The sequence below is a fragment of the Candidatus Ornithobacterium hominis genome (assembly GCF_900538215.1).
Classification (GTDB): domain Bacteria; phylum Bacteroidota; class Bacteroidia; order Flavobacteriales; family Weeksellaceae; genus Ornithobacterium; species Ornithobacterium hominis.
Genome location: NZ_UNSD01000003.1, coordinates 1 through 85,343 on the forward strand (window position 1 = coordinate 1; position 85,343 = coordinate 85,343).

Below are 85,343 nucleotides of genomic sequence, written 5' to 3' on the forward strand. Positions count from 1 at the left end.
CCGCGAGAGAATCGGTTGTTTGTTTTTATTCTTTTTTATAAAAAAAGTTTTAATCTATCTATCAAACATGTCAAGCAAAGATTTAGGGTGACTATAGCGGCAGGGCTCACCTCTTCCCATTCCGAACAGAGAAGTTAAGCCTGCCTGCGCCGATGGTACTACATATCGTGGAAGAGTAGGTCGTCGCCAGTTTTTTATTATAAAACCTGCATAGTATATTACTATGCAGGTTTTTTTGTTTTACACCCTAATTGATTCCTTTCTTAGCGGGAGCAGCTCTAGGTTTTGCAATAGTTCGAACAATACAACATGAAATGGAAAACCCAGATTAACAAAAAATTAATACTATGGAAAATAATAATGTTTACTATTCAATTGTAAACAAAGCAATTTTAGATCAAGACTTTAAAAAAAGTATTTTAGATGACCCATCAAAAGCTCTTCTAGACACCTTTAATTTGAAAATAAGAGAAGGTCATAAAGTAGTTGCTGAAGACCAAGGTTCTAAAGACATTATTTATATTAATATACCTAGGGTAGTTGATTTCGATAGTATGGAATTAACTGAAGAAGAATTAGAACTAGTGGCTGGCGGAGCAACACCTGCAATTATTGCAACTTCCGCTTGGTCATGTGCTGCAATAGGTGCTGCTGCAGGTGCCTTGCTTGCTGTAGCTATAGATAAAATTTTAAAATTTCCATCATGAAGAAAACTGGTAATATCCTCGTCTATTTAAGCTGTTTTTTATGTGTATTACTTATTTGTAAAGACATTTTCAGGTTTGAAATAGTAAATGATCGTTTAATAATTTATTTGGCTATTTTGTTGTCTTCAATAGGCTTGATTATAAGTATAAAATATAAGAATTAGTCTGATAAAAAAAATACTTTTTTACTAATAAAAGAAGTAGTATTTAATTCTAATTTTCCCATATTATTTAATAATAATTTTTTTAAATTTGAGTGAATTTGTTCATATGTTTAATTGATTGATTCCATGAGAATTTTTTTATTTTGCTTTCTAAATTCAGAACGGATATTATACAGAATATGAAACAATTAAATAAAATTTGTTTTTTAATATTATTGATTCCATTTACGTTAAATTCGCAAGTATTAATTACAACAAATACAGGTAAAGAAAAACCTCATCCCAACTCTATTCTTGAATTGGATGCTAGTAGAGGAGCTCTTATTTTACCTGTAATTGAGAAGGATTCGCTTGACTATATTAAACAAAATAATCCAGTAAAAGGGATGATTTTATTTGATAATACCAAAAATCAATTCATCGGTTTTGACGGAAGGTCTTGGGTGGTATTTGGTGGTGAAAATTCTACCGAGAAAGAAGCATCGCCATCAGAAGGTGAAGTTATTTTTACTGAATTCATGATTGACCCTGAAGGAGATGAAAGATTTAAAGAATGGTTTGAGGTATACAATACAACGAATCGAAATCTAAATTTAGCCAAATGTGTTTTTTCCAACAATGAGTATGTGTTTCAAATCAATGGGAACTTAATTATATCAGCCAATGATTTTCTCGTGTTTGGCGCAATAGAGGATAAAGAAAAGAACGGAGAAATACCAGTTGATTATACTTATGGTTATAGTAATACGACCTCTAACTTTAATTTCACCAATGGGACGACTTCTAATACAAATAATATCGCTTTGGAATGCAATAAGGTTTTGGTAGATGAAGTTAAAAATTTATCTCTCTCAGGGAAATTTCCAATTTCAGAAGGGGCAACGACTTCGCTGAAGCCAGATTATTTTGATTCGAAAGCCAATGATTTACCTCAAAATTATTATGCTTCGGGTAATCCAACACCAAAAATGATGAACATCACACCCCCGGTTTTAGATGATAATGCTATTCGAATTAATGAATTTCATTACAAGAACAAAGGTAGTGCAGAAAATGAATTTGTAGAAATCAGGGTGAAAAAAGGTTCCGATGTGAGCGCCGTTAGTATTTATCATTACAATGGTAGTGATGGGGATATCATCAGAAAAATTGGTTTAAGCAATACGGTAAAAACCGCTGATGCTAGTTATGATTACTACGTTTGGGAAACTCCTATACAAGACGGCCCCGACGGATTTGCTTTGGTGAATGCCAATAAAGTGATAGAGTTTCTTACCTATGGAGGTGCTTTTAAAGCCACTACAGGCCCAGCATCAGGCATGACTTCACGATTAATTCCTTTAGAAGAGAATAGTTCAACACCATCCACAGCAAGCATTTCTAGGACTGAAGATAACCAATGGCAAGTAACCGACCCAAATACAAGAGGACAAGCTAATGCTAATTTTTGATTGAATTTTTTTTCACTCATTCTTTAAATTTGAATGAGCATAATTATTATGATAGGTTATCAAATTATAAATTGCCACCAATGAAAAAAATGGTGGCACAAGTTGTGGCAATACTCCACAAAAATCTTTATAAAAAGGTGTTTAATATACAGACACTTATGCATTTTTATAGCACTGTACACTAAAAATGTGACCTAGGAAGGATTCGAACCCTCAACCCTCAGAGCCGAAATCTGATATTCTATCCAGTTGAACTACTAGGCCAATAAAAGCCCCAAAGTTAAGACTTTCTTTTATAATAATCAATTTAATTGGTAATTGGTATGGGAAAATTTTAAAATTTTTTAAGCCTTAAAAAAAATTAGGGAATATTTAAAAATTTATGCGTCTGAATTGAAATTTTCCACTTGGGATTCTTCAAAATATAATGAATAATCTGCGGTACAATCTCCTTAGATTTGCTCCATTCTGGTTGAAGAAAGAGCTCGCATGATTCTTTTACTTTTGCAGCATATTCTTCAGCAAACTTAAAGTCGTTTTGATTGTAGATAATACACTTTAATTCATGTGCATTATTTATGACTTTTTCCACAGGTCTTTGAATTTTTTTTGGGGAAAGACAAATCCAGTCTACATGTCCTCTGATTTCATTTGAGCCAGAAGTTTCCATATGAATTTTGAATCCTCTTTGCTTCAATAACTTAGTCAGAGGATATAAGTTATAGCTACTGGGTTCTCCCCCAGTTAATACAACAGTTTTCACGTTTTCAGGGATTCTTTCAATCAGTGTTTTTATAGAAGTTACAGGGTGTTTTGAGGCATCCCAACTTTCTTTAACATCACACCAATGGCAGCCAACATCACATCCTCCGATACGAATAAAGTATGAGGCTTTGCCCGTATGAGCGCCCTCTCCTTGCAGGGTATAAAAATCTTCCATAATGGGAAGATACTCCCCAGTTTCTACTAATTCTTGATTTTTTGAGACCAAAATAATTTAAATTTTATTGAGCAAATCGCTTGTAGGCCAATAAGGTGTTTTCTAGAAGCATGGCTCTTGTCATAGGCCCTACGCCACCAGGTACGGGGGTTATGTAGTCAGCTTTGCTTTTAATGTTTTCAAAATCTACATCACCCACCAATTTATAATCTTTTTTAGATTCATCATAGACTCGATTGATGCCTACATCTATGATGATTACCCCTTCTTTCACCATTTCAGAAGTTAAAAAATGAGGTTTGCCAATTGCTGAAATAATGATATCAGCCTCTTGAGTAAACTCCACCAAATTCTTTGTCCCACTATGGCAGATAGTGACCGTTGAATTAGCGTGTTTACCTGGCTGGCTCATCAGAATACTCATCGGGCGGCCAACGATATTGCTTCGACCTAAAACGACACATTTTTTTCCAGAAGTTGCTATATCATAATCTTCCAAAAGGCGCATCACGCCAAAAGGTGTTGCTGGTAAAAAGGTTTCTAGACCCAGCGCCATTTTACCCACATTTGTAGGGTGAAATCCATCCACATCTTTCTGAGGGTCGATGGCCTGCAAAATTTTATCTTCATTAATGTGTTTAGGCAAAGGTAATTGCACAATGTAACCGTCTAGCTCCTTATTTTCATTCAATTCATGAACGATTTCTAAAAGCTCTTTTTCAGAAATATCCGCATCTTTTTTGATAAGTGTTGACTTGAATCCGACTTCTTCACAATCCTTGATCTTCATCTTCACATAAGCATTGCTAGCGGGGTCTTCGCCCACCAAAACAGCGGCCAAGTGCGGAGCCCTTTTGCCTTCAGTTACATAGTTCGCTACTTTTTGGCGAATATTTTTTTTCGTTTTTTTTGCTAATTTTATTCCATCAAGAAGTTTCATCGCTGTTCTTTTTGCAAAGATACGTAGAGATGAAAGAATAGGAAAGAAATTCTTCTTGCATAAATTATGTAGAAATTTTTTAAGCCTTAAAAAAAAATTAAAATTTTTAGAATGAAAAATTTAAACAAAACAATATTGAGCTTCATTGCAGGGTTTATAATTACTTATTTATTATTCATATTCAGGGCGGAAGCCACACAAGAGTTAGCCCTCACCAATGCTTTAGGTGGTGGAATAGGCTTAGCGGTGGGTTATTTTTTGTATGAAAAATACATGAAAGAGGATTCTTCTTCTTAATTTTTTTATAAATACTTGACAAAGGGGGGCTTAAGATTGTATATTTGTAGCCTTGCAAAAATACTTGTGATTATGAAAATGAAAACCTCTGATTTTGATTTTAAATTACCCGAAAAACTTTTGGCTGAGAGACCCGCCACGTATAGAGATGAAGCACGTTTGATGGTTTTAGATCGAAAAACTCAAAGTATAGAACATAAAGAATTTAAAGATTTGATAAATTACTTTGATGAAGAGGATTTATTGATAATGAATAACACCAAAGTTTTCCCCGCAAGACTTTTTGGAAACAAAGAAAAAACTGGAGCCAAAATAGAAGTGTTTTTACTAAGAGAACTAGACCCGAAAGCAAAATTGTGGGATGTACTGGTGGATCCAGCTAGGAAAATTAGAATCGGGAATAAATTATTCTTTGGTGATGATGGGGAGCTCGTGGCAGAAGTCGTGGATAATACAACTTCCCGAGGGCGAACACTACGATTCCTATTTGATGGAGATTATAAAGAATATCGAGCAAAATTAGCAGAACTTGGCACCACACCTTTGCCTAAATACATCAAGCGAGAAGCAGACGAGGAAGATGAAGAAAGATACCAAACGATTTATGCCAAAGAAGAAGGCGCCGTAGCAGCACCGACGGCTGGTTTGCATTTCTCTAAACATTTACTCAAGCGACTGGAAATCAAAGGAGTAAACTTTGCTGAAGTAACGCTACATGTTGGTTTAGGAACATTCTCTCCAGTGCAAGTAGAGGATTTAACTAAACATAAAATGGAGAGCGAGCGAGCTCACATCAGCGCCGAAACAGTTGAAAAAGTAAATAGAGCTTTAGAAGAGAAAAGTAAAATTTGTGCTATTGGCACAACTTCTATGCGGGCAATAGAATCAGCGGTATCAGCAAACGGAAAATTGAACGAATTTTCTGGCTGGACTAATAAATACATCCACCCACCGTACGACTTTAGTATAGCCAACGCAATGGTGACGAATTTCCACACGCCACGCTCCACGCTACTGATGATGATTTCTGCTTTTGGAGGGCATGATTTGGTGATGAAAGCTTACAAAGAAGCCGTAGAAAAAGAATATAAATTCTTTTCTTACGGAGATGCGATGCTAATTCTTTAAAAGATTTTTAATGAAAAAAGATATTCGCCAGTTGAGCCTCAAAGAAATTGAGGCTTTTGTTGTTGAAAACGGAGAGAAAGCATTTCGAGCAAAGCAAATTTATGAATGGATTTGGAACAAAAATGCACACGAATTTGAGGAAATGTCAAGTTTATCCAAAGAATTTCGTACAGTTTTAAATCAACATTTTGAAATTAAAAATGCCGTTGTACAAGAATTTCAAACGAGCCAAGACGGAACTTTAAAAAACGCAGTTTTACTTCATGATAAAAATGTAGTCGAATCTGTATTGATTCCAGCAGAAAATCGCACGACAGCTTGCGTATCCAGTCAAGTAGGGTGTAGCCTAAATTGTGAATTCTGCGCAACAGCAAAACTAGAGCGAATGCGAAATCTGAGTGCTGCTGAAATCGTAGATCAAGTAGTTTTGATTGATAAAGAAAGCCAAGAACACTATGGCCGCCCGCTGAGCAATATCGTATTTATGGGCATGGGAGAACCTCTACTCAATTACAACGAAGTGACCGAAGCCATCAAGCGAATCACCGCACCGCACCCTAACGGGCTAGGCATGTCACCACGCAGAATTACGGTGTCAACTTCTGGGATTCCAAAGATGATAAAAAAATTGGCAGATGAAAACTTAAGAGTCGGCCTAGCCTTGTCTTTGCACTCTGCCATCGAAGAGAAAAGAAATGAAATCATGCCTTTTTCTGAAAAATTTCCGTTGACAGAGATATTAGAAAGTCTGAAATATTGGCATGAACAGACAAAAAGCATCATTACGCTAGAATACATTATTTGGAAGGAAATCAATGATAAACAAGAAGATATAGACGCCTTGATTGCTTTTTGTAAAAAAGTCCCCACAAAAGTTAATCTGATTGAGTACAATAGCATTGGCGATGATAAATTTCTGCAAGCACCACCATCAGTCACCAGCCAATACATTCAGCAGCTAGAGCAAAACAGAATTGTGGTAAATGTACGCAGAAGCAGAGGGAAGGATATAGATGCGGCCTGTGGTCAATTGGCAAATAAAAATCAAATTTCGCAGAAGCTTCAATGAAATTTATTATTTTTAGAGCCGATTTAAAGTTTATCTTTCAAAAATTTTTTAAGCCTTAGAAAAATTTAGAAGAAATCTTTTGAAAATTTTTTTTAAGCCTTAAAAAAAATAACTTATTTTGCTATTCATGCAATGAAGTTTTGGCAGAAGTGAAAATAAATTTGAGACCCAAAGCATATTGTTCTAAAATTTAAAAGTTTGGCTAAAATCGTTAATACCATCAAGCAACCCATTGATGAAGAAATGAAAGCGTTTGAGAAGAAGTTTTATGCTTCGATGAAAACGAACGTTTCTTTACTAGACCGAATCATGCAATACATCGTTCGCCGCAAAGGAAAACAAATGCGCCCGATGTTTGTTTTTTTAACGGCAAAAATGTTGGGGGGAACAACAGAAAAAACTTATCGTGGGGCGGCGCTCGTTGAGTTAATCCATACGGCAACACTGGTGCATGATGATGTGGTGGATGATAGCAGTATCCGCCGAGGTTATTTCTCTATCAATGCATTGTGGAAAAATAAAATTGCAGTATTAGTAGGAGATTATTTATTATCTAAAAGCGTTTTGCTAGCGACAGATCATCAAGATTTTGATTTATTAACCGCAGTCAGCAATGCCATCAGAGAAATGAGTGAGGGTGAATTGCTTCAAATCGAGAAAGCAAGAAATTTAGACATTACTGAAGGTATTTATTTTGAAATTATCCGTCAAAAAACGGCAACGCTCATCGCAGCCTGTTGTAAAATTGGAGCTCTTTCGGTGAAATCTGATGAGAATTTAGCCAAAAAAATGCATCGATTTGGTGAATTGACAGGAATTGCTTTTCAAATCAAAGACGATTTGTTTGATTACACCAGTACAAACATTATAGGGAAGCCGGTAGGCATCGATATCAAAGAGCAAAAGATGACGTTGCCCTTGATTTATTCTATAAATACGGCTTCTAAAACTGAAAAAAAATGGCTGATTCGCTCGGTAAAAAAACATAATAAAAATAAAAAGCGAGTACGTGAAGTTATAGAATACGTAAAAAATCATGGTGGATTGAATTATGCCGAACAAGTTATGTACGATTATCGAGACAAGGCTCTCCGTATTTTAGATGAATTTGAAGATAATGAAGCCAAACAATCGCTAAAAACTTTGCTAAACTACGTGGTAGAAAGAAAACATTAGAATTTTTTTAAGCCTTAGAAAATGATTTCTAGAAAAACCATTGATGAGATTTTTTCAACTGCACGGGTAGAGGAAGTAATAGGTGAATTTATAAGCCTTAAAAAATCTGGGAGTAATTTCAAGGGACTCTCACCTTTCAGTAACGAGAAAACACCATCGTTTATTGTTTCGCCCGCCAAGCAAATCTGGAAGGATTTCAGTAGTGGCAAAGGAGGCACAGTCGTCAGTTTTTTGATGGAGCATGAGCAGTATACTTATCCCGAGGCTTTGACTTGGCTCGCGCGCAGGTATCAGATTGAAATAGAAGAAGATGGAGGTGCGGATCCTGAGCAGCTAAAAAAAACGAAAGAAAAAGAAACACTTTTCTTAATTTCTAAAAAAGCACAAGATTTTTTCAGACAACAACTGCTAGAAACCCAAGAAGGTAAAAATATTGGAGGAGCCTATTTCCGTGAACGGGAGATAAGTAAAGAATCTATTGATGAATTTGGTTTGGGGTACTCGCCAGAGCAGTGGGATGCGCTTGCCCAGCATCTATTAGCACAAGGCTATAATTTTGTTCAATTGGAAGCAGCAGGCTTAGTCGTAGGGAATGAAAATCGCCCGATAGACCGATTCAGAGATCGTGTGATTTTCCCGATCCATTCTTTCTCAGGAAGGATTTTAGGTTTTGCGGGAAGGGTCTTAAAGTCAAATAAAAAAGTAGCAAAATACCTTAATTCCCCTGAAACTGAAATTTATCATAAAAGTGAAATTCTTTATGGAATTTACCAAGCGAAACAAGAAATCATTAGAAAAAATCAATGTATTTTGGTGGAAGGCTACACCGATGTGATTTCGCTTCATCAAAAAGGGGTTAAAAATGTAGTGGCTAGTTCTGGTACAGCACTTACACCAGAGCAAATTCGCCTGATTAAGCGTTTGACCAAAAACATTATTTTAATATATGACGGAGATAATGCAGGAGTGAAGGCAACGCAACGCTCGGTTGATTTGATTTTAGAACAGGATTTGGACGTGCGGATTGTCAATCTCCCTGCAGAGCATGACCCTGATAGTTTTGCTAAAGAATATGAAGGTGAAGAGATTACTAATTATATCGAAGAAAATAGTCTTAGTTTTTTAGATTATCAGCTAAAGCCATATCAAAATAAAAATCTGAGTATTGGTGAACAATCAGCAATGCTTGACAAATCAGTCAGTAGTATCAGTTTAATTGCAAGTGAACTAAAACAAGAGCTACTAATAAGAGAAATGGCCAGTATAACTGGGTTGAGCGAAGATATTTTGTTTCGATCTTTAGCTAAAGCAAGAATAGAAACTCATCGCAAAACATTTCAATCGGCTCATAAAAATAAGCTTGAAGAAAATGAACTGAAAAGTAAACAACACGCTATAAACCCTTATTTCATCGTAGAAGAGGAAATCATCAAAACCATACTAAGTTTTGGGCAAGAAACAATCACGTTTGAAATTGAAGAGGAAGGAGAAGTTAAAATTTTAGAATCTAAGGTGCAAGATGAAATCATTGAACAACTACGAGAAGATGATATTTCGTTTGAACACCAACATTATAAGGGAATTTTAGAGAATATTATAGCGTTTTTGAGTAAAGGAGAGAACTTAGTGCAAAGTTTATTATTTGATGAAGAAAGCGAGATGCAATCGATTGTTTCTCAAATGATTTTAGAGCCCTACCAACTTTCAAACTGGAAGAAAATGGGTATGGTAATTCCTGGAAAAAAAGAAAACCTCAAAAGCCATGTAGAAAATTTAATTCTGAATTATAAGAAACTTGTGCTCCAAGAGCGGATAAATCTTAGCCAAGAGGATCTGAAAAATGAAGAATTAACACCTCTAGAACAACAAAAAGTCTTAGAAAAAATAATTTTTTACAATCAAATCCTAAGGCAAATTAATATAAAATTGGGTAGAGCAGTATAGCTTGTTTAGCGTCATTTAGCTCTTCGGCAAAATACCCTCCATTGGACTAGCATCGCACCTGGGTAAGCTTTCTTGACACGAGACAAATCTGCAGCAGCAGATTGCTTGGTGAAAAAATCACCCACTAATACCCGATAATCAGGTCTAGAATACTGCATTTCACCCATTAAGTTTGGGTAACTTCTAGAGAAGTTGGCCAAAGTTCTTTCAGCAACACCGCGATCTTTGGTGTAAAGAATTTGGATTTTATACCCTAAAACCTTTGGCGTTCTAGCACAAATATCGATATCAGAATTTGTCTCGCTATTAATGTTTGATTGAGGTCTGCTACATGTTGCCATTACACTAGAGGAAATAATGGAATCTAAAGCCGCAATGCTTTCAATACGATACTCTCCTCCACTTAGGCTATCTAGAGCATAATTTTGTGCCCAAACCGTAAAACTAAATAAAAATAAGACACAGCTTATGAAATGCTTCATCACGATTAATTTCCGCAAATATAACTAATGTGAAATTAATGGGAATTTATTTGAACTTTATATTTAAAAATTTTAAAGCACTAAAAAAACATAAAACTTTACTTTTCAATGCACTACTATTTAGATTTTTTTTAAATTAGCGCTTAACCGCTTGCAAATTGATAAATCTTAGTAAAAAATTAACGAAAGCTTTTATTTTTGTGGCAATTATTACAGGAAGTATCTCAACATCTCAATATATACGATGATATGATTATATGGGGGAATTTTAAATTAAAACAAATGGCTTCGGCTCTGCTAATCGTGCTGTTTAGTGTTAGCTTTGCGCAAGAAGCTGAAGTAAATGGAGACCCAGCAAAGGGAGAAAGTTTGTATAATGCTAACTGTGCAGCTTGCCATGCTTTAGATAAACGCATGGTCGGTCCAGCATTGGGTGGTATTTTAGAGAGACTGCAACAAGAGCAAGGCTTAGGTAGAGATTGGTTGCATTCGTGGATAAAGGATAATGCAGCGCTAAGAGAATCGGGTGATGAGTATGCGATTAAGGTTTACGAAGAGTATAATCAGATCGCTATGATGCCTTTCCCGCAATTAAGTGAACAAGATATTGATGATATCTTGGCCTATACTAGTAAACCATCGGCAGAAGAGGAGGAAAAAGTGGAAGATACCGCTGCAGCAGCTGCTGTTGATAAGAAAGAAGATTCAGATGGGGCCTCAACAGGCGTGATTCTTATAGGTTTTGCTGTAATTTCAGCATTATTGATTTGGATTATATTTAGAGTTAATTATTTGTATAAATTAACGGCTGAAGAAACTATTTTTGGAGAGACGGAAGCGGAGTTGTTTTCATTAAAAAAATCTTTTGAGAAGTATAGTAAGTTTGCTTATTCACTGATGGGTGTTTTGTCTTTATTTGTATTATATGCGCTTTGGAATATTATGTTAGCGGTAGGAGTAGATAAGGGTTATCAGCCAGAGCAGCCGATTTATTTTTCTCATAAGATTCATGCTGGGGAACAAGGCATTGATTGCCAAATGTGCCATACCAGTGCAAAATATGGTAAGGTTTCAGGAATTCCGACCACCAATGTTTGTATGAATTGCCATTATCAGATTCAAGAATATAAAGGCGAATATATAGAAGAGGGTAAGAGTAAAGATTTTTACACCAAAGAGATTCAAAAAATTTATGTATCGGCAGGGTTTAATCCGCAAGATTTAACTTATAATGAGGATTCTAAGCCAATAGAGTGGACGCGAATTCACAATATGCCAGACTTTGTTTACTTTAATCATGCTCAGCACGTAGTGGCTGGTGAGCAAACGATAAAGGATGCAAAAAATGTAGAACAGGTGTGTTTTGCTTGCCATGGTAGAGTTGACCAAATGGATGAAGTTCAAATGGAAAAAGACTTTACAATGGGGTGGTGTATTGAATGCCACAGAGCAACAGAAGTTGATATGAATAACGAGTATAATAAAGAGTATTATGCACAGCTTCATGAGAAACTTAAAAAAGAATATGGAAAACAAGCAACTATAACCGTTGATGCAATTGGTGGCTTGGAATGTGGAAAATGTCATTATTAATTATTAAAATTAAGGAAGTTAATGGCTTCGAAAAAAATATATAGAGGTAGTATAGAGGAGTTACTAAACGATAACTTGACTGAACAGCTTTCTGCAAATGAGTTTCAAGAAGAAATTCCAGTAGAAGACTTTTTGGGAGATAAAAAAAGTTTAGAGACTTCTAAAACAACAAGAAGGGATTTCTTAAAATATTTAGGATTCAGTACAGCGGCAGCAACACTGGCAGCTTGCGAGGCACCTGTAGTCAAATCAGTGCCTTATGTAGTGAAACCTAATGATGTAATCCCAGGATTGCCAACTTATTATGCTTCAACCATGTTTGATGGATTTGATTTTGCAAATGTGTTGGTAAGAACGCGTGAGGGTAGACCGATTAGAATAGATCCTAATCGAGAAGCTGGATTTTTAGGCAATGCCAATGCTCGTGTGCAAGCTTCGGTCTTGTCGCTTTATGACTCAAATCGCTTGAAAGACCCAATGGTAAATGGCGAAAAAAGTGATTGGAGCTCAGTAGATGCTTTAATTCGTAAACAGCTTACAGGATTAAATGGTAAAAAAGCTTATTTAGTTACACCGTCGTTTCCTTCTCCTTCTACAAAATATTTAATCAATAATTTTGCATCTAAATATAATGTGGAGCATGTCGTGTTTGATGCAGTTGACTATTCACCTGCTTTGGATGCGGCTGAGGAAGTTTTTGGTAAAAGAGAACTTCCTTTGTGTGATTTGACTGATACAGAGTTGGTGGTTGGTTTTAATTCAGATTTCTTAAACTTACACAATGGTGTTTCTTTAGAATCTTCGTATTCAAAAGCTAATCAACCTGGCGATAATATGCTGAGACATATTCAGGTAGAAAGTAATTTGAGTCAGACGGGAGCCAATGCAGACAGTAGATTTCCTCTAAAGCCATCTCAAGTTTATAAGGTTTTAGCAGATGTTTATAAATCTTTAAATGGCGGAACTGCTGCAACAGCAGAAGGAAAAGTGATTGCTGCTGAATTGAAAGCAAAAGGGTCAAAAGCTCTTGTTTTAGCTGATGGAAACAAAGAAGCGCACGTGTTAGCTAATTTAATTAATCAAAAGCTGAATTCAAATGCTTTCAAAGGACAATCTATTCTGCTAAAAGAAAGTAATCAGACTATTTTTAAAGCCTTTATAAATTCTACTAAATCAGGAAATACAGGTTTAGTAATGTTCTTTGAATGTGATCCTGTTGCACATTCTTATTATGGGTCGATTTTGAAAGAATCTCTCAAGAGTATCCCAGTTTCTGTAGCTTTAGCAACACACAATAATGAAACAGTAAAAAGTGTAAACGTTATCGCACCAACCAATCACTGGTTAGAAAGTTGGGGTGATTTTTTGCCGATTTCAGGTTTTTATACTTTACAACAACCAACAATAAAAGCATTATTTAATACAAGACAATTTCAAAATTCATTAATTCAGTGGATTGGTGATTCAGATATTCTAAATAATGCAGCTATTGCAGAAAATAATGTTGCGCAGCCAAATGATTCGTTAGCAAATGACAATAATCTTGTAACTTTAGAAAAAATTAAAAAAGATGGAAATTTAGATCTTTATTATAATTTCTTGAAGAAGTCAAGTGCTACTTATCTTAATGGTTTAGAATTTAATCGCGCTTTATACAACGGATTTGTTGATATTTCTACAAATGAAGATGTAGAAACTTTAGCATATGTAGGAGGAAATGCAGATGAAGCCATTAATAAGTTAAGTCAAGCTCAAGAAAGTCAATGGGAGCTACAACTTTATACTAAAGTAGGAATGGGAGATGGTAGACAAGCAAGCAATCCTTGGTTGCAAGAATTACCAGATCCAATTACTCGAACTTCTTGGGATAATTATATTACCATCAACCCATTAGATGCTGAAGAATTAGGTATTGATATGTGGAATTATGGGAATGACCGAAATGGAAGAATGCAGCTCAATGGAGTTTACTACAACCTTAAGGTAAATGGGCAAAGCATTAAAGCACCTGTTTTTGTGCAGCCAGGTCAAGCAAGAGGTTCTTTAGGTATAGCGTTAGGTTATGGTGTTTCAGGTAAAATAGCCGAAGCAAATGGTTTAGATAAGATTGGTGTAAATGCATACCCGTTGTACAAAGATGGTGAACTTACGGCTTCAGTGGAGTCTTTTGATTTAGCAGAAGGAAAACATGAATTTGCAAATATTCAGATGATGAATACACTGATGGGGCGTTACGAAATTGCACGTGAGGCTACATTAGAGCAATTTTTGAATGAAGATCCTAAAGAATGGAATGAGCAGCCAACGATGGACACCTTTGCTGGAAAAAATACACCAGTAAATAAAGTGACTTTATGGCGTGACTTTGATCGTTCTGAGGGGCCTCACTTTAATCTATCGATAGATTTAAATTCATGTACTGGTTGTGCAGCTTGTATCATTGCTTGTCATGCAGAAAATAATGTGCCAGTAGTAGGTAAAGAAGAAATTAGAATGTCTCGTGATATGCATTGGTTGAGAATAGATCGATACTACTCAGATCACATGCAAGAAGTTCAGCCAGAAAGATATCCATATACGCAAAAAGAAGCTCTAGAAGATACGAATTACAATGAACCTTCACAATATAAAGTTTTAGTGAAGCCAGCGACGGAAAATCCAGATGTGATTTTCCAGCCAATGATGTGTCAACATTGTAATCATGCGCCTTGTGAAACAGTTTGTCCTGTAGCAGCTACTTCGCATGGACGTCAAGGGCAAAACCAAATGGCCTATAACAGATGTGTAGGCACTAGATATTGTGCCAATAACTGCCCATATAAAGTTCGCCGTTTCAACTGGTTCAATTATTCAGAAAATGATAAATTTGATTTCCATATGAACAATGATTTGGGTCGAATGGTTCTAAACCCTGATGTCGTTGTACGGCAAAGGGGAGTGATGGAAAAATGCTCTATGTGTATTCAAATGACACAAGCTAGCATTTTAGAAGCTAAGAAAAATGGTAGACGGGTGAAGGATGAAGAGTTTCAAACAGCTTGTAGCAACGCTTGCCCTACCAACGCTATTGTGTTTGGTGATATCAACGATGCAGAAGCAGCGGTTACAAGATTGAAGAAAGATAAGAGAAAATACGAAGTTTTAGAAGAGGTGGGTACAAAACCAAATGTATTTTACCATGTGAAAGTTCGTAATCGTAAAAATGTTTAATTAAAAAATAAACGGTTTAAAAAAAAATTATGTCAGGTCATTACGAATCACCGATTAGGGAACCGCTTATTACAGGTCATAAGACCTATCACGATATCACGGAAGATATTGCAAGGCCGGTAGAAAGTAAAGCAGGGAAATTATGGTGGATAGCCTTTAGTTTAGCAATGGTTGCTTTTCTATATGGTTTTGGATGTATAGCATACACTATAGGTACAGGAATAGGCGTCTGGGGGCTCAATAGAACCATTAACTGGGCTTGGGATATAACCAACTTTGTATGGTGGGTAGGTATAGGGCATGCAGGGACACTGATTTCTGCAGTTTTACTATTGTTCAGACAAAAATGGAGATTATCAATTAATCGTTCTGCAGAGGCAATGACTATTTTCGCCGTAGTACAGGCAGGACTTTTCCCTGTAATTCATATGGGAAGACCTTGGGTAGGTTATTGGGTGTTTCCTATTCCAAATAATTTTGGTTCTCTGTGGGTTAACTTTAATTCACCTTTATTTTGGGATGTATTAGCAATTTCGACGTATCTTTCTGTATCTGTTGTATTTTGGTACATGGGATTGATTCCAGACTTTGCAATGCTAAGAGATCGAGCTACCAAACCTGTTGCCAAAAAAATGTATTCAATCTTAAGTTTTGGTTGGGGGGGAAATGCTAAGCATTGGCAGCGATTTGAAGAATTATCTTTGGTATTAGCAGGTTTAGCAACACCATTGGTATTCTCTGTTCATACGACAGTATCTTTTGACTTTGCTACATCAGTGATTAAAGGATGGCACTCTACGATTTACCCACCTTATTTCGTTGCTGGAGCAATTTTCTCAGGATTCGCTATGGTTCAAACCTTATTAGGTGTGGCAAGAAAAGTAGTTGGGTTAGAAGACTACATTACGAGAAAACATATAGAGTATATGAACATCGTTATACTAGTAACGGGAGGTATGGTAACTGTGGCTTACTTAACAGAGTTTTTTGTAGCTTGGTATAGTGGTAGCAGATATGAAGATTTCACCTATTTCACCGTAGGGGCAGCAACGGGACCATATTGGTGGGCGTTTTGGCTATTGATTTTGTGTAACGTATTAATACCAATGTCTTTATGGTATAGACCGTTGAGAAGAAATTTCTTATGGACATTTATTGTTTCAATAGTAATTAATATTGGAATGTGGTTTGAACGATTTGATATTATCGTTATTAACTTGAGCCGTGATTATTTACCATCTACGTGGACGATGTTTATGCCAAGTTTTGTAGATGTAGGTATATTCTTAGGAACCATTGGATTCTTTTTCGTATTGTTTTTATTATATGCAAGGACATTCCCTGTTATTGCTCAAGCGGAGTTAAAGACAGCTTTGAAATCGTCTGGAGAAAGCTATAAAAAACATCATGTTGAACATAAGCATAATGAACATGAATACAAATAAAATATATGGACTCTATGGTGATGATGATGTGTTGCTGAACGCAGTTAAATCATTCATGAATGAAGGAGTAAAAATAAATGAAGTTTATACACCATTTCCTGTACATGGGCTAGACAAAGCTTTAGGTCTTAGAAAAACAAGAATTTCAGATTTAGCCTTTGTATATGGAGCTTATGGTCTTATTTTGATGATTATCATTACATGGTATATGATGATTTATGATTGGCCACAAGATATTGGGGGAAAACCAAGTTTTACTTGGGGTGAAAATGCAACAGCTTTTGCTGTACCTATGTTTGAATTTACTGTGTTTTGTGCAGCTCACTTTATGTCAATTACTTATTTGATAAGATGTGGATTGTACCCAGGAGCAAAAGCTAAAAACCCAGACCCGCGAACTACTGATGATAAATTCTTAATAGAAATTGAATCGGATCAAGTAGATAAAGTTAAAGATTTGTTTGTAGAAACAGGAGCAGAAGAAGTTTCTGTAAGAAGATTTATAAAAGCTTAAGATTTAGGATGAAAAATTTATCAATTATTTTTATATTTGCCTCATTTCTAGCGAGTTGTTCAGGTCCAGAGAGAAGTCCGAGTCCTGTTTTTATGCCAGATATGTATTATTCTGATGCTTACGAACCTTATGCAAAGTCAACAGCAGGTTATCCTAATGATAAAAAAGAAAGTGAAGTCTATGCATTGAACAATCATGGAATGTCTTCTTTGATTCCTGTGGAAGGTACAGTTCCTAAAAATGAAATAGAAACACTTCCATACGAATTACCAAATTCAAATGAAGGCTATTTAGCTTCAATGAATTTAGAGTCTCCATTAAATCCTTCAAATGCTAAATCAAACATAGCAAGAGGAGAGAAGTTGTACAATCAAGCCTGTGCTGCATGCCACGGTGTTGTAGGAGATGGGCAAGGTCCTATTGTGCAGTCTGGCGCTTATCTAGGTGTGCCAAATTATAAAGACCGTCAAATTACGGTAGGATCAGTTTACCATGTCATCATGCATGGTAGAAATGCCATGGGTTCTTATGCTTCTCACTTTACAGATGGGGACAGATGGAGAGTAGCAGAATATGTAATGGAATTAAAAAACAAATAAAAGTCAAATCTTAGATTATGTATAAATTTTCACCAAAACTAAAAATGGCTTCTATTGTGGCTATGGTCGTTGGTCTGATTATGTTTTCCATCGGATTTGGAATTAATGCAAGTCGTGGCGAAGATTATGTTTTAAAGCAAGCTTCTCACACAGAAATGACGCATCAAGAAAACCAAGTACAGCATGAAAGTATAGTTCACAACACACACCATGATGCTGAGCATACAGAACACTTGTTACATCAATATCATAACAGACCATGGACAGCATTCTTTATGGCTGCCTTTTTATTCACAGGTGTCGCTGCGGTGTCCATGTTTTTCTTAGCCATTCAGCATGTTTCACAATCAGGCTGGTCGGTAGTAGTGACTAGAATTATGGAAGGAATGACCGCTTTTATACCAATAGGCTCAGTATTTATATTAATTGTTTTAATTGCTTCAGCTTTACATTTTAACCATATGTATCACTGGATGGATACTGAATTGATTGATTTCAATAGTGATAAGTTTGATCATTTTATGAGAACCAAATCAGGGTGGTTAAACGTTCCTTTTTGGTTAACTCGAAGCGTTATTTACTTAGCTGGTTGGACTTTCTTTGCTTGGATGCTGAGAAAAAAATCAAAAAGATTGGATGAAACTGGTCAAGTAAAAGATTACTGGACGTTATATAAATGGGGCGTTTTTACGATTATATTCTTTGCTTTAACCTCAATGTCATCAGGTTGGGATTGGATTATGTCTATCGACCCTCACTGGTACAGCACCTTATTCGGTTGGTACGTTATGACTAGTTATTTAGTGACAGCCGTAGCTATAATGATTATTTTAGCAGTTTATTTAAAGAAAAAAGGTTATTTGCCAAAATTCAATGACAATCACTTGCATGATTTGACGAAATATTTATTTGGCTTTAGTTTACTGTGGGGTTACTTGTGGCTATGTCAATTTGAATTAATTTGGTACGCCAATATTCCAGAAGAATCTGTTTACTTCCAACAAAGAGAAGCGCAATATAATTGGACCTATTATACCATGTTGATACCTAATGTCGTATTACCTTTCGTCGCACTGATTAGTAGTTCAATCAAGAGAAATTATAACTTTGTTTTTGCTATTGCGGTTATTGTTATCATAGGCCACTGGATTGATATTTTCAACCAAATGATGCCAGGCACAGTAGGAGCACAGTGGTCGTTTGGCTTAGTAGAGTTTGGTTCATTATTATTAGTTGGGGGAGCATTCATGTTTGTCGTTTTAAGACAACTTTCAAAAATGAATTTAGAACCAAAAGGAAACCCGTTGTTTCATGAAAGTGAAGTTTACGAATATCCTTTTTAATTAATAAAATATTATTAAAACAGAAAGGAAGGTATATATTTTGTATACCTTTCTTTTTTTTATGATGAAAAATAAAGATTTATACAGAATTGCAATTAGCATTGGAGATGTCAACGGCATCGGGCTAGAAATTATTTTTAAAGCCTTAGAAAAATTAAAGGGAAATAAAAATTTTATTCCAGTTATTTTTGGCCCATCAAATACAATTAAGCACGTTTTTGAATTATTTGAGTCGAGGCTAAAACTTCATTTTATTCAATCAGAAGAGCAAGCAAAACCAAATTTCATCAATGTTCTTGACAGGAATTATAAAAATATTTACGTCAAATTTGGCGAAAATCGACCAGAAGCAGGGGAATTAGCTTTTTTATCTCTAAAGCATGCAGCTGAAAGCGTAAGGCTAGGTAAATGTGATGCCTTGGTAACTGCGCCCATTAATAAAAATAACATTCAGTCAGAAGAATTTCGATTTCCTGGGCACACCGAGTTTTTAGAAAACATTTGGGCAGGTAAATCACTGATGTTCATGGTGCATCCACAGATTAAAGTTGGTTTGGTAACCAATCATTTACCCGTCAAAGAAATTGCGAAAAACATTACCCAGCAGAGAATAGAGCAAAAAATAGAGCTTATTTTTGCAAGCCTTAAAAAAGATTTTGGAATTGTACAGCCTAAAATTGCCGTTTTAGCTCTAAATCCACATGCTGGAGACAATGGAATTTTGGGAGAAGAAGAGAATAAAATCATTATTCCTGCAATCAAAGAAAAATTAGAAAAAAATCGTATTGTCTTCGGCCCTTTCCCAGCAGATAGCTTTTTCACAGCATCAAACTTGTCAAAATTTGATGCCATATTAGCCATGTACCATGACCAAGGTTTAGCTTCTTTTAAAAGCCTAGCAGGACTAGAAGGCGTTAATTTCACAGCGGGATTAGATTATGTAAGAACCTCTCCAGACCATGGCGTAGCCTATGATATTGCAGGGGAAAACAAAGCAGATGCGAAATCGATGGAGATCGCGATAGAAACAGCCGTTCAGATATTAAACCACAGAAAATCAATTTCTGAGTAAATTGTTGTAGATTTTTTTTTTTAGAAAATAAATAATACTTACTTTTGCGTTTCCGATTGAGTATGGATAAATTTAAAGCATATAATGTTCAGTTTTCTGGTTTGAACGAAGGCGAACATGATTTCAAGTTCCAAATCGATCAATCGTTCTTTGATTTATTTGAATTTAATCAAGATTTTAATCAGCCTTCAATTCAAGTGAAATTGACCTTGGTCAAAAAATCAACATTCATGGAACTTCATTTTTGGCATCAAGGCACAGTTTTATTGGTGTGTGATGTTACCAATGATGACTACACAGAGAATGTAGAGGGAGATATGGATGTAATTGTGAAATTTGGAAATGAGTTTGACGATAGTGATGACGAAGTAATGATTTTGCCTTACGGAGAGCATAGCATCAATATAGCGCAATTAATTTATGAGTCTATTTTATTGAGTATTCCTAATAAAAGGGTGAAACCAAATTTGAGTGAAGAGGAATTAGATTTGCTTGACCAATTTTCTCCATTTGATAAAGAAGAAAATTCAGATAATGATGATAGCGATCCCCGATGGGATGAATTAAAAAAAATATTGAATAAAAATTAGAAAAAATACGGCGATATGGCACATCCTAAGAGACGTCAGTCCACAACGAGAAGAGATAAGAGAAGAACGCACTACAAAGCTGCAGTTCCTCAATTGACAACAGATCCGACTACGGGTGAAATGCACTTAAAGCACCGTGCACACTGGAGTGAAGGAAAACTTTACTATAAAGGTCAAGTTGTTTTAGAAAAAGAAGATACCGAAGAAGAAAACTTCGAAAATTAATACTGATTAGTTTAAATAAAAAAAGTTGTAATCTTTCTTAGATTATAACTTTTTTTTATTTTTAATTTCTCTTAGCGCCTGATTAAATTTTGCTCGCAAGATTTTTAGCAAATTTTTGGTTTTGAATATTTAGTTTAAATTTGAAAATTCGTGTAAAACGAACAAAAATAAAAGGTAAAAAATTGGCTAAAGTTTTTCAGAAATTAAAAGAAGAAAAAAAATAAAACGATTTAAAATAGAGTTTTCGTTAAAAAAAATCAAGAAAGGTGATTAATTTTTTTTAAGCCTTAAAAAAAATATAAAAATGGAACATAAAGAAATTCGTGATTTAATTAACTTGATTGCTGAAACAGGCGTAACCCAAGTTAGAATTAAAACAGATCAAATAGACATCAGAATTGAAAATCAACCTGGCTTTCAGATTCCAGAGATGATAAATTATGCTCCATTTTCGGAGACGCAGAACGCTCTGCCGCAAATTGCTTCAACTCCGCAGGAGACTAAAGCTGCGCCAGCGCTAGAGAAATCTGCAAATGAGGAAGATAATTTCTTGAAAATTACTTCACCTATGATTGGGACTTTTTATCGAAAACCTAGCCCAGATAAAGACGTTTTTGTAAAAGTCGGTGATACAATAAAAGCAGGTGATACGGTCTGCATTATCGAAGCAATGAAGCTTTTCAATGAAATTGAAGCAGAAGTTTCTGGTAAAGTCATAAAAATTTTGGTAGATGACTCTACACCAGTAGAGTACGATCAACCTTTGTTTTTAATCGATCCAAACGCTTAAACAGCTCTGATTATGTTCAATAAAATTCTAATAGCCAATAGAGGCGAGATAGCTATTCGTATTATCCGCACTTGCCGAGAGATGGGCATCAAGACAGTTGTTGTATACTCCAAGGCAGATGAAGATAGTTTAGCCGTGAGATTTGCAGATGAGGCTGTTTGTATTGGGCCAGCGAACTCAAAGTTGTCTTACCTCAACGTTCCCAATATCATCGCAGCCGCAGAAATCACGAATGCCGATGCCATCCACCCAGGTTATGGCTTTCTATCAGAAAATGCTCACTTTGCCCACACGTGCCAGAAACATGGCTTGAAATTTATAGGAGCGACATCTGAGCAAATCATTCGAATGGGAGATAAAGCAACTGCAAAAGCGACAATGATAGAAGCTGGCGTTCCTGTAGTCCCAGGTTCGGAAGGTATTATAGAGTCCGTAGAAGAGGCTAAAAAAATAGCAGATAAAATAGGTTATCCGGTAATGCTAAAAGCTACAGCAGGTGGAGGTGGAAAGGGAATGCGTGCTGTGATGAGGCCAGAAGATTTGGTGAAAGCTTACGAATCTGCTGTTATGGAAGCGGAAGCTGCCTTTGGCAATGGCGGGATGTATATGGAGAAATTAATCTTAGAGCCACGCCATATAGAAATTCAAATTGCGGGTGACCAAACGGGGAGAGCTTGCCATTTATCGGAGAGAGATTGTTCTATTCAGCGACGTCATCAGAAATTGGTGGAAGAAACGCCATCTCCTTTTATGACAGAGGAACTGAGAAAAGAAATGGGCTTAGCAGCAGTAAAAGCAGCGGAATACATTGGGTATGAGGGAGTAGGTACTGTTGAGTTTTTGGTGGACAAAGACCGTAATTTTTACTTTATGGAAATGAATACGCGTATTCAGGTAGAGCATCCGATTACAGAGCAAGTAATAGATTATGACTTGGTAAAAGAACAAATCATGCTAGCCGCAGGAGCTACTATTTCTGGTAAAAATTATTTCCCTAATTTACATAGTATAGAATGCCGAATCAATGCAGAAGACCCCTACAATAACTTCAGACCTTCGCCTGGTAAAATTGAACATCTGAATATACCTGGAGGGCACGGCGTACGAGTAGATACACACATTTATGCAGGTTATGTAATCCCCCCTACTTATGATTCTATGGTGGCAAAATTGATTACGACAGCACAGACTAGAAAAGAAGCTATAGCCAAAATGAGCAGAGCTTTGGATGAATTCTATATCGATGGACTCAAAACCACAGTGCCATTTCATCGTCAGTTGATGGATAATCCTGACTTCATCGCTGGAAATTACACCACTAAATTTATGGAAGATTTTGTGATGGATGAAAAATATGCAGACTCATAGTTTAGATGATAAAAGAAAGAGAGAAAAGCGTTGCTAAACACAGCGCTTTTTTTTTTAAGCCTTAAAAAAAAATATTTGAAATTTAAGCTTACCGATAAACCTCAAAAAAAATTAAAATATTTGTACCCCCCCCCCCCCCAATTCCCGAACCATCTCTCCATTATTTAAAAAAAACATCATTCCCATTTACAACATCAAAATTTTTAATATAAATAATACTAAGAAGATAGGATAAAATTTTCTAAATTTGCACTCCAAAATTTTATAGATGGAAATCAAACAGAATAAGGTAGATGATTTAAATGCAACATTAAAAGTTGTGATTGAAAAAGCGGATTTTACAGACAAAGTAGAAAAGACGTTAAAAGAATATAGAAAAAACGCCAGTATTTCAGGTTTTAGAAAAGGAATGGTGCCAATGACGTTCATCAGAAAACAATATGAGAAACCTTTAATTTACGAGGAGGTAAATAAATTATTACAAACAGAAATTGATAAATATCTATTAGACGAAAAAATAGAGATTTTAGGTCAGCCGATTCCTGTAGAAGACAAAGATTTTGATTGGGAAAAAGACTCATTGGAATTTAATTTTGAAATAGGCTTAGCTCCAGAGTTTGATTTAAATATCAAAGATTTAGAGCTCCCTTACCACAAAATTGAAGTAACTGAAGAAGAAGTAGATAAATACACCGAGAGCTTTAGAAAGCAATTTGGTAAAATGCAAGAAGCTGATGAAGTAAAAAATGGAGCCTATCTGAAAGGTGTGTTCTACGAATTGAATGAAGAAGGGAAAGAAGGAGAGCATTTTCATGCAACCATTGCATTGGGTGATGTGAAAAATACAGATTTATTTTTAGGAAAAAAACTCGATGAGCGTGTAGAAGTAGAAGCTAAAGAACTTTTTGATAACGAAAACCGTTTACAAGAAGTATTTGGTTTAGAAGATGAGGAGTTAAAAGAATTTAACCCTAAATTATCTTTCAAAATAGACCAAATTACAATACATGAAGCAGCTGAAATCAATCAAGAATTATTTGATAAAGTTTACGGTGAGGATGAAGTAAAAACGGAAGAAGAGTTCAGAGCTAAAATCAAAGAAGAGGCAGAAAAAATGTACGAGAGCGAAGCTGACCGAGTGATGCTCACTGCTGGATTGATGGAATTAGTCGAAAAAACCAGTTTTGATTTACCTAAAGAATTTTTAATCAAATGGTTGAAATTTAGCCGAAAAGAACCTATAACTGACAAAGAGGCAGAAGAAATGTACAATAAGTCAGAGAAAGGCATTCGTTTTCAGTTGATAGAAGGTGAAATTGCTAAAGAATTTGAGCTTTCGGTAACGCCTGAAGAAGTCTCAGATAAAGCACTAGAAACTATTAAACAACAGATGAAAGCCTATGGCGCTGGTATGAAATTTGAAGATGAACAGTTGAAGCAGTTTGCGCAATCAGCATTGCAAAACAAAGAAGAATATCAACGCTTAGCTGACCAAATTTTTGCAGAGAAAATGATGAGGATCTTCAAAGAAAAGGCTCAGCTAAAAGAAAAAAAACTTTCTTTTGATGATTTTTTGGAAGAGGTGAAAGCGCAAAATGCGAAAAACCAAACACAAGAAAATTTAAATGATGACGAATCTGAATAAAGAATTTCAGCGATACGCTGCTTTAGACCATAAAGTTGGCGCAGATGCTTTGCAAAGTTATGTGCAAAATGTAACGCCTTATATCATCGAAGAGCGAAAAATGAATGTTGCTCAGATGGACGTTTTTTCCCGTCTGATGATGGATAGAATCATCTTTTTGGGGACAGGAATCGACGACCAAGTGGCTAATATCATTACGGCACAACTTCTGTTTTTAGAGTCGGTAGATGCAAGTAAAGACATTCAAATCTATATCAATAGCCCAGGAGGTTCAGTGTATGCAGGCTTGGGGATTTATGATACGATGCAGATTGTAAAACCAGATGTAGCTACTATTTGCACAGGTATGGCGGCATCAATGGGAGCTGTTCTGCTAGTGGCAGGAAAAGAAGGAAAACGTTCAGCACTGAAGCATTCTCGTGTGATGATTCACCAGCCTTCGGGTGGAGCGCAAGGCGTTGCTTCTGATATGGAAATTAATTTGCGAGAAATGCTAAAACTAAAAGAAGAACTTTATAGCATTATAGCAGAACATTCTGGGCAAAGCTATGAGTGGGTAGAGAAAAGCTCAGACCGCGATTACTGGATGACTTCTTCCGAGGCTAAAGAAAAAGGAATGATAGATGAAGTATTGCTAAGCCCTAGAGACCGAAAATAATTGATATAATATTAAGAGAAATATAGCCGTCTCAAAAATAAAAAATTGAGGCGGTTATTTTTTAGATGAAATTTTTTAAGGCTTAAAAAAAATTGTGATTGATTATTGTAAATTGGTTTTGCAGATAACTTGAGATTATATTTTTCCGCAGAAGATTGAGCGTAGAGCTAGGCAATCTTTTTATTAATTTCATATGAAATATTGTAATTTTGCAAGCCTTTGGAGGATGAATTGAATAAAAAATATGGCAAAACAAGATAAAAACTGTTCATTTTGTGGACAAAATGAGAAAGAAGTAGGATTGCTGATAGCTGGCTTGCACGGGCATATTTGCAATACTTGCATAGAGCAAGCACATGATATATTGAGCAATGAAGGAATCTTCAAGAATATGGATGAACTTATTGATTTCAAATTAAAAAATCCAGCCGCCATCAAAGCCACTTTAGACGATTATGTAATTGGTCAATTTGAAGCCAAAAAAGTACTCTCGGTAGCAGTTTACAACCATTACAAACGGCTCAACCAAGAAATAGCTGATGATGTAGAAATAGAAAAATCAAATGTACTGCTGGTGGGCCAGACGGGGACAGGAAAAACCTTGATGGCAAAAACCATTGCACGCGAACTGCAAGTACCCTTCACCATTGTAGATGCCACGGTGCTTACTCAGGCTGGCTACGTGGGGGAAGATGTAGAAAGCATTTTGTCTCGTCTCTTGCAAGCAGCAGATTATAATGTAGAAAAAGCAGAAAAAGGCATCGTTTTCATTGATGAGATTGATAAAATCGCACGCAAAGGAGACAACCCAAGCATCACCCGAGACGTCTCAGGCGAAGGAGTACAGCAGGCTTTGCTTAAATTATTGGAAGGAACAGTAGTGAACGTGCCACCGCAAGGCGGGCGGAAACACCCCGACCAAAAGTATATTCAGGTAGATACGTCCAATATTTTATTTATAGCAGGAGGTGCTTTTGCTGGGATAGAAAAAGACATTGCTAACCGACTTAATACCAACGCAATTGGATTTAGAAATGAGAACGCAATTCACTACGAAGAAGAAGGCTTGCTGAAATACGTCAATGCACAAGATTTACGCTCGTTTGGTTTGATTCCAGAGCTTTTGGGGCGTTTGCCACTAGTGACACACCTTGAGCCGCTAGACCGCACTGCATTGAAGTCTATTTTGGTAGAACCTAAAAATGCCTTAATAAAGCAGTATAAGAAATTATTTGAGATGGATGGTATAGAATTACATGTGGAAGAAGAAGCATTAGATTTCTTGGTAGAAAAAACGATGGAATTAGACTTAGGTGCAAGAGGTTTGCGTGCCTTGTGCGAAAAAGTATTTACCGACTACATGTTTGAAGTAGATACTTTACCGCATGAATTTCACTTAACACGCGAAGCTTTGAGCTCCAAGATTTAAAAAAATAAATTGATATTTTTTAAGGCTTAAAAAAAACAGAGACTGCCTGAAGATTAAATTAGAAAACCTCAAATGGAATAAAAATCAATGAAAAATTAAAATCCTAATTGTAAGGTATTTATGCTGTTTTATTTTCATGATTTTATGCCTTTTAACTATTGGCTTAGCTAATAAAGCCAAAAAAAACAGCTGAAAAAAATAACATTATAAAGCTTGTTTTTCTAATATAATTATTAAATTTGTAGCGATTAATAAAAAATCATATGAAAAAAAATCTATTTTTAATAGCAGCCTTTTCTGGTTTTGTATTCTCACAAGCGCAGGTGGCTACAGCTTTTGTGAAAGGAGATACAAATGTAAAGGTAAAACAAAATACCTTGTTTTATGTAGGCGGTGATGTAAAAGTGGGGAGTTATACCGATAACAGTAACAGTAAAGTCTCTAATGAGGGGAATATCCGTGTAACGGGCAACTTCACAAATGAGAATATAGATTCTAACGGGAGAAACGGTAAGAACTTTGTCAACGAATATGTGAAAGGAAACCACTACGGGCAGTTGATTATTGATGGACAGGTTTCTGGTGAAATTGAAGGAGATTTGGAGTTGACTAACAATATTGCTTATCACCCGATATCTTTGCCGTTTAGTAATTATACTTACGAAGACATGGTTCGTGATGCTTTTGCTGGAAAAACCGTACAATATCATGGGTACAATCCAAAATCGAATAAAAAATATGACCCTAATCGTTACAAAAATCCTGTTTTTGTATGGAATAATAAAACATTTACTTTAGATCATGTTGTTAATTCTACACGATTGACTCCTGGTAATTATTACGCAGTAAATACCATGGAAAGTACATGGGGGGCTATAAGAGGTCAAAAAACTCAATACTTCGGTGAGCCACAAGCTGCTGATGTTTCTATTACATTAACTGGATATGAAGTTCCAAATAAATTAGATTTAAATGCTTGGGGAGAAGCTTATGGTTCTTACATTTCTGATTTTACGAAAGAGGTTCCTAATGGGTGGAACACCAATATCTCTGGTGGAAATGATTTAGATGGAGGAACTTTTGGTGACAATATTTTTTGGTTAGGTAATCCGTTTACTTCAAATGTTGATTTAGGAGAAATTTCTAATCTATTGGGAGGGAAAGTAACTGCTATCTACCAAGGTCAATCTAATAAATATACAAGAAAAGACGGAAATGGAGAGGCAGTTCATGGAAAGGTTAACGCATCATTAATTTATACAAAAAATGGAACTGGAGACGCAAGCGCCTTAAAGCTCCGCCCTTACCATACTCTTGGTATCAAAGCAGAGGATTTGAGTAAAGGTGAAACACAAAATTTTGTATTTAAGCAAGCAATGAAAACTTTTAACATTGGCTCGGATACACCAAATACAGTTTTGAGAAGAGGAAATAGTGCTTCAGTAGTTTACCAAGCAGGAATGGATATTTATGATGCCCAAGGGAACGATACCAATAGCCGTTTCTATGTAGTGGCAGGAGATATTTATGAAGCCGAAGCCAAAGGCGAAGGAATTGAAATTTACAACACAAACTTCAATGATGCTGCTTTAGGCGCTTATACTTTACAAGAAAAAGAAGATGGTAGTGTAGCAGAGAATTTAGTTGAAAATAAAGTTTATATCAACGGAGTTAATTTTAAATATGCAGGCAAGCCAATTCAAGTAGTGTTCAATGCCCCAGAAGCTGGGAATTTTACATTCAAAACTCGTCTAAACGAAACGCTGGAGAATTCAAAATACAACTTCTATTTTGAAGATAAAAAAGAAGGTGTAGTGAAGAAGGTAACGCCAGACTTCGAATATTCATTCACTGCAAATGGAAAAGAGACCGACCGATTTGTGATGTATTGGATGCAAACACCCTCTCAGTTAGCTCCAAAAGAAATTGAAGAGGTAAGAACTCCACAAACGATTGTTTTCAAAGATTTTGATACACACAAAGTTCGTTTTGATAGTGATTGGAAGTCAGCAGACGTCTATGTATACAGCATCAACGGACAATTATTATACGCGGATAAAAAAGTGAGTACACAAAACGATTACACCCTGAGGTTAGGAAACTCAACTGGCGTTTATGTAGTAAAAGCTGTAGCAGATAATGGTGAAGAAGTAACCAAAAAGATTATTAAATAATAAAAAATCTAATAAATAAAAAAATATTATGAAAAAAATAAGCTTAGCATTGCTATTCATTCCTTTTTTAACCATTGCACAATTACCAACTCCAGGAAACCCACCAGCAGTTCCTGTAGATCAATATGAAGTAGCATTAATCATTGCAGCTATTGTTCTAACTTTAGTCGTTGGTTTTGTAGCTTCTAAGAAATTTAAAAAAGCTTAAAGAAGTTTTTAGTAAATATTTTATAGAAAAAGCACCACGGTTTGGTGCTTTTTTTGTTATTTTGAATTTTTATTATTTTGAATTTATGAAAAATATACTTATTGCCATAGCTTCACTGTTGGTCTATTCTGTTTCTGCTCAGTTCAACATCCAAGGTCAGATACAGAATTATGAGAATCAGTCGATGAAAATTAAAACTTATCAAGATGGGATTTTAACCTATCTAGACCGTATAAATACCGATAAAAAAGGAAATTTCAGCTATCACATAAAAGAAAACTATACGGGGCTAGTGGTTTTAGAATTATTAGATAAAAATTATCAGTTGGTCGCTAATAATGCAAATATCTATTTTGAGACCAATTACAAAGACGCAAAAAATCAGCTAAACTTTCGAGATGCAGCCAATCTTAGCTATCAAAAATATTTGGATGTAGAAGACAAAAAAGAATTAGCCAGAAATAATTTAAAGCCTTTAAAAAATTATTATCTAGAAAACACAGAATTTTCTAAGGCTTTAGAAAAAGAAATAAAGCGTATTCAGAATTTAGAATACCCAGCCGATCTCCCAGAAGATTTAAATTACTTTATTGAAACCAAAAATTACCTGAGCACAGTTGGCTTGGCTCAGAAATTGCCTAGCGAATGGCTATCAGAAATCAATCTGCATTTGCAAAACGATGGACAAGAGTTAGAGAATTTTGGTTTTTTGCCTCAGTTTGTGGTTTCCTACATTTCGTTATCGATGGCGGGAGCGCAGAGTAAGGCTGATGCTGATGAAAAAATTAAAACAAATTTAAATTCGCTTGTTGATGCAATAGGGGCAGATACTTCGCGGGGACAGAGTATTTTGGCAATTGCCATTCCGCTATTGCGTGGCAATGGATTTGATTTGGTAGCGGATGATTTAAATCAAAAAGCAGAAAGCTTGACTTGCCAGTTAAATTCAGCTTTGGCAAATGCAATAAAAGCACCAATAAAAGTAGGTGAAAAAGCGCCAAATATTGTCTTCTCGGAAAAGAAAAGAGGAAAAAAATCTTTATATGAAATCAAAGCGAAAAAGAAAATGGTAATTTTTTGGGGTTCGTGGTGTCCACACTGCCGAAATGAAATTCCATTCATCAAAGATTTTTATGAAAACTTTAAAAAACAAGGAGGAGAAATTGTCTCTTTTGCGTTAGATTCAGCTAAAGAAGATTATTTACCTTTAGTTCAGGGAGCAGACTTTATTACCGATAGTGATTTGCTTAAGTGGGATAGCCCAGTGGCAAGAGATTATGGCGTAAATGCGACGCCAACAATCTTTTTGCTTGATGAAAATAACCAAGTTGTAAAAATAGGAACACGCGTTTCTGAATTTGTTCAATTTTAATAGAAGTTTAAGTTTTTAATATTTTAAAGTTTAAATTATATTAATTTCATATTTTTATATTAATTTTAAGTTTTAAATTTATTTTGTGATGGAAGGAATTAAAAATGAAAGCGGAGCGGAAGAAATTTATTCTAAAGCTTTGCGCGCAGGTAGGAGAACCTATTTTTTTGATGTAAGGGAAACACGTGCAGGTGATTACTATTTAACGATAACTGAAAGTAAGAAAAATACGAACGATGATGGGTCGTATTATTTCAAAAAGCATAAAATCTACTTGTATAAAGAAGATTTTGAAGGCTTTAGAGAACATTTAGATAAAATCACCGATTTTATTTTGAATGAAAAAGGTGAAGAAGTCATTTCAGAAAAACACCAATCTAGCTATGATGAAAATAGCGATGAGAGAGGAAATAACTCTTCTGTCGATAAATTTACAGATATTACATTTGATGATATTTAGAAGCTGATTGATAATTCATCAAAGGCTAAAAAAACATTTTCTGGTAATTCTCGTTGTACATCCTCATGAAATCCCATCATGTGGCTTATATGAGTTAGATAGGTTTTTTTAGCCTTAATTTTTTGGCTCAAGATCAGTGATTCGGCTAAAGTCATGTGAGCATGATGTGTTGGCTCTTTTCTCAATGAGCTGATAATCAGTATTTCTAAATCTTCTAGTTTTTTATATTCTTTCGCTGGCAGGTGGCTAACGTCAGTCAAGTACGCGATGCTTCCTATGCGGTAACCTAGAATGGGTAGCTTACCATGCATAACTTCTATGGGAGTAATTTCAATGCCATCAGCAATGAATGCTTCTAGCCCAATTTCGATAGGTTCAAAAGCTGGCAAACCAGGGTATTTGATGTCACCAAAGGCGTAATTAAACCGAGATTTAAGTTGCCTCATCACCCGAGGTAATGCATAGATTGGCATATCTTTATTTTGCTTGAAGTTAATGGGGCGAACGTCATCTAAACCGATGATATGGTCATTATGCTCGTGGGTGATTAAAATGAAATCGACATCGGTTAATTGACTTCGTAACATCTGTTGCCGAAAATCGGGCCCGCAGTCAATTAATATTTTTTTTTGCTTGTAATGAATAAAAATAGAACTCCTTAATCTTTTGTCTTTGGCATTAGTAGATAAGCATACTGGGTGTGTACAACCAATGGGTGGAACGCCTTGTGAAGTTCCTGTGCCTAAAAAAATGATTTTATTATTGATGTCCCGCATAATATTTGATAAATTTACCTTAAATAAAACATAGCTGCAAATTTCTTATTTATGGAAAGAGTATTAACCCCTAAACAGAAAGCTTTAGAAATTAACTTAGACCGAAGTATTTATGGCTCTTTTGCTGAAATTGGTGCTGGGCAAGAAACCGTTCGTTTTTTTTATCGGGCAGGAGGAGCCAGTGGGACTTTAGCCAAAGCCATGTCAGCCTATGACAAAGACTTTAGTGACTCCATTTATGGGCGAGAGAATGATGGTCGCTACGTGACTGAAGAACGTTTAAAACGAATGCTTGGCCATGAATTCCGTTTGATAGAAGAACGCCTAGATGCAGAACAGCACAAGGGGCAGCGTTTCTTTGCTTATGCCAATACCGTTACTACAATAGATTATGCTAAAAAATATAAAGGCCACGGATGGGTCGGAATCAAATTTCAAATAGAACCAGGAGAGGCGTGCAGTGAAATTATTTTGCACGTTCGATTCAAAGAAAATACAGCACATTTGCAGCAAGAGACCCTAGGTATTTTGGGAATTAACTTGATTTATGGAGCCTATTATTATTATGATAATCCACGTAAACTGCTGGATTCTCTCTATGATATGATGGATTTAGATCAAATTGAAATCGATATGATTAATTTCTCAGGTTCAAGATTTAAATATGTAGATAATCGATTGATGAGTTTACATTTATTAAGAAATGGAATGACGCAAGCCGTGATGTTTGGTCCAGATGGAATGAATATTTTACCAGCTTCTATTTTTTACAAAAAACACATTTTTGCATTGAGAGGAAGCTTCAGACCTGTGACCAATGTAAATATTGATATGCTCAACCAAGGTTTGAAAATGTTTAAAAATCAATATAATGAAATTACAGCGGAAAACTTAGAAGTTTTGTTTGAAATTACACTGAGCAACTTGAGTCAAGAAGGTGAAATCGATGAGCGTGATTTCTTAAACCGTGCTGATATTCTCTGCCGATTAGGTTATAATGTATTGATTTCTAACTTTTCAGAATATTATAAATTGGTAGAATACTTTGCTAATTTCACCAAAGAAAGAACTCAAATTGGCATTTCAATGGGAGTGAACAATCTAATTGCGGTGTTTAATGAGAAATATTACACAGACTTAAGTGGCGGAATTATGGAAGCCTTTGGGAAATTATTCAAGCGAAATGTCAATATTTATCTCTACCCATACATTAGTAGAGAAACAGGAGAGCTACTCAACAGTAATAACCTGAAGGTAAATGATAACTTGAAAGATCTCTACAAATATTTCAAAAAAAATGGTAGAATCATAGATGTAGAAGATTTTAATCAAAGTTATCTCAAAATTTATTCTAAAGAAATACTGAAGCAAATCCCTAAATGCAAAGAGGGCTGGGAAGATAGTCTGCCAGGTGATATTGCGGATTTCATCAAAACCAAGGGGCTTTTTGGCTATGATTCAGATAAATGTAAGTATATCTCAGCAGAATAAATGAGATGAAATGAAAATTTTTAAAGGCTTAGAAAAAATTAATCTAAGCCTTTAAAATAATGCGTATTATTTTCAATTTGCATCTGATAAAGTTTTTGGTACTCCCCATTTAGCTCGAGCAGCTCTTGGTGCGTCCCTTCTTCTTTAATTCTCCCATTTTCTAAGTAGATAATGCGGTCAGCATTTTTAGCAGAAGACACACGGTGAGTAATGATGAGCGTAGTTTTATCTTCTGTCTCGGAATTGATGTTCTGCAAAATGTTTTCCTCAGTTTCAGTATCTACGGCAGACAAACTATCATCAAAGATTAAAATTTTAGGTTGCTTGATTAAAGCGCGTGCAATAGAAATTCTCTGTTTTTGCCCACCCGATAAGGTAACGCCACGTTCACCAACTTTAGTTTCATAACCTTGAGAGAAATTCACAATATTCTCATGCACATCAGCTTTTTTAGCATATTCTTTTGCTTTGCTGAGGTCTTTCTCATCCAAAGCAAAAAGTAAATTTTCAGCCAAAGTGTCAGAGAATAAAAAGGCTTCTTGCGGCACAAACCCAATCTGCTGGCGTAGAGAAGCTAAATTTAAATCTTTTACATCTTGGTCATCAAGCAAAACTTGACCTTCATCAGGGTCAAATAATCGAACGATGAGTTGTGCCAAAGTTGTCTTTCCTGAACCAGTTTTGCCCAAAATAGCTAAAGTTTTACCAGGCGTTAAAGTAAAACTTAAGTGATTGATGGCCAAAATTCCTGTATTTTTATGCGTATAAGAAACATCCCTAAATTCAATTTTACCCATTAGTTGAAAGGCTTTAGAATTAGTATTGAAAACAGCAGGTTTGGTATTGAGAAACTCATTGATGCGTAGCATAGATGCCTCTGCTCGTTGAATGACCATCGAAACCCAACCTAATGATGTAAATGGCCATATAAGCATATTTAGGTACATGAAAAATTGAGCTAAAGTTCCTATTTCGCTAATTTCACCCCTGATGTAGCGTATCCCGCCCATGTATAGAATTAAAATTTGACTCAGCCCAATCACAATAATTATTAGCGGAGTGAAGAAAGCCTCAATATTAGCTAGCTCAATAGATTTTTTCTTGTAAGTTTTTGCTTTTATATTATAATTTCTTTTAACTGTATTGGATTGGTTATAGGATTTAACCACACGAATACCAGAAAAAATATCTTGTACAAAGGCAGAAATATTTGATTGCTCAGCTTGCACGATTTGACTTTTTTTATTGATGTGACTACTCAGCAAATAGACCAACCCCGATAAAAATGGTAAAGAGATGAGCGTATAAATGGTCATGACCTGATCTACACGAAGCATCTCAACGATTAAAATAATCGTTAAACAAACAAGATTGATGGGGTACATAATACCTGGGCCTAAATATTGCCGAACGTAGCCAACGTCTTCACTGATTCGATTCATTAAATCACCGATGCGGTGGGATTTATAAAAATTTAAATCTAAAAACTGATAATGTTGATAAATGGTGTTTTTCAAGTCGAATTCAATGTAGCGAGAAGTAACAATCAATGTTTGGCGCATTAAAAATTGTAAAAATCCAGCAATGATGGGCAGTCCTATAATGATGGCTCCATATTTTAACAGCTGCTGAATATGTTTGGAATCTTTGTCTCTTGCTTGAATGATTTCTTCTATAAAGTTGACCGCATCACCAACAAAACGAACCGTGTAAACCGATAAAAAATTTAGCACGATGATGATGAGAACACCCACCAAAAGACGCCATTTGTATTTAGCAAGATGTTTATTTAATGTCCATAGCTCTTTCATCTGATATTAGATTAATCAATAATTTCAGAAGCTTTTGCATAAGTTTCAGCAAATTCACGAATCAACTTAGCCGTATTTTTGTCGCTTGTGGCATTCTCATAAGAATTAGACATCGAAATAAAAACTTGATGAAAAAAAATCTTCATATCATCTACAGGCATATCTTTTGTCCACAAATCAATTCTCAAAGCTTCTTTTTTAGTCTCATCCCAAAAGGAAAGCATTACCGCTTTGGTAGGCTGATGGTTGATGCCGCCATCTGGGGCAGACCACTCCAGACGGTCAGGTACATGATTTTCATCTAAACTAATTTCTACAGAAATATTAGATTTCTTTTCTTGATTTTCTGATTTTTTCATTTTCATTGAGGTTTATATCCTGATTTTTGAAAAATCTCTTCACTTTGTTTTTCGTAAATCAGTTCTTTTAAAGTAATTTCAGAATTATCTTTTAGATAATTTTTAATGATTTGCCAGCCCATCCATACGCCAACTCTACCAGGTGTATTTGCATCATTTTCCAAATAAAATTTAGAAAATGGGGCAGGGTAAATAAATCTTTCGCTCAATTGATGATTATCGCTAAACAATAAATCATTTTCGGTAAAATAAAGATAAACTTCTGCTTCATTTTCGCTGAGCCATTGCATACTTTCATCCGTATAATCTAATAATTCTGAATCTGAATATTGCGGGCAAAACCGTTTCATCAGAGCAATAATTTTGCCTTCGTAGATGATTTGGTCTAAAAATTTTCTCTGATGAATTTCATACGGAACCATTTGCCGAGCTATATTCTCAGCAACTCTGAGCTTAAATTGCTCAAAATCCATGCGCTTGCGCAAATAATAGGGGATACCAACTTTCTCATATAAATTTTCCTCTTTCCCCAAAAACCAATCTAACCCGATAACCAAATCATGCGTTTGCTTAAAGTAAGCTATGGGGTTCAAATAAGGCATCTCTCCAGTAAATGAATAAACGCTGGGAGCGGCAAAATCTTCCTGAAAATCTTTGATGTAACCAAACAAATCAGCTAAAGAATCCTGAACTTGCTTTAGCGAAATTTTTTGCTGTACTTCTTGATGGAAATCAAGTGCCAAAGAATCTTCTCTTCTATTTGAAAGAATTGAATCTGGAATGTTTCCAAAAAAATCAGGATAAGTTTCTTGTAATTTTTGATTGCTTACCGCTAAATCAAAATAAATAGCTGAGATGTCATGCCACTCAAAATCAATGGGTTGAATTTTTGTTTTGGTAGCCCAAGGATTTTTTTCTTTCATGCAGCTGGTGAGTAAACATAAAAGCACAATTATTGCAGAGATTTTATTCATAAAATTCATAAAAAATACGCTTACCGATTTTTTACAAAAATAGAAAATAATGAGAACAAATCAGGTGATAGATTTTATTACGCAATGGATGAAAGATTACACGCTCAGTGCGAGGCAGAAAGGTCTAGTTATTGGCATTTCTGGAGGGATTGATAGCGCCGTAACCTCCACTTTGGCGGCCAAAACAGGTTTGCCTACTCTAGTTATCGACATGCCAATTCATCAAAAAAAAGACCAACAAAGTCGGGGGCTAGAGCATATAACTTGGCTGAAAAGTAAATTTGATAATGTAGAAAGTTTAAGTTTGGATTTGACTTCAACTTTTGATGAATTTGTAAAAGTTGTAGAGCCAGAGAATCAAGAGCAAACTTTGTTGAGCTTGGCCAATACCCGAGCACGACTAAGAATGGCGGCATTATATTATTACGCTGGAATTCACCATTACTTGGTTACTGGCACGGGAAATAAAATTGAAGATTTTGGTGTTGGCTTCTTTACTAAATATGGTGACGGAGGAGTTGATATTTCGCCCATTGCGGATTTGATGAAAAGTGAAGTTTATGAAATAGCAAAAGAACTAAACATTATATCAAGCATTCAGCAAGCCAAACCCACTGATGGCCTGTGGGAGGATAATCGAACCGATGAAGACCAAATTGGCGCTAGCTACGATGAGTTGGAATGGGCAATGAATCTGCTGCTGGGAAGTCAAAAAAAACCGACTGATTTAACTGAACGGCAAAAAGAAGTTTTAGCCATTTTTCAACGATTGAATAAAGCAATGCAGCATAAAGTCAACCCGATACCAGTGGCTAAAATTCCAAAGGAATTAAGATGATTTTTTTCTAAGGCTTAATAAAATTTTATTTATCTCGATAATTCAAATTTGGATTGAAAAAAAATCCGTAGCCTAATAAAACTACGGATTTTAAATTTTTTCTAAGCCTTAAAAAATTATTCAAAAATATAAGGAGCATAGTTTAAATCCATTTTATCATAAATGAATTTCAAATTTTGCATTCTATTTTTCCAATCTTTATAATTTTTTAGCTCATTAGGCGTCCAGTCGACTTCAGACAAAGCACCCAATCTTGGTAACAGCATATACTCAACATGATTTCCATCTTTGATGTATTCAGTCCAGATGTTTCCTTGTGCACCTAGAATATGCTTTTGCTTATCAGCACTCAACTCCTCGGGCATGGGGTTAAATGAGTAAGTTTTCTCAGGAGTTACCAACCCACCAATACCAAAAGGAGTTTTGGTCTCAGCATCTTTTTTATCTTGGTAATAATCAAAGTATAAGAAATCAGTCGGAGTCATAATGACATCATGATTTTCTTTTGCCGCATGGATTCCACCTTGAGTTCCTCTCCAGCTCATTACGGTAGCGTTTGGCGCCAAACCACCTTCCAAAATTTCATCCCAGCCGATGATTTTTCTACCATGGGCATTGATGAATTTTTCCATACGCTGAATGAAATAACTTTGCAGTTCATGCTCATCTTTTAGCCCTTCTCTTTTGATGACAGCCTGAGCCTGAGCACTATTTTTCCATTCTTTCTTAGGCGCTTCATCACCACCGATGTGGATGTATTCGCTCGGGAAAATTTCAAAAACTTCTAAAAGAACATCTTCCAAAAATTTAAAAGTTTCCTCTTTAGGTGCGTAAATTTGGTCAAAGACGCCCCACCATTTGATGACTTCATAAGGCCCAGTATTATTCCCCAATTCTGGGTAACTTGCTAAAGCAGCAGTTGCGTGTCCAGGCATTTCAATTTCAGGAATCACATTAATGTGTCTTTCAGCTGCATATCTTACAATTTCTTTAGCTTCCTCTTGAGTGTAGAATCCGCCATATCTTTTGCCGTCACCTTTATACTCTTGATTTGTACCAGAATGAGGGAAATTTTTCTCAACAGCTGTCTCAGCACGGTAAGCACCTATTTCAGTTAATTTCGGGTATTTTTTGATTTCAAGACGCCAACCTTGGTCCTCAGTCAAGTGCCAGTGGAAATTGTTCATCTTGTGCAAAGCTAAAATATCAATGTATTTTTTGATGAATGAAACAGGGTAAAAATGGCGTCCAACGTCTAAATGCATACCACGATAAACAAAACGTGGTTCATCAACGATTTTACCCGCGGGAGCGTTTAAACCATCAGTAAAAAACTGACGCAATGTTTGTATACCGTAGAAAATCCCCTTTGCGGTAGAAGCTTTGATTTCAATTTCATTGGGATTAATCGCCAAGGTATAAGCCTCTTCACCAGAAATGCCAGAGTCTAAACTTAAAACAATTTGATTTTTAGAAGCTTTATTTGCCGCAACAGATAAATTTAAGCCAGTCTGTAATTGCAAATACGATTGAAGAAAATCAGCTTCTTTGGTCAACCCCTTTTCAGCAAAGATGCGTGTAGATGAATTTAAGCTAAACTGCCCTTCTGTAGGGGTAATGCTTTTGGGTAAAGGAATGATTTTAAAATCCTTGATAGAATTTTCTTTTGCTGCTTGAATTTCAGGCGTTGTTTTTTTCGCGATTTGCGAAGTCGAACAAGCTGCTAAAAAAAATAGCAGAAATAATGGAATAATACTCTTCATTAGTCAAAAAATTAAATTTGACTAAAAGTACAAAATATTGCCTTATTCTGAAATTTTTTAAGCCTTAAAAAAAGAAAATTATTTTTTTTTAATATCTGAAAGAAATTCTTCAACCTTAAATTTTTTAAGGCTTAAAAAAATTACTTACTTTCGGCGTAAAAATCTTCTTTGATTTGAATTTTCTGGTCAGCCAAGCTACACTTTACCTTAAATTTCACTAGCTCATCTGTCGACTGAGTAAAATCCTGTACTTCGCCTTCCCAGTTTAGAAAAAGATTTCCCTGAGCGTCTTTAGAGAATTTAAGTAGATTGTTATCAATCTCATAATCTTCTTGTCCTACGGCCAAATTGGTGTAGAAGATCTCTTCTATTTCACCATCCTCATCCTCTTCTTCTACAGTGCTGAAGGGAATTTCTATCGTATTGCCGATGAGTTTTCTCTTATTATCAAAAGAAATGGGGAAATCATCAATATTCAAAATTACTTTAGGGAATTCATTTTGCAATGAATCTTCGGCCATGTGATCTAAATCTTCGCTGGATTCGATTTCTAAGACTAAACAATTTTTTTTTCTGAGGAAAACAACTTTGCAGAAAGATTTTTCTACATGGTAAATCAAGGTTTCTTCTGGGTGGAAGAATTCAATTGTGCCAATCATTTTATTTAAGTAACTGAAGTGTTTTTTATTACGCTGCGAATATAAGAAATCTATTGAATTATAAAACAGGAAAGATCTATTTTTTTGAAAAAGAGAAGTATTTTAAAATCATTTTAAATTTTCGCTAAAATTTAAGCAAATTCTTAATGGAGTAAAATCAAAAGTTTTTCTTAAATTGCTAATCATTTTTTAGATTAAAAATTATTAACATTTATAACTTGAAGTATGACCAATACAAGTAAACAAAACTACGTAGTTCCGCTCGCATTCATTGGGCTTATGTTTTTTTCTATCGGATTTGCACTCGGCATCAACTCCTATCTGATTCCTGTGCTCAAAGGTAAATTAAGCATCTCGTCAGCAGAAAGCTATATGCTACTGGCAGCGACATTCATTCCATTTTTAATTTTTGGATACCCCGCTTCTTTATTGATTAAAAAAATAGGCTACAAAAAAACCATGGCTTTTTCTTTTTTGCTTTTTGCTGTGGCTTTTGGGCTTTTTATTCCATCTGCTAAGGCTGAAAGCTTCATTTTATTTTTAATTGCTTCATTCGTCAGTGGTACGGCAAACGCCTATTTACAAGCTTCGGTAAACCCGTATGCAACTATTTTGGGGCCGATAGAAAGTGCCGCAAAAAGAATCAGTATCATGGGAATTTGCAATAAATTGGCTTGGCCGATTGCACCGCTCTTTTTGGCTTTCGTGATTGGTAAAGAGATCCAATTGGTAGAAACATCAGATTTAGCATTACCATTTTACATCATTGTAGGTGTATTTTTGCTTTTAGGCATTATCTCTTTGGTCGCACCGCTACCAGAAGTGAAAGCTAAAGGGGAAGATGAAGAAGATTTGACTTTGGCTTCTGAAACAAACTTTGCAACTAAAAAATCTATTTTTGATTTTCCGCATCTGATTTTAGGGGCAGTAGCACTATTCTTTTATGTAGGGGTAGAAACAATTTCATTAGCGACAATGGTTGATTACTCTAATGAATTGGGAATCAATGACAAAACAGTTTTAGGTTCAGATTTTAGAATTGGAGAATTAGCATCCTTTATCCCGTCTATCGGTATGGTGATTGGGTATATTTGCGGAGCGATTCTCATTCCAAAAGTGATTACGCAATCTTTAGCACTGAAAATCTGTTCTTTACTAGCGATTTTTGGTACTTTAGCAGTTGTTTTAGCTCCTGCAGCTTACTCGATTTACTTTATTTCATTTATGGCGTTAGGCTGTTCACTTATGTGGCCTGCCATTTGGCCGCTGGCAATGGATGGTCTTGGGAAGTTTACAAAAACAGGCGCATCTTTGCTAACGATGGCGATCGCTGGTGGAGCCGTATTGCCATTGATATTTGGTTGGTTAAAGGATTCTTTTGGTATGCAAAATGCTTATTGGCTATGCTTGCCTTGTTTCTTGTTCATCTTATTCTATGGAATGACAGGGCACAGAATCAGAAAATAAACACCTTATCATTTCATTTAACTAAAAAAACCTTGAAGTTTAAAGCTTTAAGGTTTTTTTTATAAAAAAGAGAAACAACTGTATATTTAAGTTTTTTGAAATTCAAATATTTAAATAGCTATTCCTCATGATTAACCTTGGCAGAGATATGAATGTTTTTTGTTATGTAGATGAATTTTGAGATAATTTTCATCAAACCACTCAAAGTTTTCACATTGAGGAGAAATCTAAACGCTAACGAATAATAGCTGTTTATGAAGTTTGATATTAATCAGACTCAGGCGATGAGTGAAATCATAAAATTTAAAATAAGTTCTTAAAAAATGAGAAAAGAAAAGCTGCTTAGAGAAATAGCAGCTTTAGTTTATAATCTATTGAACTTTATTTTTTACTTAAGTTCAGAAGGAGCAGATTTTAATTTAGGAATCATTACCAAAAAGTAAAGAGCCGTAAAGCAAAGCACAATCACAGCGGCGTTTTGAGACTGCAAAGCATCGGCAGCAAATCCCATTAATAAAGGAAATATTGCTCCACCAGAAATGCCCATCACCATCAAACCAGAAACTTCATTCTGATGATTTGGCTTGTTTAATAAAGCTTTGGAGAAGAAAATTGAAAACAAATTAGCGTTCCCAAACCCGATAATGGCAATGGCAGTGTATAAAATAACTTCATTTTGCGCTACAAATAGAAGGCTAAGTGCGATGAATATACAAGTAACACTGATGATATAGAAAATTCTAGAAGAAAATTTAGCCAAAATAAATGCACCTAAAAAACTACCAATCGTCCTGAAAAGAAAATAAACACTCGTTGCGTAACCAGCTTTTTCTATCGTCCAACCTAGGCGTTCGATAAACAATTTAGGTGCCGTTACGTTTACCCCAACATCTAGCCCAACGGTGCATAAAATGCCTATAAAACAAAGTAGAATGGTCTGATCTCCCAATAATTTAAAACAATCAGAAAACGAAGAGGTTTTGATACTTTTATCAGGTTCGTTGACTTTGGTGATGCCTAGTAAAATTACAGCTAAAATCGAAATAACCATAAAAATAGGGAACAATAGCTTCCAGTCATTCAAAGACATAGCTGCCCAACCTGCAATGATGGGAGCTGAAAAAGAAGCAATTGCTTTTAAAAATTGACCAAAAGTTAAAGAACTTGCTAGTTTGTCGCCAGTTACTACGCTTGAAATCAAAGGGTTGAGTGACACTTGTAGTAGAGTGTTCCCAATCCCGAGAAGGCAGCAGAAAATCAACATCATTCCGTAATTATATGAAATAAAAGGAATGGCTAGCGCCAAAATAGTGATGACTAAACTGAGTAAAACCGTATTTTTTCGTCCGATTTTGTTCATTAAAATTCCTGTAGGGATGGAAAAGACCAAAAACCATAGAAAAACCATAGATGGTAGCAGCCCCGCCATGCTTTCGGTCAGCTTAAAATCCTCTTTCATGTAATTGGTTGCAATGCCCACCAAGTCTACAAAACCCATGATGAAGAAGCTAAACATCATAGGAATCAGCTTCCAAACGGTACTTTTATTCATTGTAAATATTATTTAATTAAAGACTAAATTTAGTTCATTTAATTTTGATAAAGAAATTAGTCTTTGATAAAATTTTTTAAGGCTTAAAAAAAATCATATTTATTCTAAAGTCTGTTTAAAAATTAAAGTTTAGATTTTTTATAAAAAATTTTTAAGGCTTAAAAAAAATCTCTTTTCAATTTGATGACTGAAAAGAGATTTTATAAAAGTAAGATAAAGCTTAAATTTCTTGATTTATATCAAAATTCTCTAAATAATCTGAAACACGTTTCACAAACATGCCGCCTAGAGCACCGTCTACCACGCGGTGGTCGTACGAGTGAGAGAGGTACATTTTGTGGCGAATTCCAATCAAGTCACCTTGTGGTGTTTCGATGACGGCAGGTTTTTTTTCGATGGCACCTATTGCCATGATGGCAACTTCTGGTTGGTTGATGATTGGAGTACCCAAGATATTACCAAAGCTTCCAATGTTAGAAACAGTGTAAGTTCCACCCTTTATTTCATCGGGTTTTAGCTGATTGTTCTTTGCTCTGTAGGCCAAGTCATTGATTTTTTTTGTTAACCCTACTAAGCTAAACTGGTCAGCATTTTTGATGACAGGTACAATTAAATTCCCATCTGGGCGAGCTGCAGCAATGCCAATGTTGATGTTATTTTTCTTGATGATTTGGTCTCCATTTACAGAAATATTAATCATCGGAAAATCTTTGATGGCCTTTACAATTGCTTGAATAATGATGGGCATAAAGGTGATTTTTTCGCCTTCACGCTGCTGAAATTCTTTTTTGATTTTATTTCTCCACAAGACAACATTTGTCATATCCGTTTCTACAAAGCTAGAGACGTGAGGCGAAGTTTGTTTGCTGGCAAGCATATGCTCGGCAATAATTTTTCGCATACGATCCATTTGAATAATTTCTTCATTAGATTCTGCGATTACTGGCTGAGCAGTTGCTTGAGCTTGTTGATTAGTAACTTGATTTGTAGTGTTTTGAATTGATTTTTCTGAAGTTTTAGAACGATTTTCTAAATAATTCTGAATATCTGCTTTTGTAATTCTACCATTCAATCCACTGCCCGAAATGTTTTTGAGCTCCTCTGCTGAGATGTTTTCTTCTTTAGCCATAGAACGCACAAGGGGAGATAAGAATTGCCCGTCTTCTTGCGAAGCGAAGGTGTGAGTTGTTTTCTTGGACTGAATAGCAGCCTCCATTTCTTTTGCCGCTTCCGCCACTTCTTCTTCGACTTCGGTAGAGATTTCCTTAGAATTTTCACTAGGAGAGGAGCTCTCTTCGCTAGAATCTTCTGTTTTTATTATAGCGATAGCTTCACCTACTTTGGCAATTTGATCTACCTGCACAAGAATTTCTTTTAGAATCCCACTAGCTGTAGCAGGAACATCAGAATCTACCTTATCGGTTGCGATTTCTACAATAGATTCATCTTCTTCGATTTTATCTCCGACTTGCTTGAGCCACCCAGTCACAGTAGCTTCCATCACGCCTTCGCCCATAGAGGGTAAAATAACTTTATGTTCTGCCATAGCTTTGCTTTTACACAAAGATAGGAAATCACGGGCGTTATTGTAAAAATTTCTAAAAGCTTTATAAAAAATAAATGAAATTCTTTTCTTTCGAGAGCTAATTAATAATTTTGAAGTCTACAATAAATCACCTTTCTTATGGAGTTGAATGCAAGTAATGTTCATGTTGATTTAATTCTAAAAAGTTTATACAGCTACTGGGAGCAATTCTTGGAACAAGTGCCAGGTATTATATTGGGTTTAATCATTATAATCTTAGGATACCAAATTTCAATCAGGCTAGGGGAATTGGCAAAAAAAAGAATATCTCACAATACTACAGACCCATTGATGAGCAAACTTTTAGGGAATATCATCAAAGGGCTGATTTTTATTTTCGCAGTCATTTGGGCATTGAAGGCTGCGGGGCTGAATTCCATCACCAATTTTTTATTCACCACACTGGGGGCCAGTGCCATTATTGTAGGTTTATCATTCAAAGATATTGGTGGGAATTTTTTATCGGGAATAATTTTAGCTTTCAACCGCCCTTTCAATGTGAATGATACGGTGAAAATCGGTGAAAATTTTGGGCAGGTAAAGTCTTTAGAATTTCTCTATACCAAAATAACAACATATGATGGGCGAGATGTCTTTTTGCCTAATAGTGATGTAATTAGAAACCCCGTGATAAACTATACGGATGACGGATTCTTCCGTTGTGACTTCCGGGTAGAAGTTTTGCCCATGGCAGATTTAGAAGATGTGAAAAGAATCATTCGTGAAATCTTGAAATCAGAACCAGATGTGGTGGAGAATCAGACGCACACTTCCTTTGTTGCAGAGAAAGAATTACTGCGAAGCAACGTTATTTTAGAAGTTTACTTTTGGGTCAGTACAAACGAGTTTCGTAAATCATCTCTCATAGCTAAAGGGAAAGTGGTGCAAAAAGTAAAAGACGCGCTCTGGGCAAAAAACTATTTGCCAAAACCATACCAAGTCTTGGGCTGGAGTAGTGATGAGAATAATGTTTCTGTTCAGCTGAAAAATCCTTTGTAAAATTACTTGATTTTTTGATTCCTCATCAAGGAAAATTAAAATAAAAGTAAAGCAATCATGAATCTTTCATTTACATTTATAAATCATTTATTAAATCATGAATTCCCGATTACCAAATGAGCATTCTTCTTATTTCCTATTACTAAATTACACATTCACAAAAATTTTTTAAGGCTTAAAAAAAAAGTGATGAAATTTCCTCATCACTTTTTGAATAAATTTTATATAAGGCTTAAAAAAAATCAATAATTACTATTAAAAGTTTTTCCACCAAAATTCCAAGTTAAAGCAAATCTTAGCGTATTTTGAAGCGCGTTGTTGATGTCATTGGTCGGGAATAAATAAGAGAAATCAATACTAAAGGCATTGTACTTTAGCCCCGCACCCAAAGTTGCGTATTGTCGCGCACCTTTCACTTCGCTCTCGTGGAAATACCCTGCACGGAATGCAAAAGCGTCTTGAAAAACATATTCACCGCTCAATGCCCAAGTGAATTCTTTCAATTCTTCTGAGAATCCATCGGGAGCATCGCTCAGTGAGCTAAAGATTCCTGAAATAACGCCTTCATCTTTCACAGTGTAATAGTCAGCAATACCATCATTATTAGCATCTACTGGAATGCTAGGCGTTGGCACAAGTAGTTTATTGATTTCAGTCCCAATGCTCAATCTGTTAGCATCATCAAGGTTTAAATCTAAAACACCACCCATTCTTAGATTAGTTGGCAAGAAATTTTGGTAATCCTCTGATTCATAATAGTCTAGCTTTGGCCCAATATTGCTGATATTAATCCCTAAACGCATTTTACTATCTAAATCACCGAGTTTAAACGGATAGCTTTGGTACAAAGCACTCAAATCCACAGCGAATGAATTAGCTGCTGAGGTGTTGGCATTTTGGTCATTATTAAACAAATCAGAGCGGATGTACCTGCCCGTTACCCCCATACCGAATTGGTCAGATAACTTCAAAGAGTAAGATAAATCAAAAGAGAACTCATTAGGTTTGGCTTGCCCCAAATCTTGAATTTTACCAGCAACCAAGTGCGTCAAATCAACTTGCCCTAGGTTAAAATAATAAATACTAGCTCCCAAAGCACTTCTTTCGTTTTCGCCCAAGTAAGTATGAAACGCTGCATTCATCAAGAAAACTTCATTAGTAATTTTACTAAGATAAGGCGTGTAGGAAATTCCCACGCCAGAATGTTCCTCTGAAAAAACATATTTGGAAGGATTCCAATACTGAGAAAAAACATCAGCAGAAGTAGCAACCCCCATATCACCTAAACCACCCGCACGAGCATCGGGAGAAATTCTAAGAAAAGGAGCCCCCGTGCGTACCGGGCGAATAGTCTGAGCCTGCCCCCAAAGCATCCCGCCAAGGAAAAGAAACAATAAAAATTTGTTTTGAGTCATTGTAATGAAATTAAATAATTCATAAAAATCGCAACAAATATAATTAAATTACTGTAAACGTATTCCCCATTGTGGATTTAGAATAAGTTAACTTTAATGAGTTGGTAGATACGGTTATAGACAAATTTATTTTGTAAGATTTAAATGAAATAATTGTTTTAATCATATTTGAATTTTAGGAATAAACTTGATGATAGGTCCTTAGTTTCTTTGAATGAAGTTTTTTTTAAGCTTCAAAAAAAAATAAAATTTAATCTTGGTTTAAAATTTGTTTTGACAGCATACATTTCATTTAGTGATTGAAAATAAAAGAATAATTTTTTAAGGCTTAGAAAAAATTGTATAATTCGCACTAAATTTTTTTCTTTGCATATTACAAACTAAGAAAATAGAAAGTCATAATGAATAATAAATTCATTTTTGTTTTAAGTTTGGTGTTGGCCTTTATCCTCACTTCTTGTGGCAATAAGAGTGGTGTGAAAAGTGGCGGAGGCACCAAAAATTACACAAGCCGAACAGGATGGAAGCCTAATGATAAAAAAGGGTGGTTTTTTACTGGCGACAAGAAAAAAGAAAAAGCTTCAGAAGGGATGGTTTATGTAGAAGGTGGAACCTTCACAATGGGGCAAGTAAAAACCGATGTCATGCGAGATTGGAATAACACGCCTAGACGTATGCAAGTGAGATCATTTTACTTGGCTGATACAGAGGTGACTAACTATGATTACAAAGAATACATGTCTTGGATTTCTTACGTGTTCCCTAGTAGCGACCCCAACAATGAAAACATTAATAAAGGTATATTACCAGATACGCTAGTGTGGGGAAATAAATTAAGCAGAAATGAAATTTTCATCAATGAATATTTGAGAAATCCTTCATTTAACTATTACCCCGTGGTAGGCGTTACATGGTTGCAGGCTCAAAGATACTGCGATTGGTTGACCGATAGAGCTAATGAGAAAGCGATGATGGAAAAAGGCTACCTGAGTAAAGATTTATATTTAAATACGGATGTAAATTTGGGAGCAAATCACTTCAACACAGAGAAATTTCAACAAGATCCAGATAATGTTTTCCAAGGAGATGGCGTGATTGATACGGCCAAAATTATGAAAGAAATTAAAGTGAAAAATGCAAATCCACGAATCAATTATCGTTCAACGATGAATGCAAGCTTAGTCCCTAAATTTAGATTACCGACCGAAGCAGAATGGGAATACGCTGCTTTAGCTTTACCAGCAGACCGCGTTTACAATCAATACGAAGGTAAGCCAATTGCAGGAGAAGATTTGAGACACTCTAAGGGGAGAAAACGTGGCGATTTCATGGTCAATTTTAAACAAGGGAGAGGCGATTACTCTGGCATCGGAGGATGGGGCAACGATGGCTCAGCTATCACTAGCGATGTGAAAGAATATCCATCAAACGAATTTGGATTATACGGAATGCTAGGCAATGTAGCTGAATGGACAGCAGATGTTTATCGTCCCATTATAGATGATGATGCTAACGATTTTAATTACTATAGAGGTAACATTTACACTAGGAAAATCCCGAATGGAACAGGTGGTTATGAAACCGTACAAGAAGGAGCTATAGAATATGACACGCTGAGTAATGGTCAATTATTAGCCAAGGCCTTGCCAGGTTCTTACCGCACAGAAATGATAGAAGACGCTAGAGATTATAATGATGGAGACTATCGTTCTTCATTAGACGTCGGTAAAGCAGGAACAAATCTAGATAATACCAATGCCGATATGTACAATTCACCAGTGAGAAACTTTAGAATGACCGACGATGGACGTGTGATTTTAGATAAAGACTCCAAAGAAAGAACCTCCGGCATCAGCAAAGAATTGCGTGTAGTAAAAGGTGGCTCTTGGAGAGATGACATCTACTGGCTAGACCCAGGGCAAAGAAGATACATGCACGAGGCAAGTTCTGCAGCTTGGGTTGGTTTCCGCGTCGCTCAAGATTACACTGGGCCGATGAAATCAAACAAAAATAGAAGAAAAAGAGGTATTAAATAAATTAATTAAAACTCAAATATAAGAGGTTGTTTTCAACCTCTTTTTTATTATTCATGTTAGAAGAAATTTATCAAATTTTCCAAAAATCATTGGGAATTAATACTGATTCTCGAACAATTCAACCACAACAGATTTTTTTAGCTTTAAAAGGAGAAAACTTCAATGGGAATCGCTATGCCAAACAAGCCATAGCTGCTGGAGCCATAGCTGCAATTGTAGATGAAGAAGTTGACGGAGAAAACATTTATCGTGTAGGGAATAGCTTGAAGTTTCTACAAGAATTAGCTCATTTTCATCGTCAGCAATTAGACATCCCAGTGATTGGACTCACAGGGAGTAATGGGAAAACGACGACTAAAGAATTGATAGCTACCGCTTTGTATCCAAAATTTAAAGTTGCTTTCACGCAAGGCAATTTAAACAATCACATCGGTGTGCCGTTAACTTTACTTTCGATTCAAAAATCACATGAAATGGCTGTGATAGAAATGGGCGCCAACCACCCTGAAGAGATTGCAACACTTACTCGCATTGCTGCTCCGACGCATGGATACATAACCAATTTTGGGAAAGCACATTTAGAAGGCTTTGGAAACTTAGAGGGCGTGATTGCAGCCAAGTCTGAATTGTATGATTTTCTAAGAATAAATAAAGCTTTCGCTTTTGTGAATGCTGATGATGCTATTCAAATTCAGCGAACAAAGAATATTGAAAACTTAAAATTTGGATTTGAAAACCCTGAAGTAGATTATTTTTTTAAGCCTTTAAAAAATTTTGAAAACGCAACAATTGAATTCCGAGAGACTGAAATTAATTCTCATCTCACTGGGCATTACAATGCGATAAATATTGCAGCAGCGGTGAGTATAGCGTTACATTTTGGAGTAAATTTAAATTCCATCAAAAAAGCGATAGAAAATTATTGGCCACAGCTCAATCGTTCACAAATTGTGAAAAAAGAGCAGCTAACCATTATTATGGATTCCTACAACGCCAACCCTACAAGTATGGAGGTGGCACTGGAAAATTTAGCAAGTAAATCAGGTAAGAGAATAGCCATTTTAGGCGATATGTTTGAGCTAGGGAGGTATGCCAAAAGCGAACATCAAAAAATCACTGACTTAGCAGAGTCATTAGATTTAGATGAAATTTTCTTACTCGGGGAGAACTTCAGTCAAATTCAAACACATCAAGCCAAGAAATTCAAATCTGTAAATGAATTTAAAAATTATTTAAAAGAAAATCCATTACCTCCAGCCACGATTTTGGTCAAAGGTTCTAGAGGAATGACTTTGGAGAAAATAAAATTTTAAAAGCCTATTTAAATTCTAAATAGGCTATAAAACTAATTCTTTATAGTCTTTAAAAAAAAAATTAAACATCAAACCCGTTGGGGTAAGAAAAGCGAATTTCTTCAATACTTTGATTCACTTTCTCTTCTAATTCAGCACGAAAACTCATTATTTTTTGAGCGATTTTTTCATCGGTTGAGCCTAGAATTCTTGCCGCTAGCAAGCCAGCATTTTTGGCGGCGTTCAAAGCTACGGTGGCCACAGGAATCCCGTTAGGCATTTGGAGGATACTCAAGATGCTGTCCCACCCATCGATGGAATTACTGGATTTTACAGGAACGCCAATCACTGGCAAGTGAGTCAAACTTGCAACCATGCCAGGAAGATGTGCCGCTCCGCCTGCTCCAGCAATGATGACTTTCACACCGCGTAGGTGCGCGTTTTCTGCAAATTTAAGCATTCGCAGAGGCGTTCGGTGGGCGGAAATCAAGGTAAGCTCAAATGAGATGCCCAGCTCAGTTAAAATTTCGGTAGCTTCTTTCATCACAGGTAAGTCGCTTTGGCTTCCCATGATGATACTAACTTGTGGGTTTTCAATATGCATAATTTTTAATTTTTTTTTAAGGCTTTAAAAATTTATTCAGAAATAATAATGAATTTAAAAATTATTTAAAAGAAAATCCATTACCTCCAGCCACGATTTTGGTCAAAGGTTCTAGAGGAATGACTTTGGAGAAAATAAAATTTTAAAAGCCTATTTAAATTCTAAATAGGCTATAAAACTAATTCTTTATAGTCTTTAAAAAAAAAATTAAACATCAAACCCGTTGGGGTAAGAAAAGCGAATTTCTTCAATACTTTGATTCACTTTCTCTTCTAATTCAGCACGAAAACTCATTATTTTTTGAGCGATTTTTTCATCGGTTGAGCCTAGAATTCTTGCCGCTAGCAAGCCAGCATTTTTGGCGGCGTTCAAAGCTACGGTGGCCACAGGAATCCCGTTAGGCATTTGGAGGATACTCAAGATGCTGTCCCACCCATCGATGGAATTACTGGATTTTACAGGAACGCCAATCACTGGCAAGTGAGTCAAACTTGCAACCATGCCAGGAAGATGTGCCGCTCCGCCTGCTCCAGCAATGATGACTTTCACACCGCGTAGGTGCGCGTTTTCTGCAAATTTAAGCATTCGCAGAGGCGTTCGGTGGGCGGAAATCAAGGTAAGCTCAAATGAGATGCCCAGCTCAGTTAAAATTTCGGTAGCTTCTTTCATCACAGGTAAGTCGCTTTGGCTTCCCATGATGATACTAACTTGTGGGTTTTCAATATGCATAATTTTTAATTTTTTTTTAAGGCTTTAAAAATTTATTCAGAAATAATTTTCACTTCTTTTTTTATCGTTTCAATTTGCTGGATGACACCATCCCAATCTTGAGCAACCACGGTAGAATGCCCCATTTTCCTGCCTGGCTTAGTCATTTTTTTGCCATACCAATGTAGGGAATGGCCTGGTAAATTCAAAATTTTTTCTAAGCCTTGAATTTTTGCCTTCCCCGTATACCCACTGGCACCGATGAGGTTGAACATTGCTGATTTGAGTTTTGCCTCAGGATTGCCTAGCGGGAAATCAAGCAGGGTACGCAACATCATATCAAATTGCGAACAAAAATTTCCTTCGATAGTGGCGTGCCCACTGTTGTGAACGCGAGGAGCTGTTTCATTCACCCAAAGACTTCCATCGTGATTTAGAAACAATTCGATAGCAAAAATTCCTGGGGAATTGAGTTTTTTGACGACCTTCAAAGCTAAATCTTTTGCTTGCTGAGCAGTTTCTTCATCAATTCGGGCAGGAGAGATTAAATAATCAAGTAAATTATACTCGGGGTTAAAAACCTGTTCAACTACGGGGTAGACAGCGGTTTCGCCACTTTGATTTTGAGCGACTAAAACGGCCAATTCCATCAGAATATCTGCTTGTTCTTCAAAAATGGAATCTTCTCCCCAGCAGTTTTCAAAATTTTCAGCACTTAGGAGTTGCACGCCTTTGCCGTCGTAGCCGCCTTTTTTCAATTTTTGAACGTTGGGCAAGTTATTTTTATCTTTGAGTGGAGCTGTAGCAATATCATGATTCAAATAAAAATCTTTTTGAATTCCTTTATCTTGAATGATTTCTAAAACTTCAGGGTCGGGGATAATGGTTTTCCCTAGTTTTTTCAATTTCTTTAGAGCCGAGAGATTCACGTGTTCGATTTCAATTCCCACAATGTCTACGTTCTTTGCAAAATTAAGTACATCTAGCTCGTTATTAAAATCACCAACGACAAACCGATGCGCAATTTTGCTGCATGGAGCTTCGGGGTTAGGGTCAAGAATATGGATTTCTACTGGGTAGTTGAGAGCGTTTTGTATAAACATTCTACCGAGTTGTCCGCCACCTAAAATTCCAATTTTTTTCATAAGGAGAATAATTTCTGGTAAAAAAATAGTTAAGTTATTGCCGCAAAGTAAAAATTTTAATTAACATTGCAACATATTAAGCAAATGTAATTGATGAAATTAAAATATCACGATTTAATTGACCAAACGTATTATTTTCCACAAGAGGAATTTACGCTAAGAGATCATGCGCTGCAATTCCACGGGATAGATTTGATGGGTTTAGTCCAAGAATATGGTTCTCCGTTAAAATTTAATTATTTACCCAAAATTTCAGAAAATATCCAAAAAGCTAAAAAATGGTTTGCAGAAGCGATAGAAAAGCATCAGTACAAGGCTACTTACAATTATTGCTATTGTACTAAAAGTTCACATTTTTCTTTCGTTTTGAATGAAGCTTTAAAAAATGATATTCATATCGAAACTAGCTCGGCGGTAGACATTAATATTGTGGAGAAACTCCTAGAAAGTGGAAGGTTGACGAGCGATAATTGGGTGATTTGCAATGGGTTTAAAAGAGATCAGTATGTGGAAAATATTGCTCGGCTGATGAATAGCGGGCACAGGCGTTGTTTACCGATTATAGATAATTATGAGGAAGTCAGTTTGCTGAAAGATTCCATCGAAGATAAATTCCAAGTAGGAATCAGAATTGCATCAGAAGAAGAGCCAAAATTTGAGTTTTATACCTCTCGATTGGGGATTGGCTACCGAGATATTGTTCCGTTTTACAAAAAGGAAATCAAAGATGACCCGCAAGTGGAACTTAAAATGCTTCATTTTTTCATCAATACAGGGATTAGAGATACAGCTTACTACTGGAGTGAATTAATTAAGTGCTTGAAGGTTTATGTCAACTTAAAAAAAATATGCCCAAGCTTAGATAGCCTGAACATTGGTGGTGGGTTTCCTATAAAAAACTCTTTACATTTCACTTATGATTATGCTTATATGGTTGATGAAATTGTGAATCAAATTAACTTATATTGTGAGAATGCTGGGGTAGATGTCCCACATATTTTCACAGAGTTTGGTAGTTTTACCGTAGGCGAGAGTGGTGGAGCGATTTACGAAATTCTTTATCAAAAACACCAGAACGATAGAGAAAAATGGAACATGATTGATTCTTCTTTTATCACGACTTTGCCTGATAGCTGGGCGATTAGTAAAAGATTTGTAATGTTGGCCATCAACCGCTGGAATGATGAATATGAGCGAGTATTGCTAGGCGGGTTGACTTGCGATAGTGATGACTACTATAATAGTGAGCAGAACTTGAATGCTATATTTTTGCCCAAGTTCAAAAAAGAAAAACCTTTGTATATTGGCTTTTTCAATACAGGGGCGTATCAAGACACGATTGGTGGCTTTGGCGGCTTGCAGCATTGCTTGATTCCAAAGCCCAAGCATATCTTAATTGATAAAAATGAAAAAGGAGAAATCATAACAAAATTATTTGCACCACAGCAGAATGCAGATGATTTTTTAAAAATTTTAGGTTATTAAAAAAAATATTAAAAATGGGAGCAATCAGTGATTTTATACAAAAGTATTATTTACATTTTAATGCAGCGAGTTTAGTCGATGCAGCAAAAGCTTATGAAGAACAACTCAACCAAGGCAACAAAATGCTGGTGAGTTTAGCAGGAGCGATGAGTACAGCAGAATTAGGTAAAATTTTTGCCGAAATGATTCGCCAAGACAAAGTACACATCATTTCTTGTACAGGCGCTAATTTAGAAGAAGACATTATGAATTTAGTGGCGCACAGCCATTACAAAAGAGTGCCCAATTATCGTGATTTAACACCTCAAGAGGAATGGGACTTGCTAGAAGTAGGGCTCAATCGAGTGACGGATACTTGCATTCCAGAGGAAGAGGCTTTTCGTCGATTGCAGAAACATATTTACAAAATTTGGAAAAATGCCGAAGAAAAAGGCGAGCGCTATTTCCCACATGAATTTATGTATAAAATGTTACTTTCAGGCGTTTTAGAAGAATATTATGAGATAGATTTAAAAGATAGCTGGATGTATGCCGCGGCAGAAAAAAACCTGCCTATTGTAGTGCCAGGCTGGGAAGACAGTACTATGGGCAACATTTTTGCAAGCTATGTAATCAAAGGAGAATTGAAAGCAACTACGATGAAATCAGGAATAGAATATATGACATTCCTAGCCGATTGGTACACCGATAATACAAAAGACAATGGCATTGGTTTCTTCCAAATTGGGGGAGGAATTGCAGGAGATTTCCCTATTTGCGTTGTGCCTATGCTTTACCAAGATTTAGAAAGAACAGATACACCATTTTGGAGCTATTTCTGCCAAATTTCAGATTCCACAACTTCCTACGGAAGCTACTCAGGAGCAGTACCCAACGAAAAAATCACATGGGGGAAATTGGACATCAATACACCAAAATTTATCATTGAATCTGATGCTACCATTGTAGCACCATTAATTTTTGCTTATTTACTAGACCTATAATATACTATGAACCGAAAAAAACAATCTAACAAGAAAAAAGTAATTGTAGATTTCAAGAAATTGAATGATGAAATTTTAAGTCTATTGGTAGAAAAATTTCCTGATGGCTATGGAGATCAAGACGTGATTGTATTCAAAAACGTTAAAGGAGAAACCATAGAAGCCGTAGAGGTAGAAACGGAAGACACCATCTATTTAGTAAAAATCAGTCAGCGTTTAGAAATCGTGATGGAAGAATTTGATGATGATGAAGATGATGACTATTCCTACGAAGATCAGCCAAGCTTTGAGGAACCCGAAGCAGACTTAGATGACTTAGAAGATTAATTAAAAACGAGGCTGGAAATTTCCCCAGCCTCACTTTTTTTAAATAAAAAAAGCTTAGAAAACTTTAAATTAAAAGTCCAGTAAAACTTTAGCTTTGAGCTCTGTTTCCTCCCATTCAGCCAAGGCTTGGCTAGCCGCTGTGATGCCCCCACCTACAAAAACATCCATCCCCGAGTGGGAGATTCGGGCACATCTTAAATTCACAAAATAAGTTATACTGGTCTGATTTTTAAAGCCCAAAATCCCAGTGTAGAAAGAGCGGTTGTAGCCTTCATTTTCTAAGATGAATTCAAAAGCTTCTCGCTGAGGCAGACCACAAACTGCAGGCGTAGGATGGAGGCGAGAGATGAGGTGCTCTACAGAGCTTTCATCACTCCAATTTGCAGAAATTGGCGTCATCAAATGTTGCAAATTATTGAGAGTTATGGTTTTAGTTTCTTCAACATTAGGATTTAAATTTTCTAAAGCTTTAGAAATATAGTCCACCACCACTTGGTGTTCATACAACTCCTTTTGAGTCCAAGGGTGGGGATTTTCGGTGCTTCGAGTTCCAGCCAAAGCCATGGTTTGGAGTTTATTGTTTTTGATTTCAAGCAAAAGTTCAGGCGTGGCACCCAACCAAATTTCATCTCCCAAGTGAAGTAAATAAATCAAAGCTTTAGGGTATTTTTTTGATAAATTAGCAAAAAGTTCCCCCAAATTTGGATTTTTCAGACCTTTAAAAATTCGACTTAGAACTAACTTTTCAAATCTGCCTTTCTGAATTTCTTGAATGAAAAAATCACATTTATTTCGATAAATTTCCCAAGTAAAAATTGGTGATTCAAAATTTTTTAAGCCTTGAGAAATTTCATTTAAATTTTCTGATGGGAAATCTTTTGGGTTAATCTCAAAATTTTTTAAGCCTTTAAAAAAATAATTTTTTTCTTGATTAAAAGATTGAATCTGAAATGTGAAATCATTTTTATCAGCTATAGTTAATTCTTCAAAAACAAAATTTTCCTCATCAGGAAAACGGTACAGAATGTATGGAGAAGAAAGATTTTTTAAATCCATTGAAGTTTATAAATCGATAATTTTATTCGTCATCGTAGCCTGAGCCGTCAGTTCATTTTTATCATTTCTAATTTCTATTTCGATATAGTCAACCGACCTTCCTTTCTTCAGAAATGAAGCCTTTGCGGTAACTTTTCCCTCTCTCACAGCTTTGATGTGGTTGACTTGAATGTTGATGCCCACCGCTCCCTTTTTATCTTCGGGCGAATATTGTAAGGCAGATAGCAGGCTTCCTACAGTTTCAGCCAATACTGCATTTACGCCACCGTGCAAGATGCCGTAGGGTTGGTGCACTTTGGGGGAGACGGGAAGTTCTGCCGAGAGACTTTCACCGTCAAAAGCAGTATATTTCAAGTCAAAAACTTCCATTAAGGTATCTTTATTCAAAGCTTGAATTTGATTTAGAATATCTTTTTTTGAATTCATGATTGAATCTTTTTATTAAATTTTTCTGGGAATTTAGCTTCTATATTTTCATAAAAATCTTTTGCGATTTGGAGTGTTTGCTCAAGCGTATGAATTTTAGGGTCGGCCATGGCGTTGATTCCTGCTTCTTTTTTTGCATAATCAGCGTAAGCAAATAAAATCGGGACCTCGCCCTTTTGGGCAATATAGTAGAAGCCTTTTTTCCATTTTTCGGCAAATTTTCGTGTTCCCTCTGGCGTGTTGACCAAGTAGAGTCGCTCAGATTTATTTTTTAGCAATTTCCCTGCATAATCAGTGAGGTTTTGGCGTTGCTTGCGGTTTACGCCGATGCCGCCCAAGGCTTTTATGATGAAGCCGTACCAAGGCTTGGTCCAAGCGTCTTTGATGAAGAGTTTCATCGGGATGCCCATTTTCCAAAAAGCAGCTACGGTTACCACAAAATCCCAGTTAGAGGTGTGTGGGGCGCAGACTAATACGCAGCTATGAATTTGTTTAAGGTTGATGCCGTTATTTAGTTTCCAGCCCATCAAAAAAAGAATAAGCTGACCCATGCTTTTTTTCATTTTGCAAAGATAAGCTTATTCCCGTATTTTTTTAGTTTCTACTAAAACCTGTTTAGATTTAATCTTTTAAAAAATTTTTAAGCCTTTAAAAAAATGAGATTTAAACAGCCTTTTAATCCCACTGAGAATCAAAGGATACATCATCATTAGGAATGTAGGTGTCGTTTTTATTTATTTCATCCTCCAGGGGCACGTCTTGCTGTAAAGTGTCAGAATAAAATTCAGCGCCATTTTTTTGCCATTCCTTTTCGGTATAGAGTCGATTGTTTTTAAAAACATAAGTCGTATTATTTTCTACAGGGGTATATTGATGCTTAGCCGTGAGGTATGAAACATTTCTGAATTGAATTTTTTGACCTTCGGGAATTTCAATAGTCACTTTTTCGTTTTGCAAACGCCATTTTTTAAAATCATAGATAGAAATTTTGTCTTTAAATTGAATTTTATTGGGTTTTGTGCGCACGGAACTTTTAAAGTTAGCATGCTTTTTTGCCAAAGCTAAGTTTTTCCCTTTAGCGGTTTTTGTAATTTCCACTCGTGCCAATGAATCTAAGGATGGTACAAATTCTAGTGTAGAAAAATCAAAGGAGAACTCGAACTCATCTGATGATGCAGGAGAGATGTTCTCAACCATTAAAATTTCGCTAGGTGAGGTCTGAATATCTACAGATTCTGTGACGGAAGCTCCTCGCTGGAAAGCTCGTAGCGTTGAAATACTAATAACTGAAAACCCGATAAGAGCAATGAAGAATAAAGTTACAAGTGCGTAAGATACTTCTTTTTTAATACGAAATCGAGAAGAAATGATGCGGATAAATACCAGGATTAACCCAATAATTGGTAATGAAATTAAGAGAAATAAAGATGGGTAAAACAGCCAAACCTCCCAATCGTGATCAAATACCAAAGGTAAAAAATCTGACATTGAAAACCCTATGAAACTTGTGCTAAAAAGAGTAAATCCCCCTATGAAAAGAGCTATTGCAGAAACGGCTAAAGTGATACTTACAGCCAAAAGGAATAATGAAATGAGCCCAATTACGATTTTTAGCCCCAGCTTGAGGAAACGTTTAATAACATCTTCAGTATTTAATTTTTTTTTTAAATCAGTAGCTGTTCGGTCAAAGTTTCTTAGCGAATCTACATTTACGTGGTCACCGTACATTTCTAGCTTTTCAGCAGTTGTATTCGCCTCAGGAATTACAATCCATAAAATAATATAAGCCAAAACAAGGCTTATTGTTGAGATCCCCAAAAACAGAAAATCTAAAAATGGTAAGCATAACAAGCCAATTCGTACCCAAGTTGGGTCGATACTAAAGTAATGAGCAATGCCCGCTGCTACACCACCTAATTTTTTGTTGGTGGAATCTCGGTATAATTTTTTTGAGGGCAAAGGAAAAAGATTTGGAAGCTTTTTGGTTTCACTTTCATCACCATCTAAAACAAACTGAGATGGCTCGCCCAAGGTTTTTTTGATATGATTGACGTCCTCTAGATTGATGACTTGGCGATTGTTTTTGAGTTGCTCGCCAAAAATTTCTGCCATTCGGTATTCTATATCGTTAATGATTTCCTGTTTTCCCGTATCATTCTGTAAATACAAGTTAATTTCGTCCAAATATTTTTTCAAAGAAAAAAGCGCATTTTCTTCAATGATGAAGGCGAATCCGCCTAAACTGATATTATGAGTTTTGTCCATAGTTTAGTGTATGATTTTTTGAATGGTTTGAGATAATTGAATCCAAGTTTGTTTTAGCTGATTTAGAAATTCTTCGCCATCAGAAGTTAGCGTATAATATTTACGCGGTGGCCCCGATGAGCTTTCTTCCCAGCGATATTCTAAAATGCCATTATTTTTCAGCCTCGTCAGGAGAGGGTATATAGTGCCTTCCACCACAATGATTTGGTTTTGCTTGAGTTCTTCTATTATTTCAGGCGCATAAGCATCACTACGCTGAATAATGCTGAGAATACAGAGCTCTAAACTGCCTTTTCGCATTTGAGTTCGAGATTTTTCAATATCATAATTTATTTTCATATAGAACTTTCTTTTGCAAATATATGAAATATAAATAGTACTATGCAAAGCAAAATACTGTATTTTTTTTAAAGCTTAAAAAAATAGTTTGAAAATGCTTATTTTTGGGAAAAATTATTTTCATGAAAAATCAAAAGGCTTTAGAAAATCTATGCACACAGGTGAGGAGAGATATTCTGCGCATGGTGCATGGAGTAAGCAGTGGCCACCCAGGCGGCTCATTGGGGTGCACCGAATTTCTGGTGACGCTCTATGGAGAAATCATGGATTACTCTACAGATTTTAAAATGGAAGGTAAAAACGAAGATGTCTTTATACTTTCCAATGGGCATATTTCTCCAGTTTTCTATAGTGTATTAGCTAGAAACGGTTTTTTCCCAGTTTCAGAATTAGCCACTTTTAGGAAATTGAATAGCCGATTGCAAGGTCACCCTACTACTCACGAGGGTTTACCGGGGATTCGTATTGCGACAGGCTCTTTGGGGCAGGGAACTTCAGTGGCTATAGGTATAGCACAGGCGAAGAAATTAGACGGAGATCAGCATTTAGTTTATACCTTACAAGGTGATGGTGAATTACAAGAAGGGCAAATATGGGAAGCACTGATGTATGCAGGGGCAAAGAAGGTTGATAACCTGATCATGACGATCGATCGCAATGGACGGCAAATTGATGGAGATACCAAAGATGTATTGAATTTAGGCGATTTAGAGACTAAACTCAAAGCTTTTTTGTGGGACGTAGTTCACGTGAAAAAAGGAAATGATTTGGAAGCTATTTATGAAGGGATAAATACAGCTAAAGCTAAAACAGGGAAAGGGAAGCCTGTAGCAATTTTGCTAGATACCGAAATGGGGCATGGGGTAGATTATATGATGGGCACGCACGCTTGGCACGGGAAAGCACCAAACGATGACGAACTAGAAAAAGCTTTACAACAAAATATTTTAGAAGAATTAAGCGATTATTAAAATGAAATTTAGATATACAGACAAAAAAGACACACGTTCAGGCTTTGGCGATGGCCTGTTAGAAGCCGCAAAAAAAAATCCCAATATTGTAGCTTTGTGTGCAGACTTAACTGGTTCACTCAAGATGAATGATTTTGAAAAAAACTTCCCCGAACGATTTTTTCAAGTAGGAATAGCTGAAGCCAACATGATTGGTATGGCAGCAGGATTAGCGACTGCAGGTAAAATCCCATTCACAGGAACATTTGCTAACTTCTCGACCAGCCGAGTTTATGACCAAATTCGCCAATCTGTGGCTTATAGCGGTAAAAATGTAAAAATTTGTGCCTCTCATGCTGGGCTGACTTTGGGAGAAGACGGGGCTACGCACCAAGTTTTAGAAGATATTGGGATGATGAAAATGCTCCCAGGGATGACGGTGATTTGCCCTTGTGATTATAACGAAACCAAAATAGCAACAATGGCAATTGCAGAATTTGATGGGCCAGTGTATTTGAGATTTGGTAGACCAAGTTGGCCAGTTTTCACCAAAGAAGATGAGAAGTTTGAGATAGGTAAAGGGAAACTAATGATAGAAGGAAATGATGTGACAATTGTAGCAACTGGGCATTTGGTTTGGGAAGCCATTGAAGCGCAGGCGATTTTAGAAGAAAAAGGAATTTCGGCAGAAGTGATAAACATTCATACCATCAAACCTTTGGATGATGAATTGATTTTAAAATCTGTAGAGAAAACAGGTTGTGTAGTCTCGGCAGAAGAGCATAATATTTTCGGAGGATTAGGAGAGAGTATTGCCAGGCTTTTAATTAAAAATCATCCTGTTCCGCAGGAATTTGTTGCCGTAAATGATAGTTTTGGCGAAAGTGCCACTCCCATGGAATTGATGAAAAAATACGGGATAGACAAAACAAATATTGTTGAAAAAGTTGAAAAAGTTCTAAAACGAAAGTAAAGAGTGAAAATATATTTTCCATTTACTTTGAATTAAATCTTACGTCATAAAAAACAAGACGTTACGTTATTCTAGGTTAAAAATCCATGAAGAAATTCAACTTTATATTAATTAAAATCAGCCGCTTTAATTTAAAACGGCTGATTTATTTTTTATAAGGCTTAAAAAATTATTTTTTATCTGGTCGAGTTGGGCGAACTTCAATTTTGCTCGGAAGAGTCCTAGGGTGCATTTTCAATAAATCGTAAACCAATTCACCAATGTCTTCTGGTTGAATTTTCCAATCATCAGAACTACTCGGCACATGATTATTGAACTGCGAAGCTACAGAGCCAGGCATAATAGTGGAAACCTTGATGTTATGCGAGCGTAAATCCAGCATTGCCGCTTGTGTAAATCCAACTACACCAAACTTAGACGCATTATAACCAGCCCCGTTTTCGAAGAAATTAGTTCCAGCTAAACTAGCGAGCGTAATGTAATAGCCTTCAGATTTTTTCAAGGCTTCAAAACTTGCCTTCAGTGTATGGAAAGCTCCTGTCAAATTTGTATCAATCATCTGTTTCCAATCTTCATTTTTCAATTCATAAATGGGAGCAAAATGGCCAACGCCCGCATTAGCCAAAACGACATCCAGTTGGCCGAATTTTTCTACAATTTTAGCAATAGCAGCCTTCTCGTTTTCAAAATCAGTCACATCAGAAGCAATGCCAAGAACCTGATTTTCATCGCTGGTTATTTTTTTTGCAGCCTCCTCAGCATCCTCTTGTCTTCTTCCAGAAATTGCAACACGCATACCCTTAGACAGTAAAACTTTGGCTACGCCAAAACCAATGCCGTGAGTTCCCCCTGTGATGTAAACTACTTTATCTTTCAAATTTTCCATAAATCATTAAATTTTTGAAATCAGTTGCAAAAATCGAACCTAAAATTCTTTACAGATTGTTAGCACTTAGTTATTGTATAGAAAGTTGAAGAGTCAAAGAGATCAATTAGGAGGAAAAAAGCAACCAAATGTGTGACTATAGGGGACTCTGAATTCTAAATGTCGCATAAATTATACATAAATTTTATAAAAGAAGAATTCACTTCACCTAAAAGAGGAATACCCCAAGGGAGTAATTAAAATCTAAAACTGCACATCATTTTGATAGGTTGAATGTCTGAAATTTTTAATATTGCTTTCACCATACACCAAGAGTTACCTTAAAAAACCTTCACGGTCTAAGCTTCGATATTGTATTGCTTCAGCCAAATGATGAGTAGCAATACTTTGCTGTTTGTCTAGATCTGCAATAGTTCGAGCGACACGTAGAATTCGATCGTAAGCACGAGCCGAGAGATTTAGTTTTTCCATAGCATTTTTGATAAGTTCAATGGAATCTGTCCCCAACTGGCAGAAATCATCCAATTGCTTTGGTCCCATCTGTGCATTGTAATGTACATGTCCTAAATCTTGAAAGCGAATTTCTTGTAGTTTTCGAGCTTTGGTCACACGAGCTCTAATGACCTCACTTTTTTCACCGTTTCGTTCGGCTGAAAGATGCTCAAAAGGAACTGGAGTAACCTCAATGTGTAAATCAATACGGTCGAGCAGAGGACCACTGATTTTATTCATATACCTTTGCATTTCTGCTGGAGAAGAAGTGTTCTGCGGATCATCGGGGAAGAATCCGCTCGGGCTTGGATTCATCGAGGCGACCAACATAAAACTTGCCGGGTAAGTGACCGTAAATTTAGCTCGGGCGATAGTCACTTCACGGTCTTCTAGCGGTTGTCGCATGACTTCTAATACGCTACGCTGGAACTCAGGTAGCTCGTCTAAAAATAAGACGCCATTGTGTGCCAAAGAAATTTCTCCTGGCTGGGGATAACTTCCGCCTCCTACCAGGGCAACATCAGAAGTAGTGTGATGTGGAGAAGTGAAAGGGCGGTGGGTCATCAAAGCTGAATTTTTGGATAATTTACCTGCTACGGAATGAATTTTGGTGGTTTCTAGCGCTTCGTGTAAAGTTAATGGGGGTAAAATACTTGAGATTCTCTTAGCAAGCATGGTTTTGCCACTTCCTGGCGGGCCGATGAGTAGGATATTGTGGCCTCCAGCAGCAGCAATTTCAAGTGCTCTCTTCACATTTTCTTGACCTTTGACATCAGCAAAGTCAAAGGGGAAATTTTGTAAGCTTTCATAAAATTTTTCACGAGTATTGAATTCAACTAATTTTAGCTCCTTCTTTTTTTCAAAAAAATCGATAACTTGAGAAATGTTTTCTGCGGCGTAAACCTCTAAATTATTCACGACGGCAGCCTCTTTGGCGTTTTCTTGCGGGAGTATAATCCCTTTGAACCCGTCTTTACGTGCTTGGATAGCGATGGGTAAAACTCCTTTGATGGGTAGTAAGCTGCCATCGAGGGAGAGTTCTCCCATAATAATATAGCTACCAATATTATCAGCTTTAATTTGTTCAGAAGCGGCTAAAATTCCCATAGCAATTGTTAAGTCATAGGCAGAGCCTTCTTTTCTCACATCTGCTGGAGCCATATTTATGATAATCTTTTTTCTAGGAACTTTGTATCCAGCATTATTAAGCGCCGTGTTGATGCGGTGAGAACTTTCGCGAATAGCATTATCAGGCAAACCGACTAAATGATAACCTGCCCCTTTATCAATATTGACTTCAATAGTAATGAGATAAGCATCAATACCATAAATTGCACTTCCGTAAGTTTTAACCAGCATATTTAGTTTTTTTCACAAGATAATAAAATCGAAATAGATAAAAAAAATGAAAGCAAAGGATTGCTTATCTTTACTAAAATTCAGCGTGATTTATGAAAAGAGAAATTAAATTTTTTAACGAAATTTTTGAGAATTTAACCCCTAAAACTCAAGAAATCATTGAAATAGCAAAATCAAGCATGGAAAAAGCGTATGCACCTTATAGTAAATTTAAAGTAGGAGCAGCAGTCTTGTTAGAAAATGGAGAAATTATAACAGGAAATAATCAAGAAAATGCCGCCTATCCATCGGGTTTATGTGCTGAGCGGGTAGCGGTATTTAGTGCGAAAGCACTTTATCCTGAGGATAAAATATTAAAAATCGCTATTTTCACCAATCGGGAAAAAGACGACTCGGCTGTGGCACCTTGCGGTGCTTGTCGTCAAAGTATTTTAGAATATGAAGTTCAGCAAAACCAGCCGATAGAAATTATTTTTCAAGGCGAAAAAAATAAATTTATTAGGGTAGAAAGTACAGGGGATTTACTTCCATTTTACTTTGATAGCTCAAGATTAATTTAGTTTTTTTAGTTTTTTGTTCTTTTGAGCGATAAACTGTATTTTTGTAAGAGAATATTAAACGGGCAAAATTCTGTCTGATTTTTTTAATTAGTATATGAAAGAAATAACGAAAGAAACTTATTTAAATTGGTTTGAGGAGATGTCCTTTTGGAGAAGATTTGAGGACAAATGTAGATCATTATATTTAAAGCAGAAAATCAGGGGTTTTTTGCACTTGTACAATGGGCAAGAGGCGATTCCAGCAGGTCTTGCACATGTGATGGATTTAGAAAAAGATAAAATGATTACCGCTTATCGTTGTCACGTTTTGCCAATGGCGATGGGGGTGGATCCTAAACGCATCATGGCAGAACTATTCGGGAAAGTGGATGGGACTTCACATGGCATGGGAGGTTCGATGCACGTTTTTAGCAAAGAACATAACTTCTACGGAGGCCATGGAATTGTAGGTGGGCAAATCGCTTTGGGGGCGGGTATTGCTTTTGCAGATAAATATTTTGAACGAGAGGCTGTGACGATTTGTTTGATGGGCGATGGTGCAACAAGGCAAGGTTCTTTGCACGAAACCTTCAATATGGCAATGAATTGGAAGTTGCCAGTGGTTTTCATTTGTGAGAATAACCAATATGCGATGGGAACTTCGGTAAAGAGAACGGCAAATCATGAGGATATTTATAAATTAGCCCACGGCTACGAAATGCCTTCGGCGCCTGTTGATGGTATGGACCCAGTAAAAGTAGCAGAAGCTGCGACTGAAGCTATTGAAAGAGCTAGGCGAGGCGATGGCCCTACTTTCTTAGACATTAAGACATACCGTTATCGAGGTCATTCAATGTCTGATGCAGAGCCTTACCGCTCAAAAGATGAGGTGAATCAGTTTAAAGATGAAGACCCTATCGGGATTGTGAAAAATAGAATTTTAGAGAATAACTGGGCAACGGAGGAAGAATTGAATCAAACTTTAGATAAAGTAATCGAACGAGTAGAAGAGTGTGCTGAATTTGCTGAAAATTCTGAATTCCCATCAGCAAATCAGATTTATGATATGGTTTATGAGCAAGAGAATTATCCTTTTTTAGACAAAATTGAAAATCAAAAATAATGGCAGAAGTAATCAAAATGCCACGCTTAAGCGATACCATGGAAGAAGGTAAAGTAGAGTCGTGGAATAAAAAAGTAGGAGATAAAGTATCGTATGGTGACATCTTAGCAGAAATCGAGACTGATAAAGCTGTGCAGGAGTTTGAAACCGATGTGGAGGGAACTCTTTTATACATTGGCGTAGAAGAAGGGCAAGCAGCTCAAGTAGACTCTATTTTAGCCATTATTGGAGATGAAGGAGAGGATATTAGTGATTTGATTCAAGGTGGAGAAAAATCAAACGAATCTAATCAAAATAAAGGGGAAACTTCTGATAAAGATACAAAGGATACAAATGATGCCCAAAAAAAATCAGATGATTCTGCAGAAATTCCAGATGAGGTGACAGTCATCAATATGCCGCGTTTGAGCGATACTATGGAAGAAGGTAAAGTAGAGTCGTGGAATAAAAAAGTAGGAGATAAAGTATCGTACGGTGACATCTTAGCAGAAATCGAGACTGATAAAGCTGTGCAGGAGTTTGAAACCGATGTGGAAGGAACTTTGCTTTATATTGGGGTAGAAGAAGGTAAATCTGCTCCAGTAGATTCCATATTAGCGATTATTGGTCCAGAAGGAACGGACGTTTCTTCCATTGTAGAAAATGGAGGGAAGCGAGCTCAAAAAACTGAAAAATCTGAACCAAAACAAGAAAAGCCTACTGAGCAACAGGCAGGGAAATCAAGTGCTCCTGCTTCTGAAAGTAATAAAGAAAGTAAAAGAATTTTTATTTCCCCTTTGGCTAAAAAGTTAGCAGAAGAAAAAGGCTATGATATTTCAAAAATTGAAGGCTCGGGAGACAAAGGTAGAATCATTAAAAAAGACATAGAAGCCTATCAACCAAGTAAAGAACAAGCTGGCAGAGAGAATACTCAAAATAATGAGTTGAGTCCTGAAGCGTTTGCCTCTACCGCAGAAGATAAAGTTCTACCGAATTCTCAAATGAGAAAAGTTATAGCAAAACGTCTTTCTGAAAGTAAATTTACAGCACCTCACTACTACTTAAATGTGGAAGTAGATATGGAGAATGCCATGGCTGCAAGAAAACAAATCAATAGCCTGCCCGATGTCAAAATTTCATTTAATGATATTGTGGTAAAAGCAGTTGCAATGGCATTGCGTAAACATCCTCAAATCAATAGCACGTGGAATGATAATGAAATGCTACTGCATGGTGATATAAATATTGGAGTAGCAGTTGCTGTGCCAGACGGCTTAGTAGTTCCTGTCGTTAAAAACACGGACTTAAAATCAATGACTCGCATCAGTGCTGAAATCAGAGATTTTGCTGGTAGAGCTCGTGACAAAAAAATAAAAGCTGATGAGATGGAGGGGTCTACCTTTACTGTTTCAAATTTAGGATCTTACGGGATAGAAAGTTTCACATCAATCATCAATCAACCAAATAGTTGTATTCTTTCTGTTGGTTCCATTGTAGAAAAACCAGTTGTAAGAAATGGTGCTATCGTAGTGGGGCATACCATGAAACTAACGTTGGCTTGTGACCATAGAACGGTGGATGGAGCTACGGGAAGTTTGTACCTGAAAACACTAAAACAATACCTAGAGACACCTTTATCCATGTTGGTGTAAAATTTTTCATAGTAATTTTTTTGAAGGCTTCAGAATTTTTTTTGAAGCCTTTTTTAATTTTTTCTTTAAAAATGATTTGCAAATCCTATGGCATATTTTTAGATAAAAGGAAGGTATGAAAAATTTTATATCGCTAATCTTAACATTTTTTGTTATAATAGCTCAAGCTCAGACAGCTCACCTATCCGTAGAAATTCAAAATATTAAATCTAAAAAAGGGAAAGTATTGATTGCATTATTCAATTCAGAGAAAGGTTTCCCACACGAGAATGAATTCATGACTGTGCAGTTGGAACCTGAAGAAAATATCATTCAGCACAGGTTTAAGAACGTACCTAAGGGAATTTATGCTGTGGCCGTTTTGCACGATGAGAATAATAATGGGAAAATGGATATAGGAATGCTCGGGCCCAAAGAAAAATATGGATTTTCTAACGATGCACGAAGCTTGATTTCAGCACCGACATTCAAAAAAGCTTCATTTAAACACAGCGGAAATCAAAAAATTATTATTTACCTCAAATAGATAAACTTTTTTTAAGCCTTAAAAAATATTTAGAATTTGTTTAAATAGAGTTTTAATTATTTGGTGTATTTGGTATATTTTCTAAGCAAAAGTGAAATATTATCATACGTATTTTCTAAGGCTTTAGAAATTTCTTTTTCATTAGCCCAAATGACTTTCTCTATTCCCTCCTCAGTCTGTGGGGTCAATCCGTTGTTATCGCACGTCTCCATTCGATACCAATGGGTAGTTTTAAAAATCAGTTCATTTTTGAGCGAATAGATATGGTAGGTTTTCATTAATTTTCTTGTAATGCTTAAACCAAAAACGCCGCATTCTTCTTCCACTTCTCGTATCGCAGCCTTTTTCTTTTTCTCTTTTTTTTCTAATTTCCCTTTAGGTAAATCCCATTTTCCGTTTCTGAAAATTAGCAAGAGTTCTTCTTTTTGATTAAAAACCATACCACCAGCTGCTTTGATGTGCTTAAAAATATTTTTAAATTTTTTGAAAACTTTTTCAGGATTTTTACAAATAAAATGAATTCCGTTAACTTCAGGATTATTTTCGTTTTGTAGAGAGTGAAAATGTTCTAAAATTACCTCTACATCATTTTCGATAACATTGGTGGTATTTTTGCTTGGTTCTATGACATTAGAAAAGCTGATGAAATGCTGATTGATAAAAACTTTGTACATTTAGGCTTAGAAATTTAATCTAAGATATAAAATAAAAATTAATGAAATTTGAAAGTGAAAAAATTCCGTCTCATAAAAGTCAAAAAGAATTGTTTGATTTCTTGTCTGATTTAAGAAATTATGAAAATCTCATGCCAGAGAATACTGAATTTAGCTTGCATGAGAGTGGAGAAGGCTTTGCTTTTCAACTGAAAGGGATGCCAAAAGTGGGCTTGAAGCTCAGAGAAAAACAAGAACCTGATTTTATTTTATTTGAAAGTCCAACGAATAATTTAAATTATCAAATGAAAGTTAATATAGAATCTACGGGAGGAAATTCGCAAGCTTACATTGATTTTATAGGTGAATTTAACCCAATGATTGAAATGATGGCGAAAAAACCTTTAACAAATTTTCTGGAGCAACTTACAGCAGAGATGAAAGAAAATATTTAAAAAAAATTAAAAATATTTAAGGCTTAAAAAATAAAAATCCGATGAAGAAGAGAAATTTCATCGGATTTTTTTTAAGTTTTAGAGAAAACTAAAATTATTTTGCATTTTCTTTTTTTATTACATTCAGGGCAGAGCCTTCTTTATACCATTCAATTTGATTAGCGTTGTAAGTGTGACTTAATTCAATCTCATCTTTAGAGCCATCCGCATGTACTATTTCTAGATGCAGAGGTTTTCCTTCAGTGAATTGATCTAAATCTAAGAAATTGAATGTATCATCTTCTTGAATTAAATCATAATCATTCTCATTGGCAAAAGTCAAGCCGAGCATTCCTTGTTTTTTCAAATTGGTTTCATGGATTCGGGCAAAAGATTTCACAATGACTGCAACTACGCCGAGATGCCGAGGTTCCATAGCGGCATGTTCACGAGAAGAACCTTCGCCATAATTGTGATCCCCCACCACTATGGTTGGGACGCCTTTTGCTTTGTAATCACGCTGAGTTGCGGGAACTTCACCATATTCACCTGTTAATTGGTTTTTCACCAAATTGGTTTTCATGTTGAAAGCATTTACTGCTCCAATCAACATATTGTTGGAAATATTATCTAAATGCCCACGGAATCTCAACCACGGCCCAGCCATAGAAATATGGTCTGTAGTGCATTTTCCGTGTGCTTTTATCAATAATTTAGCATTTTTCACATCTGTTCCAATCGGTTCAAAAGATTCTAATAGTTGAAGTCTATCAGATTGAGGGTCAATGATTACCTCTACGCTAGATCCATCTTCATGTGGTGCTTGATACCCTAAATTTTCTACATCAAAACCTCTCTCTGGAAGTTCAATGCCCGTTGGTGGGTCAAACCTTACTTCTTCGCCGTCAGCATTCGTTAATGTATCTTTGGTGGGGTCAAAATCTAATCGCCCAGAAATAGCAATAGCGGCGACCATTTCTGGCGAGCCTACAAAGGCATGTGTATTGGGATTCCCGTCAGCTCTCTTTGCGAAATTTCGGTTGAATGAGTGAACAATAGAATTTTTTGGAGCAGATTTAGGGTCTTTGTATCGTGCCCATTGGCCGATACAAGGCCCACAAGCATTGGTGAAAATAGTTACTCCTAAATTTTCAAAAGTTTGTAGCAAGCCATCTCTCTCTGCTGTAAATCTGATTTGCTCAGACCCTGGGTTGATACCAAATTCAGCTTTTGGCTTTAATTTCTTTTCTACCGCTTGACGTGCAATAGACTCTGCACGAGTTAAATCTTCGTAAGAAGAGTTGGTGCATGAGCCAATTAATCCCCACTCTACAGCCAGTGGCCAATCGTTTTCGTTGGCTTTTTTGGTCATATTTTCTCCAATTTCCGTAGCTAAATCAGGCGTAAAAGGACCATTTAAATGTGGTTTCAATTCATCTAAATTGATTTCAATCACTTGGTCAAAATATTTTTCTGGGTTGTCATAAACCTCTTGGTCTCCCGTCAGGTATTCTTTGATTTCATTGGCAGCATCAGCAATATCGCCTCGTTCGGTAGCACGTAAATAACGCTCCATACTATCATCATAGCCAAAGGTAGAGCAAGTAGCTCCAATCTCTGCACCCATGTTACAAATAGTACCCTTACCTGTGCATGATAAAGATTTAGCTCCTTCGCCAAAATATTCTACAATCGCACCAGTCCCTCCTTTTACGGTCAAAATATCAGCTACTTTTAAGATAACATCTTTTGGGGCAGTCCACCCGTTGAGGGAGCCAGTTAATTTAACACCGATTAATTTTGGGAATTTCAATTCCCAAGGCATTCCAGCCATTACATCTACGGCATCAGCGCCACCTACACCAATGGCAACCATGCCTAACCCGCCAGCGTTGGGCGTGTGAGAATCGGTACCAATCATCATTCCTCCTGGGAAAGCATAATTTTCTAACACTACTTGATGTATAATCCCAGCACCTGGCTTCCAAAAGCCAATTCCGTATTTATTAGAAACAGATTCTAAAAATTTAAAAACTTCAGAAGATTGATTCATCGCTTCTTGTAAATCTTCAGAAGCACCTTGCTTGGCTTGAATCAAGTGGTCGCAATGCACCGTCGTAGGCACGGCTACTTTATCTTTGCCTGCTTGCATGAACTGGAGCAATACCATTTGAGCAGTAGCATCTTGGCAAGCAATCCTATCGGGGTCAAAGTTTACATAAGAAGAACCACGTTGGTATTCCTCTGTTGCATTTCCTTGTGATAAGTGGCTGTAGAGAACTTTTTCTGCGTGAGTCAAAGGTCTTCCAGTTACTTCACGAGCTTTGTCTACACGCTCTTTGATGCGACCATATACCTTTTTGATCATTTCAATATCAAATGTCATATATTCTAATTTTTTAATAGTTGCAAATTTAATGGAATTCTAATGAATTATTGAGAAAGCTTGAAATATCTATGCCAATTCTTATATTTAGTTTTTAATTTAGATTGATTCTATAATTTTTCAATAAAGAAATTTTAAGCCTTTAAAAAAAATTTCATTTTATTCAAAAGAATTGAAATAGATTGAATTACAAGTTTTTATGAGTAAAATAAATAGATACTTAGTTTTCTTCTTGAAAGTAAATTTTGTAAAATTTCCCTTGGCTATCTTCATCTTTTATGATTTTAGAGCGGTCACCATGCACATAAATGTGAAAATTTTTGTCTAATTTTATCACACTTTTGTACACTCTCTTTTGTTTTTTCACCGCAGAAGGGTGAATGCCAAAATTTTCTTGCAATGTAATGTTTCTGTCTGATTCATATTCAAGTTTATAAGCCTCAAAACTTTCAATCAATTCAGGTTGTTGCAGAACTTGCTGATGAAAAAGTTTGCTTTCAAAAACCTCATTTTCATTAAAGAAATCCATGCTTTTATTGAGCAAATCGGCTTGGTCTATTTTGTTCACATCGAACTCCTCAGGCAGGCGTTCGTCTACAAAGTTTTTGTAAAGCGTCATTGTACTTTCGGTAGAAAAATAAGAGTTCTCACAGGGCCTAACTTGCAAAAAATCATCAACCCAGTAGAGCGCCTCCATGTTTTGATTGGTTTTATCCACAACCTCCGTCAAGAAACCATTTTCTTCTTGAGTGTTGTAAATCAAGCAAGCCTTATCTAGTTTATTAAAATAAATCCCCTTTTGTACAGAAATATTGAAGTCATGTTCTTGATTTTCAACTTGGAAGAAGGTTTCCTTATTCTCTGTTTTAAAGAGCCCAATGGCGGCACAATCTTCACCCAAAATAGAGGCTTTAGGGAAATAAGCTACAAAGAACTCACCGCCTTTGATTTTGGGATGTGCACAATTTTGGTACAAATGCGTGGCTAAATCTCGCGCATATAGGTGTAACTTTTCGGGTTCAGAAAAAATGGCTTTCGTAATTTGGTGTACTTCATTGAATTCCAATGAGTTTTCATGAAAAAGATGAAAAAGTTCTTCTCTTTTAAAGGGCTTTAAAAAAAAGGCTGAAAGTTGAGAGAAGAGTTCTTCTTCGTGCAGAATGGGCGTGTCTGATAGAATCAAAGATTCATCTTTGTGCTTGTTGCCCACGTAATGTACCGATAGTTGGTCTAGCCGAAAAATGTTTTCCATAGACTGCGAAGATAAAATTTTTTAAGCCTGTTTGGATTTTATATTAAAAAAAATCTAAGCCTTAAAAAAAAATTAGAATCCTAATGAAATTCCAGTTTTGATGCCAAATAGAGAGTTAGACTGAGTTTCGCTGGAAGATGAAATGAAATGTGCCATCTCTGGCTGAAGATAAAGGCCAAATTGAGATGTGATTTGATAATTAATTTTAGAACCAATTTTTAAATTGTAAGAAAAACGTTCCTTTGTATCAGGCAACTGGAGTGATTTTTCTTTTTCTAAATATTTCAGTTGAATATCATTTTTTTGCAAAAAAAGTAGATTAGAGCCAGCGACAATGTTGAAATTCCACCTTTCTGAATTAAAAAAGCGATAGGCAAGCTCTACAGGAATTTGAATATATCTTAAATCTTGACTTAAAACGCCTGATAATGAATGGTTTAAGCTTTGCGTGGAAGAGTTTAATTCATTTAAGTTCTGTTTCAGCTCATCAGGTGAATGCGTTTGCGAAGAGCTAATGCGATCATCAACCTTGACTTTATTTATAAAATAGGCTAATTTAATAGGAGCTTCTTTGGTTTGCTGAGTGATATCTAGAAGCCCTATTCCACTTGAAAATTCCCAGCCTGATGCTGGAGAAAACGTGAAGAGTAGACCAAATTCCAATGAATTTTTGGACTCTCTGCCGAAATCTTTAAAATCACTGGAAACCAATGGAGATGATTGATTGAAAACATTCCAACTGCCTGAGTAGCCAGCTAAATAGAATTTTTGAAGTTTTTTGGCTGTCTTTTTTTCTTCAGTCACATTCGCTTTTTCTAGCTCAAACTCAGCAAATATTTCATCATTTAGGTCAGCTAAATTTTTTTCAGCAAAGAGATTTTGCCTTTTTTTTAAATCGAAAGTTCCCTTCGTAATAAAAATAAAATCTTTGGGCTCAAATTCCGTAATAAATGTCGCTAAGCTTTCATTCTGAGGAGTTTTATTATTTTTCTGAGGCGGAATTGGAATGTTTCTATTGTCAGTAGCAGATGACTGATGCTGATGCGAACTTTCAATTTCACTGGTAGAATTTGGAGTAAGAACGTAAGATGAAGATTGTATGGAATCGCTATAATTTTTTAAGGCTTTAGATTTTTTTTCTATTTCCGTATTTCCAATTTTGGAGTCAGAAATCTTTGCTTGATTTTTTTGCTGAACGCTATGGGGTTTGTGATGTTTTTGGATGAAATCAAAACTCCACCAGCCGATAAAGAAAATGAAGAATAATGAAGCCGCTACCAGCCATATTTTTTTCTTAGAGAATCTATTTACATCTAATTTTTCACGAATGAAAACCCAGCTTTCATCTGGGGGAGAAGCGTAATTATTCTTTAGCTTATCCTTTACATTTGGCGACAAAAAACTCATTTCTTGTATTTTTTTTGAAGTTCTTCCTTCAATTTTGCTTTGGCTCGGTGTAGATTTGACTTTGAAGTGCTTTCTGATATGCCGAGCATTTCGGCAATTTCTTTATGAGAAAAATCTTCTAAAAAATATAAATTAAATACCATGCGATATTGTGGGGGTAAATTTTGAATTTCTTTTAATAGTTCTTGAGTAGTAAAATTATCATCTAAAACTTCATCCTCTTGCACAGGTGTAGTGCTCTCATTGAGTGCCACCCAATTTTCTTTTTTCTTTTTCCTGAGATTATCAATACACTGATTGACCATTATTCTCCTAACCCACCCTTCAAAAGAACCTTTATGATTAAATTTTCTGATGTTTCTAAATACTTTGATGAAAGCAAGTTGGAAACTCTCCTGAGCATCATCCTCGCAATTAAAATAGCTTAGACAAACTGCAAACATTGCAGGAGAAAGCAAATCATAAAGTTTCTTTTGTGCAGAGGGGTCATTCTTTTTACAATCCTCAACTAGTTTACCCAGTTTTAAATTTTTCAGAAGTTTTGATTTTTTAATTAATTGCTTTGCTCTCTACCACGATTTTTTTCTCAAAAAAGCTAGCCTTTTTCTCAGTATCATGCCCTTTGTAGAAGCGTAAAGTGTACTTGCCAGGCTTAGAGAATTTAAATTTCAACGTATCTGTTACAGACTTTTGCTTGGTATTATCGCAAGTTTTCTTCAAATTTACTTGTGCCATTGGAGAAATGGTGCGTTCAAAATCTTTAACAACATAATAATAAGATTGATATAATCTCTCACAGCTTGGGTTGTATTTAAAATAAACTATAGCATTGAAGTTTTCATCGGTTTTCACCGTCTCTTTATCAAGGCTTATGTTATCAAAAGCTACATGTCGATTTTGTATTTGAAGACCATCATCCTCATTTAAACACGAAGAAAGACTTACAACGGCAAATCCTAATAGGAATAACTTTTTCATCATAATTAATTTTTTGGTTTATACTTACTAGACGGGATGTGATAAAAAAGGTTGCGTCAACTTAATGAAAAAATAAAAATCTATTTTAAATTTCATTTTTTTTAACCCTATAAAAAAATTAAGAAATTAAGCTTTTTTTCGATTCATGTTTCCTGCGGATTTTGTAGCCAATTAATGCAACCAAAAGCGTCATAAAAGGACTTAGATAATTGAAAATGGCATAAGGAATATAGCTTGTTAACCCCGATTGCCCCAGCAAAACTTTTGAATGATAAGCGCCGCAAGTATTCCATGGAATCAAAACTGAAGTGACTGTGGCAGAATCTTCCAAGGTTCGACTTAAATTCTCTGGAGCTAAATTTTTATCATCATAAGCTTGCTTGAACATTTCACCTGGAATCACGATGGATAAATATTGGTCTGAGGTAGTGATGTTAACCGCCAAGCAACTTGCTACCGTACTGGCAAAAAGACCAAAAACACCGTGAAATAATTTTAAAAAGAAAGAAGAAATCTGCTTTAATGCCCCGATGGCTTCCATCGCCCCGCCAAAACTCATCGCACAGATAATGAGCCAGACTGTCCCTAGCATTCCTGCCATTCCGCCTTGCTCGAACAAACCTTGCAGATTAAGCCTTGTGCCGTCGCTCAAGGTGATTTCTTCTACAGGAATTACCGTTTCGCCAATCATCGATTGCACAACTCCGTTATAATAATCAAAGAAAACTACGGAATCTCCAGAGCTGGAGGCTAACTGAATCAAATGAGGCTGAAAAATAAAAGCAGCTAATCCGCCCAATAAAGTTCCGGCCAAAAGAGATGGGAGCGGGTCAACTTTGGCAATAATTAAAGCAATGACGATGAGCGGAACGGAAAACAACCAAGGTGAAATAGAAAAGTTTTGGCGAATTAATTCTAAAACAGCTTCTTGATTGATGGCAGAAGATGCCTGTGTATTTAAACCAAGAATGAAAAAGAAAATCAATGTAATAATGATGGTAGGCACAGTGGTGATAGTCATGTACTTGATGTGGGTGTAGACATCTGTTCCCGCCATTGCAGGAGCCAAATTTGTTGTGTCTGATAAGATGGACATTTTGTCCCCAAAATACGCCCCAGAGATTACTGCGCCAGCAGTCATAGCACTGCCAATGCCCAATCCGTTTCCTATCCCGATGAGCGCTATCCCGATGGTGGCGCTGGTAGTCCAAGAGCTACCCGTAGCCATAGAGACAATAATGGAAATGATGACGCAAGCAGCTAAAAAATACTGAGGATTGAGAACTTGTAATCCGTAATAAATCATTGCTGGGATTATTCCGCTCAAAAGCCATGTTCCAGCTAAAGAACCAACCAAAAGTAAAATTAAAATCGCTGGAGCTGTTGTCTGGATATTGTGCGAAACTTTTTCTAGAATAGTCTTTAATGAAACACCATGGAATCGCCCGACGATAGCTGCTACGCTTGCCGAAATCAGAAGAGCCATTTGGTTCGCTCCACCCGTTGCATTGTCTTTGAAGACTTTTACATTTAAAATCAATAATATGACTAATACAAAAACAGGAATTACAGCACTGAGTAAGGATATTTGTTTTTTCATTTTTTTTTAAGGCTTAAAAAAATTCATAGAAAATAGCACAAAAGCAAAAGTAAATAAAATCATGGGAAAAATCATGCGGGAAATCTTTGTTTAAATCCCTATATTTGTAATATTCAGCAAATAAAAATAAACATAATATTATGAGTAAAAAATTTCCAGCGGGAGTTGCAACCGGAAAATTAGTAGGCGAAATATTCGAAGATGCAAAAAAAAACGGATATGCGTTACCAGCCGTTAACGTAACAGGATCTAATACCATCAACGCTGTGATGGAAACAGCTGCAGAAATAAATTCACCAGTTATCATTCAATTCTCAAACGGTGGAGCACAATTCAATGCCGGTAAAGGGCTTTCAAACGTGAATGAAAAGTCAGCGATTTTGGGTGCTGTAGCAGGAGCTAAGCACATTCACGAGTTGGCAGAGGCTTATGGCGTTACCGTAATTTTGCACACAGACCACTGTGCCAAAAAACTTTTGCCTTGGGTAGATGGCTTGATTGATGCGAGCGAAAAATACTACGAGCAGACGGGGAAACCGCTTTTTAGCTCTCATATGCTTGATTTATCAGAAGAGCCACTAGAAGAAAACTTAGACATTTGTGTAGAGCGATTCAAGCGAATGAATAAACTAGGGCAGTGGATTGAAATCGAATTGGGAATTACTGGCGGAGAAGAAGATGGGGTAGATAATTCTGATGTAGATTCTTCTAAACTTTACACTCAACCAGAAGAGGTTTTATATGCTTATGACCGATTAAAAGAGGTTTCAGAGCACTTCACGATTGCCGCTGCTTTTGGTAACGTGCATGGTGTTTATAAGCCAGGGAATGTGAAGTTGACTCCAAAAATCCTTAAAAATTCACAAGAGTACATTCAGAAAGAAAGAGGGACAGGAGACAAGCCAGTGAACTTTGTGTTCCACGGAGGTTCGGGTTCTTCTCAAGAAGATATAAGAGAATCAATTGGCTATGGAGTGATTAAAATGAATATCGATACCGACCAGCAATTTGCATTTACAGAAGGAGTTAGAGATTATTTTGGTAAATATGCTGATTACCTAAAAACGCAAATCGGAAACCCAGAAGGAGCAGATCTTCCCAATAAAAGCAAATATGACCCAAGAAAATGGTTGCGTGAGGGTGAATTAACATTTATTAAACGCTTGAAAAAAGCTTTTGAAGATTTGAATAACCTAGATAGAAATAAATAATTTAGCCAAAATTTTTTAAGGCTTTAAAAAAATCCGATGAGAAAATTCCCATCGGATTTTTATTTTTTTAAGGCTTAGAAAATTTAAAACTTAAACATAATTCCACCAATGATGTGTGCTCCCTGTACACGATAGTGGTAAAAACGTTGATAATTATTATTTATCAAATTTTGACCTTTTACAAAGACATTCCATTGGTTGGTAATTTGGTAGCGTGCGTTTAAATTTAAATCTAAGTAGGAATTTAAGTTAGCTTCTTCCCCGGCAGAAAAATCTTCGCCAACCCAAGTTTTTCTACTCCCTACAAAGAAAATATCACCACCCAATTTTAACTTTTGCTGTAGCAATCGGTAATTAGCCCCTAGACTTGCTTGCAATGTAGGGACTTCATAAACTTCTTTCAGATTATTTAAATTGAATTTCTGATAGTTTAAAACTGCATTTAAGTCTAAATTATTGATTCCGAAATAATTGATGTTAGCCTCGAGATGGTTTCTATTACCGTCGTCGTAATAACTATGGAACGTGTTCCCATTACCGAAAGGAACTGCCGAGCTGTAGCTGATCGGGACATTGAGAAAACCTAATATGTTTTCTAATTTTTGATAACCCGCTGTCACAGTATATTTGAAATCTGAACCAACATCCCCTTTTAAACCGATGTAAAAGCCTAAGCGATTGAAGGAGGGTTTTAACGCTTGATGACCGAATAAATAGGGATTAAAATCAGCTAATTCCTGAAAACTTCTCAAGTCTACACCACCATTTATGCCGCCTAAGAAGTTAAATTCTGGCGTTGGCTTCACGGTAAATTCTGCTTGTGGAGCTATGTAAACCTTGTTTTGACCTTCTGGCTGATTCAAATACTGAATGTTGGCGCCCGCTGTAATATCAATAAAGTCACCTAGCCAAGCAATTTGCGGGGTAAGCCCAAGGTTTAAAAAGTTATAAGCTTTCCTTTGTTGAAGGAAAGAGAAATCAAAATGACTGTTCAGAAATTCTAAATTTCCCTTTGAAATTAATCCAAAAGATTCACTACCCAATAAGCTAAAGTCAAATAAATCTTTACTACCCACATTCGCATTTAGCTTGATGTGGTTTTCTCTAGATTTGTAATTACTACGAAAGAAATGATATTCAGCTTTTATATCATTGAGCCAATAGCTATCGAAAACATCATAAATCCCGTAAGCTTTTAAATGCGTGTAAGATAAGTAATTGTTTTTGCTGATTTGGGTTGAGGTTATTTCTGGTGCATAACCATATAAATCATAGCCGCTCAGTCTCGCCCCAATACCTACCTTTGCCACTGCGTTTGCTAAATTATAACGGTAGAATCCATCTGCATTAAAATGTGTAAAGCCATCATCTATAATGGAATTTTTTAAATTCGCTTTGGCTGAACGATAGCCTGCACTCACACCGATAGCAGAACTTTCATCAAATTCGTAATCCACAAAAGCATTTAAATCTAAATTAGAATTGTTACCATATCCAGCCTCAAAATAATTTCTGAAATTCCTGGAATTCTCTACGGGTAACTCCTCCGCACGCAAGGTTGAAGTTTCAAAATCGGAAGCCGCAGCCAAATCTTTTGGTGTATAGCTAGGCTGATATTTTTTTTGAATTTCTGTTTTTTCTTGTGGTGTTTGCTTAATTTTTTCAGCAGCATCCACATTGGGTTCGTATACACGATTCACGGTAACGCTCCCTTGCTGAATGTCGTCTTTATGGTTTACATTCACATCGCCCTGCTTGATTTGAGCCATGGAAAAAATACTAAGAACGAATGTAATAGGGAAAATAATTTTTTTCATAATTTATTTTTTCTTGGCTTTAATTTTTTGTTGCAACACTTTTGCTTTTTTAGAAACCTCAGGAAAATCTTTGTAATTCTCTAAAATACTCTCGATGGTGTGATTTGCTTGGTACAAATCACCTTGTTGGTAGTAATTATCTGCCATCACCACTAGCGCTTGGCTACCCCAGAGCTGTTGGTCAGCATATTTAGAAGCTAGCTCAAAAATCACCTGATTGGAAGCCTCAAAACTTTTTCTCTCATTAAGCAGAAGCGCTTTGTAATAGAGTGCCTCTGCACGTACTGCTGTGGAAGAAGCATTTTCTAAAGCCTTATAAGATTTCTCGGCATCAGCCTTTTGCCCTTTGTGGTAGAGTTCACGAGCCAAAATCAACTCAGCTTCTTCTCTCACAGAGGTTTCATTTTTAGAATTAGTCAGAACTTTCTGTGCTAATTCAGTAGCTTTGGTATTATTTTCTTTGGCATAAATTCGCATTAGATGAATTTCTGCAAAACTTTGATAAGCCAGATTTGAAGTATTATTATATAAAGCTTCCAAGCTCAACTTTGCCTCGGTTATTTGATTTTTATTTAAATAAATTTGAGCTAAACGCAGCAACGCATCACTTTGGTAATTTCCATTTATGGCAGCTGCGGCATTTAGGGGTTTCAGCGCAGCATCCCACTGATTGGTTTGGTAATAAGATTCGCCCAGCGCATAATTCACTTGGTCATTTTTTTGAAGCTGAGGATAATCTTTCAGTAAATTTCCTAAAGCAGCGATGGCGGCTGGGTAATTATTAGCATCAAAGCTTTTCAAAGCATTATCCAACGCCAAAGTTTGGATTTCGCTTACATCGATTTGGTAATAATCAAATCGAGAAACCCAACGCTCAAAACCTTTATAGTCACTATTATTCAAGTAAATGCGCTTTGCATTTTCAATCGCTTGAATCGCCTGTTTAGCGCCAGGTTTTTTCTCCGTCACCTTTTCAAATTGGCGCAAAGCCTCTTTAGTTTGCCCTTGAATGTAAAAAATAAAACCCTTGCGTAGATGAGCCTCAGCAGCAAAATCTGCGTTGGTATGCTTAATGAGATTATCCAAAACTAAATTTGCTGAATTGATTTGCTCCAAATCTACATAAGTATCTGCCAATTCCAGCTGAGCTTGGTCATTAAATTTTGAAACTGGATAAGCCTTGATGAAATTTTCTAAAGCTTGAGCTTTTGCGGCATTTCCTTTCGTTAACCCCAAGACAATAGCACGGTTATAAGCGGCCTCATCAGCCATTTGATTATTTGACTTTTCGACTTCTTCGTAAACCGCCATAGCTTGCTCATTATTTCTATTGCCTACATAGCTATCAGCCAAGCGCATACGGGCATCAGCTTTGAATTCCCCTGGCGGATTGGTTGCCAAGTAGGTTTTGAAATACTTTTCTGATTGCGGGAAATTCTTTAATTTATAATGCGTGTACCCTAACTGATAGCTTAATTCCTTTCTCTCATTGAAATCTTTCGGGAAATTTTCTAAGCCTTTAAAAAAAATCAGGGCTTCGCCGTATTTCCCTTGGCGATAAGCAATTTCACCGAGCCAAAACTCAGCACGAGCCGTTACCACATCATCTGCACTGATTTGGCGAGCCGTAGTGAAATAATTTTTAGCCTCATTTAACTTTCCATTCTTGTATAAAGTAGTGGCATACAAATAATTGGCTAATTGAAAGGTTTTATTCTGTTCAGTATTTTTATTCTGAATCGGTCGGAGCATCTCCGCTGCTTGACGATAATCTCCAGAAGTGATGTAAGCATCCACCAGCAAATTTTGGATTTCCTTGCGATGTGCTCCACTCGGGTATTGGGTTAAATATTTTTGCAATGTTACTGGCGTACTTTCATAGGGATTCCCGACATCATAACTTAGCTTAGCGTAGTGATAATATGCGTCTTCCTGCAGAGCGGCATCAAAATCCATTTTCCCGGCCGATTGAAAGGCGGCTAAAGCTTGTTCCTTTCGGTTAGTTTTCAGATAAGCGTTTCCTAGTTGGTAGTAAGCGATTTGTGCCATTTTATCATTTCCCGCTACAATTTTATTGAAAAGCGAAATGGATTTTTCGTAATTTTTTTGTTGATAATAGGCATAGCCCAGTTGATAGTAATCAGCTGCAGACATTTCGCCTGTGTAAGCTTCTAGATATGGAATGCTTTGGTCATACTGCCCTTGGTGAAAATAACTTTCGCCCACAATTTTAGAAATCTCACTGGTGAGATGAGCATCTTGGTAGGCAGTTAATTGCTCTTTGCCTAAGCGAATAGCCTCGCTGTAATTCCCATCATTGAATTTAATTTGAACCATATACGGCAACAATCGCTGGCGGAAAACAGGGTTCCGCTGTTGCAATTCCTCAAAGTAAGGCTGAGCTAAATCATACTTTCTTTGGCTGTAATAGATGTGCCCAACATAATATTTAGCATCCTCCCCATAAACGGCATGTCGCGTCAAAGGTTTTAAATAGTTTAAAGCCTGATTTTTTTGGTCTTTCATGAAGTTGACATACCCCAATTTAAACCGAAATTCATCTCGCTGATAAGCGGGTAAATCACTCAAATTTCCACGAGATAAATAATCAAAAGCTTTATCATAATCGCCTTTAGAGAGGTAATAGCTACCCAAATGCCACGTGCCTTGTTGGCTCAAGCTGCTGCGTGGGTACGTTGCCTGGAAACTCATCAGCCGCGCTTCGCCTCCGTCTTGATTATTGATAAGCGAAGTAAGCGCAGCGAAGTAGGCCGCAATTTCTTCTTCATCGGTTGCGATATTTTCTTTTTGCAAATACTTTTCAAAAGCATGCTGACTAGCCAAGTAAGATTGCTCTTGGTAGAGAAACTGAGCTCGATGAAATTCTTTGTTTTCACGGAAATCAATGTTCGAGATCTGTGCCTGCAGCAAACCAGCAAAACCGAATGCAGAAAGCAGAAGAAAATTTTTGCGCATAGCGAAGTTTTTAAAAAGGTAAAATTAAGGATTATCCATTTTTTTCGCAATAAAGTTAGCCTTTTGTATGTTATAAGTTCGTTAAAGTTAGCTTTGGCAAGCAGCGAGTAAATTCAAATTATATTTGTAAATAAATTTTTTAAGCCTTTAAAAAAAATGTGAAAATTGATGAATATTTAAGTAGATTAAATCATGAGATTGCTGTAACTAAAATTCTAAAAAATGTACATTTGCGGAAACTATTTTTGAATCAATGAAAGCAGAAAATATAGAAAACATTCAGCTAAAACACTTAACGGCAGAAGATTACCCAGCACTTGCAGCCACCATGAAGGCCGCCTATGCCAGCATGGCACACAACATTTGGGAGGAAGAACAAATCAAAATTTTGATAGAAAAATTCCCAGAAGGGCAAGTCGCACTGAAAGTTAATAATGAAATCGCTGCAGTGGCGCTTAGCATCATCGTTCCTGATAAGGAGATTGATAAACACCATACCTACGATTCCATCACGGGCAAAGAAACCTTCTCTACGCACACACCCCACGGGAATGTACTCTATGGTATAGACATCTTTGTTCACCCCAGTTTTAGGGGAATGAAGTTGGGGCGGCGCTTGTACGAGTATCGCCGTGAACTGTGCGAAAAACTGAACCTGAAAGGGATTGCCTTTGGCGGTAGAATGCCCAATTACCACAAGTATGCGGACGAGATGACGCCAAAACAGTATATACAGAAAGTACGTGACAAAGAAATTCACGATAGTGTGCTGAATTTTCAGATTTCTAATGATTTCCGCCCCACGAGGATTTTGAGGAATTATTTGCCCGATGATAAGCTTTCAGACAAAAATGCAATCCTAATGGAGTGGGACAATATTTACTACGAAGAAGTGGAAGAGGAAATCACGCAGACGACGAAATCGGTGGTGCGTTTAGGGCTGATTCAGTGGCAGATGCGTGCCTACAAAAGCTTTGAAGATGTAATGGAGCAGGCAGAATATTTCGTAGACACGCTATCGGGCTACCGAAGCGATTTTGCGATGTTTCCCGAGTACTTCAATGCGCCGCTGATGGCCGATTACAACCATTTATCTGAGGCGGAAGCAATCCGTAAATTAGCAGAATTTACGCAACGATTTAAAGAGCGATTCTCTGAATTGGCAATGCAATACAACATCAATATCATCACAGGGAGCATGCCAGAAGTGGTAGATGACCAGCTGTACAACATCGGGTTCCTGTGTCGCAGAGATGGCTCGGTGGAACGTTATGAGAAAATTCATATCACGCCAGATGAAGTAAAAGCCTGGGGATTGAAGGGCGGTAGCCAGGTTAAAGCTTTTGACACCGATTGTGGTAAAATCGGAATTCTGATTTGTTACGACTCTGAATTTCCTGAGCTCAGCCGCCTGCTGGCAGACCAAGGAATGGACATATTGTTTGTCCCGTTCTTGACAGACACTCAAAACGGCTTCTCGCGCGTTCGGTATTGTGCCCAATCTCGGGCAATAGAGAATGAATGTTATGTGGCAATAGCAGGTAGTGTAGGGAATTTGCCTAAAGTTCATAATATGGATATCCAATATTCACAGTCGATGGTGTTCACGCCTTGTGATTTCGCATTCCCGGCCGATGGCATCAAGGCAGCCGCAACGCCCAATACCGAGATGATTTTGGTAGAAGACGTAGACTTAGATTTGTTGCTAGAACTGCATGAGCAAGGATCAGTAAAAAATCTAAAAGACCGCCGAAAAGATTTGTACAGCCTTAAATTATTACCTGATAGAAAGAATAAATAAAAATTTCTAAAGCCTTAAAAAAAAACAGCCTCAAAAAAAAATAAATTTGCGTAATTCAAAAACGTAAAATACATTTGCGGGCAGGTTGAGAAGAGAAAAATCTCAACGAAAAATTTTAACAAAAAAATAACGAAATTTTAACAAATGAAATTTGTGAGTTTCAAAATAAAGTGTAAACACACACACACACAAGCAATGAGCTAAACAACTCATTATCAGCTACTTATAATAATTTTTTGCTTCCCTCGGGAGCGAACCGCAAAGCCGTGCAAGAAAATCTTGTGCGGTTTTTCTATTTTCACCTGTGTGAGAGTAGTAATTTCTTCAAAAAGAAGAGCCTCACGGGTTGGGGCTCTTTCTAAAAGAAGAAGCAAAAAAGTTGAAAAAAACAGCAAAAATTTAATTAAGAAAAGAATCAATCAATAAAATATTAACCAAAAAATTAAAACAAATGAAGAAATTATTATTTTCTTTAGCCGTATTATCAGCGGTTGCGGTCACCGCTCAGGTGGGCATTAACACAGATACTCCACAGGCGACATTAGACATCAGTGCAAAAGACAACCAAGAAGGTGGTGACTTGCGCATAGAAGGTGTTAAGGAGAAAATATCTACCCAATGGCTTTTAGTTTGGGATGAAGAAGACCAAAAGGTGAAGCGCACAAGCCTCTCAAGAGTGATTTCAGGGATTAAATGGGAAATAGAAAATAAGGATAAAATAAAGCACATCCGAGATAATCAGCCAGACAGAGCAGATGAGATCATCAAAAAAATCAAGCAATGTGCACCAGAAAACATAGTTTTTGATAAATTATTTGGTGTCGACGGCAAGCATGATTTTGTGTATTGCGCTATAACTGTAACTGGTACTAATTATAATAAAACATGGCTCAACCTCAACCTTGGAGCAGAATACGCCAACATAAATAGTTCTCATTTTGACCCTACCGTTAGTAAAACAGGCACAGATGCCCATAATGAAGCTAAAACCTACGGTTCAT

General features: G+C 36.3%; 74 protein-coding genes, 1 tRNA gene, 1 rRNA gene and 1 pseudogene. 45 read left to right on the forward strand and 32 right to left on the reverse strand.

The features are described 5' to 3' along the window. Positions 1–83 precede the first annotated feature (83 nt). The 3 genes from rrf to D5J18_RS03390 all read left to right on the forward strand — a co-directional run bounded on the left by rrf (position 84) and on the right by D5J18_RS03390 (position 2,322). Positions 84–192 (forward strand): 5S ribosomal RNA (rrf, locus tag D5J18_RS03380). Positions 193–347: 155 nt separating this feature from the next. Further along, complete coding sequence (locus D5J18_RS03385; RefSeq protein WP_119057626.1) at positions 348–707, forward strand: class IIb bacteriocin, lactobin A/cerein 7B family; 360 nt, start codon at positions 348–350, stop codon at positions 705–707. Positions 708–1,050: 343 nt separating this feature from the next. After that, the gene (locus D5J18_RS03390; RefSeq protein ID WP_119057627.1) at positions 1,051–2,322 is read left to right on the forward strand and encodes a phage tail-like protein; all 1,272 of its coding nucleotides are present in this window, start codon (positions 1,051–1,053) and stop codon (positions 2,320–2,322) included. Between the two features lie 190 nt (positions 2,323–2,512). On the opposite strand, the gene D5J18_RS03395 is transcribed toward D5J18_RS03390, so the two are convergent. The 3 genes from D5J18_RS03395 to folD form a co-directional block, all read right to left on the reverse strand. Then, a tRNA-Arg gene (locus D5J18_RS03395) sits at positions 2,513–2,586 on the reverse strand. A gap of 97 nt (positions 2,587–2,683) precedes the next feature. After that, positions 2,684–3,316: a 7-carboxy-7-deazaguanine synthase QueE gene (locus tag D5J18_RS03400; protein ID WP_119057628.1), complete on the reverse strand. Its 633-nt coding sequence runs from the start codon at positions 3,314–3,316 to the stop codon at positions 2,684–2,686. A gap of 10 nt (positions 3,317–3,326) precedes the next feature. Next, positions 3,327–4,202 (reverse strand): bifunctional methylenetetrahydrofolate dehydrogenase/methenyltetrahydrofolate cyclohydrolase FolD, encoded by an 876-nt coding sequence (gene folD / locus D5J18_RS03405; RefSeq protein WP_119057629.1) that lies wholly within the window; start codon positions 4,200–4,202, stop codon positions 3,327–3,329. A gap of 111 nt (positions 4,203–4,313) precedes the next feature. Between folD and D5J18_RS03410 the strand changes: the two genes are divergently transcribed. The 5 genes from D5J18_RS03410 to dnaG all read left to right on the forward strand — a co-directional run bounded on the left by D5J18_RS03410 (position 4,314) and on the right by dnaG (position 9,816). After that, positions 4,314–4,499: a hypothetical protein gene (locus D5J18_RS03410; protein ID WP_119057630.1), complete on the forward strand. Its 186-nt coding sequence runs from the start codon at positions 4,314–4,316 to the stop codon at positions 4,497–4,499. A 78-nt stretch (positions 4,500–4,577) separates the two neighbouring features. Beyond that, the gene (gene queA, locus D5J18_RS03415) at positions 4,578–5,627 is read left to right on the forward strand and encodes a tRNA preQ1(34) S-adenosylmethionine ribosyltransferase-isomerase QueA (RefSeq protein ID WP_119057694.1); all 1,050 of its coding nucleotides are present in this window, start codon (positions 4,578–4,580) and stop codon (positions 5,625–5,627) included. Between the two features lie 10 nt (positions 5,628–5,637). After that, positions 5,638–6,696, forward strand: coding sequence for a dual-specificity RNA methyltransferase RlmN (gene rlmN / locus D5J18_RS03420; RefSeq protein ID WP_119057631.1), 1,059 nt, complete (start codon positions 5,638–5,640; stop codon positions 6,694–6,696). A gap of 198 nt (positions 6,697–6,894) precedes the next feature. Continuing rightward, entirely contained in the window at positions 6,895–7,872 is a 978-nt protein-coding gene (locus D5J18_RS03425) for a polyprenyl synthetase family protein (RefSeq protein ID WP_119057632.1), read from the forward strand. Between the two features lie 21 nt (positions 7,873–7,893). Continuing rightward, complete coding sequence (dnaG, locus tag D5J18_RS03430; protein ID WP_119057633.1) at positions 7,894–9,816, forward strand: DNA primase; 1,923 nt, start codon at positions 7,894–7,896, stop codon at positions 9,814–9,816. A gap of 11 nt (positions 9,817–9,827) precedes the next feature. Here dnaG and D5J18_RS03435 read toward each other — a convergent pair whose 3' ends face one another. Next, on the reverse strand, positions 9,828–10,298 hold the full coding sequence (locus tag D5J18_RS03435) for an SPOR domain-containing protein (RefSeq protein ID WP_119057634.1): 471 nt from the start codon (positions 10,296–10,298) through the stop codon (positions 9,828–9,830). A gap of 249 nt (positions 10,299–10,547) precedes the next feature. Between D5J18_RS03435 and D5J18_RS03440 the strand changes: the two genes are divergently transcribed. The 18 genes from D5J18_RS03440 (at position 10,548) to D5J18_RS03525 (ending at position 30,993) form a co-directional block, all read left to right on the forward strand. Further along, entirely contained in the window at positions 10,548–11,891 is a 1,344-nt protein-coding gene (locus D5J18_RS03440; protein ID WP_119057695.1) for a c-type cytochrome, read from the forward strand. 21 nt (positions 11,892–11,912) lie between these two features. Beyond that, positions 11,913–15,101: a TAT-variant-translocated molybdopterin oxidoreductase gene (locus D5J18_RS03445; protein WP_119057635.1), complete on the forward strand. Its 3,189-nt coding sequence runs from the start codon at positions 11,913–11,915 to the stop codon at positions 15,099–15,101. Positions 15,102–15,130: 29 nt separating this feature from the next. After that, positions 15,131–16,546, forward strand: coding sequence for an NrfD/PsrC family molybdoenzyme membrane anchor subunit (gene nrfD, locus D5J18_RS03450; protein ID WP_119057636.1), 1,416 nt, complete (start codon positions 15,131–15,133; stop codon positions 16,544–16,546). Then, the gene (locus tag D5J18_RS03455; RefSeq protein ID WP_119057696.1) at positions 16,533–17,060 is read left to right on the forward strand and encodes a DUF3341 domain-containing protein; all 528 of its coding nucleotides are present in this window, start codon (positions 16,533–16,535) and stop codon (positions 17,058–17,060) included. Before nrfD ends, D5J18_RS03455 begins: the two co-directional genes overlap by 14 nt. An 8-nt stretch (positions 17,061–17,068) precedes the next feature. Further along, positions 17,069–17,659: a c-type cytochrome gene (locus D5J18_RS03460; protein ID WP_119057637.1), complete on the forward strand. Its 591-nt coding sequence runs from the start codon at positions 17,069–17,071 to the stop codon at positions 17,657–17,659. Between the two features lie 17 nt (positions 17,660–17,676). Then, positions 17,677–19,002, forward strand: a complete 1,326-nt coding sequence (locus tag D5J18_RS03465) for a quinol:cytochrome C oxidoreductase (RefSeq protein WP_119057638.1) — start codon at positions 17,677–17,679, stop codon at positions 19,000–19,002. A 61-nt stretch (positions 19,003–19,063) separates the two neighbouring features. Further along, positions 19,064–20,074 (forward strand): 4-hydroxythreonine-4-phosphate dehydrogenase PdxA, encoded by a 1,011-nt coding sequence (gene pdxA, locus D5J18_RS03470; protein ID WP_119057639.1) that lies wholly within the window; start codon positions 19,064–19,066, stop codon positions 20,072–20,074. 62 nt (positions 20,075–20,136) lie between these two features. Then, positions 20,137–20,664 (forward strand): YceD family protein, encoded by a 528-nt coding sequence (locus D5J18_RS03475; RefSeq protein ID WP_119057640.1) that lies wholly within the window; start codon positions 20,137–20,139, stop codon positions 20,662–20,664. Positions 20,665–20,679: 15 nt separating this feature from the next. Continuing rightward, on the forward strand, positions 20,680–20,889 hold the full coding sequence (rpmF, locus tag D5J18_RS03480; RefSeq protein WP_119057641.1) for a 50S ribosomal protein L32: 210 nt from the start codon (positions 20,680–20,682) through the stop codon (positions 20,887–20,889). Between the two features lie 304 nt (positions 20,890–21,193). Further along, positions 21,194–21,679, forward strand: coding sequence for an acetyl-CoA carboxylase biotin carboxyl carrier protein (gene accB, locus D5J18_RS03485; protein WP_119057642.1), 486 nt, complete (start codon positions 21,194–21,196; stop codon positions 21,677–21,679). Between the two features lie 12 nt (positions 21,680–21,691). Continuing rightward, positions 21,692–23,047: an acetyl-CoA carboxylase biotin carboxylase subunit gene (accC, locus tag D5J18_RS03490; RefSeq protein ID WP_119057643.1), complete on the forward strand. Its 1,356-nt coding sequence runs from the start codon at positions 21,692–21,694 to the stop codon at positions 23,045–23,047. Between the two features lie 268 nt (positions 23,048–23,315). After that, positions 23,316–24,692 (forward strand): trigger factor, encoded by a 1,377-nt coding sequence (gene tig / locus D5J18_RS03495; RefSeq protein ID WP_119057644.1) that lies wholly within the window; start codon positions 23,316–23,318, stop codon positions 24,690–24,692. Further along, the gene (locus tag D5J18_RS03500; protein ID WP_119057645.1) at positions 24,676–25,350 is read left to right on the forward strand and encodes an ATP-dependent Clp protease proteolytic subunit; all 675 of its coding nucleotides are present in this window, start codon (positions 24,676–24,678) and stop codon (positions 25,348–25,350) included. The genes tig and D5J18_RS03500 overlap by 17 nt, the downstream gene beginning before the upstream one ends. Before the next feature lie 244 nt (positions 25,351–25,594). Next, on the forward strand, positions 25,595–26,779 hold the full coding sequence (gene clpX / locus D5J18_RS03505; RefSeq protein ID WP_119057646.1) for an ATP-dependent Clp protease ATP-binding subunit ClpX: 1,185 nt from the start codon (positions 25,595–25,597) through the stop codon (positions 26,777–26,779). A 263-nt stretch (positions 26,780–27,042) separates the two neighbouring features. Then, on the forward strand, positions 27,043–28,953 hold the full coding sequence (locus tag D5J18_RS03510) for a DUF8694 domain-containing protein (RefSeq protein WP_119057647.1): 1,911 nt from the start codon (positions 27,043–27,045) through the stop codon (positions 28,951–28,953). A gap of 28 nt (positions 28,954–28,981) precedes the next feature. Continuing rightward, positions 28,982–29,161, forward strand: a complete 180-nt coding sequence (locus D5J18_RS03515) for a hypothetical protein (protein ID WP_119057648.1) — start codon at positions 28,982–28,984, stop codon at positions 29,159–29,161. A gap of 85 nt (positions 29,162–29,246) precedes the next feature. Beyond that, positions 29,247–30,533 (forward strand): TlpA family protein disulfide reductase, encoded by a 1,287-nt coding sequence (locus tag D5J18_RS03520; RefSeq protein ID WP_119057649.1) that lies wholly within the window; start codon positions 29,247–29,249, stop codon positions 30,531–30,533. Between the two features lie 88 nt (positions 30,534–30,621). Continuing rightward, complete coding sequence (locus D5J18_RS03525) at positions 30,622–30,993, forward strand: PUR family DNA/RNA-binding protein (protein ID WP_119057650.1); 372 nt, start codon at positions 30,622–30,624, stop codon at positions 30,991–30,993. Here D5J18_RS03525 and D5J18_RS03530 read toward each other — a convergent pair. Continuing rightward, entirely contained in the window at positions 30,990–31,769 is a 780-nt protein-coding gene (locus D5J18_RS03530) for an MBL fold metallo-hydrolase (RefSeq protein WP_119057651.1), read from the reverse strand. The two genes, D5J18_RS03525 and D5J18_RS03530, sit on opposite strands and share 4 nt — an antisense overlap. Before the next feature lie 51 nt (positions 31,770–31,820). Between D5J18_RS03530 and D5J18_RS03535 the strand changes: the two genes are divergently transcribed. Next, the gene (locus tag D5J18_RS03535; RefSeq protein ID WP_119057652.1) at positions 31,821–33,260 is read left to right on the forward strand and encodes a TonB-dependent receptor; all 1,440 of its coding nucleotides are present in this window, start codon (positions 31,821–31,823) and stop codon (positions 33,258–33,260) included. A gap of 38 nt (positions 33,261–33,298) precedes the next feature. Here the strand turns inward: D5J18_RS03535 and D5J18_RS03540 are convergent, their stop codons facing one another. The 3 genes from D5J18_RS03540 to gldB are packed head-to-tail and all read right to left on the reverse strand — an operon-like array spanning position 33,299 to position 36,413. Further along, a complete protein-coding gene (locus D5J18_RS03540) occupies positions 33,299–35,071 on the reverse strand; it encodes an ABC transporter ATP-binding protein (protein WP_119057653.1) in 1,773 nt (590 codons plus the stop codon). An 11-nt stretch (positions 35,072–35,082) separates the two neighbouring features. Next, positions 35,083–35,430, reverse strand: a complete 348-nt coding sequence (gldC, locus tag D5J18_RS03545; RefSeq protein WP_119057697.1) for a gliding motility protein GldC — start codon at positions 35,428–35,430, stop codon at positions 35,083–35,085. Between the two features lie 2 nt (positions 35,431–35,432). Continuing rightward, positions 35,433–36,413 carry a gliding motility lipoprotein GldB gene (gene gldB, locus D5J18_RS03550; RefSeq protein ID WP_446326507.1) on the reverse strand — a complete coding sequence of 327 codons (981 nt, stop codon included), beginning with the start codon at positions 36,411–36,413 and terminating at the stop codon, positions 35,433–35,435. Between the two features lie 40 nt (positions 36,414–36,453). Here gldB and nadE point away from each other — a divergent pair, with 40 nt between their 5' ends. Further along, on the forward strand, positions 36,454–37,242 hold the full coding sequence (gene nadE, locus D5J18_RS03555; protein WP_119057655.1) for an NAD(+) synthase: 789 nt from the start codon (positions 36,454–36,456) through the stop codon (positions 37,240–37,242). A 116-nt stretch (positions 37,243–37,358) separates the two neighbouring features. On the opposite strand, the gene D5J18_RS03560 is transcribed toward nadE, so the two are convergent. Both D5J18_RS03560 and D5J18_RS03565 read right to left on the reverse strand, forming a co-directional pair. Next, positions 37,359–39,005, reverse strand: a complete 1,647-nt coding sequence (locus D5J18_RS03560; RefSeq protein ID WP_119057656.1) for a beta-N-acetylhexosaminidase — start codon at positions 39,003–39,005, stop codon at positions 37,359–37,361. Positions 39,006–39,145: 140 nt separating this feature from the next. Beyond that, a complete protein-coding gene (locus D5J18_RS03565) occupies positions 39,146–39,664 on the reverse strand; it encodes a hypothetical protein (protein ID WP_119057657.1) in 519 nt (172 codons plus the stop codon). 225 nt (positions 39,665–39,889) lie between these two features. On the opposite strand from D5J18_RS03565, the gene gluP reads away from it, so the two are divergent. Next, a complete protein-coding gene (gluP, locus tag D5J18_RS03570) occupies positions 39,890–41,131 on the forward strand; it encodes a glucose/galactose MFS transporter (RefSeq protein WP_165844955.1) in 1,242 nt (413 codons plus the stop codon). Positions 41,132–41,519: 388 nt separating this feature from the next. On the opposite strand, the gene D5J18_RS03575 is transcribed toward gluP, so the two are convergent. Further along, positions 41,520–42,629 (reverse strand): MFS transporter, encoded by a 1,110-nt coding sequence (locus tag D5J18_RS03575; protein WP_221407267.1) that lies wholly within the window; start codon positions 42,627–42,629, stop codon positions 41,520–41,522. A gap of 274 nt (positions 42,630–42,903) precedes the next feature. After that, a complete protein-coding gene (locus D5J18_RS03580; RefSeq protein ID WP_119057658.1) occupies positions 42,904–44,229 on the reverse strand; it encodes a dihydrolipoamide acetyltransferase family protein in 1,326 nt (441 codons plus the stop codon). 138 nt (positions 44,230–44,367) lie between these two features. On the opposite strand from D5J18_RS03580, the gene D5J18_RS03585 reads away from it, so the two are divergent. Then, on the forward strand, positions 44,368–45,267 hold the full coding sequence (locus tag D5J18_RS03585) for a mechanosensitive ion channel family protein (RefSeq protein ID WP_119057659.1): 900 nt from the start codon (positions 44,368–44,370) through the stop codon (positions 45,265–45,267). Between the two features lie 242 nt (positions 45,268–45,509). Here D5J18_RS03585 and porV read toward each other — a convergent pair whose 3' ends face one another. Then, positions 45,510–46,682 (reverse strand): type IX secretion system outer membrane channel protein PorV, encoded by a 1,173-nt coding sequence (gene porV / locus D5J18_RS03590; RefSeq protein ID WP_119057660.1) that lies wholly within the window; start codon positions 46,680–46,682, stop codon positions 45,510–45,512. A 401-nt stretch (positions 46,683–47,083) separates the two neighbouring features. Here porV and gldJ point away from each other — a divergent pair, with 401 nt between their 5' ends. Next, positions 47,084–48,718: a gliding motility lipoprotein GldJ gene (gene gldJ / locus D5J18_RS03595; protein ID WP_119057661.1), complete on the forward strand. Its 1,635-nt coding sequence runs from the start codon at positions 47,084–47,086 to the stop codon at positions 48,716–48,718. Positions 48,719–48,771: 53 nt separating this feature from the next. Next, on the forward strand, positions 48,772–50,031 hold the full coding sequence (locus D5J18_RS03600; RefSeq protein WP_119057662.1) for a UDP-N-acetylmuramoyl-tripeptide--D-alanyl-D-alanine ligase: 1,260 nt from the start codon (positions 48,772–48,774) through the stop codon (positions 50,029–50,031). Positions 50,032–50,092: 61 nt separating this feature from the next. Here the strand turns inward: D5J18_RS03600 and purE (D5J18_RS03605) are convergent, their stop codons facing one another. From purE (D5J18_RS03605) to D5J18_RS03615, 3 genes are all read right to left on the reverse strand, one after another. Further along, positions 50,093–50,614: a 5-(carboxyamino)imidazole ribonucleotide mutase gene (gene purE, locus D5J18_RS03605; protein WP_119057663.1), complete on the reverse strand. Its 522-nt coding sequence runs from the start codon at positions 50,612–50,614 to the stop codon at positions 50,093–50,095. Positions 50,615–50,821: 207 nt separating this feature from the next. Beyond that, positions 50,822–51,343 carry a 5-(carboxyamino)imidazole ribonucleotide mutase gene (purE, locus tag D5J18_RS03610; RefSeq protein WP_119057663.1) on the reverse strand — a complete coding sequence of 174 codons (522 nt, stop codon included), beginning with the start codon at positions 51,341–51,343 and terminating at the stop codon, positions 50,822–50,824. Between the two features lie 32 nt (positions 51,344–51,375). Then, entirely contained in the window at positions 51,376–52,467 is a 1,092-nt protein-coding gene (locus tag D5J18_RS03615; protein ID WP_119057664.1) for a 5-(carboxyamino)imidazole ribonucleotide synthase, read from the reverse strand. Between the two features lie 93 nt (positions 52,468–52,560). On the opposite strand from D5J18_RS03615, the gene D5J18_RS03620 reads away from it, so the two are divergent. Genes D5J18_RS03620 through D5J18_RS03630 form a run of 3 tightly spaced genes read left to right on the forward strand, consistent with a single transcriptional unit; the run spans position 52,561 to position 55,262 of the window. Beyond that, the gene (locus tag D5J18_RS03620; protein WP_119057665.1) at positions 52,561–53,952 is read left to right on the forward strand and encodes a type III PLP-dependent enzyme domain-containing protein; all 1,392 of its coding nucleotides are present in this window, start codon (positions 52,561–52,563) and stop codon (positions 53,950–53,952) included. A 14-nt stretch (positions 53,953–53,966) separates the two neighbouring features. Further along, positions 53,967–54,935, forward strand: coding sequence for a deoxyhypusine synthase family protein (locus D5J18_RS03625; RefSeq protein ID WP_185124685.1), 969 nt, complete (start codon positions 53,967–53,969; stop codon positions 54,933–54,935). Positions 54,936–54,941: 6 nt separating this feature from the next. Beyond that, the gene (locus D5J18_RS03630) at positions 54,942–55,262 is read left to right on the forward strand and encodes a hypothetical protein (protein WP_119057667.1); all 321 of its coding nucleotides are present in this window, start codon (positions 54,942–54,944) and stop codon (positions 55,260–55,262) included. Positions 55,263–55,331: 69 nt separating this feature from the next. Here the strand turns inward: D5J18_RS03630 and D5J18_RS03635 are convergent, their stop codons facing one another. The 5 genes from D5J18_RS03635 to D5J18_RS03655 form a co-directional block, all read right to left on the reverse strand. Further along, complete coding sequence (locus tag D5J18_RS03635) at positions 55,332–56,318, reverse strand: isochorismate synthase (RefSeq protein ID WP_119057668.1); 987 nt, start codon at positions 56,316–56,318, stop codon at positions 55,332–55,334. A gap of 6 nt (positions 56,319–56,324) precedes the next feature. Next, positions 56,325–56,744 (reverse strand): PaaI family thioesterase, encoded by a 420-nt coding sequence (locus tag D5J18_RS03640; RefSeq protein WP_119057669.1) that lies wholly within the window; start codon positions 56,742–56,744, stop codon positions 56,325–56,327. Next, positions 56,741–57,295 (reverse strand): 1-acyl-sn-glycerol-3-phosphate acyltransferase, encoded by a 555-nt coding sequence (locus D5J18_RS03645; RefSeq protein ID WP_260377444.1) that lies wholly within the window; start codon positions 57,293–57,295, stop codon positions 56,741–56,743. The genes D5J18_RS03640 and D5J18_RS03645 overlap by 4 nt, the downstream gene beginning before the upstream one ends. Positions 57,296–57,419: 124 nt before the next feature. Beyond that, positions 57,420–59,009 (reverse strand): PspC domain-containing protein, encoded by a 1,590-nt coding sequence (locus D5J18_RS03650; RefSeq protein ID WP_119057671.1) that lies wholly within the window; start codon positions 59,007–59,009, stop codon positions 57,420–57,422. Positions 59,010–59,012: 3 nt separating this feature from the next. After that, complete coding sequence (locus D5J18_RS03655) at positions 59,013–59,348, reverse strand: PadR family transcriptional regulator (protein ID WP_119057672.1); 336 nt, start codon at positions 59,346–59,348, stop codon at positions 59,013–59,015. A 122-nt stretch (positions 59,349–59,470) separates the two neighbouring features. On the opposite strand from D5J18_RS03655, the gene D5J18_RS03660 reads away from it, so the two are divergent. Beyond that, positions 59,471–60,319, forward strand: a complete 849-nt coding sequence (locus D5J18_RS03660) for a transketolase (RefSeq protein WP_119057673.1) — start codon at positions 59,471–59,473, stop codon at positions 60,317–60,319. A 1-nt stretch (position 60,320) separates the two neighbouring features. Then, positions 60,321–61,271, forward strand: a complete 951-nt coding sequence (locus D5J18_RS03665; protein ID WP_119057674.1) for a transketolase family protein — start codon at positions 60,321–60,323, stop codon at positions 61,269–61,271. Positions 61,272–61,440: 169 nt separating this feature from the next. Here D5J18_RS03665 and D5J18_RS03670 read toward each other — a convergent pair whose 3' ends face one another. Both D5J18_RS03670 and D5J18_RS03675 read right to left on the reverse strand, forming a co-directional pair. After that, positions 61,441–62,157: an SDR family oxidoreductase gene (locus tag D5J18_RS03670; RefSeq protein ID WP_119057675.1), complete on the reverse strand. Its 717-nt coding sequence runs from the start codon at positions 62,155–62,157 to the stop codon at positions 61,441–61,443. Between the two features lie 315 nt (positions 62,158–62,472). Further along, on the reverse strand, positions 62,473–64,008 hold the full coding sequence (locus D5J18_RS03675) for a YifB family Mg chelatase-like AAA ATPase (RefSeq protein WP_119057676.1): 1,536 nt from the start codon (positions 64,006–64,008) through the stop codon (positions 62,473–62,475). 92 nt (positions 64,009–64,100) lie between these two features. Between D5J18_RS03675 and cdd the strand changes: the two genes are divergently transcribed. The 4 genes from cdd to D5J18_RS03695 all read left to right on the forward strand — a co-directional run bounded on the left by cdd (position 64,101) and on the right by D5J18_RS03695 (position 67,827). Continuing rightward, positions 64,101–64,568, forward strand: coding sequence for a cytidine deaminase (gene cdd, locus D5J18_RS03680; RefSeq protein ID WP_119057677.1), 468 nt, complete (start codon positions 64,101–64,103; stop codon positions 64,566–64,568). Positions 64,569–64,662: 94 nt separating this feature from the next. Continuing rightward, positions 64,663–65,670, forward strand: coding sequence for a pyruvate dehydrogenase (acetyl-transferring) E1 component subunit alpha (gene pdhA / locus D5J18_RS03685; protein WP_119057678.1), 1,008 nt, complete (start codon positions 64,663–64,665; stop codon positions 65,668–65,670). Beyond that, positions 65,670–67,301, forward strand: a complete 1,632-nt coding sequence (locus tag D5J18_RS03690; RefSeq protein ID WP_119057679.1) for a pyruvate dehydrogenase complex dihydrolipoamide acetyltransferase — start codon at positions 65,670–65,672, stop codon at positions 67,299–67,301. The genes pdhA and D5J18_RS03690 overlap by 1 nt, the downstream gene beginning before the upstream one ends. Before the next feature lie 115 nt (positions 67,302–67,416). Next, positions 67,417–67,827, forward strand: a complete 411-nt coding sequence (locus D5J18_RS03695; RefSeq protein WP_119057680.1) for a DUF2141 domain-containing protein — start codon at positions 67,417–67,419, stop codon at positions 67,825–67,827. Between the two features lie 56 nt (positions 67,828–67,883). Here the strand turns inward: D5J18_RS03695 and D5J18_RS03700 are convergent, their stop codons facing one another. Then, on the reverse strand, positions 67,884–68,501 hold the full coding sequence (locus tag D5J18_RS03700; RefSeq protein WP_119057681.1) for an NUDIX hydrolase: 618 nt from the start codon (positions 68,499–68,501) through the stop codon (positions 67,884–67,886). A 41-nt stretch (positions 68,502–68,542) separates the two neighbouring features. Here D5J18_RS03700 and D5J18_RS03705 point away from each other — a divergent pair, with 41 nt between their 5' ends. Continuing rightward, a complete protein-coding gene (locus D5J18_RS03705; RefSeq protein ID WP_119057682.1) occupies positions 68,543–68,935 on the forward strand; it encodes a hypothetical protein in 393 nt (130 codons plus the stop codon). 94 nt (positions 68,936–69,029) lie between these two features. On the opposite strand, the gene D5J18_RS03710 is transcribed toward D5J18_RS03705, so the two are convergent. The 6 genes from D5J18_RS03710 to nhaC all read right to left on the reverse strand — a co-directional run bounded on the left by D5J18_RS03710 (position 69,030) and on the right by nhaC (position 76,537). Further along, positions 69,030–71,300 (reverse strand): aconitate hydratase, encoded by a 2,271-nt coding sequence (locus D5J18_RS03710; RefSeq protein WP_119057683.1) that lies wholly within the window; start codon positions 71,298–71,300, stop codon positions 69,030–69,032. Positions 71,301–71,520: 220 nt separating this feature from the next. Further along, entirely contained in the window at positions 71,521–72,552 is a 1,032-nt protein-coding gene (locus D5J18_RS03715; RefSeq protein WP_119057684.1) for a nucleoid-associated protein, read from the reverse strand. Between the two features lie 72 nt (positions 72,553–72,624). Next, a complete protein-coding gene (locus D5J18_RS03720; RefSeq protein WP_119057685.1) occupies positions 72,625–73,959 on the reverse strand; it encodes an outer membrane beta-barrel protein in 1,335 nt (444 codons plus the stop codon). Beyond that, on the reverse strand, positions 73,956–74,513 hold the full coding sequence (locus D5J18_RS03725) for an RNA polymerase sigma factor (protein ID WP_119057686.1): 558 nt from the start codon (positions 74,511–74,513) through the stop codon (positions 73,956–73,958). Before D5J18_RS03725 ends, D5J18_RS03720 begins: the two co-directional genes overlap by 4 nt. After that, positions 74,509–74,940 carry a hypothetical protein gene (locus tag D5J18_RS03730; protein WP_133298095.1) on the reverse strand — a complete coding sequence of 144 codons (432 nt, stop codon included), beginning with the start codon at positions 74,938–74,940 and terminating at the stop codon, positions 74,509–74,511. Before D5J18_RS03730 ends, D5J18_RS03725 begins: the two co-directional genes overlap by 5 nt. 115 nt (positions 74,941–75,055) lie before the next feature. Next, complete coding sequence (nhaC, locus tag D5J18_RS03735; protein ID WP_119057688.1) at positions 75,056–76,537, reverse strand: Na+/H+ antiporter NhaC; 1,482 nt, start codon at positions 76,535–76,537, stop codon at positions 75,056–75,058. A 140-nt stretch (positions 76,538–76,677) separates the two neighbouring features. Between nhaC and fbaA the strand changes: the two genes are divergently transcribed. Continuing rightward, positions 76,678–77,748 carry a class II fructose-bisphosphate aldolase gene (gene fbaA / locus D5J18_RS03740; protein WP_119057689.1) on the forward strand — a complete coding sequence of 357 codons (1,071 nt, stop codon included), beginning with the start codon at positions 76,678–76,680 and terminating at the stop codon, positions 77,746–77,748. A gap of 83 nt (positions 77,749–77,831) precedes the next feature. Here fbaA and D5J18_RS03745 read toward each other — a convergent pair whose 3' ends face one another. Next, a complete protein-coding gene (locus D5J18_RS03745) occupies positions 77,832–79,565 on the reverse strand; it encodes a TonB-dependent receptor (protein WP_133298096.1) in 1,734 nt (577 codons plus the stop codon). A 3-nt stretch (positions 79,566–79,568) separates the two neighbouring features. Continuing rightward, positions 79,569–82,541: a tetratricopeptide repeat protein gene (locus tag D5J18_RS03750; RefSeq protein ID WP_119057691.1), complete on the reverse strand. Its 2,973-nt coding sequence runs from the start codon at positions 82,539–82,541 to the stop codon at positions 79,569–79,571. Positions 82,542–82,794: 253 nt separating this feature from the next. On the opposite strand from D5J18_RS03750, the gene D5J18_RS03755 reads away from it, so the two are divergent. Both D5J18_RS03755 and D5J18_RS03765 read left to right on the forward strand, forming a co-directional pair. Further along, positions 82,795–84,342, forward strand: a complete 1,548-nt coding sequence (locus D5J18_RS03755; protein ID WP_119057692.1) for a carbon-nitrogen hydrolase family protein — start codon at positions 82,795–82,797, stop codon at positions 84,340–84,342. A 451-nt stretch (positions 84,343–84,793) separates the two neighbouring features. Next, positions 84,794–85,343, forward strand: a pseudogene (locus D5J18_RS03765) (hypothetical protein); the annotation flags it as partial.

What these genes read in the sequence shown, in the direction of transcription:
- nhaC (WP_119057688.1), bottom strand. Translation starts at nt 76,537, where the DNA reads ATGAAAAAACAAATATCCTTACTCAGTGCTGTAATTCCTGTTTTTGTA.
- D5J18_RS03715 (WP_119057684.1), bottom strand. Translation starts at nt 72,552, where the DNA reads ATGGAAAACATTTTTCGGCTAGACCAACTATCGGTACATTACGTGGGC.
- D5J18_RS03435 (WP_119057634.1), bottom strand. Translation starts at nt 10,298, where the DNA reads ATGAAGCATTTCATAAGCTGTGTCTTATTTTTATTTAGTTTTACGGTT.
- D5J18_RS03390 (WP_119057627.1), top strand. Translation starts at nt 1,051, where the DNA reads ATGAAACAATTAAATAAAATTTGTTTTTTAATATTATTGATTCCATTT.
- D5J18_RS03660 (WP_119057673.1), top strand. Translation starts at nt 59,471, where the DNA reads ATGAAAAATCAAAAGGCTTTAGAAAATCTATGCACACAGGTGAGGAGA.
- gldC (WP_119057697.1), bottom strand. Translation starts at nt 35,430, where the DNA reads ATGAAAAAATCAGAAAATCAAGAAAAGAAATCTAATATTTCTGTAGAA.
- D5J18_RS03720 (WP_119057685.1), bottom strand. Translation starts at nt 73,959, where the DNA reads ATGAGTTTTTTGTCGCCAAATGTAAAGGATAAGCTAAAGAATAATTAC.
- purE (WP_119057663.1), bottom strand. Translation starts at nt 50,614, where the DNA reads ATGCATATTGAAAACCCACAAGTTAGTATCATCATGGGAAGCCAAAGC.
- D5J18_RS03615 (WP_119057664.1), bottom strand. Translation starts at nt 52,467, where the DNA reads ATGAAAAAAATTGGAATTTTAGGTGGCGGACAACTCGGTAGAATGTTT.
- D5J18_RS03580 (WP_119057658.1), bottom strand. Translation starts at nt 44,229, where the DNA reads ATGGCAGAACATAAAGTTATTTTACCCTCTATGGGCGAAGGCGTGATG.
- D5J18_RS03655 (WP_119057672.1), bottom strand. Translation starts at nt 59,348, where the DNA reads ATGAAAATAAATTATGATATTGAAAAATCTCGAACTCAAATGCGAAAA.
- D5J18_RS03565 (WP_119057657.1), bottom strand. Translation starts at nt 39,664, where the DNA reads ATGATTGGCACAATTGAATTCTTCCACCCAGAAGAAACCTTGATTTAC.
- D5J18_RS03675 (WP_119057676.1), bottom strand. Translation starts at nt 64,008, where the DNA reads ATGCTGGTTAAAACTTACGGAAGTGCAATTTATGGTATTGATGCTTAT.
- D5J18_RS03650 (WP_119057671.1), bottom strand. Translation starts at nt 59,009, where the DNA reads ATGGACAAAACTCATAATATCAGTTTAGGCGGATTCGCCTTCATCATT.
- D5J18_RS03385 (WP_119057626.1), top strand. Translation starts at nt 348, where the DNA reads ATGGAAAATAATAATGTTTACTATTCAATTGTAAACAAAGCAATTTTA.
- nrfD (WP_119057636.1), top strand. Translation starts at nt 15,131, where the DNA reads ATGTCAGGTCATTACGAATCACCGATTAGGGAACCGCTTATTACAGGT.
- D5J18_RS03755 (WP_119057692.1), top strand. Translation starts at nt 82,795, where the DNA reads ATGAAAGCAGAAAATATAGAAAACATTCAGCTAAAACACTTAACGGCA.
- D5J18_RS03670 (WP_119057675.1), bottom strand. Translation starts at nt 62,157, where the DNA reads ATGGAAAATTTGAAAGATAAAGTAGTTTACATCACAGGGGGAACTCAC.
- D5J18_RS03460 (WP_119057637.1), top strand. Translation starts at nt 17,069, where the DNA reads ATGAAAAATTTATCAATTATTTTTATATTTGCCTCATTTCTAGCGAGT.
- D5J18_RS03500 (WP_119057645.1), top strand. Translation starts at nt 24,676, where the DNA reads ATGACGAATCTGAATAAAGAATTTCAGCGATACGCTGCTTTAGACCAT.
- gldB (WP_446326507.1), bottom strand. Translation starts at nt 36,413, where the DNA reads ATGAATTTTATGAATAAAATCTCTGCAATAATTGTGCTTTTATGTTTA.
- pdxA (WP_119057639.1), top strand. Translation starts at nt 19,064, where the DNA reads ATGATGAAAAATAAAGATTTATACAGAATTGCAATTAGCATTGGAGAT.
- dnaG (WP_119057633.1), top strand. Translation starts at nt 7,894, where the DNA reads ATGATTTCTAGAAAAACCATTGATGAGATTTTTTCAACTGCACGGGTA.
- D5J18_RS03710 (WP_119057683.1), bottom strand. Translation starts at nt 71,300, where the DNA reads ATGACATTTGATATTGAAATGATCAAAAAGGTATATGGTCGCATCAAA.
- D5J18_RS03690 (WP_119057679.1), top strand. Translation starts at nt 65,670, where the DNA reads ATGGCAGAAGTAATCAAAATGCCACGCTTAAGCGATACCATGGAAGAA.
- D5J18_RS03515 (WP_119057648.1), top strand. Translation starts at nt 28,982, where the DNA reads ATGAAAAAAATAAGCTTAGCATTGCTATTCATTCCTTTTTTAACCATT.
- D5J18_RS03625 (WP_185124685.1), top strand. Translation starts at nt 53,967, where the DNA reads ATGGGAGCAATCAGTGATTTTATACAAAAGTATTATTTACATTTTAAT.
- D5J18_RS03440 (WP_119057695.1), top strand. Translation starts at nt 10,548, where the DNA reads ATGATTATATGGGGGAATTTTAAATTAAAACAAATGGCTTCGGCTCTG.
- D5J18_RS03620 (WP_119057665.1), top strand. Translation starts at nt 52,561, where the DNA reads ATGAAATTAAAATATCACGATTTAATTGACCAAACGTATTATTTTCCA.
- cdd (WP_119057677.1), top strand. Translation starts at nt 64,101, where the DNA reads ATGAAAAGAGAAATTAAATTTTTTAACGAAATTTTTGAGAATTTAACC.
- purE (WP_119057663.1), bottom strand. Translation starts at nt 51,343, where the DNA reads ATGCATATTGAAAACCCACAAGTTAGTATCATCATGGGAAGCCAAAGC.
- accC (WP_119057643.1), top strand. Translation starts at nt 21,692, where the DNA reads ATGTTCAATAAAATTCTAATAGCCAATAGAGGCGAGATAGCTATTCGT.
- D5J18_RS03645 (WP_260377444.1), bottom strand. Translation starts at nt 57,295, where the DNA reads ATGGGTCAGCTTATTCTTTTTTTGATGGGCTGGAAACTAAATAACGGC.
- D5J18_RS03510 (WP_119057647.1), top strand. Translation starts at nt 27,043, where the DNA reads ATGAAAAAAAATCTATTTTTAATAGCAGCCTTTTCTGGTTTTGTATTC.
- rpmF (WP_119057641.1), top strand. Translation starts at nt 20,680, where the DNA reads ATGGCACATCCTAAGAGACGTCAGTCCACAACGAGAAGAGATAAGAGA.
- gldJ (WP_119057661.1), top strand. Translation starts at nt 47,084, where the DNA reads ATGAATAATAAATTCATTTTTGTTTTAAGTTTGGTGTTGGCCTTTATC.
- D5J18_RS03665 (WP_119057674.1), top strand. Translation starts at nt 60,321, where the DNA reads ATGAAATTTAGATATACAGACAAAAAAGACACACGTTCAGGCTTTGGC.
- rlmN (WP_119057631.1), top strand. Translation starts at nt 5,638, where the DNA reads ATGAAAAAAGATATTCGCCAGTTGAGCCTCAAAGAAATTGAGGCTTTT.
- clpX (WP_119057646.1), top strand. Translation starts at nt 25,595, where the DNA reads ATGGCAAAACAAGATAAAAACTGTTCATTTTGTGGACAAAATGAGAAA.
- D5J18_RS03730 (WP_133298095.1), bottom strand. Translation starts at nt 74,940, where the DNA reads ATGATGAAAAAGTTATTCCTATTAGGATTTGCCGTTGTAAGTCTTTCT.
- D5J18_RS03705 (WP_119057682.1), top strand. Translation starts at nt 68,543, where the DNA reads ATGAAATTTGAAAGTGAAAAAATTCCGTCTCATAAAAGTCAAAAAGAA.
- D5J18_RS03445 (WP_119057635.1), top strand. Translation starts at nt 11,913, where the DNA reads ATGGCTTCGAAAAAAATATATAGAGGTAGTATAGAGGAGTTACTAAAC.
- D5J18_RS03455 (WP_119057696.1), top strand. Translation starts at nt 16,533, where the DNA reads ATGAATACAAATAAAATATATGGACTCTATGGTGATGATGATGTGTTG.
- D5J18_RS03630 (WP_119057667.1), top strand. Translation starts at nt 54,942, where the DNA reads ATGAACCGAAAAAAACAATCTAACAAGAAAAAAGTAATTGTAGATTTC.
- accB (WP_119057642.1), top strand. Translation starts at nt 21,194, where the DNA reads ATGGAACATAAAGAAATTCGTGATTTAATTAACTTGATTGCTGAAACA.
- D5J18_RS03530 (WP_119057651.1), bottom strand. Translation starts at nt 31,769, where the DNA reads ATGCGGGACATCAATAATAAAATCATTTTTTTAGGCACAGGAACTTCA.
- D5J18_RS03525 (WP_119057650.1), top strand. Translation starts at nt 30,622, where the DNA reads ATGGAAGGAATTAAAAATGAAAGCGGAGCGGAAGAAATTTATTCTAAA.
- D5J18_RS03560 (WP_119057656.1), bottom strand. Translation starts at nt 39,005, where the DNA reads ATGAAGAGTATTATTCCATTATTTCTGCTATTTTTTTTAGCAGCTTGT.
- D5J18_RS03700 (WP_119057681.1), bottom strand. Translation starts at nt 68,501, where the DNA reads ATGTACAAAGTTTTTATCAATCAGCATTTCATCAGCTTTTCTAATGTC.
- gluP (WP_165844955.1), top strand. Translation starts at nt 39,890, where the DNA reads ATGACCAATACAAGTAAACAAAACTACGTAGTTCCGCTCGCATTCATT.
- D5J18_RS03585 (WP_119057659.1), top strand. Translation starts at nt 44,368, where the DNA reads ATGGAGTTGAATGCAAGTAATGTTCATGTTGATTTAATTCTAAAAAGT.
- pdhA (WP_119057678.1), top strand. Translation starts at nt 64,663, where the DNA reads ATGAAAGAAATAACGAAAGAAACTTATTTAAATTGGTTTGAGGAGATG.
- D5J18_RS03465 (WP_119057638.1), top strand. Translation starts at nt 17,677, where the DNA reads ATGTATAAATTTTCACCAAAACTAAAAATGGCTTCTATTGTGGCTATG.
- D5J18_RS03535 (WP_119057652.1), top strand. Translation starts at nt 31,821, where the DNA reads ATGGAAAGAGTATTAACCCCTAAACAGAAAGCTTTAGAAATTAACTTA.
- D5J18_RS03635 (WP_119057668.1), bottom strand. Translation starts at nt 56,318, where the DNA reads ATGGATTTAAAAAATCTTTCTTCTCCATACATTCTGTACCGTTTTCCT.
- D5J18_RS03745 (WP_133298096.1), bottom strand. Translation starts at nt 79,565, where the DNA reads ATGAAAAAAATTATTTTCCCTATTACATTCGTTCTTAGTATTTTTTCC.
- D5J18_RS03695 (WP_119057680.1), top strand. Translation starts at nt 67,417, where the DNA reads ATGAAAAATTTTATATCGCTAATCTTAACATTTTTTGTTATAATAGCT.
- D5J18_RS03600 (WP_119057662.1), top strand. Translation starts at nt 48,772, where the DNA reads ATGTTAGAAGAAATTTATCAAATTTTCCAAAAATCATTGGGAATTAAT.
- D5J18_RS03750 (WP_119057691.1), bottom strand. Translation starts at nt 82,541, where the DNA reads ATGCGCAAAAATTTTCTTCTGCTTTCTGCATTCGGTTTTGCTGGTTTG.
- D5J18_RS03640 (WP_119057669.1), bottom strand. Translation starts at nt 56,744, where the DNA reads ATGAATTCAAAAAAAGATATTCTAAATCAAATTCAAGCTTTGAATAAA.
- D5J18_RS03410 (WP_119057630.1), top strand. Translation starts at nt 4,314, where the DNA reads ATGAAAAATTTAAACAAAACAATATTGAGCTTCATTGCAGGGTTTATA.
- porV (WP_119057660.1), bottom strand. Translation starts at nt 46,682, where the DNA reads ATGACTCAAAACAAATTTTTATTGTTTCTTTTCCTTGGCGGGATGCTT.
- D5J18_RS03475 (WP_119057640.1), top strand. Translation starts at nt 20,137, where the DNA reads ATGGATAAATTTAAAGCATATAATGTTCAGTTTTCTGGTTTGAACGAA.
- D5J18_RS03575 (WP_221407267.1), bottom strand. Translation starts at nt 42,629, where the DNA reads ATGGGTTTTGTAGACTTGGTGGGCATTGCAACCAATTACATGAAAGAG.
- folD (WP_119057629.1), bottom strand. Translation starts at nt 4,202, where the DNA reads ATGAAACTTCTTGATGGAATAAAATTAGCAAAAAAAACGAAAAAAAAT.
- fbaA (WP_119057689.1), top strand. Translation starts at nt 76,678, where the DNA reads ATGAGTAAAAAATTTCCAGCGGGAGTTGCAACCGGAAAATTAGTAGGC.
- D5J18_RS03540 (WP_119057653.1), bottom strand. Translation starts at nt 35,071, where the DNA reads ATGAAAGAGCTATGGACATTAAATAAACATCTTGCTAAATACAAATGG.
- nadE (WP_119057655.1), top strand. Translation starts at nt 36,454, where the DNA reads ATGAGAACAAATCAGGTGATAGATTTTATTACGCAATGGATGAAAGAT.
- tig (WP_119057644.1), top strand. Translation starts at nt 23,316, where the DNA reads ATGGAAATCAAACAGAATAAGGTAGATGATTTAAATGCAACATTAAAA.
- queA (WP_119057694.1), top strand. Translation starts at nt 4,578, where the DNA reads ATGAAAACCTCTGATTTTGATTTTAAATTACCCGAAAAACTTTTGGCT.
- D5J18_RS03520 (WP_119057649.1), top strand. Translation starts at nt 29,247, where the DNA reads ATGAAAAATATACTTATTGCCATAGCTTCACTGTTGGTCTATTCTGTT.